The 97,910-nt window shown below is 44.4% G+C and carries 90 protein-coding genes and 17 tRNA genes (1 of these 107 only partly in view); 33 read left to right on the forward strand and 74 right to left on the reverse strand.

Translation table 11 applies throughout. The annotated features are described in order from the left end of the window. Together lgt and hprK are read right to left on the reverse strand one after the other, a co-directional pair. Window positions 1-491 carry the 5' portion of a prolipoprotein diacylglyceryl transferase gene (gene lgt / locus AC3AQ9_RS16540; RefSeq protein ID WP_488308591.1) on the reverse strand. The gene continues 322 nt to the left of window position 1, outside the view, so only the first 491 of its 813 coding nucleotides appear in the window; its start codon is at window positions 489-491; its stop codon lies off the left edge, out of view. A gap of 21 nt (window positions 492-512) precedes the next feature. Then, window positions 513-1,439: an HPr(Ser) kinase/phosphatase gene (gene hprK, locus AC3AQ9_RS16545; protein ID WP_488308592.1), complete on the reverse strand. Its 927-nt coding sequence runs from the start codon at window positions 1,437-1,439 to the stop codon at window positions 513-515. Between the two features lie 169 nt (window positions 1,440-1,608). On the opposite strand from hprK, the gene AC3AQ9_RS16550 reads away from it, so the two are divergent. The 3 genes from AC3AQ9_RS16550 (at window position 1,609) to AC3AQ9_RS16560 (ending at window position 4,899) form a co-directional block, all read left to right on the forward strand. Beyond that, on the forward strand, window positions 1,609-2,148 hold the full coding sequence (locus AC3AQ9_RS16550) for an N-acetylmuramoyl-L-alanine amidase (RefSeq protein ID WP_488308593.1): 540 nt from the start codon (window positions 1,609-1,611) through the stop codon (window positions 2,146-2,148). Between the two features lie 344 nt (window positions 2,149-2,492). After that, a complete protein-coding gene (locus AC3AQ9_RS16555; protein WP_488308594.1) occupies window positions 2,493-4,445 on the forward strand; it encodes a GTP-binding protein in 1,953 nt (650 codons plus the stop codon). Between the two features lie 25 nt (window positions 4,446-4,470). Then, complete coding sequence (locus AC3AQ9_RS16560) at window positions 4,471-4,899, forward strand: DUF1801 domain-containing protein (RefSeq protein WP_488308595.1); 429 nt, start codon at window positions 4,471-4,473, stop codon at window positions 4,897-4,899. Between the two features lie 39 nt (window positions 4,900-4,938). Here AC3AQ9_RS16560 and AC3AQ9_RS16565 read toward each other — a convergent pair whose 3' ends face one another. The 5 genes from AC3AQ9_RS16565 to AC3AQ9_RS16585 form a co-directional block, all read right to left on the reverse strand. Continuing rightward, window positions 4,939-6,180 (reverse strand): M20/M25/M40 family metallo-hydrolase, encoded by a 1,242-nt coding sequence (locus AC3AQ9_RS16565; protein WP_488308596.1) that lies wholly within the window; start codon window positions 6,178-6,180, stop codon window positions 4,939-4,941. A 136-nt stretch (window positions 6,181-6,316) separates the two neighbouring features. Further along, complete coding sequence (locus AC3AQ9_RS16570; protein ID WP_488308597.1) at window positions 6,317-7,492, reverse strand: DUF4097 family beta strand repeat-containing protein; 1,176 nt, start codon at window positions 7,490-7,492, stop codon at window positions 6,317-6,319. 101 nt (window positions 7,493-7,593) lie between these two features. Then, window positions 7,594-10,476 (reverse strand): excinuclease ABC subunit UvrA, encoded by a 2,883-nt coding sequence (gene uvrA, locus AC3AQ9_RS16575; protein WP_488308598.1) that lies wholly within the window; start codon window positions 10,474-10,476, stop codon window positions 7,594-7,596. Between the two features lie 6 nt (window positions 10,477-10,482). Beyond that, window positions 10,483-12,465 carry an excinuclease ABC subunit UvrB gene (uvrB, locus tag AC3AQ9_RS16580; protein WP_488308599.1) on the reverse strand — a complete coding sequence of 661 codons (1,983 nt, stop codon included), beginning with the start codon at window positions 12,463-12,465 and terminating at the stop codon, window positions 10,483-10,485. A 141-nt stretch (window positions 12,466-12,606) separates the two neighbouring features. Further along, on the reverse strand, window positions 12,607-12,846 hold the full coding sequence (locus AC3AQ9_RS16585; protein WP_488308600.1) for an IDEAL domain-containing protein: 240 nt from the start codon (window positions 12,844-12,846) through the stop codon (window positions 12,607-12,609). A 175-nt stretch (window positions 12,847-13,021) separates the two neighbouring features. Here AC3AQ9_RS16585 and AC3AQ9_RS16590 point away from each other — a divergent pair, with 175 nt between their 5' ends. Beyond that, window positions 13,022-13,576 (forward strand): competence protein ComK, encoded by a 555-nt coding sequence (locus AC3AQ9_RS16590; protein ID WP_488308601.1) that lies wholly within the window; start codon window positions 13,022-13,024, stop codon window positions 13,574-13,576. Between the two features lie 125 nt (window positions 13,577-13,701). On the opposite strand, the gene AC3AQ9_RS16595 is transcribed toward AC3AQ9_RS16590, so the two are convergent. Both AC3AQ9_RS16595 and AC3AQ9_RS16600 read right to left on the reverse strand, forming a co-directional pair. Beyond that, window positions 13,702-14,067 (reverse strand): YhjD family protein, encoded by a 366-nt coding sequence (locus AC3AQ9_RS16595; RefSeq protein ID WP_488308602.1) that lies wholly within the window; start codon window positions 14,065-14,067, stop codon window positions 13,702-13,704. Window positions 14,068-14,201: 134 nt separating this feature from the next. After that, window positions 14,202-15,818 (reverse strand): ABC1 kinase family protein, encoded by a 1,617-nt coding sequence (locus AC3AQ9_RS16600; RefSeq protein WP_488308603.1) that lies wholly within the window; start codon window positions 15,816-15,818, stop codon window positions 14,202-14,204. A 102-nt stretch (window positions 15,819-15,920) separates the two neighbouring features. Here AC3AQ9_RS16600 and AC3AQ9_RS16605 point away from each other — a divergent pair, with 102 nt between their 5' ends. The 3 genes from AC3AQ9_RS16605 (at window position 15,921) to AC3AQ9_RS16615 (ending at window position 17,978) form a co-directional block, all read left to right on the forward strand. Beyond that, window positions 15,921-16,697: an enoyl-CoA hydratase-related protein gene (locus tag AC3AQ9_RS16605; RefSeq protein ID WP_488308604.1), complete on the forward strand. Its 777-nt coding sequence runs from the start codon at window positions 15,921-15,923 to the stop codon at window positions 16,695-16,697. Window positions 16,698-17,094: 397 nt separating this feature from the next. After that, window positions 17,095-17,457, forward strand: a complete 363-nt coding sequence (locus tag AC3AQ9_RS16610; RefSeq protein ID WP_488308605.1) for a DUF5658 family protein — start codon at window positions 17,095-17,097, stop codon at window positions 17,455-17,457. A 374-nt stretch (window positions 17,458-17,831) separates the two neighbouring features. Continuing rightward, complete coding sequence (locus AC3AQ9_RS16615) at window positions 17,832-17,978, forward strand: hypothetical protein (protein ID WP_488308606.1); 147 nt, start codon at window positions 17,832-17,834, stop codon at window positions 17,976-17,978. Between the two features lie 78 nt (window positions 17,979-18,056). On the opposite strand, the gene AC3AQ9_RS16620 is transcribed toward AC3AQ9_RS16615, so the two are convergent. The 7 genes from AC3AQ9_RS16620 to lplA form a co-directional block, all read right to left on the reverse strand. Further along, entirely contained in the window at window positions 18,057-20,033 is a 1,977-nt protein-coding gene (locus tag AC3AQ9_RS16620; protein ID WP_488308607.1) for a S9 family peptidase, read from the reverse strand. 123 nt (window positions 20,034-20,156) lie between these two features. Then, window positions 20,157-21,710: a fatty acid--CoA ligase family protein gene (locus AC3AQ9_RS16625; RefSeq protein ID WP_488308608.1), complete on the reverse strand. Its 1,554-nt coding sequence runs from the start codon at window positions 21,708-21,710 to the stop codon at window positions 20,157-20,159. Between the two features lie 163 nt (window positions 21,711-21,873). Then, entirely contained in the window at window positions 21,874-23,811 is a 1,938-nt protein-coding gene (locus tag AC3AQ9_RS16630; RefSeq protein WP_488308609.1) for an FtsX-like permease family protein, read from the reverse strand. Beyond that, the gene (locus AC3AQ9_RS16635; RefSeq protein WP_488308610.1) at window positions 23,783-24,556 is read right to left on the reverse strand and encodes an ABC transporter ATP-binding protein; all 774 of its coding nucleotides are present in this window, start codon (window positions 24,554-24,556) and stop codon (window positions 23,783-23,785) included. The genes AC3AQ9_RS16630 and AC3AQ9_RS16635 overlap by 29 nt, the downstream gene beginning before the upstream one ends. Beyond that, window positions 24,459-25,562 (reverse strand): sensor histidine kinase, encoded by a 1,104-nt coding sequence (locus tag AC3AQ9_RS16640; protein WP_488308611.1) that lies wholly within the window; start codon window positions 25,560-25,562, stop codon window positions 24,459-24,461. The genes AC3AQ9_RS16635 and AC3AQ9_RS16640 overlap by 98 nt, the downstream gene beginning before the upstream one ends. Further along, window positions 25,562-26,266 (reverse strand): response regulator, encoded by a 705-nt coding sequence (locus AC3AQ9_RS16645; protein ID WP_488308612.1) that lies wholly within the window; start codon window positions 26,264-26,266, stop codon window positions 25,562-25,564. The genes AC3AQ9_RS16640 and AC3AQ9_RS16645 overlap by 1 nt, the downstream gene beginning before the upstream one ends. 73 nt (window positions 26,267-26,339) lie before the next feature. Beyond that, complete coding sequence (gene lplA, locus AC3AQ9_RS16650) at window positions 26,340-27,332, reverse strand: lipoate--protein ligase (protein WP_488308613.1); 993 nt, start codon at window positions 27,330-27,332, stop codon at window positions 26,340-26,342. Between the two features lie 141 nt (window positions 27,333-27,473). On the opposite strand from lplA, the gene yhfH reads away from it, so the two are divergent. Next, entirely contained in the window at window positions 27,474-27,599 is a 126-nt protein-coding gene (gene yhfH, locus AC3AQ9_RS16655; RefSeq protein ID WP_300992006.1) for a protein YhfH, read from the forward strand. An 874-nt stretch (window positions 27,600-28,473) separates the two neighbouring features. Here yhfH and AC3AQ9_RS16660 read toward each other — a convergent pair. Genes AC3AQ9_RS16660 through hemE form a run of 4 tightly spaced genes read right to left on the reverse strand, consistent with a single transcriptional unit; the run spans window position 28,474 to window position 32,417 of the window. Further along, window positions 28,474-28,944, reverse strand: a complete 471-nt coding sequence (locus tag AC3AQ9_RS16660; RefSeq protein WP_488308614.1) for a FixH family protein — start codon at window positions 28,942-28,944, stop codon at window positions 28,474-28,476. A 14-nt stretch (window positions 28,945-28,958) separates the two neighbouring features. After that, window positions 28,959-30,377, reverse strand: a complete 1,419-nt coding sequence (hemY, locus tag AC3AQ9_RS16665) for a protoporphyrinogen oxidase (RefSeq protein WP_488308615.1) — start codon at window positions 30,375-30,377, stop codon at window positions 28,959-28,961. A 28-nt stretch (window positions 30,378-30,405) separates the two neighbouring features. Continuing rightward, window positions 30,406-31,326 carry a ferrochelatase gene (gene hemH, locus AC3AQ9_RS16670; protein WP_488308681.1) on the reverse strand — a complete coding sequence of 307 codons (921 nt, stop codon included), beginning with the start codon at window positions 31,324-31,326 and terminating at the stop codon, window positions 30,406-30,408. 44 nt (window positions 31,327-31,370) lie between these two features. Then, window positions 31,371-32,417, reverse strand: a complete 1,047-nt coding sequence (hemE, locus tag AC3AQ9_RS16675; protein ID WP_488308616.1) for a uroporphyrinogen decarboxylase — start codon at window positions 32,415-32,417, stop codon at window positions 31,371-31,373. Window positions 32,418-32,621: 204 nt separating this feature from the next. Here hemE and AC3AQ9_RS16680 point away from each other — a divergent pair, with 204 nt between their 5' ends. The 3 genes from AC3AQ9_RS16680 (at window position 32,622) to AC3AQ9_RS16690 (ending at window position 35,422) form a co-directional block, all read left to right on the forward strand. Beyond that, complete coding sequence (locus tag AC3AQ9_RS16680) at window positions 32,622-33,131, forward strand: antibiotic biosynthesis monooxygenase family protein (protein ID WP_488308617.1); 510 nt, start codon at window positions 32,622-32,624, stop codon at window positions 33,129-33,131. 57 nt (window positions 33,132-33,188) lie between these two features. After that, window positions 33,189-34,181, forward strand: coding sequence for a sodium:calcium antiporter (locus AC3AQ9_RS16685; protein WP_488308618.1), 993 nt, complete (start codon window positions 33,189-33,191; stop codon window positions 34,179-34,181). A gap of 74 nt (window positions 34,182-34,255) precedes the next feature. Beyond that, window positions 34,256-35,422 carry an amidohydrolase gene (locus AC3AQ9_RS16690; RefSeq protein WP_488308619.1) on the forward strand — a complete coding sequence of 389 codons (1,167 nt, stop codon included), beginning with the start codon at window positions 34,256-34,258 and terminating at the stop codon, window positions 35,420-35,422. A 37-nt stretch (window positions 35,423-35,459) separates the two neighbouring features. Here AC3AQ9_RS16690 and AC3AQ9_RS16695 read toward each other — a convergent pair whose 3' ends face one another. Both AC3AQ9_RS16695 and AC3AQ9_RS16700 read right to left on the reverse strand, forming a co-directional pair. Further along, window positions 35,460-36,659 (reverse strand): ABC transporter permease, encoded by a 1,200-nt coding sequence (locus AC3AQ9_RS16695; protein WP_488308620.1) that lies wholly within the window; start codon window positions 36,657-36,659, stop codon window positions 35,460-35,462. Continuing rightward, window positions 36,643-37,392 (reverse strand): ABC transporter ATP-binding protein, encoded by a 750-nt coding sequence (locus AC3AQ9_RS16700; RefSeq protein ID WP_488308621.1) that lies wholly within the window; start codon window positions 37,390-37,392, stop codon window positions 36,643-36,645. The genes AC3AQ9_RS16695 and AC3AQ9_RS16700 overlap by 17 nt, the downstream gene beginning before the upstream one ends. Window positions 37,393-37,497: 105 nt before the next feature. On the opposite strand from AC3AQ9_RS16700, the gene AC3AQ9_RS16705 reads away from it, so the two are divergent. The 7 genes from AC3AQ9_RS16705 (at window position 37,498) to AC3AQ9_RS16735 (ending at window position 41,795) form a co-directional block, all read left to right on the forward strand. Beyond that, a complete protein-coding gene (locus tag AC3AQ9_RS16705; protein WP_488308622.1) occupies window positions 37,498-37,929 on the forward strand; it encodes an HIT family protein in 432 nt (143 codons plus the stop codon). A gap of 106 nt (window positions 37,930-38,035) precedes the next feature. Next, a complete protein-coding gene (locus tag AC3AQ9_RS16710) occupies window positions 38,036-38,566 on the forward strand; it encodes a tryptophan transporter (protein WP_488308623.1) in 531 nt (176 codons plus the stop codon). 126 nt (window positions 38,567-38,692) lie between these two features. Continuing rightward, window positions 38,693-39,091, forward strand: a complete 399-nt coding sequence (locus tag AC3AQ9_RS16715; RefSeq protein WP_488308624.1) for a YtxH domain-containing protein — start codon at window positions 38,693-38,695, stop codon at window positions 39,089-39,091. A 191-nt stretch (window positions 39,092-39,282) separates the two neighbouring features. Then, window positions 39,283-39,840 (forward strand): HTH-type transcriptional regulator Hpr, encoded by a 558-nt coding sequence (locus AC3AQ9_RS16720; RefSeq protein WP_488308625.1) that lies wholly within the window; start codon window positions 39,283-39,285, stop codon window positions 39,838-39,840. A gap of 108 nt (window positions 39,841-39,948) precedes the next feature. Continuing rightward, a complete protein-coding gene (locus AC3AQ9_RS16725) occupies window positions 39,949-40,494 on the forward strand; it encodes a DUF3267 domain-containing protein (RefSeq protein WP_488308626.1) in 546 nt (181 codons plus the stop codon). A 60-nt stretch (window positions 40,495-40,554) separates the two neighbouring features. After that, entirely contained in the window at window positions 40,555-40,740 is a 186-nt protein-coding gene (locus AC3AQ9_RS16730; protein ID WP_006828367.1) for a hypothetical protein, read from the forward strand. Window positions 40,741-40,907: 167 nt separating this feature from the next. Then, complete coding sequence (locus AC3AQ9_RS16735) at window positions 40,908-41,795, forward strand: peptidylprolyl isomerase (protein WP_488308627.1); 888 nt, start codon at window positions 40,908-40,910, stop codon at window positions 41,793-41,795. Window positions 41,796-42,174: 379 nt separating this feature from the next. On the opposite strand, the gene yhaM is transcribed toward AC3AQ9_RS16735, so the two are convergent. The 5 genes from yhaM to AC3AQ9_RS16760 form a co-directional block, all read right to left on the reverse strand. Next, window positions 42,175-43,116: a 3'-5' exoribonuclease YhaM gene (yhaM, locus tag AC3AQ9_RS16740; protein WP_488308628.1), complete on the reverse strand. Its 942-nt coding sequence runs from the start codon at window positions 43,114-43,116 to the stop codon at window positions 42,175-42,177. Further along, entirely contained in the window at window positions 43,113-45,950 is a 2,838-nt protein-coding gene (locus AC3AQ9_RS16745) for an ATP-binding protein (protein WP_488308629.1), read from the reverse strand. The genes yhaM and AC3AQ9_RS16745 overlap by 4 nt, the downstream gene beginning before the upstream one ends. Window positions 45,951-45,954: 4 nt before the next feature. After that, complete coding sequence (locus AC3AQ9_RS16750) at window positions 45,955-47,172, reverse strand: metallophosphoesterase family protein (RefSeq protein WP_488308630.1); 1,218 nt, start codon at window positions 47,170-47,172, stop codon at window positions 45,955-45,957. A gap of 102 nt (window positions 47,173-47,274) precedes the next feature. Next, window positions 47,275-48,525: an ABC transporter permease gene (locus AC3AQ9_RS16755; protein ID WP_488308631.1), complete on the reverse strand. Its 1,251-nt coding sequence runs from the start codon at window positions 48,523-48,525 to the stop codon at window positions 47,275-47,277. Continuing rightward, complete coding sequence (locus AC3AQ9_RS16760; protein ID WP_488308632.1) at window positions 48,518-49,417, reverse strand: ABC transporter ATP-binding protein; 900 nt, start codon at window positions 49,415-49,417, stop codon at window positions 48,518-48,520. Before AC3AQ9_RS16760 ends, AC3AQ9_RS16755 begins: the two co-directional genes overlap by 8 nt. A gap of 124 nt (window positions 49,418-49,541) precedes the next feature. Between AC3AQ9_RS16760 and AC3AQ9_RS16765 the strand changes: the two genes are divergently transcribed. Continuing rightward, on the forward strand, window positions 49,542-49,727 hold the full coding sequence (locus tag AC3AQ9_RS16765; protein WP_488308633.1) for a YhzD family protein: 186 nt from the start codon (window positions 49,542-49,544) through the stop codon (window positions 49,725-49,727). 503 nt (window positions 49,728-50,230) lie between these two features. On the opposite strand, the gene AC3AQ9_RS16770 is transcribed toward AC3AQ9_RS16765, so the two are convergent. The 3 genes from AC3AQ9_RS16770 to AC3AQ9_RS16780 form a co-directional block, all read right to left on the reverse strand. Then, on the reverse strand, window positions 50,231-51,010 hold the full coding sequence (locus AC3AQ9_RS16770; RefSeq protein ID WP_488308634.1) for an enoyl-CoA hydratase: 780 nt from the start codon (window positions 51,008-51,010) through the stop codon (window positions 50,231-50,233). 86 nt (window positions 51,011-51,096) lie between these two features. Beyond that, a complete protein-coding gene (locus tag AC3AQ9_RS16775) occupies window positions 51,097-51,444 on the reverse strand; it encodes a YlbF family regulator (RefSeq protein ID WP_488308635.1) in 348 nt (115 codons plus the stop codon). Between the two features lie 12 nt (window positions 51,445-51,456). Further along, window positions 51,457-52,605 (reverse strand): DUF445 domain-containing protein, encoded by a 1,149-nt coding sequence (locus tag AC3AQ9_RS16780; RefSeq protein ID WP_488308636.1) that lies wholly within the window; start codon window positions 52,603-52,605, stop codon window positions 51,457-51,459. 81 nt (window positions 52,606-52,686) lie between these two features. Between AC3AQ9_RS16780 and AC3AQ9_RS16785 the strand changes: the two genes are divergently transcribed. Continuing rightward, window positions 52,687-52,890 carry a YheE family protein gene (locus tag AC3AQ9_RS16785; protein ID WP_488308637.1) on the forward strand — a complete coding sequence of 68 codons (204 nt, stop codon included), beginning with the start codon at window positions 52,687-52,689 and terminating at the stop codon, window positions 52,888-52,890. A gap of 258 nt (window positions 52,891-53,148) precedes the next feature. On the opposite strand, the gene AC3AQ9_RS16790 is transcribed toward AC3AQ9_RS16785, so the two are convergent. Next, window positions 53,149-54,903 (reverse strand): ABC transporter ATP-binding protein, encoded by a 1,755-nt coding sequence (locus tag AC3AQ9_RS16790; protein ID WP_488308638.1) that lies wholly within the window; start codon window positions 54,901-54,903, stop codon window positions 53,149-53,151. Between the two features lie 2 nt (window positions 54,904-54,905). Further along, the gene (locus AC3AQ9_RS16795) at window positions 54,906-56,642 is read right to left on the reverse strand and encodes an ABC transporter ATP-binding protein (RefSeq protein WP_488308639.1); all 1,737 of its coding nucleotides are present in this window, start codon (window positions 56,640-56,642) and stop codon (window positions 54,906-54,908) included. A 573-nt stretch (window positions 56,643-57,215) separates the two neighbouring features. On the opposite strand from AC3AQ9_RS16795, the gene AC3AQ9_RS16800 reads away from it, so the two are divergent. Together AC3AQ9_RS16800 and AC3AQ9_RS16805 are read left to right on the forward strand one after the other, a co-directional pair. Continuing rightward, entirely contained in the window at window positions 57,216-57,734 is a 519-nt protein-coding gene (locus tag AC3AQ9_RS16800; protein ID WP_488308640.1) for a universal stress protein, read from the forward strand. Between the two features lie 176 nt (window positions 57,735-57,910). Continuing rightward, entirely contained in the window at window positions 57,911-58,348 is a 438-nt protein-coding gene (locus tag AC3AQ9_RS16805; protein WP_488308641.1) for a low molecular weight phosphatase family protein, read from the forward strand. Window positions 58,349-58,381: 33 nt separating this feature from the next. On the opposite strand, the gene AC3AQ9_RS16810 is transcribed toward AC3AQ9_RS16805, so the two are convergent. The 3 genes from AC3AQ9_RS16810 to chrA are packed head-to-tail and all read right to left on the reverse strand — an operon-like array spanning window position 58,382 to window position 61,444. Further along, complete coding sequence (locus AC3AQ9_RS16810; protein ID WP_488308642.1) at window positions 58,382-59,005, reverse strand: cyclase family protein; 624 nt, start codon at window positions 59,003-59,005, stop codon at window positions 58,382-58,384. After that, on the reverse strand, window positions 59,006-60,259 hold the full coding sequence (gene kynU, locus AC3AQ9_RS16815) for a kynureninase (protein WP_488308643.1): 1,254 nt from the start codon (window positions 60,257-60,259) through the stop codon (window positions 59,006-59,008). A 15-nt stretch (window positions 60,260-60,274) separates the two neighbouring features. After that, window positions 60,275-61,444 (reverse strand): chromate efflux transporter, encoded by a 1,170-nt coding sequence (gene chrA, locus AC3AQ9_RS16820; protein ID WP_488308644.1) that lies wholly within the window; start codon window positions 61,442-61,444, stop codon window positions 60,275-60,277. A gap of 418 nt (window positions 61,445-61,862) precedes the next feature. Here chrA and AC3AQ9_RS16825 point away from each other — a divergent pair, with 418 nt between their 5' ends. Together AC3AQ9_RS16825 and AC3AQ9_RS16830 are read left to right on the forward strand one after the other, a co-directional pair. Next, on the forward strand, window positions 61,863-62,750 hold the full coding sequence (locus AC3AQ9_RS16825) for a cation diffusion facilitator family transporter (protein ID WP_488308645.1): 888 nt from the start codon (window positions 61,863-61,865) through the stop codon (window positions 62,748-62,750). Between the two features lie 13 nt (window positions 62,751-62,763). Next, a complete protein-coding gene (locus AC3AQ9_RS16830) occupies window positions 62,764-63,330 on the forward strand; it encodes a hypothetical protein (RefSeq protein WP_488308646.1) in 567 nt (188 codons plus the stop codon). A 40-nt stretch (window positions 63,331-63,370) separates the two neighbouring features. Here the strand turns inward: AC3AQ9_RS16830 and AC3AQ9_RS16835 are convergent, their stop codons facing one another. From AC3AQ9_RS16835 to AC3AQ9_RS16860, 6 genes are all read right to left on the reverse strand, one after another. After that, entirely contained in the window at window positions 63,371-63,775 is a 405-nt protein-coding gene (locus AC3AQ9_RS16835) for a YndM family protein (protein WP_488308647.1), read from the reverse strand. Between the two features lie 105 nt (window positions 63,776-63,880). After that, window positions 63,881-65,176 carry a DUF2254 domain-containing protein gene (locus AC3AQ9_RS16840; protein ID WP_488308648.1) on the reverse strand — a complete coding sequence of 432 codons (1,296 nt, stop codon included), beginning with the start codon at window positions 65,174-65,176 and terminating at the stop codon, window positions 63,881-63,883. 98 nt (window positions 65,177-65,274) lie between these two features. Beyond that, entirely contained in the window at window positions 65,275-66,471 is a 1,197-nt protein-coding gene (locus AC3AQ9_RS16845) for a cytochrome P450 family protein (protein ID WP_488308649.1), read from the reverse strand. A 114-nt stretch (window positions 66,472-66,585) separates the two neighbouring features. Further along, complete coding sequence (locus tag AC3AQ9_RS16850) at window positions 66,586-67,581, reverse strand: phosphotriesterase family protein (protein ID WP_488308650.1); 996 nt, start codon at window positions 67,579-67,581, stop codon at window positions 66,586-66,588. A gap of 73 nt (window positions 67,582-67,654) precedes the next feature. Beyond that, a complete protein-coding gene (locus AC3AQ9_RS16855; RefSeq protein ID WP_488308651.1) occupies window positions 67,655-68,905 on the reverse strand; it encodes an acyl-CoA dehydrogenase in 1,251 nt (416 codons plus the stop codon). Window positions 68,906-69,075: 170 nt separating this feature from the next. Then, a complete protein-coding gene (locus tag AC3AQ9_RS16860) occupies window positions 69,076-69,291 on the reverse strand; it encodes a hypothetical protein (protein WP_488308652.1) in 216 nt (71 codons plus the stop codon). Window positions 69,292-69,633: 342 nt separating this feature from the next. On the opposite strand from AC3AQ9_RS16860, the gene rsgA reads away from it, so the two are divergent. Beyond that, window positions 69,634-70,689 (forward strand): ribosome small subunit-dependent GTPase A, encoded by a 1,056-nt coding sequence (rsgA, locus tag AC3AQ9_RS16865; RefSeq protein ID WP_488308653.1) that lies wholly within the window; start codon window positions 69,634-69,636, stop codon window positions 70,687-70,689. 100 nt (window positions 70,690-70,789) lie between these two features. On the opposite strand, the gene AC3AQ9_RS16870 is transcribed toward rsgA, so the two are convergent. The 4 genes from AC3AQ9_RS16870 to AC3AQ9_RS16885 all read right to left on the reverse strand — a co-directional run bounded on the left by AC3AQ9_RS16870 (window position 70,790) and on the right by AC3AQ9_RS16885 (window position 76,021). After that, window positions 70,790-71,425, reverse strand: coding sequence for a response regulator (locus AC3AQ9_RS16870; protein ID WP_488308654.1), 636 nt, complete (start codon window positions 71,423-71,425; stop codon window positions 70,790-70,792). A gap of 19 nt (window positions 71,426-71,444) precedes the next feature. Next, entirely contained in the window at window positions 71,445-72,560 is a 1,116-nt protein-coding gene (locus AC3AQ9_RS16875; RefSeq protein ID WP_488308655.1) for a GAF domain-containing sensor histidine kinase, read from the reverse strand. Between the two features lie 138 nt (window positions 72,561-72,698). After that, a complete protein-coding gene (locus AC3AQ9_RS16880; RefSeq protein ID WP_488308656.1) occupies window positions 72,699-74,399 on the reverse strand; it encodes a phospho-sugar mutase in 1,701 nt (566 codons plus the stop codon). A gap of 77 nt (window positions 74,400-74,476) precedes the next feature. Then, window positions 74,477-76,021: a GNAT family N-acetyltransferase gene (locus AC3AQ9_RS16885; RefSeq protein ID WP_488308657.1), complete on the reverse strand. Its 1,545-nt coding sequence runs from the start codon at window positions 76,019-76,021 to the stop codon at window positions 74,477-74,479. 131 nt (window positions 76,022-76,152) lie between these two features. On the opposite strand from AC3AQ9_RS16885, the gene AC3AQ9_RS16890 reads away from it, so the two are divergent. Genes AC3AQ9_RS16890 through AC3AQ9_RS16900 form a run of 3 tightly spaced genes read left to right on the forward strand, consistent with a single transcriptional unit; the run spans window position 76,153 to window position 77,952 of the window. After that, window positions 76,153-76,578, forward strand: a complete 426-nt coding sequence (locus AC3AQ9_RS16890) for a disulfide oxidoreductase (RefSeq protein WP_488308658.1) — start codon at window positions 76,153-76,155, stop codon at window positions 76,576-76,578. A gap of 2 nt (window positions 76,579-76,580) precedes the next feature. Continuing rightward, a complete protein-coding gene (locus AC3AQ9_RS16895; protein ID WP_488308659.1) occupies window positions 76,581-77,051 on the forward strand; it encodes a thioredoxin family protein in 471 nt (156 codons plus the stop codon). Window positions 77,052-77,106: 55 nt separating this feature from the next. Beyond that, a complete protein-coding gene (locus AC3AQ9_RS16900; RefSeq protein WP_488308660.1) occupies window positions 77,107-77,952 on the forward strand; it encodes an RluA family pseudouridine synthase in 846 nt (281 codons plus the stop codon). Window positions 77,953-77,997: 45 nt separating this feature from the next. On the opposite strand, the gene AC3AQ9_RS16905 is transcribed toward AC3AQ9_RS16900, so the two are convergent. Together AC3AQ9_RS16905 and AC3AQ9_RS16910 are read right to left on the reverse strand one after the other, a co-directional pair. Continuing rightward, the gene (locus AC3AQ9_RS16905) at window positions 77,998-78,498 is read right to left on the reverse strand and encodes a DinB family protein (RefSeq protein ID WP_488308661.1); all 501 of its coding nucleotides are present in this window, start codon (window positions 78,496-78,498) and stop codon (window positions 77,998-78,000) included. A 118-nt stretch (window positions 78,499-78,616) separates the two neighbouring features. Beyond that, window positions 78,617-79,447 carry an aldo/keto reductase gene (locus AC3AQ9_RS16910; protein ID WP_488308682.1) on the reverse strand — a complete coding sequence of 277 codons (831 nt, stop codon included), beginning with the start codon at window positions 79,445-79,447 and terminating at the stop codon, window positions 78,617-78,619. A 153-nt stretch (window positions 79,448-79,600) separates the two neighbouring features. On the opposite strand from AC3AQ9_RS16910, the gene AC3AQ9_RS16915 reads away from it, so the two are divergent. Then, complete coding sequence (locus AC3AQ9_RS16915; protein WP_488308662.1) at window positions 79,601-80,902, forward strand: NCS2 family permease; 1,302 nt, start codon at window positions 79,601-79,603, stop codon at window positions 80,900-80,902. A gap of 36 nt (window positions 80,903-80,938) precedes the next feature. Here AC3AQ9_RS16915 and AC3AQ9_RS16920 read toward each other — a convergent pair whose 3' ends face one another. From AC3AQ9_RS16920 to queG, 3 genes are all read right to left on the reverse strand, one after another. Then, window positions 80,939-81,241: a hypothetical protein gene (locus AC3AQ9_RS16920; RefSeq protein ID WP_488308683.1), complete on the reverse strand. Its 303-nt coding sequence runs from the start codon at window positions 81,239-81,241 to the stop codon at window positions 80,939-80,941. A 354-nt stretch (window positions 81,242-81,595) separates the two neighbouring features. Beyond that, window positions 81,596-82,069, reverse strand: coding sequence for a tRNA (uridine(34)/cytosine(34)/5-carboxymethylaminomethyluridine(34)-2'-O)-methyltransferase TrmL (gene trmL, locus AC3AQ9_RS16925; RefSeq protein WP_488308663.1), 474 nt, complete (start codon window positions 82,067-82,069; stop codon window positions 81,596-81,598). A 9-nt stretch (window positions 82,070-82,078) separates the two neighbouring features. Further along, the gene (queG, locus tag AC3AQ9_RS16930) at window positions 82,079-83,224 is read right to left on the reverse strand and encodes a tRNA epoxyqueuosine(34) reductase QueG (protein WP_488308664.1); all 1,146 of its coding nucleotides are present in this window, start codon (window positions 83,222-83,224) and stop codon (window positions 82,079-82,081) included. Between the two features lie 67 nt (window positions 83,225-83,291). Here queG and AC3AQ9_RS16935 point away from each other — a divergent pair, with 67 nt between their 5' ends. Both AC3AQ9_RS16935 and AC3AQ9_RS16940 read left to right on the forward strand, forming a co-directional pair. Continuing rightward, window positions 83,292-83,954, forward strand: coding sequence for a B3/B4 domain-containing protein (locus AC3AQ9_RS16935; RefSeq protein WP_488308665.1), 663 nt, complete (start codon window positions 83,292-83,294; stop codon window positions 83,952-83,954). 78 nt (window positions 83,955-84,032) lie between these two features. Beyond that, on the forward strand, window positions 84,033-85,076 hold the full coding sequence (locus tag AC3AQ9_RS16940) for a C45 family autoproteolytic acyltransferase/hydrolase (RefSeq protein WP_488308666.1): 1,044 nt from the start codon (window positions 84,033-84,035) through the stop codon (window positions 85,074-85,076). Window positions 85,077-85,109: 33 nt separating this feature from the next. Here the strand turns inward: AC3AQ9_RS16940 and AC3AQ9_RS16945 are convergent, their stop codons facing one another. Then, entirely contained in the window at window positions 85,110-86,168 is a 1,059-nt protein-coding gene (locus AC3AQ9_RS16945; RefSeq protein ID WP_488308667.1) for a C45 family autoproteolytic acyltransferase/hydrolase, read from the reverse strand. Window positions 86,169-86,275: 107 nt separating this feature from the next. Between AC3AQ9_RS16945 and AC3AQ9_RS16950 the strand changes: the two genes are divergently transcribed. After that, window positions 86,276-87,235, forward strand: coding sequence for an AAA family ATPase (locus tag AC3AQ9_RS16950; RefSeq protein WP_488308668.1), 960 nt, complete (start codon window positions 86,276-86,278; stop codon window positions 87,233-87,235). 98 nt (window positions 87,236-87,333) lie between these two features. Here AC3AQ9_RS16950 and solA read toward each other — a convergent pair whose 3' ends face one another. The 3 genes from solA to AC3AQ9_RS16965 all read right to left on the reverse strand — a co-directional run bounded on the left by solA (window position 87,334) and on the right by AC3AQ9_RS16965 (window position 91,690). Then, on the reverse strand, window positions 87,334-88,485 hold the full coding sequence (gene solA / locus AC3AQ9_RS16955) for an N-methyl-L-tryptophan oxidase (protein WP_488308669.1): 1,152 nt from the start codon (window positions 88,483-88,485) through the stop codon (window positions 87,334-87,336). 86 nt (window positions 88,486-88,571) lie between these two features. Next, complete coding sequence (locus tag AC3AQ9_RS16960; RefSeq protein ID WP_488308670.1) at window positions 88,572-88,952, reverse strand: VOC family protein; 381 nt, start codon at window positions 88,950-88,952, stop codon at window positions 88,572-88,574. Between the two features lie 74 nt (window positions 88,953-89,026). Then, window positions 89,027-91,690, reverse strand: coding sequence for a cation-transporting P-type ATPase (locus AC3AQ9_RS16965; protein WP_488308671.1), 2,664 nt, complete (start codon window positions 91,688-91,690; stop codon window positions 89,027-89,029). Between the two features lie 463 nt (window positions 91,691-92,153). Between AC3AQ9_RS16965 and AC3AQ9_RS16970 the strand changes: the two genes are divergently transcribed. Further along, entirely contained in the window at window positions 92,154-92,687 is a 534-nt protein-coding gene (locus AC3AQ9_RS16970; protein ID WP_488308672.1) for a hypothetical protein, read from the forward strand. A gap of 278 nt (window positions 92,688-92,965) precedes the next feature. On the opposite strand, the gene AC3AQ9_RS16975 is transcribed toward AC3AQ9_RS16970, so the two are convergent. The 20 genes from AC3AQ9_RS16975 to AC3AQ9_RS17070 form a co-directional block, all read right to left on the reverse strand. Then, a tRNA-Leu gene (locus tag AC3AQ9_RS16975) sits at window positions 92,966-93,049 on the reverse strand. Window positions 93,050-93,159: 110 nt separating this feature from the next. Further along, window positions 93,160-94,158 carry an inorganic phosphate transporter gene (locus AC3AQ9_RS16980; RefSeq protein ID WP_488308673.1) on the reverse strand — a complete coding sequence of 333 codons (999 nt, stop codon included), beginning with the start codon at window positions 94,156-94,158 and terminating at the stop codon, window positions 93,160-93,162. 15 nt (window positions 94,159-94,173) lie between these two features. Continuing rightward, complete coding sequence (locus AC3AQ9_RS16985) at window positions 94,174-94,791, reverse strand: DUF47 domain-containing protein (protein ID WP_488308674.1); 618 nt, start codon at window positions 94,789-94,791, stop codon at window positions 94,174-94,176. 172 nt (window positions 94,792-94,963) lie between these two features. Then, on the reverse strand, window positions 94,964-96,208 hold the full coding sequence (locus tag AC3AQ9_RS16990; protein ID WP_488308675.1) for a metal-dependent hydrolase family protein: 1,245 nt from the start codon (window positions 96,206-96,208) through the stop codon (window positions 94,964-94,966). A 177-nt stretch (window positions 96,209-96,385) separates the two neighbouring features. After that, a tRNA-Leu gene (locus tag AC3AQ9_RS16995) sits at window positions 96,386-96,469 on the reverse strand. 9 nt (window positions 96,470-96,478) lie between these two features. Further along, window positions 96,479-96,552 (reverse strand) — tRNA-Cys (locus tag AC3AQ9_RS17000). Window positions 96,553-96,561: 9 nt separating this feature from the next. Beyond that, window positions 96,562-96,636, reverse strand: a tRNA-Gly gene (locus AC3AQ9_RS17005). A gap of 5 nt (window positions 96,637-96,641) precedes the next feature. Then, window positions 96,642-96,713: transfer RNA gene (locus AC3AQ9_RS17010), tRNA-Gln, on the reverse strand. 9 nt (window positions 96,714-96,722) lie between these two features. After that, window positions 96,723-96,798: transfer RNA gene (locus tag AC3AQ9_RS17015), tRNA-His, on the reverse strand. A 43-nt stretch (window positions 96,799-96,841) separates the two neighbouring features. Continuing rightward, window positions 96,842-96,917: transfer RNA gene (locus AC3AQ9_RS17020), tRNA-His, on the reverse strand. Window positions 96,918-96,938: 21 nt separating this feature from the next. Then, a tRNA-Trp gene (locus AC3AQ9_RS17025) sits at window positions 96,939-97,012 on the reverse strand. Between the two features lie 7 nt (window positions 97,013-97,019). Next, window positions 97,020-97,103, reverse strand: a tRNA-Tyr gene (locus AC3AQ9_RS17030). Window position 97,104: 1 nt separating this feature from the next. After that, window positions 97,105-97,180, reverse strand: a tRNA-Thr gene (locus AC3AQ9_RS17035). A 20-nt stretch (window positions 97,181-97,200) separates the two neighbouring features. Further along, a tRNA-Phe gene (locus AC3AQ9_RS17040) sits at window positions 97,201-97,276 on the reverse strand. A 17-nt stretch (window positions 97,277-97,293) separates the two neighbouring features. Then, window positions 97,294-97,369, reverse strand: a tRNA-Asp gene (locus tag AC3AQ9_RS17045). Window positions 97,370-97,373: 4 nt separating this feature from the next. After that, window positions 97,374-97,450: transfer RNA gene (locus AC3AQ9_RS17050), tRNA-Met, on the reverse strand. A 102-nt stretch (window positions 97,451-97,552) separates the two neighbouring features. Then, window positions 97,553-97,628, reverse strand: a tRNA-Val gene (locus AC3AQ9_RS17055). Window positions 97,629-97,645: 17 nt separating this feature from the next. After that, window positions 97,646-97,720: transfer RNA gene (locus AC3AQ9_RS17060), tRNA-Glu, on the reverse strand. A gap of 18 nt (window positions 97,721-97,738) precedes the next feature. Beyond that, a tRNA-Ser gene (locus AC3AQ9_RS17065) sits at window positions 97,739-97,828 on the reverse strand. Between the two features lie 7 nt (window positions 97,829-97,835). Next, window positions 97,836-97,910 (reverse strand) — tRNA-Asn (locus AC3AQ9_RS17070).

The following is a 97,910-nucleotide window of genomic DNA, read 5'->3' on the forward strand; positions in this document are numbered from 1 at the left end:
CAATCCGGAATGAATAGATTTTCCAGAAATGCACGGCTCACTTCCCCGCCATGTGCTTCCTGGTTGATAAAATTTCCCCATCGGCCAATGGCCTGGCCGATTAAAATGCTGGGGGCAAGAATATCTGCCACTTTCAGGAATGGCGTATTGCGGCGCTTTGTAAAAATATACGCCACGATCACTGAAGCGATAAGCGCTCCGTGAATTGCAATTCCGCCATTCCATATGGCAATGATTTCCCCGGGATTGTCTTTATAATGATCCCATTGGAAAATCACATAATAAATGCGGGCCCCGACAATAGCCAGCGGCACCGCCCAAATCAGCAGATCCGTCAGAAAATCGGGATGAAGCCCCCGTTTAACCATTTCACGCTGGCCAACCAAAAATGCGATGATGATGCCGACAGCAATAATGACACCATACCAGCGGACATCGATTGGCCCGAGCGAGAAAGCGATCGGATCAATTGCAGCTAAAATCGAATACATGCCATGCACCTTCCCATTCCCTTAATTTGTATCTTGAGCAATAACTTCATCCAGCCGTTTTGAAAATTCTTCTGCTGCGTTGACGCCCATACGCTTCAAGCGATAATTCATGGCAGCAACTTCAATAATAACGGCTAAGTTTCGCCCAGGGCGAACAGGAATCGTCAGCTTCGTTAAATCCGTATCAATGATCCGCATCTTCTCTTCTTCCAACCCGAGGCGGTCATATGTTTTATCCTGATCCCATAATTCCAGGTCAATGACCAAAGAAATGCGTTTGAAAGTCCGGACAGCACTTGCACCGAACAGCGTCATGATATCGATGATGCCAACCCCTCTGATTTCAAGCAAATGCTCTATCAGTTTCGGAGGATGGCCGACCAATGTATTTTCGCCTTCCTGATGGATTTCCACGCAGTCATCCGCAACGAGGCGATGCCCTTTTTTCACAAGTTCCAATGCAGTTTCACTTTTACCCACACCGCTTTTCCCTGTAATCAAAACACCGACTCCATATATATCCACCAATACGCCATGTACTGCAGTTGTAGGAGCTAGCTGGCTTTCCAAATAGTTTGTCAGCAAACTGGAGAAGCGGGTCGTCGGCATTTTAGTGCAGAATACCGGCACATGCCTTTGATTTGAAGCATCCACCAGCTCCGGTGGCACTTCCATATCATGAGCTACAATAATAGCCGGTGTATCATCGGTACAGAGCTTCAGCATCCGCTCCGTCCGTTCTCTTGCTTCCAATAACGCAAAAAATGACAACTCCGTCTTACCAAGCATTTGCACCCGATTCGCTGGGTAATGCGTAAAATATCCTGCCATTTCAAGCCCAGGCCGTGAAATATCACTGATAGGAATATGCCGGCCAAGACCATCTTCGCCACTGACCAATTTCAAATCAAAAGTATCCATTACTTGCCTTACTGTTACCTGTCCCATTTTTCCCCTCATTCCTTTTACAATCAAAATGCAAAGAGCTTTTTACGAAGTTCTTCCATCATTCTGACGGTTTGCTCCTATTTTAACACGGAAAGCTTTAATTTGAAGATTTTCCTGTCTCCTTTCTGCCAGCTTCCATCTATATGGACAGTAAAGGAGGAATTTGACAATGAAAATAATGATTGATGCAGGACATGGACCCCATACTCCCGGCAAGCGCTCTCCCGATGGACGCATCCGGGAATTCCATTTTAATGCGGCAGTGGCAGATGAAGTCAAGAAGCGTTTGATACTGGATGGCCATAGCGTTTTTTTCAGCCATCATCCGGATCAGGACGTGCCTCTCCATGAACGGACGGCGCTGGCCAACCGGTTAAAAGCAGAGTTATTCGTCTCCATCCATGCCAACGCTTTTGGCTCGGTCTTTAATGACACCCAAGGAATTGAAACGTTTACCTACACCAAATCAAGCCCGGACAGCATAAAATTCGCGGGTTCAATCCAGCAGGCCTTAATCTTGTCGACGCACCGGAAAAATCGGGGTGTTAAAAAAGCTGATTTTGCTGTACTCCGTGATACTAAAATGCCAGCTGTTTTGATTGAATGCGGCTTTATGACAAACCGCGAAGAAGCCGAATTATTAAAATTGGATGCCTACCGGAAACGCTGTGCCAGCGCTATCGCATTCGGCATCGGTTGCGCCTTTTAACATTCATTAGCCCCTTGAAAGCTGAATCTGCTTTCAAGGATTTTTTATTTTGTCCCGCTTTAACGGACAGCGGAGGAAAGAATCCACTGATTGAGTTTCTCTTTATCCCGCTTTAACGTCCACTAAGGCCTCGCTTTTCAAGCGGAACCTACTGGCCGTAAAAGCCCGATTGAGGCCGACAGGATGTCGGTCACATAGGCGTTGCCGCAGGACGCGGCGTTCTTAGCCTATGTTCCGCTTTTAATCAGCGGAGGAAAGAACCCCACTGATTGAGTTTCTCTTTATCCCATTGCCTCTAGTTCTGCTACACTTATTCCATAGCAAACATAATGAAGAGGTGGATTATGAACAAAACAATCGGCATTCTTGCACATGTTGATGCAGGAAAAACGACGTTTTCCGAGCAATTGCTGTTTCACACAAAAAGCATCCGGCAGCGTGGCCGTGTCGATCATCAAGATGCTTTTCTCGACAGCCATGAAATTGAAAAAAATAGAGGCATCACCATTTTCGCGGACCAAGCGATGTTCTCCTACAACGACTCTACTTATTTCTTAATTGATACACCGGGGCATGTTGATTTTTCGGCAGAAATGGAGCGTGCCGTTCAGGTTATGGATTTTGCTATCCTGATCGTCAGCGGTGTTGATGGTGTCGAAGGCCATACGGAAACGGTTTGGCAACTTTTGAAAAAACACCAGGTGCCAACTTTCTTCTTCATCAATAAAATCGACCGAGAAGGCGCCGATGCGCATCGGGTTTTAGCGGAGATCCGCAGCAGCCTTACACCGGATGTCTTTGATGTCACCACTTCTTTTCAGAATAGCGAGATGAACGATGAGCTGATCGAGTTTCTGGCTGAACGCAATGAAACGTTATTGGAATACTATTTGGATTCCGGGTACGTTCCCGAACTTTGGCTGCAAACCTTGAAAACAATGATTCAAAATCAGCAGTTGTTCGTTGCTGCTTGCGGTTCTGCTTTGAAAGACGCCGGGGTTATAGAGTTCTTCGATCAAATTGATCAACTGACGGACACTGCATATGCAGATGAAGGAGAATTTGCGGCTCAAGTGTATAAAATCCGTCATGAAGCGAACGGCAACCGCCTTACTTTTATGAAAGTGCTGAGCGGCTGTTTGCGCGTCCGGGACGAAATAGCATATGGAGATTCGGAAAATCGTCTTCAGGAAAAAGCGACTCAGCTTCGTGCCTACAACGGCCATAAATTTCTGTCGGTAGAGCAAGCGAGAGCCGGCGAACTGATTGCTGTAGCAGGGCTTTCAGAAACACGCATCGGAGACGGTTTGGGGAGATTGACCACACGGACATCTTTTGGCATGGTGCCGGCATTAAAATCAAAAGTATCAATAGATCCTGCCGCCAATATCAAGGAAGTCCTGAAAGCCTTTATGCTGCTTGATGCTGAAGATCCTTCGCTGCATGTGGTATGGGATGAGCATTTCCAGGAAATCCAGATCCATGTGATGGGCGTAATTCAACTCGAAATTCTTGAACAAATTGTCAAAGAGCGGTTCGGTTTTCAAGTTTCATTCGGAGACCCCGAAATTCTTTATAAGGAAACAATAGAACATACCGTTACAGGATACGGCCATTTCGAACCGCTGCGCCATTATGCAGAAGTCCATCTCCAAATCGAACCGGCACCTCGAGGCAGCGGCGTTACGTTGGCAAACACATGCCATGCCGATGCTTTATCTGTCGGCAACCAGAACTTGGTGCTGCACCATTTAAAAGAGCGTGATCACCACGGCCTGCTCACCGGTTCGGCATTGACCGATGTGAAAATCACCTTATTGACAGGCCGTGGCCATAACCAGCATACTTCCGGCGGTGATTTTCGCGAAGCCGCTTACCGGGCACTTCGCCAAGGGCTTGAAAAAGCCCGAAACCGCTTGCTGGAACCCGTCTACCATTTCAAAATCAAAGTGGAAATAGACCATATGGGAAAAGTGCTATCCGATGTCCAGCAAGCCCACGGAAGCTTTCATGCACCTGAAATGTCAGATGGCAGAGCGATTATCGAAGGAACAGTACCGGTTGCCACTTTTATGAAATACAGTACCGAATTCGCTTCCTTTACCCATGGAAAAGGGTCGCTCACGCTATTGCCCGGTGGTTATGATTTTTGCCATAATGAAGAAGAAATCATCGAAAAACGGGGCTACAATAAAGATGCAGACCCGGAATACACATCAACATCCATCTTTTGCGCCAAAGGGCAAGGCTATAAAGTACCTTGGGAGGAAGCAGAAGCCGCTATGCATTGCCTTTAAAATCCATTGGAAATGAGGAATCCGCATGTATGAGCCAAAGACGAAAGAAACAGATTCAGATGTTATCCAATTTATCGAAGAGACGGTGGAAAATCCAAAGAAAAAACAAGATGCGTACCGGTTGCTTGAGATTTTTGAAGAAACCAGCGGATACCCGCCGAAAATGTGGGGGCCGAGCATCATTGGATTTGGTTCCTATCATTATGTATACGCCTCCGGCCATTCAGGCGATGCTCCGCTTGCCGGCTTTTCTCCCCGAAAAGCAAAAATCAGTTTGTATGTTGCAACCGGTGATCCGGATTGTGACCAGCTGCTTGCTAAGTTGGGCAAGCATACAAGTGGAAAATCTTGCGTTTACATCAACAAACTTGAAGATATTGATACCGAAGTATTGAAAGAATTAATTACCCATTCCATTGTTTTTACTCAAAAACTATATGCAGAATACAATTAAAAAAGCCAGAAAAGCGGTTAGCTGCTTTTCTGGCTTTTGCTATTCTTGCAATAAAGATTTGCAAACACCCTTTACCCCTACCATTCCTAAAATCGTCAAGAAACTTTTTTGGATGCCCAAATGGCCATTTTGAGGATTGTGCCATTCTTCCAATGTATGAGCTCCGCCAAAGTCGCCCCCGAGCCCAATTGTTATCGAAGGAATACCGAGGCTCATTGGATAATTTGAATCCGTACTGCTCGGCTCTCCAAGCCTTGGCTGGCCACCGATCGATTTAACTGCGGCACAGGCAATTTGGACAATTGGTGCTTCTGGCGATTGGCTGGCCGGTGCCCGGTTGCCGAAACGGACAACTTCCACTTTTAAGCGGTCATCGCCCCAGCGGCGGTTTTCGTCTTCAGCCGCTTTTTGGACAATTTCCAAAAAGCGCTCATCCAATTTTCTGAGCTCTTCTTCATCATTGGAGCGCAAATCGACAGCCATGCTCGCTTCTTGGGCAATGGCGTTAACCGAAGTGCCGCCTGATACCTCTCCAACTGAAAACGTTGTTTTCGGCTGGGAAGGTGTTTTCAGCTCCGCAATTGCCGCAATTGCTCGGCCAAGGGCATGCGTCGCACTCGGAGTCCCGAAAGCACCAAAGCTATGGCCGCCCGGCCCTTTATATGTAATGGCATAGCGAAAACTGCCAGTCGCAAGATAAGTGATGTGGTTATAGCCTTCCCCATCCATTGATACGAATGCATCAATGTCTGAACGCGCATCAAAAAACGCTTTGACTCCGCGCAAATCTCCGGCTCCTTCTTCGCCGACAGTTCCACCGAATATGATGTCTCCGCTGGTTTTTACTTTCGCTTCGTTAATCGCCCGCACGACTGCGAGCAATTCTGCCAGCCCCCGTGTATCGTCTCCAATACCCGGCGCGTATAATATGCCGTCTTTCTGATACACTGTTGTATCTGTGCCTTCTGGAAATACGGTATCCAAATGGGCTGAAACAAAGATTCTCGGTCCACCGCCAGTTCCTCTGCGTATGCCGAAAACATTGCCTTCTGCATCCATTTGGACTTCTTCAAGCCCAAGCTCCTGCAACCGGCGCTTAAAGTCTTCAGCCCGCTGCTGTTCTTTAAACGGCGGTGCGGGAATTTCCGTTAAAGCAATCTGATCTGCAATGGTCTGGACATGGTCATTTTCAATAAACAATAGGCCCTTTTTTACTGCTTCATATTCTTTCAATTGATTAAATGCTTCTGCCATCCGAGCTGGAATTGCCGCGTCTGCCACCTGTCATCCCCCTTGTCCTTTTCAGCCTTCGTCTGTTGTTGCTCTCGCTGTTCTGCTTAAACAGTACCGCATATTCCATCAGAGCTCAAGAAATGAAAAGAAGCCGGCATAGAACATGCCGGCTTCTTGCTATAAGTTATTCAACTGTCAAGTAACGCACCAGTACGGAACCGGTTTTGGTTTCGCCATATACCAAAAGCGGCGCTGCAACAGCTTCTCCGCTTTCTTTTGAAAAACGGATGGACTTTTGCATAAATTGCCCTTGTTCATGGGTATGTTCAACATCTGAAAGCAATACATCCATCTTGCCAAGGTTGGAAGATACTTCCCCTCTCAATGGCAAGTGGGATGGGATATAAATCTCTACGTTTCCTGCTAGTGTTTTCGCTTCCACTTTGCGGGCTTCTTTGCATCTTGACGTCACTACGACATTGCCGTTCAACGATTTCGCTTCTGTAGTCTGGATGTCACCGTCAATATAAATACGGCCGTTCAAAGTTTCAGTTTCCATCACTTTTCCTTGTACATCCTGTACTTGGATTGGGCCATTTGCTGTTTCTAATTCAGCATCATCAAATTCGACGTTTTTCAATTCGATTTTGCCGTTTGCGGTTTTTACTTTGATTAACGCTGAATCGATACGCTTCATTGAGAAGCCCCCATTAAATAAACGGGCAGCAATATGGGTATACTTTTTGGCTGGTACATACAGCACCACATTTACTTGCGTGGTTTTCATATCACTGATGATGCGGAGTTTCTGATCATCGGCAATAAAAACAAATTTATCAAGAAAATCTTCTTTTGCCTGCTCTTCTGATTCAGACCGGTACGCTTTCACGCTGCACTCGGCACGGATGGTTTCATCTTGTGACGGGAAAATCTCCAGCTGCCCATTGGCGATATCTGTAATGATGTTGCTGATGTCCATATTTTCCTGTCTAAAGGTATGGCTGAACTGTACCGCTTCCCCGAATGGAGAATCGAATTCCATCGTCTTCAATTTTCCAACCGAGCTTTGCATAAATTGCATCATGCGGTCGCTCAACTGATTAAAGTCCTTGGAAAGGTTTTTTGAGAAGTCCTTCGAAAAATCACGCGAAAAATCTTTTGAGAACTTTTTCACCATGTCTTCCGGACGGAACAATCCCCGTCTGCCGCGCTTTTCCCGATAATCATTGCGGCCGTAATCACGCGATGACTGTTCCCGCTCTCCGCCGCCGTCTATTGCTCTCAATAGCTCCACTGCTTCTCTTGCCGTAATGGTGCCATTTTCCACCATGTCCAATATGCGTTCTTTTTCACTTTGCATGTATTGCGGCCTCCTCTTCGTCGGTTTAATGAAAAGCGGAAGCTAGACAAAAACCGAACTTGATAGTCTATTAATTGATACGTTTTGAATCAAAAAAAGTTTCACTTCGCTACTTTTTTCTTGCGTGTAGCTTTTTTGACCATGGTTTCCATACGGGCACGATCACGTTCTAAAATCGGTCCCAGGTATTTTCCGGTATAAGACTCCTCGACGGCTGCTATGTCTTCCGGTGTTCCAGTTGCAATAATTGTGCCGCCTTTGTCTCCGCCTTCCGGTCCAAGATCGATGATGTAATCCGCGGTTTTTATGACATCGAGATTATGCTCGATTGTCAAAACCGTATCGCCATTATCAACCAAGCGCTGCAGCACAAGAAGCAAGCGTGAAATGTCATCCGCATGGAGCCCTGTCGTCGGCTCATCCAATATATAGAAAGATTTGCCATTGGAACGTTTATGAAGTTCCGAAGCAAGTTTAACCCGTTGCGCTTCCCCACCCGATAAAGTGGTTGCCGGCTGTCCTAACGTCACATAGCCTAAACCGACATCGACAATCGTCTTTAATTTACGGTGGATTTTCGGATGATTCTCAAAGAATTGCGAAGCTGCTTCCACCGTCATTTCCAATACATCTGCTATGCTCTTGTTTTTGTACTTCACTTCCAGCGTTTCCCGGTTGTACCGTTTGCCGTGGCAGACTTCGCATGGAACGTAAACATCCGGCAGGAAGTGCATTTCTATTTTTATAATACCATCTCCACGGCATGCTTCACAGCGTCCGCCCTTGACGTTGAAACTGAAACGCCCTTTTTTATAGCCCCGCACTTTCGCTTCATTCGTTGAAGCGTAGACATCGCGGATATCATCGAATACCCCGGTATAAGTGGCAGGATTGGACCGTGGCGTACGGCCAATCGGCGATTGGTCAATATCAATCACTTTTTCCAGTTCGTCGATGCCCTCTAAAGACTCATGCTTGCCCGGTTTTGTTCGAGCCCGGTTCAATCTGCTCGCCAGTGATTTGTACAAGATTTCGTTGACCAATGTACTTTTTCCGGATCCCGATACACCCGTGACGGCAACAAACATGCCAAGCGGAATATCGACATCCACTTTTTTCAGATTGTTTTCATTTGCTCCGCGGATAGAAATTGCGCGGCCATCAGACTCTCGGCGCTCTAAAGGCAATGGAATAAATTTCGATCCATTCAAATATTGGCCGGTCAATGATTTCTTATTCTTCATCACTTTTTCAGGTGTGCCTGCGGCGATGATTTCGCCTCCATGTACACCTGCCCCTGGTCCGATATCAATCAAATAATCAGCCGCGAGCATGGTATCTTCATCGTGTTCTACAACGATTAATGTATTGCCGAGATCCCGCATTTCTTTTAAAGCGCCGATCAAGCGGTCGTTGTCTCTTTGGTGCAGTCCGATTGACGGCTCGTCCAGGATATACAGCACGCCTGTCAGCCGGGAACCAATTTGCGTTGCAAGCCGGATGCGCTGTGCTTCTCCGCCAGATAAAGTGCCCGATGCCCGGTTTAAAGTCAAATAATCGAGGCCGACATTAATCAGGAAGCTGACCCGTTCACGGATTTCACGGACAATCGCACTGGCAATCTGTGCGTCTTTTTCCGATAAAACAAGGTTCGCAAAAAATTCATCCGCTTCCACAATTGAAAACTCGGAAACCGCCCCAATATGCAGATCGTTCACTTTTACTGCGAGCGTTTCCGGTTTTAAACGAAACCCTTGGCAGGCTGGGCAAGGCTGCTCACCCATGTATTTTTCCATTTGCTCCCGGGTCCAATCTGAAGAAGTTTCCCGGAAGCGGCGATCTACATTGGTTACGACGCCTTCGAAATGAATATGGTTATCCCGGATTTGTCCGTAGTCATTTTCATAACGGAAACGGATTTTGTCATTGCCGGAACCGTAAAGTAAAATCTGGACATGCTCTTCGGGCAGCTCACTGACCGGAGCCGTCATATCAATTTTATAATGTTTGCAGACAGCCTTGAGCATTTGAGGGTAATATTGCGAGCTTGTCGGCTTCCATGGAGCTATTGCATCATTTTCCAGCGATAGACTCCAATCGGGGATGACCAATTCCGGATCCACTTCCAGTTTATGGCCAATTCCATCGCATTCCGCACAAGCGCCGAACGGTGAGTTGAATGAAAACATGCGCGGTTCCAGTTCGCCGATGGAAAAGCCGCAAATCGGACAAGCATGGTGTTCACTGAACAGCAATTCTTCCTGTTCCATGACATCCACCAGAACCCGGCCATCCGCAATTCTCAACGCTGATTCCAAGGAATCGCTGAGCCGCGGGGCAATGCCTTCTTTCATGATGATCCGGTCGATGACCACTTCAATGGAATGTTTCTTGTTTTTATCCAGGTCGATATTATCATCAAGATCAATCAAATCGCCATTGACACGAACACGGACATAGCCTTGTTTTTTGATGTCCTCCAACAATTTCGCATGCGTTCCTTTTCTGCCCGCTACCACCGGGGCTAAAATCTGCATTTTTGTCCGTTCAGGATACTCCAGCAAACGGTCCACCATTTGCTCAATCGTCTGAGAGGAAATTTCAATGCCGTGATTCGGACAGACTGGTTTGCCGATCCGGGCATACATGAGCCTCATGTAATCATAGATTTCCGTGACCGTTGCTACAGTGGAACGCGGGTTTTTGCTTGTCGTCTTTTGGTCGATTGATATCGCCGGCGACAACCCTTCAATCAAGTCGACATCCGGTTTATCCATTTGCCCGAGAAATTGGCGGGCATAAGAAGACAGCGATTCGACGTACCTGCGCTGGCCTTCTGCATAAATCGTATCAAATGCCAAAGAAGACTTGCCCGAACCGGAAAGGCCTGTCATGACCACCAGCTGATCCCGTGGTATAACGACGTCTATATTTTTTAAATTATGCGCACGCGCACCTTGTATACGTATTTCCTGATTTTTCAAGTTTTATCACCCTTCCGCTTTCAATTCGAGCACAGTGTCCCGAAGTTCGGCTGCCCGTTCGAAATCGAGCGCTTTTGCCGCTTCTTTCATTTCTTTCTCCAGCAGTGTAATCAGTTTCATGCGGTCTTCTTTTTTGAGTTTCTTCCCTGCTGCCGCTTTTGAAACATATTCTTCCGTCTCTTCCGCTGCTGTAGTAGCCCGGATGACGTCCCGGATTTTCTTTTGTATGGTAATCGGTGTAATGCCGTGTTTTTCATTGTAAGCAGCCTGTATGGTGCGCCGGCGAGTCGTTTCATCGATGGCTTTTCGCATTGAATCGGTCATTTTATCGGCGTACATAATTACATGGCCATTGGCATTCCGCGCTGCGCGCCCCATTGTCTGAATAAGCGAACGCTCTGAGCGCAGGAAGCCTTCTTTGTCTGCATCAAGAATGGTCACCAAGGAGACTTCCGGAATATCGAGCCCTTCCCGGAGCAGGTTAATGCCGACCAGGACGTCATACACACCCATCCGCAATTCCCGGATGATCTCAATCCGCTCTAATGTCTTAATCTCTGAATGCAGGTAATTGACTTTTATGCCTGCTTCTTTTAAATATGCGGTCAAATCTTCGGACATTTTTTTCGTCAATGTCGTTACAAGCACCCGTTCATTGCGCTCGGTGCGCTGACGGATCTCATCCATCAAGTCATCAATCTGCCCTTCTATCGGGCGAACTTCAATTGTCGGGTCCAACAGTCCGGTTGGCCGGATAATTTGTTCCACCATTTCCGGTGTATGTTCAAGCTCATATGGCCCTGGCGTCGCTGACACAAAAACGGCCTGGTGGATATGCTTCTCGAATTCATCAAATGTCAGCGGCCGGTTGTCCATAGCAGAAGGCAAACGGAATCCGTGATCCACCAACACTTTTTTGCGTGCCTGGTCACCATTGAACATACCACGGACCTGTGGCAGGGTTACATGGCTTTCATCCACTACCAGAAGGAAATCATCCGGGAAATAATCAATGAGCGTATAAGGCTGGGCACCTGGCGGCCGCAGCGTCAAATGGCGGGAGTAGTTCTCGATGCCCGAACAAAAGCCCATTTCACGCATCATTTCCAAATCATAACGCGTGCGCTGTTCGAGGCGCTGAGCTTCTAACAGTTTATCTTCTGCCCGCATTTCCTTTAATCGCTCTTCAAGTTCCGCTTCAATGTTTTCAATGGCTTTGACCATTTTTTCTTCCCGCGTAACAAAGTGAGATGCAGGGAAAATGGCAACATGTTCCCGTTCGCCGATAATTTCGCCCGTTAAAGCATCCACTTCACGGATCCGGTCAATCTCATCTCCGAAAAATTCAACGCGCAAGCAGCGTTCATCGCGGGATGCCGGAAAGATTTCCACTACATCTCCCCGCACCCGGAAAGTTCCGCGGATAAAATTGATATCGTTCCGCTCATATTGGACATCGACCAATTTTCGCAAAAGCTGGTTGCGCTCGATTTCCATCCCTTTTCTAAGAGATACCACAAGCTCCCGGTATTCCTTCGGTGAACCAAGTCCGTAAATGCACGATACGGAAGCAATGACAATGACATCATCCCGTTCAAACAGCGAACTTGTCGCTGAGTGCCGCAATTTGTCGATTTCATCGTTGATGCTGGCATCTTTTTCTATATAAGTATCTGATTGCGGCACATAAGCTTCCGGCTGATAATAATCATAATAGCTGACGAAGTATTCAACCGCATTATCCGGAAAGAATTCCTTGAATTCGCTGTAAAGTTGTCCAGCTAAAGTTTTGTTATGGGCCATGACCAATGTGGGTTTTTTTACTTGCTGAATCACATTTGACATGGTGTACGTTTTCCCCGTACCTGTTGCTCCAAGTAAGGTTTGGCAACGCTTGCCGTTTATGATTCCCTGAGTCAGCTCAGCAATCGCTTGAGGCTGATCGCCTGCAGGTTCATAAGGCGCCTGGAGTTTGAATTCCTGTTTCATAATCGATGTCCTCCTGTTTGTTTCACTCTCTCTATTTTATCATATGCCCTAAAAATCCCCTAACAAAAAGCGAACGTATGTTTTTTAGCTTGTCTATTTTGAGGCAAAATAAAAAAACCGCTCATTGAGAGCGGTTTTTCGTTATTCTTCATCGCATTTTAAAGCCTGCAATTGGGCTGAATATTTGGCAAATGATTCACGGTCGTTAGTGTCCAGGGCTTGGTCGATAAGCGTCATTAGCTGCTCTTCTTGCTGCGAGCGGTGAACATGCTTTAAAAATAAATCCAAATAGATATCATTAAGCAGTTTTTCCGCTTCTGTAATTTTCTTTGTTTGAGCCATCGCTTTCATGAAGTCAGCATAAGAATAATAGTTTTCCATTCTTCATCACCCCGAATGCTTTTCATTAGTATACATTAAAAGCATATCAATAATCAATCGTTTTTTGAAAATTCCAATGAAATAGAAAATATTTTATTTTTAGATTAAAGCCATTGCTAATCTTCCATTTATTGTTACAATATTGAGGTATAGTAAATTTAGGGTGTATAAGTAAATGGGCAAAATGAATCATCACTCTTCCTCATATACGGTATGCAGCAACACCTATGCACTTTTGCCGTATGTAGAGGGACATCGGACGTGGACGCGTGTAATTGAAGATCGAAGTGAATTCATTGTGGAAGAATCGGTTTATAAAATCGTGAGCTCTTCTTGTACTTTTTACAGAGGATCAATAGAAAGCGCTACCCTTTATTCTCAAAAAGCAGTTCGCGTCAAACATAAACCGCCCATCATCATTGGTGAGTATTATGGCAATCCACTCCTATTCTTCCCTACGCATTCTCCGAAAAACAAAGAATCGGTTTGGTTTAATTTTGATGCTGTGGAGTTGGTGGAAAGCGATGACACTGGAAAAGGCAGCATTGTTTATTTAAGCAATGGCGTGACGGTCCCGCTTGATGTGTCCCCTGTGGCTCTAAGAAACCAGCATTCTTTTGCCGGTTCTTTGCGCAGGTTTTTTAAAAATGCTCAGCAAGTCCATCAGCATCAAATGGTATATTTGACTAAACGCAGATATCCCCCTAGAAGACAACATCCTCTTGATTGAGTTTTCCAATTGAAATGGCAAAGAGGCAGGCAGAAACTGCTGCTTTTAAGGTATCAAGCTCATATATGTATAGCTCTGCCTCTTTGCACTTTCCCCCTGCATCCGGACCTCAATTAAAAAGCGAGTTAAATTTCCTGATAAGACATCGCCAAATAAACGCGCAGCAATTCTTCCACCCGGTTGCGCAGGCGCACATTCAAATAGCGCCGGTGGTCCTCATAGCCTCCATGATAAAATACATATTCGGTAAAAGTATCGTCTCCAGTGCCTTTAATCATTTTCATATGGTGCTTGCGCATATGAATCTTCGTTTCTTGCAGCTCTTTATGAACCTGCTTGATGGCACCATCCACTAATTCAATATACGGCCTCTTCAGTTTAAAAGCCCCTTTTTCGAATAAAGCGCGGTCACGTTCCAAAATGATCAATACCATCGGCAAATAGATAGCTTTTTCAAAATGGACAATTTCCTCTTGTGAGATTAACGGCATTTTTACACCTCCTCAAAAAGGGAACGTTTGTTCTCTTTTCAATTTTACTCTGAATTGATTAAATTGCAAGACGTGAACGAAAAAAAATCTGTGCCATTGCTGGCACAGATTTTTTATATTCCGATGTGGCAAAACTATTTAATGGAACGGTAAACCCATAGCGAACCGACAAAGAAAATTGATGACACCCACATAAAGGCTTCATGAGAAAACCAGACAGCTGTCGATATGCCCATAAACGATAGAATCGTGAAAATTCCTGCGAACATCCGGCTTTGCAGATCCCGCTGATGTTCCCGTTGCCGCCCATCCCGGTTTTCCAAGTAATGGCGCATCCGTTCCGGCTCTTCGAGATAATTGATGATTTTTTGCGGCAAAACACGGAGTGGCCCTGTGGCATTGATTGCCCAGCGCAGCACGTCTTCTTTGCCGATAATTCTTTTGCCTTCTTTTTGAGATGCCGCCCATTCCAATATGCGCGGCCGGGCGAGCGCCAATAAATCAATAGCGGGGTCCAGCACATGGAGGACGCCTACAAAGATTGATGTAGCCCGGCCGAAAAATGCAAATTCGGCAGGCAGCTGTACAGGCTGCGTCCGGACAATGTCTTGTATATCGCGGAGCAATCGCTCTACCACAAAACTGTCCATCTGCATCAATTCATTAGACTGATACGCCGCAACCAGCCGCGCAATGGTGTCCGCTAAAAGATCCCGATCCGCATGCGGCAGGAGGAAACGCAATTCTTCGAGTGCATCCAGCACTTGGTCGTAATTTTGGAAAACGATGCCTTCAGCTATCCGCAACACTGCTTGTGCATCTGATTTGGAAATAGTTCCTGTCATACCGAAATCAATCAGCACAATGGTACCGTCCGGTTTTAACAAAATATTGCCGCCATGCGGATCGGCATGGAATTGGCCGCCATTAAGGACCTGTTCCAAAAACAAAATGAATAACCGTTCTGCGATGGCATGGCGGTCAAGATGATGTTTCTCAATAAAAGCGAGGTCGGTGATGCGCGCGCCTTCAATCCACTCCATTACCAGTACGCGGCGCGTTGAAAGATCGTCAAAATAAACCGGAAAACGAATGCCTTCCATCTCTTTAAAACGGTCGGCAAACGAACGGCCGCTTTGAAGTTCCTGCAAAAAGTTCAGCTCTGCTCCGATTGTTTCGGTCATTTCCCGGTACAATTGCCGGAAGTCGATTTGTTTGGACAGCGGCGTGAACGTTTTCATCATCCAGACAACAATTCGCATCGCTTGAAAATCTGCACGCAGAATACGGTCTGTACCCGGCCGTTGGACTTTTACAGCCACTTCCGTTCCGTCTTTTAGCACGCCTTTGTAAACTTCCCCGATGGAGGCTGATGCCACGGCAGTATCCGATAAATCGGTTAAAAAACTGGAGTATGGGGAGTTCCAGTCTTTTTCAAGAACCGAAACGATTTTTTTGCGCTCTACCGAAGGTACCCGGTCTGTCAAACCTTCAAGTTCCTGAAGAAAGGTAGGGGGCATAATATCCGCCCGTGTCGATAAAAACTGCCCCAGTTTAATCATAAGCCCGCCAAGCTTCAAGGCAAGAATCTTATAGTTTTTCGCTTGCTTCGTAACAAGCTTTTCCCACTTCTCCTCAACAAGCGGATTCCAATTCCCGCGGTGACGGCGCTGGAAAAGCATCGCTTGCGTGTAAAATTTAATGGCCATATAAACAATCCGATAAATGCGGATTAAAGCGATACGGTTCATAAAAAAAGACCCCTCTCTGCGCTTAATTATAGAGTCTGATGGCGGAATAGTCCAAAAAGTGGTATGTTTTTAACGGATGGAACGATTAAAAGGGGGATGGAAATGGACACAATTCATTATGAACAGCATGGAAATTTGGCCTTTATCACATTGAACCGGCCGGATTCCATGAATGCCTTCAACTACGATATGCTGGCTGAACTGGGCCAAGTGGTCGAAGCGATCCGGATTAACCCGGATATCCGGGTAGTCATCTTTACAGGCGCTGGAGAAAAGGCATTTAGTGTCGGAGCGGACTTGAAAGAGCGCAAGACATTGACTGAACAGCATGTGAAACGCAATATCTTTAAAATCGGGGAAGTTTTTACTACAATTGAAAACTTGCCGCAGCCGACCATCGCCATGATTAATGGTTTTGCCTTCGGCGGTGGAATGGAGTTGGCACTTGCTTGTGATTTCCGTATCATCGCGGACGATACACTGCTCGGTTTGACTGAAACCAGCCTTGCTATTATTCCAGGAGCCGGAGGCACACAACGGCTGCCGCGTTTGATCGGCGAGTCAAAAGCGATGGAACTGATTTTGACGGCACGCCGATTAAAACCGGCTGAAGCGCTGGACTACGGCCTCGTCACCAAAGTAGCGCCGCGCAACGAGCTGGTCGACGTCACCGCCCAGTTTGCTGATATGATGCTGGCTAACGGCCCAATTGCCTTGCAGCAAGCGAAATTTGCCATTAAAAATGGCATGAACGCCGATTTACAGACCGGCCTGAACATCGAACGAAAAGCTTACGAGCTGACCATTCCGACAGAGGACCGGGTTGAGGCATTGATGGCATTCAGCGAAAAACGAAAACCCATGTTTAAAGGAAAATAATCTCGGATTAAAAAAGCCGTGCAGCTGCACGGCTTTTTTTGATTGGCTTTGTTTCCCACCAAGAGATCATTTCGATTTTTTCAAACCACTCCAAGAAAGAAGCAGCAATTCTTTACAGCGCTCTTTCTTTTTCTATCCACCAGAAATTTTCTGATCATTGAAGCTCTTATGCAAAAAAACTTTTTACGAATTAAAAGGCTTTAATTATGTTTATAATACCTTTACGGAATAGCAGGATATATTGACTAAGCAAAAAACATTTTCGCATCCGAAAAAAAATTAATAGTTCGTTTGTATGTATAAATGGTAAAGCAAATGGGTATTTCTATATTAATCATCGCTAAAAGACAAAAAAGAATTAAGGCTATGCTGGTTTCAAAATCGCAGGAGGTGAAAGATGGCAATGGCAAAGTCAGACACTCCTTTAAAAACCCCTATTTGGACCTTGGGCATTTTGAATATTCTTGATGGAATCCTTACTTTTTTCGGCATCAAGTTTGGTTATATAACAGAAGGCAACCCTTTATTAAGCTCTTTTTCTCCTTTCTTCATTTTAACAATCAAGATTCTATTATCCCTTTGCCTTTTCAGTTTGCTTTTTACGCCATTCGTCTCAAATCGCTCCCGCCACTGGCTCTACCTGCTAATTTCCGCTAATGTTTTATACTCCCTGGTTTTATTTCTTCATGCAGGCTGGGTTGCCTTTGTTGTCGTAGCCTATAACTTCATGTTTATCGTTCAGATGAATAGCGTCCTATAAAAGCAGAACGCCCAACAGAAGTTGGGCGTTAGCTTGTAGAAAAAAGAATATACGTTCAATCAAGTGAATAACGATCAAAAACAAGGTTCCTCCCTCGGTTCCTGCGCTTCAACCGGACGCTTTCCGCGGGCTCGCGCCGAACTAACTCGGGACTCTCGCCCGAGTGGATTTCGGCACTTCGTCGCTACGCTGCCCCGCAGGAAGCGAATGGTGCAAAAGTAATTTTGCACGATTCGTTTGCGACGAAGCTAGCGCAGCGATGCAGGAGCACATCTTTGCCTTTCGCCGGTTTCCGCTGCGGAACTTGGCGTGAAGTGAACAGCGGATGCCGCTTTTCCTCACTAATCGGAAAAGCGGCATTCTGAAGGTATTCCTTGAAGCGACGCGACACCCCCAACCGGTCTGGCCACGAGACTCCTGTGGGACCAGCTCGAGCTGAAGACCCTGGAGCGAACGCAGGGAGTGAAGCGGCTGAGGCCGTATCCACGGAAAGCGAAGTGGCCGGACCGGTTGGGGTTTAGACCTTCTTATTCATTTTAAGTACACTTTGTCTACAGTCTACGCCCAACAAAAGTTGGGCGTTCTTGAGATTTTAATTCTTATAAGTACTTCTCCATCCAACCGGTAATCTGTTCGAGGCGCGCAAAGCGCAGATTCGGTTTTCCCGTACGCGACAAGTTGTGGTCGGCTTCTGGGAAACGCACGAACTCGGTTTCTTTGCCCATGCTCTTCAATGTCACGTAAAGCTGTTCGGATTGCTCGATCGGGCAACGGTAATCGTTTTCCGAATGTAAAATCAGTAAAGGCGTTTTCACATTTCCCGCGTATTTCAACGGCGAATGCTGCCAAAGCTTATTGACATCGGTCATATCAGCGCCCAGTTGCCAGTCGCTAAAATAATAGCCGATGTCTGATACTCCGAAAAACGACACCCAGTTGGAAATTGAACGCTGTGTGGCAGCCGCTTTGAAACGATCCGTATGCCCGACAATCCAATTCGTCATAAAGCCGCCATAACTGCCGCCCGTAACGCCAAGTCGCTCTGCATCAATCCAGCTATGCTCTTCAATCATACCTTCAAGCGACTTGATGATGTCCTGGTAATCGGATCCGCCGTAGTCCCCGCGCACCGCATCGACAAATTCCTGGCTATAGCCATGGCTGCCGCGAGGGTTGACGTACAACACACCGAAACCGCGTGCAGCAAGCAATTGCATCTCATGGAAAAACGTATTGGCATACATGGCATGCGGCCCTCCATGGATATTGACCACAAGCGGGTATTTCTCCCCTTCTTCAAAGCCGCGCGGTTTCATGAGCCAGCCATGTACATCCCAGCCCTTATCTCCTTTTGCAATGATTGAAGCAGGCTCGATCAATTCAGTTTCTTCTATATAACCCTTATTGAACTCCGTCAATGCTTGGCGTTCACCTGTGGCAATGGTCAATTTATACAACTCTCCCGGACTCACCGGAGTGCTGATTGCCGCTATAGCGAATACACCGTCTTTTGAAATGTCGTAGCCATAAACATGCTCCATCTCCGGAGATGCAGGGTAAACGGCGCCGTCAAGCGACGCAAAGTATAGACGCACATCTCCCATGGCGGAAACTTGAAAATACAAATGATCATCTTTTGTCCACACCACTGCCGGAGCATTTGCCCCTTGCTGGAAATCTGCCACGACGTAATCACCTACAGGAGCATCCAGGCCTTCTGTCAAGCAGGAAAGAGATTCTTGTGCGACATCGTAGATATAAATGTTCGAATGTGTCGCATTTTCAAATTGGCGCGTGCTTCCCATAAAAGCAATTTTCGAATCATCATGGGAAAAAGCAGCACCACCAAAATAGCCTTCTTCTTCCACTATAGGAGTTTCGTTTTTTGTTTCAATTTCGTACAGATAAAGCGGCTGGCGAAAAATGAAATCCAGATTTTCTTCACGCGTTACACCGTAAACCAGTTTATCCCCGTAGTGTGAAATTGCTTCCAGTCCATAATGATAACTGCCTTCTGTAATTTGTTCGACCTCGTTCGAATCAATATCAATTACACCGATATGGCGATGAAAGTCCATCGGCAATAATCCTGTGCCATCCATTTTATACTTCAGCTTCGTTACAAAGACCGGTTCCGGCTTTTTCTTTTCATCTTTCTCTTCTTTGTCTGCAAAAGTCTTCCCTTCTTTAACAAGCGCATTAAACCAGATTTTTTTGCCGCATGGTGCCCACAGGAAAGCATCGACTCCCTTTTCAAAATCGGTCATTGCCCGCGCTTCCCCGCCCGTTGACGGCATTACGTACAGTTGATTTTTGTCGTCGCGTGTAGATAAAAATGCTACATAATTGCCATCGGCTGACCACGCTGGAGCAGAAACCCGCTCTTTGCCATATGTCCATTGCGTCACCGTCCCACTTTCCAAATGAAGATGATATAGATGGGCAATGTATGTATTTTCTTCTTCATCCATATGAGTCCGGATAAATAATGCTCTCGTGCCATCCGGTGAGATATGAGGATCGGTCACCGATACTAATTTTGTTAAGTCTTTTATTTCTACTGCTTTTTTGCCCAATGAAAGTCCTCCTAGTGAAATTTATTTCGAAACTCGCAATACTTGTTTCTTTAGTATAAGGATAAATATCAGTTTTTTCAATCAAATAAAAAAGCTTCAGCATTTGTCGCTGAAGCCATTCTATCATTTATTTAACGCCTGTTCTTTCAAAGAGCGGCGAAGAATTTTGCCGGTTGTGTTTTTCGGCAAATCTTCCAAAATTTCAAAATGCCTTGGCACTTTGTATTTGGCCAAATGTTTCAGGCAATACGCTTTCAGATCTTCGATCGTCACTGAAGCATCTTTTAACACCACATAAGCATGCACTGCTTCCCCAAAGTTCGGGTCAGGCAAACCAACGACGGCAGCTTCCAGGACTCCTGGATGTGCAAACAGCACTTCCTCGACTTCACGCGGGTACACATTATAGCCGCCAACAATAATCATGTCTTTCTTGCGGTCTACGATATAGAAATATCCTTCTTCATCAATTCGGGCCAAGTCTCCTGTGTAGAGCCAGCCATCACGAAGAGCAGCATTGGTTTCTTCCGGCATTTTGTAATAGCCTTTCATCACGTTCGGACCGCGGACAATCAATTCACCGACTTCGCCAACAGCTACTTCTTCCCCGAGTTCATTGACGACTTTATTCTCAACATTGAGAATGGACGTCCCGATCGAGCCTGCTTTGCGCTCACGGTCAATTGGATTAAAGCAAGTGACCGGTGAAGCTTCGGATAAACCATACCCTTCTGAAACACGGACTGCAAACTTTTCTTCAAAACTGTGAAGCAGAGCAACCGGCATTGCAGAGCCTCCTGAAATGGCTAAGCGCACCGATTCAAAATCAGCTGTTTGAGCTTCCGGGAACTGATGCATGAAATTGAACATCGTCGGCACACCTGCAAAAATCGTTGCCTTTTGTGATTTAATTGCCTCAAAAACTTCCTTCGGATTGAAGCGCGGCACCAAAATAATGGCAGCACCTTGCAAGAGAGGAGCGTTTACTACGACTGTTAAAGCAAAAACATGGAACACCGGCAATGTGGCAACCACTCGGTCATCAGGCGTCATACCCAGATAGGCACCTACGTCACGAGCATTTGAATAAAGATTTTCATGTGTCAGCATGGCACCTTTCGGTTTTCCAGTCGTGCCGGATGTATATAATATGACTGCATTGTCATCCGCCTGCACATCGGCAGGTTGATTAAACGAACCCGGTTGGCGGATAAGTTCTGAAAATGCATGTACTTTGGCTTTTACATCTGCCGGCAATTCAGCTAATTTGGCTGCTGTTTCCGGAACAGTCTCACAGATGACAAAAGAAGAAACCGCCGGCAATGCCAGATGAGCTTTCTCTATGAGCGGCAAGAGCGCATCAAGTGCAATGACCGCTTTTGCATCACTGTCTTTCAATATGTAAGCGATTTCATCAGGTGCATAAATTGGGTTAATCGGAACAGCTGTTGCTCCTAACCGCATCGTGGCATACAACGAAATCAGGAAATGTGGTGTATTGCCTAATAGAAATGCGACATGGTCCCCTTTTTCGATGCCCAGTGATTTCATTGCTTCTGCAAATTTAGCAACTGATTGATCAAACTCCTCATACGATGTATCTTTCCCCATAAAATGATAAGCGGTTTTGCTTGGATGATGCTGTGAAATTTCATGAACACGTTTCCCCAAATTCATTTTCCATCCCTCTTTCGTGTTGAATGAATACTCATTCATAATTTACTTTGTATTCATTATAAAATAAATGTTCAGACAATACAACAACGTTCATGATATTACACCGTTTGTGAGAAGAAGGCCGGATACCGACTTTCCCAACAACATAAAAAGCATCGTAAAATTACGATGCTTGCAGATGGGCGATGTAACGCCAGCGTATTAAAAAGAAATACAAGATTTGGGCCACTGTAAAACCACTCAAGACGAGCACCATTTCGCCCAAAATCGATAGTTCGGCAAACTCATCCCACACCACTTGAAGCGAGATGAAAGCGAATGTGCTATGGAGCAGCGCTACTGCCCAAGGCAGAAAGAATTGAGGGATCAGTTGCCGGTTGACAATTTTCCCAAGTTCCTTTTCTGTCATGCCAAGACGGACCAGCAGCAAGTATTGTTTCCGGTCACGTTCAAGCCCTGTATAGAGCTTGAAGTAAATAAAACTGCCCGCTGCCAGCAAAAATACTGCCGCGACCATCACGCCGATAAACAACAGAATCGCAAACGATGATTTGAACCATCGATAATCTTCTCCAGGGTTTTCAAAGAAAAAATTCACATTGCTGAAATCCGCAGTCGCTATTGCTTGCTGCATCAACGCAGTCAACTCTTGACCGACCGTTACTGTTTCTTCCCATTCGGGAACAGCGAAAGCATAATAGGTAAAAGTCGATTCCCCCGGCGCATAGCCGGCCAACGGTTCATCTATCGCATCATAGTCCTGATCATTAACGACAATGCTATTTACATTCATCGTATGGTTCGGAAACATAATTCGCTGGTAAACTTCATCGATTGAAAGCGAGATGCCACTTTCCACCAAAGTAGTCTGGGAAGTGAGGTTCTCCAGCTCTTTTAATGATTCTCTGGAGTATGGGATAAACAGCCCTTTTCCTCTTTCCGGGTAAACCGGCTCAAAATCGAGCGCAAAAGCCAAGCGGTTAAATTGTGAGGCTGGTACAATGTCCACGTCATTCCCGGTCAGTGCTGAAGTTTGCCGTTTTATAGGGATGGGCACTAAATCATATGCCAATTGCTTTTCTTCTAATTGTGAAGTCAATCCTGCTATATGCTCCTGCTCTGCTTCATTACCCTGGAATGATATGTAAACCAGCCCTAATGGATTGGATTCACGAAAATCTCCTGTATAAGACATAAATGAAGCCAATGTCCCCACCGTCAAGAAAGCGACTGTTGAAACAATCGTCACAATAAAAAACATTTGGGCACTATCTTTTAATTTCACCGAAGCTTCAGCAAGAGAAACCAGGCGAGTCTTATGCCAGTAAACCCCTTTTTTCCGCTTGTATATATTCAGCATCGAATGAATGGAATGGGTAAAAAACAAGTAAGTTCCAAGTGTAGCAAGCGGCGGTATGATCACCGCTAGTTGATAAACCGTTTTATCAGTAACTATGGAAGCTAAAAAATACGTACAGATAAGAAGGACGATCCCAAGTACCGACAATGCTTTTGACACAGTTGTTACTTCTTCCGTTTTCCAATAACCCTGCAGCAAATCCAAGATTCCTTTGGTCCGGATAAACGCCACACTGATAAAAGAAATGATGATGAACAAACTGGCAAAAGCTCCAATAGTCAAAGCAAAAGGCTTCCATGACAGATAAAGCGGCAATGACTCCAGCTCCATGATTTCACGGCCAATCATAAAGAAGAACTTGGAAAAGGCAAAACCAAGAGCAATTCCTGCTATGGTCGAGACAGCGCCGAGAATGATCGTCTCAAAGAAAATCAATTTGTTCAATTGTTTTTTGGTCATCCCCAAATGCATTAGAATGCCAAATTCCTTAGAACGTGCCTGTAAAAAGGCGCTCATGGAATACAGCAAGAAAAACAGCGTAAATACGTATAACACAATTTCCGCGATGAACATGCCGCGAACGGCTAATTCCTGTAGTCCGTCTTCTTTAAAAAGCGGATGAAAAATAAACATAGAATAAACAAAAAACACCATAACGGAAAAAACACTGGCCAGAAAAAAAGCGGCATAGCTCCGCCGGTTTCGAAGGACGTTATGGTAAGCGAGTTGCCGAAAGGTCATTCACATTTCCTCCAAGCAAGGATAGAACATTCAAGATTCTTTGATAGAACGTCTGGCGGCGCTCATCACCGTATATTTCATTGAAAAATTCGCCATCTTTAATGAACAATACCCGATCACAATAACTGGCAGCGATAGGGTCGTGTGTAACCATAACGATGGTCGCCCCTTCGTTGGCACTGACTTTTGATAACAAGTCCAGCACGTCACGGGAAGCTTTCGAATCCAGGTTGCCGGTTGGTTCATCTGCCAAAATAATAGCAGGTTTGTGGATCAGGGCGCGTCCGATTGCCGTGCGCTGTGCTTCTCCACCTGAAATTTCGTTGGGGCGTTTATGCAGAATTGAAGTCAAATCGAGCCGTTTGGCAAGCTCCAGCACCCGCAACGCCATCTCATTGGTTGGCACATAATCGAGTGTCAGCGGTAGAACAAGATTTTCTTCAACTGTCAGCATTTGCAGCAAATTGAAATCCTGGAAAACAAAACCGAGTTTGCGCCTTCTGAATAACGCCAAGTCATTCTTATCCAGACGATGCGGATTAACTCCGTCAATCAGAATTTCTCCTGCAGTCAGCGAATCGATGGTTGAAATCAAATTCAGCAAGGTCGTTTTTCCACTTCCGGAAGGTCCCATAACAGCGAGAAACTCACCTTTTTCCACTTCGAAGCTCAACTGATTCAGCGCCCGGTGCGTGACTTTCCCCTCGTACACTTTCGTCACTTCGTCGATTTTCAATAACGACATCGTCTTTTCCTCCTGTTGGTATGTCTTGGTTGTAGAACGACACCGATACCGTCGTGCCCTGTCCATGGACTGAGGAAATGGTCAATTTATGCCCAAGCTTTTCACACACTTCTTTTGCCAAATATAAGCCCATACCGGTGGATTCCCCTGTCTTGCGCCCATTCTCTCCGGTAAAAAAAGCTTTTGTGATACGGGGCAAATCGGATGATGGAATGCCGATGCCTTCATCTCGAATAGTTAAAACAGCATGGCCATCCGTACATTCTGTATGGATATAAACTTTTTTATTCGGTTCAAATGTGTATTTTAAAGCATTTGTCAGAAGCTGGCCGAAAATAAACTTCATCCACTTTTGATCAGTGGCCACTGTACAGTCCTCAGCCATATCGGTTTCAGGATAAACACGCTTTGATATGAACAAGCGCTTATTCTCAGTTATGATTTCTGACACCATATTGCGCAAGGAAATCTGTTCAATCTGCATATCTTCTTCAAATGTATCAAGACGTGCATTCATCAATACGGTATCAAGCCCCGACTTCAACCGGTCGACTTCTTCCCGGACGCTGTTTTTATCGAGTTCCCCTTCTTCCTGCAGCAATAATTGCATCACGGATAAAGGTGTTTTCATCTGGTGCACCCATTGATTCATAAATTGCAAATGGCGTTTTTGAGTAGCGTAAAGCGCCTGCGCTTCATTTTGGTAAAGGCGGTACAGCTCCTGTAAGTATTTCTCACTTTGAAGCTGTTCAGGAGATCTTCCTTCCCGCTGTATCGCATGTTCCATATTTTCCGGGATGGCCAGAATTTTCCGGTAGAAATGATACCTCTTAACAAAACGGGCAGCCAAAAAAGTGCTGACCAATAGCGTACTAATTACAAAAGAATAGATGGCTGTATCCAGATTCCGAAAGCCATCCAGCCAGTATAGCGCCATGATAAAAGCTACTAAGACGACTTGAAAGACAATAAACGCTGCATGCTCTTTAAAGAATAACCGGAACATTACAGTTCCTCCTCATGGATCAGCAAACGATATCCGGATCCGCGCACTGTTTCAATTGACGACAGTACTTCATAATCAGCCAATTTTTTTCGAACGCGTGTCATATTTACATTCAATGTATTTTCGTCAACAAAAGCCTGATCATCCCATAATTCTTCGAGCAACTGCTCTCGTGTCACCACTTTCGGAAATTGGGACAACAACAATTCCATGATGGTGCATTCTTTTTTTTGCAATGGAATAATAATGGATTTGACGTGAAGCTCCATTCGCTCAAGAAATAAAGAGATGCGCCCCGCTTTTACAGAACGTTCTTCTTGTTTTGGTGCATATTCCCCGTAGGCCCTGCGCAGATGGCTTCTTATTTTTGCAAGGACGATTTCATAATGGAAAGGTTTCGTGATGAAATCATCTCCGCCATTTTCCAAAGCAAATACCTGATCCATTTCACCAGATCTGGCTGATATGAATAATATAGGGCAAGTGGATATCTGGCGCAGCTGGCGGCACCAATAATACCCATCATAAGAAGGCAAGTTTATATCGAGCAGAACCATATGGGGATCAAATACTTCAAACTCATCGAGGATGCGGTCAAAATCTTTCGCAGTTTCCACTTCGTAATGGTATTTGCGCAAAGTTTCAGCCAGCAATGCCGCAATTTTCAAATCATCTTCCACTATGAAAATCCGTTGAGCTGCCACATCGATTCCCCCTTTCCTGTTTCTTTCCATTTTAACAAAAGAGCCTGCTCAATAGCAGGCTCTTCATGAATTCTTAATAAATTAATTTTAAAAACTCTTCTTTTGTAATGCCGCCCAGATATTTTGGAATGTCGAAATTGCTGATGGCTTCGTCCAGCGACGCCCGTTCGTATTTCACGCCTGTAATGGCTTGTTCAATTTCAGATACATCGCCGACGCCGAAAAAGTCGCCGTAGATATTGGCATCCTGCACGACCCCGTTTTCAACTTGAAGGCGAACATCTATGCCGCCAACCGGGAAACGATGAGAATGCTTCACATTGAATTTAGGCGATTTGCCGTAGTTCCAATCCCAGTTGCCATAACGCTCTTTCGAAAGCTGGCGGATATTTTCCCAATCCTGGTCTGTAAGCTCCCAGTACTTGATGTTATCTTCGCCTTCAAACAATGATGCCAGAATGGCAGAACGGAATTCCGTAACAGTCATCGGCTCTTTCAAAAACTCTGAAATGTTGGCCACACGGCTGCGGATAGACTTGATGCCTTTTGATTCGATTTTTTCTTTGCTGACTTTTAATGCCGATACCACTGCATCAATTTCTGTATCAAACATTAGCGTTCCATGGCTAAACATTCGGCCCCGGGTTGAGAACTGGGCATTTCCTGAAATCTTGCGTCCTTCCACGATTAAATCGTTGCGCCCTGAAAGTTCTGCGTTAACGCCCAAACTATGCAAAGCATTTACTACCGGTTCCGTGAATTTCCGGAAATTCCGGAAGCTGTTGCCGTCGTCGACCGTGATAAAGCTGTAATTCAAATTGCCAAGGTCGTGGTAAACCGCACCGCCGCCTGACAAGCGCCGAACTACATGAATACCGTTTGAATCAACATAATCGGTATTGATTTCTTCAGCGGTGTTCTGGTTTTTTCCAATGATGATGGAAGGTTCATTTATGTAAAACAGTAAAAACGGATCTTTTTCAACATCCATCGTTTTCAATAAGTACTCTTCTATTGCCAAGTTGATGCGCGGATCAGTAATGCCCTTATTATCTACAAAATACATAGTTTCTCTCCTTTGAAATATATACTCTCTATAGTTTAACGGATTATTTAAAAAAATTCACGATTTAGGGTTGACGAATCTGAACTGTTATAATACAATTCAATAAACCATCACAGTACTATAACAAAGGAGCTGGAGAGAATGATTGAAAACGTAGTAGAATTTTTCAAGAATCTGCCCCCGAAACAATGCTCGAATTGTGGAGAAAAAGTCGAAGAACAGCATGAATGTTATGGTAGCCAATGTGAATCGTGCAATAATCTATAAGAATCCATAAAGAAGCGGACGCTGACTGACAGCGTCCGCTTCTTTTATTTTTGTTTGGAGACGGTCTTTGCTGTATTAATTTCTGTACTATTTTAAATGCATCAAAGAATGATTCATTACCACACTGCTTCCCCCGTTTTGGATGTGGCAAAGGCTTGGATTTCTGCATTGCACCTGTCTACTGCATCGCTTCGCAAATAAGATACCCAAACTGTAGAGCACCTTATGCCCCCCGAAATGTGCCGAGAAAACCATATTAATTCATAGTTCATCTAAAATAACAAAAGCTGGTTGCATTATGCAGCCGATTTTCCAGGCTTTCGAGAAACTCGTATGTTCTTCTGTCATTTCGCTCCAGGGCGGACGCTTTTCGCGGGGTGCGGCCCTAAGCCTCCTCAGTCGCTATGCTCCCTGCGGGGTCTCAGGACTCGCACTGTTCCCGCAGAAGTCGCCGCCTTCCGCTGCATTCAGCATTCTTTTGTCACCTTTAGAGACTCTCTAAAAGTGTGACTGTTTTGGAAAGCTTTCGAATGTTTGTACTTGCTCTCCAGATATGGAGCCAACCAGCGGAGAAAATCGTACTGCTCCTGCAGTGCTGCGCACTTCGTCGCAAAGGCTTGCCCTCGCAGGCGTCGGCCAATGTCTTGCCTGCGGGATAGCGAGACAGCCGAGACCCTGCAACGCTTTTTCATGTCTCGAAGCTAGCGCAGCGATGCAGAGACAGGAGCGCAGCGACGAAGCGGCTTGGCGCTCGCCCGCGGCAAGCGCAGCTGGTTGGCGGAATATCGGTTAAGGGATGATCACCAATAGAATTTTTATCTTTCTCAAGAAGCTGAAAAGCCGGCTGCATAATGCAGCCGGCTCTCTATTTACTTCAATGTCCAGAATGGTCTTCCATTTTGTCCATGCCTTCTGAATCTTCGCTGTCATCAGGCACAATGGAAGCCGGATCTGGATCACCTACTGTGATTTCCTGCTTCGGCATCACATGCAAGCGGCGTGCGCTGGTATGGGCCTGCATGAAATACAAGCCTTCTTCTTCAAAAACCGTCTCGGCTTCATATACGCCATTTCCTGTATGTTCAGCTTCAATCATTTCTCCGCTGTCACGGTGACCGGATTGCCATACTTCATAAACGACTTCATCAGCATCTTCTACCGTTTCATCGCCTTGTGTCACTGAAGCAGACAACACCACTTCCTCTGCCACTTCCGCAGTTTCAGACGTATTGATTTCTACTACAATTTCTTCAAGCGAATTGCCTGCGCCTGCAGAATCGGCTTTATCACTGCCACATGCTGCGAGCAGCAAGATAGGCAATGCTAGCCAAATTAATTTCTTCATATCGTACCTCCACTTTATTGTTCCAAATGGCATCGTTCAATAACTTTGTGCGCCGCGGCTAGGCCTTGATCTACACATCCCGGGAGTCCATAACCTTCAAATGAACTTCCGATCATTTGAATCATGGGAAAAGTTGTTTCCAATTCTTTTCTCATTTTTTCAATACGTTCATGATGCCCTACCAAGTACTGCGGCATGGCTTCATTCCATCGGGAAACGATTGTGAATTCGGGATCCGTTTCAATGGCCATTGATTTTCTCAAATCCGCCATAACTGTTTTTTCAATTTCCTTGTCTGATAATTCCACAACAGCTTCATCGCCGACCCGGCCGATAAACGCCTTAAACAGCATTTTGCCGTCCGGAGTTTGCGACGGCCATTTGCAATGAGAGGCAATACACGCCGTAATTGCAAAATCGCTGTTCCGCGCGACCACAAAACCGATGGCGTTATCTGTATACTGTTTGACCGCTTCAGCTGGAAAAGCCATAGATACAGTGGCAACCGATGTCGCCGGCATTTCCTTCAACTCTTTCAATAAGCCATGCGGTTCAAATAATGATTGAACTTTTGCATGAGGAAGTGCAAAAATTACGTCATCTGCAATTAAGTTTGAATCATTATTTAATGTCAGCACGGCTTTATTGTTATCATTTTTAATGCTTTCCACTTTCACGCCTTTTAACACAGTGCTATTGGAAAGTTCTTTTTCCAGTGCTGCTACTAGTGTTTCCAAACCATTCTTAAACGTTTGAAAAACACCATGTTTATCTGTCGTAAATTTTTCCGGCAGAATATCCCCGTTTTTTTTCATTCCAAAGATCAAGCTGCGGTGCTGCTGTTCAATTTCATAGAATGCCGGAAATGTGGCATTTATGCTCAATCGATCAATATCTCCTGAAAAAAATCCTGAAAACAGCGGTTCGATCAGGTTTTCAACAACTTCTGTACCAAAACGGCGCCGGACGAATGGCCCAACCGGCTGATCCGCTGCGGCAGGAGATTTAGGCAATACCAAATCACCCACTGCACGGAGTTTGCCGCTCCAGGAATATAAACTGGAAGTTAGGAACGGGCCAAGTTCAGTCGGCACTCCCATAATGGACCCTTCCGGTACGGGATGCAGTTTATCTTCAACCATGACATAGGTTTTCCCTGCTACGCTTTCGATCAATTGGTCTTCAATCCCCAATTCCTCAGCTAACAGATTGATGCTATTTGTCCGGGAGAGAAACGAATCTGGTCCACGCTCTATCACAAAGCCGTCTTTTCGAAGCGTCTGAATTTTACCGCCTAAACGATGTGTTGCTTCAATCAACGTAATTTCCAGCGAAATATTTTGTTCTTTCGCTTGTTTTTGTAAATAGTAAGCAGCAGACAGACCAGTGATTCCTCCGCCCACGACTGCTACTTTTCGCGTTCGTTCCGTCACGTTTCGCCTCTCTTTCGCTAATTAAGTTCTAGTTTTTTTCAGCTAGTTTCTTTAATACTACATCCGCCAAACCATCGATAAATAAAGGTTGTACGTTTGGCATTTCCGGGCGTCTGTATGTCGCTCCGATTTCGTCGCATACCACTTTGCACTCATAGTCATTATCAAATAACACTTCCAAGTGGTCAGCCACGAAGCCGACTGGTGTGTAAACAAAAGAAGTATATCCTTTTTGAACGAATAATTCACGCGTCAAATCCTGGACATCCGGACCAATCCAAGGTTCTGGAGTTTGTCCGGCACTTTGCCAGCCGACTTCCACATTTGCAATACCTGCAGCTTCTGAGATCAATGCTGCTGTTTCTTTTAACTGCTCTGGATATGGATCGCCATTTGCAATAATTTTTTCAGGCAAAGAATGCGCAGAAACGATCAAGCATGCTTTTTCCCGCTCTTCTTCAGCCATTTCAGTGAAAGCCTCACTCACTTTCTCGCTCCAGTACTGGATGAACTTCGGCTCTTTGTACCAGCTTTCCACTGATGTTAATGAAATGCCCGCTTTTTCCGCTGCTTCTGCAGCCCGGCCATTATATGATTTCACAGAAAATGTAGAGAAATGAGGCGCCAATACAATGGAAACCGCTTCAGTAATGCCGTCACGCTGCATTGCTTCAACTCCGTCTTCTACAAACGGTTCAATGTGCTTCAAGCCAAGATAGACTTTAAATTCAATGTCATCCTGAACTTCATTTAAACGGCTGCAAAGTGCTTCCGCCTGATCTTGCGTAATTTTTGCAAGCGGCGAAAGGCCACCAATTGCTTTATAGCGGCTGCGCAAATCTTCCAGGCTTTCTTCGCTTGGTTTGCGGCCATGCCGGATGTGCGTGTAATAGCGTTCGATATCCGCTTCTTCATAAGGCGTACCATACGCCATTACCAATAATCCCATTGTCTTTTTCAATCTGATCACCTCAAAGGAAATTTGTCATTCAATTAGATGCGTGCTTTATGGGCAGCGCTGTATTCATGTACAAATGAAGTTAAACGCTTTAATGTATCAGGCTGTACTTCCGGGAATACCCCGTGTCCAAGATTAAAAATATAGCCATCTTGCTGCAGACCCATATCCAAAATCGCTTTTGCCCGTTTTTCGATGATTGGCCAATCCGCCAGCAAGTAAGAAGGATCAAAGTTCCCTTGCAGGGTTTTTGTCAATCCCATAGCACGTGCCTCAGAGATCGGCAGACGCCAATCCAAGCCCACTACATCCACTGGAAGGTCGTGCCACTCTTTTGCCAAATGGCTTGCGCCAACGCCGAAAATGATGAGCGGTACGCCTTCTGTGCGAAGTTCTGCGAAAATGCGTTCCATTACCGGCTTGATGAATATGCGATAATCTTCCACATTCAAAGCGCCTACCCATGAATCAAAAATCTGGATGATTTTCGCGCCCGCTTTGATTTGTGCTTTTACGTAAGGGATGATCGTATCAGCAAGCTTATCCATCAATAAAAACCACATTTCCGGCTGAGACACCATCATAGCTTTGGTTTTGTTATAGCTTTTCGATGGTCCTCCTTCGATCATATAGCTCGCAAGCGTAAACGGCGCTCCTGAAAAGCCGATAAGCGGAACATTCAATTGTTCCTTCGTCAAAATGCGGATTGTTTCAAGTACAAAATCCACATCTTTTTCAGGATTGATTTCACCCAACCGTTCAATGTCAGCCATTGTCCGGATTGGATTGTCGATAACTGGGCCAATACCCGATTTGATTTTCACATCTACGCCAATCGCCGGCAATGGAGTTACGATGTCTTTATACAGAACAGCGGCATCCACGTTGTATTGGTCGACAGGAAGCTTTGTCACATAAGCGCAAAGTTCCGGTTGATGTGTAATTTCTTCTAACGAGTATTTTTCTTTGATTTTTCGGTACTCCGGCTGAGAGCGGCCAGCTTGCCTCATAAACCATACAGGTGTGTGATCGGCTTTCTCTCCACGCGCCGCCTTCAAAAAAGTATCATTAAATGCTGTCATTTTAATATTCATCCCTTCAGATCGTTTCATCTTATGCTGTCTATATCCGTATATACTATAGACGCTACGCTTTCTATTGTATAGTTTCCTTAAACAAATGTCATAAATTAGACTCTTATGCCTTCACCGGTTCGCCATTTTGTGTTTCAGCTATTGTTTTGAGGGAATCGTATATAGTAAAGACTTGTTCAAGGAGGAATTTTGATGAATTTATATATGACAACTGGAACTTACGACTATATGAAGAAAATGCGTGAAAAACACCCAAATGAAACCATGGTTTTGATGCAGGGGGAAAACACCACTTTGCTGCTCCACGAAACAGAAGGCAAGACCATCTTCCAAACACCTCGCCGTTACGAAGTCGTAGATGGCACTGGAACTTTTAAAGAAAAAGGTTTTTTTGTCTTTAATAATATCCCGGTAACGGATGAAGGCCGTCCAATTTTCGAACACCGCTTTAAAAATCGGGCAGGAGCCATTGAGAATGAACCCGGCTATATCGCTTTTCGTGTCTTGCGTCCACGCGATTCGGATACGTATGTAGTATTAACGGAATGGGAATCACCGGCATTCTTTGAGAAATGGAAAGAATCACAAGCCTTTTCTAAAGCACATGCCAAACCGGCGGATAACGCTGGAGAAAAACGGCCGAATATATTCTCCGGCGCTTCTTACATCACTACCTACAAAGCAAAACCGGAAGACGAATGATTCATGCCAAGTCTCTTTTCAGGGGACTTGATACATATATTAACGGGAGGAAAAAATTTGGCTTTTGTTTATTTTTTCTTGGCTGCAATTGTTACAGTTTTGGCAGCCGTCAAACTATCGCAATATGCTGATGTCATAAGCGAAAAAACATCCATGGGAGGCATGATGGTCGGTACATTGCTGCTCGCTGGCGCCACTTCCCTACCAGAAATTTCAACCAGTTTCTCAGCAGCAGCCATAGGCAACGCAGATATCGCGGTCGGCAATATGATCGGCTCTAACCTGTTTAATCTATTTATCTTAGCCGCATTTGATTTTTTGCTGCGCCGGCGGCGGATATTGGAAAGAGCAGAAAGGGACCATATCTATACCGCGATGCTCGGTCTCCTGTTGACCGTTCTCGTCATTTTGGCACTTTGGCTGCGGCTTGATATTTCTTTTCTAGGAATTGGTTTGGACGCCTGGGTCATTGCAATCGCGTATATCTTGGGGATGTTGGCAATCAATAAATTGCCAAAACCTGAACCTGCCGACAAATCCGGTCTACCACAAACAGAACCTGCTAATCCGAGTGCTTCCCTTTCAGCCAATGCGGCAATTATCCGTTTTATCGTGTCGGCTGCTATTATCCTCGGCGCCGGTACTGCTTTATCCGTGACAGGCGATCAAATTGCGGTTATCACCGGAATCGGTTCTAGCTTTATTGGCAGTTTCCTGATTGCTGCGACCACCTCCCTTCCGGAAGCCATTTCTATATTTATTGCACTGCGCCTGGGCAATGTAAATATGGCAGTAGGTGCTGCATTAGGAAGCAATGTTTTTAATATGATCATCCTAGCGCTTTCAGATCCAGTCTATACAGACGGACCCATTATGTCTGCCGTTTCAAATTCACATTTGATCATTGCAGTTGGGGTATTCTTTATGACCTTGCTGGTGCTTTATTCACTAAGGCAGAAGAAAACACTTTCTAATTTTAAATATGGACTGCCGTCACTGTTAGTAATCCTCATCTATTTCATTGCTTCTTATCTGAATTTCACTTATTAAAAAAGGCTAAACGCCTTTTTTTTGTGCTATCATTTAAACAAAATAATTCTGATTATTGAAAGGGGTATTATGAAATGATAGAAAAAATTTATGAAGAACTGGATTCAAGCTATGAAGAAATGGTAGATATCCGAAGACATCTTCACATGCATCCGGAACCATCTTTCAAGGAAACAAAGACAGCTTATTATATCCGCCATTTTTATGAGCAGCTTGGCGTTGAAGTAAAACACGGTGTTGGTGGAAATGGAGTGGTCGCCACAATCCGGGGCAGCAAACCAGGAAAGACTGTCGCTTTGCGCGCCGACTTTGATGCCCTCTCTATACAAGACCAAAAAGATGTCCCTTACAAATCCACTGTGCCAGGCGTCATGCATGCCTGTGGACACGATGGCCACACTGCCACACTGCTTATACTTGGCAAAGTTCTGCATACTTTCCGTAAAGAACTTAGCGGCACTTATGTTCTGATTCATCAACATGCGGAGGAATTGGCTCCAGGCGGTGCTAAATCGATGATTGAAGCGGGTGCGCTTGACGGCGTAGACCTTATTTTTGGCACCCACCTCTGGTCGACCACCCCTTTTGGCAGAATCGATTGCCGCATCGGACCGATTATGGCTGCAGCGGATTCATTTGAAATAAAAATTCAAGGCCGCGGCGGACATGGCGCCAACCCGCATGAAACAAAAGATGCTGTCGTTATTGGTTCTCAGCTCGTCACTAACTTACAGCAATTGGTTTCCCGCCGTGTAGATCCATTGGAGTCAGCTGTTTTATCCGTCACTTCCTTTGCCGCCCAAAACCCTTACAATATTATTGCCGACAATGCCGTTCTTGGCGGCACTGTCCGTACTTTCACTGAACATAACCGGGTTTTAATGGAGAAGGAAATGCAACGGGTTATCGAAGGTACAAGCATTGCAACAGACAGCTTGTACGAATTTAACTTCATGCGCGGTTATCCGGCAGTCGTTAACCATGAAAAAGAAACGATGTATCTGAAAGAAGTGGCAGCAAACGTTCCAGGTGTAACGGAAGTTTTCAATTGTGCCCCAAGCATGGGTGGAGAAGATTTCGCTTATTATTTGCAACATGTACCAGGCACGTTCTTCTTCACAGGCGCTATGCTGGACGGCGATGTTTACCCTCACCACCATCCTAAATTCGATTTTAAAGAAGAGGCGATGCTTGTAGCCGCTAAAACCTTGGCAGCTGCTGCATTAAATGCCCATGAATAAGAAAAGCCCCCGCAATTCAATTTGCGGGGGCTTTTCATTATTTCTTATTCTTAGATAAAGTCAGCGTTACAGCTGAAACAAGCAATACTGCTGCTGATGCAGCGAGAGCCACTAGCGGAGCTCCAGCTGCCAAAAGCACTGCGGCTACTAAAACAGCCTGCAGCACTTGCATCACAATGACAAGTTTTCTGACTGCCCGTTCCCTGCTGAAGTTTTTAAGCGGGAACAAATTATCCATCCTGAAATGCTGGGTCTGGTTCAGCCCCTGCCAAATTTGGATGGCTGATGCGAAAGCGAGCGCAGCCGAAAAAATCACGACTGCGATTGGAAACGGAATGAGCCAAGACCCTGCCATTGCAATAACCGTCAGCCGCACCCATAAATAAAACAATTCGTCTGAGCGGATGAACGTCCGCCATATTAAATAATAATGCGCATTTTCCGGTCCTCTTTTGACAAACCGGTAAACCCAATTCAGCCAGTTTCGTTCTTTGATTTTCCCTTTAATATGCGGGACATCGGTAAAATAATTGGCGAACTGGTAAAAACGCAGCATGCGATTTTCTTCCAAAGCGATAAAATGCTCGTAAGCAAACGGCTTCCCTGCCGCTCGCTGCTGAATCCATCTGCCATAAATGATGATCGCAAACAGGACCAGTACGGCAAACAGCATCTGTCCGCTGACATAGAGATAAACAAAAATCAATACAAGCGCAAAACGGACGAGACGATCCGTCCAGGCTTTATGCCCTGCGTGCGCTTTTCGGAAAGCGAATTCCGTTTGAAGGTTCCACCATTTCAAAAGCAATATTAAAATCGGAAAACCGATGAGCAGCGACGAAGGCAAGCCGTACAAAGCATTTACCATAGGCAATGAAACGACAAAAGCAATTACCGGCAAGTATAGCTGGGAAAAGAACGACCACTTTAATGCCGGCTTTAAAAATTGGTCCAGTTTGCTTTCTAGCGGCAGAAAATAAACCATATCCGCTTCTTTCAATAATGTAGTCGGCGGGCTGTAAGCCAAAAGCAAGCCGAAAACAACCGCGAGCAGCCAAGCGCCTGGAAAATCAGGCGGCACATTCTGCACCCACTCACTATACGCATAGCCAGCTGCACCAATAGCAAAAAGCAAGACGACGGCGATATGTCCGGTGAATATATACTTTAAATAATTCTGGACTTCAATGGTATATTTTTGAAGCCGTATTGACCATACTTCATGCAAGTTCTTCATTGACAGCATCCTCAGTCATCGCAATATATAAATCATCCAATGAAGCATCCGGCATATTGAACGCCTTTCGCAAATCTTTCATTGTGCCCATCGCCCGGATGCGCCCATTATGCAGCAGGATGATGCGGTCGCAATAGCGTTCCGCTGTCGACAGGATATGAGTCGACATCAGGACCGATGCCCCTTTTTTCTTTTGCTGTTCCATTTGATCGAGCAGCGACTTGATCCCGAGCGGGTCCAGTCCGACAAACGGTTCGTCGATGATGTAAAGAGCCGGATTTACCAGAAACGCGCTCATGATCATCACTTTTTGCCGCATGCCTTTTGAAAAATGCGACGGGAACCATCTCAGCCGTTTTTCCATGCGGAATTCCTTGAGCAATTCTGCTGATCGCTTCTCAAAAGCAGCCGAATCGATATTGTACGCCATAGCGGTCAGTTCCAAATGTTCACGCAATGTCAATTCTTCATATAGGACTGGTGTTTCAGGGATGTATGTAAACAGCGACCGGTAAGCATCCATGTCTTCTTCGAACGTTTTGCCGTTTAAGCGGATTTCTCCGGACTGTGGCTGCATTAAACCAATGATATGCTTGATGGTCGTACTCTTCCCTGCCCCATTTAATCCGATCAATCCGACCAGTTCTCCTTTATTGATCGAAAACGTCACGTCTTGCAGTACAGGTTTTCTTGTATACCCGCCTGTCAATGACTGGACTTCTAATATAGCCAATCTCAACACCTCTTTCTTTCAAACTATTGTATCAAAACTGGCCGATGATTTCTTTTACCAACAAGAAAATATGATAAACTGGAAAAAATGGAAAGGATGATGACAATGACCGATTGTATTTTCTGCAAAATAATTGCCGGCGATATCCCGAGCGTGAAAGTCTATGAAGACGAGCATGTTTATGCTTTTATGGATATTATGCCGCTTTCTAAGGGACATACCCTGCTCATCCCAAAAAACCACCGGGCATATATTTATGATTTGGCTCCCGAAGAAGCCGCTAACCTGTTTTCCGTAGCTCCTAAAATAGCCAGTGCTTTAAAAGAAACATTCGGACTGGAAGGCATGAATCTTTTAAACAACAATGGCGCCAAGGCGGGACAAAGTGTGCATCATTTCCATCTGCATTTTATTCCCCGCTACGATGCCACCGACGGCTTTGGTGCGAAATGGATGACAAAAGAAAAAGAATATACCTCCGAACGCATCCAGGAATTAGCCGAGCAAGTAAAAGGCAAATTGGTTTCGAATACTTGATTTAATGTATCATACAGGATAAAATCAGAATAAGTTTTTTCGCCGACGGCCATGAGGGCACGTACGGGAAAAACAAAATAGCGTAGAGCTGAGGAGAGATGAGAAAATGAATACGAAGAATTTGGTTTTAATGGCGCTGCTGGTCAGTGTCGGGGCTGCACTTTATGTGGTGATTCCTGGTTTTAGCGGCGGGATGAAACCCGACTTTATGTTAACGATGATGTTTATTGGAATCCTGCTTTTCCCGAATGTAAAGTCCGTGTTCTTACTGGCTGTTACAACTGGAGTGCTATCTGGATTATTTTCAACTTTTCCAGGAGGTTTTTTACCGAACATCATTGATAAATTTATCACAGCATTCGTCTTTTTAGCTTTGGTCCTTATTTTGAAAAAGTTTGTTGCAAAACTTCCAGTTGCCGTCTTCTTATGCGGACTTGGAACAGTATTATCTGGCTCGATTTTCCTGTCAGCGGCGATTTTTGTCATCGGTGCAGAAATTCCTTTTGGTGCATTATTCGTCACCGTTGTATTGCCGGCAATTGTACTAAACGGCGTTGCCTTTGCGATCATTTATCCGATCGTCATCAAACTGGTAAAACGCTCAAAGTTTGAAACAGCAGCTACACAAGGAGTATAAAATAGAAGCTTTTCGGCAGTAATATCGCCGAAAAGCTTTTTTTCGTTGAATCATCGTTCATCTTTATGTTTTAATTAAGTGAAATAAAGGAAAAGAACGATATAGGACGAAAGGGGCGTTTGGCTAATGAAAGCATCGACATTTTTTATGGGACTTGCTACAGGGCTTGCAGCAGGAGCTGCAGCTACATTGTTTTCAACTCCTCAATCCGGGAAAGAGCTTAGAAGCTCAGTGAAAACCGCATCCACGGATTGGAAAGAGAAATTAACAGATGTAAAAGAAAAAGTGAATGGATTGAAAGAATCCGTAGCGAAATTATCAGATGAAGCTAAAACTACTATTCCTGAGGCAACAGATGGATTAAAAGCGTCCATGCAGGAATGGCAAGAAAGTACAGCTCCCGCAAAAGAGCATCTTCAACTTGAAATCTTAGCAATACAAAATGCAATTGAAGCCTTGCAAAACTCGATTAGCAAAGATAAAAACGATAAAAAAGATAGAAAAGATGACCGCGATAACGGATAAGCTGCCTTGTGCAGCTTTTTTGTTTTTCCATTATTACTACAATGTTTGGTTTTGATAGCAAAAAAAGTTGAATTGTGCCATCAATTGAATAGATATTTATATTTTTAAATTTTTTTATTATTCACACTTCAATAAGTTTTGCTTTATTGCTATAATAAAGAAAATCATTTTGGGGGAAAGTTGGTGCTTTAATGAATGAACGCAATTATACCTATAAAGAAGCCATGTTGTTTAGCCAGCGCATTGGCCAGTTGTCAAAAGCATTATGGAAAGCTGTCGAAAAAGATTGGCAGCTATGGATAAAACCTTATGATTTAAATATTAATGAACATCATATTTTATGGATTTCCTATCATTTAAAAGGTGCCTCCATTTCCGATGTAGCAAAATTCGGGGTTATGCATGTATCGACTGCGTTTAATTTTTCGAAAAAGCTAGAGGAACGTGAATTATTGGCCTTTTCGAAACGGGACACAGACAAACGCAATACATATGTAGAATTGACCCCACAAGGAGAAGCGCTGATGCAGGAAATGATTGAGAAGTATCACGATACGCCTCATGCTGTCATTGATGGCTCTATGCCTTTAAGAGATTTATACGGTAAATTCCCTGAATTTTTGGATGTCATGGCTGTCATCCGCAACATTTACGGCGATGATTTTATGGAGATTTTTGAAGCTTCATTTAAAAATATCGAATCCAAATTCAGCGAAGAAAACCACATCATTGAAGTGATCGATAAATGATGAAAACGTTGTCTAAAATTTAATGTTATTTTTATTGCATTTCCTGGCAATTCGTTGTATTGTATGTATCGAATCAAAAGAGAAATCCACTTTTAGGAGATGCAAAACATGCATTGCTGGAAAACCATTAATGTAAAAAAACAATACGGACTCGATCGTTTATATATGATGTCTGCGTTAATCGCATTGGGAGTTTTTATGAGCTTCTATATTGTGCTGAACATCCTTTATTCCGATCCTTTGTCCGACCAAAACTTCCTGTTATTCCTTGGTGCCATTCTTGCCATCTATCCATTGCATAAACTATGTCATTTCCTGCCGCTCATCGGCTGTCGGAAGTGCATAAAATTGATTGTAAAAAAACAGCTTAAAGTATTCCCGATGATCTCATTGCACATCAATGAGCCTGTACCAAAAATCCGATTTATCTTGACTCTTGCATCACCTTTCCTACTTATCAATACATCAATTATCATCATGAGCTTGCTCATGCCCGTTTACAGCCATTATTTTGCGATGTTGCTTGCTTACCACTGCGGCTTATGTTTGACAGATTTAGTTTATATGCGGAACTTGGCTCATTCTCCTAAAGACGCATTAATTGAAGAAACAGACACAGGTTTTGAAATTCTTGTACCTGAACCGGTAGCCTAATCCTGTTTTTTCTTCCCGTCTTTGTTATACTAGAACCTAAAGTCAGAGGGGAGGAAACTCATGATTATCGCATTTATAGTGATGTTCTCTGTATTTTACTTGTTCCAAATTAACCGAATGACATTGGCGCTTGTAACTTCACGGGAAATTCCTGAAGAAAACCACCAGAAAATTTTTCGTACAATCAATATATTGATCACAATTTTATTGGTATCATTGTACGTAGGCGTAGAATTTACTCCTTAAGTTCAATTGCCCCGGGCATTTGAACTTTTTTTATCCCGCTTAAACGGTCAGTAATGGGTGCCTACTTCTATAAGGTAAAGTTTCTCTTTTAAGGAAACTTTTTGATTTTTTAAACGTTTGTGTTATAGTAACAACTGCATTTAGATAGAAAGTTGGGAGCGAAAAAAATGAAAAAATCAATACTTACCCTGTCTTTGGCCGCGTCAGTTCTTGCATTGTCAGCATGCAGCGACAGTGGTTCAGGTGATGAAGTCATCGTAGAATCAAAAGTTGGGGATATTACACATCAAGACCTGTATGAAGAAATGAAAACTTCTGTCGGGGATCAAGCACTTCAAATCCTAATGATTGAAAAAGTACTTGCCGATAAATATGAAGTGACTGATGAAGAAATAGAGGCTGAATACAAAAGCAATGAAGAGCAAATGGGTGAGAGCTTCGAACAATTCCTAGCTCAAAATAACCAAACCGAAGAAAGTTATAAAAAAGTGATCCGATTGAATTTATTGCAAGAAAAAGCTTTGACGGATGGCGTTGAAGTAACGGATGAAGAAATCCAAGCGCAATATGACCGCCAAGGCACTGAATTGAATGCCCGCCACATCCTGGTGGCTGATGAAGAAACAGCGAACAAAGTGAAAGAAGAACTGGACGCTGGTGGAGATTTTGCAGCACTTGCTGAAGAATACTCAACAGATACCGGTTCAGCAGCAAACGGCGGCAGCCTTGACTGGTTCGGTACAGGAGCAATGGTACCTGAGTTTGAAGAAGCTGCATACGCTTTAGAAGTGGACGAAATCAGTGAACCGGTCCAATCACAGCACGGCTTCCACATTATCCAGGTAACGGATAAACGTGAAGTTAAAGATCAGCCGGCTTTGGAAGACCAGAAAGAACAAATTCGTTCGGACCTGGCTATGAAAAAAGCCGATCAAACCACTTTAGTTCCTAAAATCGCTGAAATGATGAAAGAAGCGGATATCGAAATCAAGGACGAAGATTTAAAAGGCGCCCTTGATGAAATTATCAACGCTGAAGCTGCACCAGCTGAATAAGCAATAGCCAGCCCCCCGTTCTTTGGAACGAGGGGTTTTTTAGATCTTTGAGAAAAGCCCCTTTTTATTCATTTCGTTTCAGAACGGGCGGTCCACGAGCTTTAGCGCAAATAAAATGTGCAAAATACTATTGCCTAATTCATTCCTTTCGGAGTCTCACCTGGACTCGTACTTGGCCTTAACGCTCGCTTTTTTAAAAAAGAGATAACGCAGGCGAAATCTGAAGGCAATTGGTCTTTCTGGCTTCAAGCGAGAGTCTTACCAAAAGCGGCCATAACGGTCTGCTTACTTCAAACAACATAAAAAAAGACCATAGACAGCCCGAATCTCTCGAGTTTGTCTACAGTCCGAAACTTCGTTCTTTGCAGCGGGAGTTTTTTTATTCAATAGTAGGTTTATAAAATGACCGGTTATCCAATGGGAATAAGCGCTCGGTGAATTCCCCCGGTTTGGCTTTGGCCAGTGCCCGGTCGAGCATCATCATTTTCGCATCGATATTGTCTATATAATGGAGTATTTCCGCTTCTTTGATCATCGGCTTTTTCGGACTTCCCCACTCTTCTTTTCCGTGGTGAGACAAAACCATATGCTGAAGCAAGAGTACTTCTTCTCCGTCTATTTCCAATTCCTCAGCTGTTTTAGAAATTTCCGTCACCATAATAGAGATGTGTCCAAGTAAATTCCCTTCAAGCGTGTAGGTCGTGGCAATCGGACCTGACAATTCAAATACTTTTCCAACATCATGAAGGATGATGCCTGCATACAGCAAATCTTTGTTCAAAGTCGGATAAATCTCGTATAGAGCTTTGCCGATTTTCAACATGGAAACCACGTGGTCTGCGAGGCCGGAGACATAATCATGGTGGTTTCTGGTTGCTGCCGGGAATGTTAAAAATTGCTGTTGGTATTTTTTCAGAATATGGCGTGTGATCCGTTGAATATGCGGATTTTCCATTTGGAATAAATATTGCATAATTTCTTCAAATAATTGGTCCGTTGTTTTATCTGAAGAAGGCAGCAAGTCGGCAATCGATTGGTTTTCTTCCGGTTTTGCCGGGCGGATGCTTTTGATGCGCAATTGATTCTTCCCGCGGTAGTTATGGATTTCTCCTCCTACCCGCACAATTGTTTCAGCAGCAAATAATTTTTCATGTTCGTCTTTGGTATCCCATAATTTTGCTTCAATATCCCCGCTCTTATCTTGAAGAACAAGCGACATAAACGGATTTCCGGTTGTTGTGACCCCTTTTACTGACTGCTTAATCAGCAAAAATTCATCAACCGTTTCTCCGACTGCGCGCTGGGTAATTCCTTTTGTCATATTTGAACACTCCTCTCGATAGTAGCCACGTCAATTATTGAAGCATTTGGCCAAGCTTCCGGCATCGCTTCATGACAAGTAAAATAGATGAATTGGTGATTCCCTTGCAGCTCTGTTATTAAGTTTATCATTTGCTGCAGCCGGCTGCGATCAAAATGAACAAAGGCGTCATCCATGACAAAAGGGAAAGGATGGCTCGACTGCATCGATACGGCCAATGACAGCCGGAGCGATATATAGGCCTGCTCTTTTGTCGCCTGGCTCAGTTCAGCAATATGAAAACGCATGCCATCATTTCGGACGGCTTCAAAAAATCCTTGCGGGTTCATTTCCAGTCCGCTATACGCATCTGAGGTTAGCTTCTTGAAATAGGATTGTGCTGATGCAATCACCGCCGGCAGTTTCTTTTCTTTCAGTTCTTCCATCGTTTGTTTAATTGCAGCGATAATTGCTTTATCTATTGACCAGCGTCTTGCAAGATCAGCCAGCTCTTCTTTTTTCTCTTCAAATTGCTGCAATTTATCTTCATACGTTTCATCTTCTAAAAGAGATTTTGTCGTTTGCCGTTTTTCCGCCTGTTCTGCCAAAAGAGTGTTGCGCTCATCTTTTAATTTCTGTAAAGCTGTTTCATACGCTGACAGATGGTTTTCTGCGTTTTCCTGGTTCAAATCATCCAGAACCTCAAAGTCACCAATAGCTTTTAGCTGGGACTCGATCGGCGCTAGCTCTTTTTCCAATTCTGCTTTTCTTCCCCATTCATCACATAAACGATAAAACTCTTCAACCGTTTGGGCATTGGCTTCTGTGAGCAAATGTTGCTGCTCTTTTTGAATTTGTTCTATCAATGCAAATGATTGCTCAAGTTCCGCTTGCAGGGCGTCACCTTTTTCCTGCTGTTTCAATTGTTCTTCCAGTTTTTGTTTGCGGAGGTTCAATTCTGACCGTAAGGCGGCGTATAGGTCATCCGCTGCCAGTGGCTTGCCATATACTTCTGAAGCTTGCTCTAGCCATGCGTGAACCTGTTGTGAAAGCACGGTAAGCTCTTCGTTTATCCGCTCTGCTCTTGAGTGGAGAGCATGGGTCTGGCGCAGATTTTCAAACAAAGTTAAAACTGTGCTTCGGCTGGTACTTGGATTGAGGCCGAGTTGCTGCAAAAAATTCCCGTACGCTTCTTTCGCGGGCTGAGTCGTTGCTTCCCCGGACAAATCGGCCACTCTCCTTTTAGCCGTATCCACGGTTTCGAGTAAATTGTCCAGGTTCCGGTCAAAACGATCCAATTTTTGCATCAACGCTTCCAGTTCGGCTTCTTTTCCTCCGTAGCGATCCAATAATTTCAAGTGTTCAACAGACAGGTTTTCAGGTTTGCTGTTCAGGAAACGGCCCCAGATCCCTCCTCCAGCCGCCAGCAAGCCAAGGCCTGCCATGAGAAAGTTCGTCTGTATTATACCTGCTGTTAACCCAAGGATTCCAAGTGCCATCAGCAAATAAAACAAGGCCGGTGAATGACGGGATTGCTGTAATTGCTGGGCCGCTTTAGCTTGTGCAAATTTTGGCTGTGCAGCCATCCATCCTTCTGCCAGTTCCCGCTCTTTTTCCGTGGGTTCTGCGCTCAGGAAATATTTTAGTTCTTTTTCCGCTTCTGCCAATTTGTTCTTTTCTTCCAGCAATTTTCTCTCACGATATCGCTTTTCTTCTTCTTCTAAGTCTGCTTTTTTAATATGTTCGAGAAGCAGTTCTTCCTGGCTTAATGAAACATTCGCCTGAAGAGCATCTTCCTCTCTCATTCCTATTAAAGCTAGAATTCTTTGCTTTTCGTCCAGCAATTTTATGGCCTCTTCTTTTTTCTGCCGCAATGCCGAGCATAGCTGAAGCCATTCTGATTCTATGGACAGCATTTGCTCGAGTGCTTCAATATCCATTGGGCCTTCAGCCTTGTACGTAATCGCTGCCTTTTCTTTTTCCGTATACTCCACTTTTGCTTTCACTTCAGACAGCCTATCTGCCAAACGATCCATCCGCCGTCTGCCGTCTGATGGAAAATCAGAAATATTAATTTCATTGATTGCGCTTTCTAAACGGTTTTTCTTATTCATTAACGGTGCCGCCTGCTGCCATTTTTCCATTGATTTCATTTGCTGGCTTAGCCGCTTTTCTTCATCGTTCATTTCTTGCAAGCGTTGTTCAATGGTTTGAATCCGGCTCAAATAAGGTCCGTAAAGTTCTGTGCGGGATCTGTGCTCTTTTAATTCACTTTCAATCTTCTTCAATTCTTCAATGATTTGATTGATTTCGGGATTGCGTCCAGACTTTTTAAAAACTGCTGCCATTTCTTTTTCTAAACGGCTTTCCAGTTTTGTAATAGCATCCACGCCCGTTGTTCCCGAAGCCAGCAAAGTCCGGCTCAGCTCATCTTCGGTCATGCGCTCAAGCCCCTGCAATTCATGGATGGAAAATGAAAAAATGGATTCAAATGAAGTTCTGTCATAATCACGCAGAATCATTTTTAATTCCGCGTCGGCTCCGCGGGTGCCATCTTCAAAGTAAACGGTCACGTCGCCGGCCGACTTGCCTTTGACCCGTTCTATAATGACCCGGCCGAAAACCTCATCACGGATATGTAGCTGTCCTCCATATTTGCCGCCGGATTTAGGCTCATAGCGCAGCATATTCTGATTGCGGGAAGGATAACCAAATAAGGTCTGGATGATAAACTGCTGGATTGTTGTTTTCCCCGCTTCGTTGGCACCATAGAAGATGGACATTTCGGGATCAAGAGCGATTGTCCGGTCCTGGTGTTTGCCAAATCCGTAGATAACTAATTTTTCGATTTTCATCGGCTCACTCCTCCATATGCATGCCGCGACGGATTTTTTGCGCTGCTGCTGCACGGATTTCTGCCGTTGCTGAAGAATTCAACGGCTCTAAAAACCGGCTGCCTTTAGGATGCCGGTATAAATCTTTCAGCACATCTTTCCAGTCATTGAGCTGCCAGCCTTCCATTGCATTCATGATTTCTTCGCCAAGCGGAGTCAATTCAGCATCAGCGGCCGTATCGTCAAAAGAAATGGCCTGCACCCACACGAACTCATCCAGCATTGCGAAAGATTCCCGGATCGTCTCCACCAGTTCTTCTACGGACGTTTCTTTTAACATTTCCGCTGCTTCCCGGTCCATATTGCTGAACTCCAACTCCACTATGCCTGGGCCATAACCTTCAGCAAAGCTTTGGGCCCCTGATATACAGGCATCAAGCAATTCGTTCATATGCATCAAGCCGCTGCAGTCGATACGGATGCTATCAAACTGAATAACAGAGGATGGAATGAAGGACAATTGCGAAGTGCCTTCTGAAATGCGCACATCGTAAAATCCTTTTTTTCCGTTTTCGTTTCGGTGTCTGCCTTGCAGATTTCCCGGGTAAACGATGGCGGGATCCGAATGCAATTTTTGCCGGACATGGATATGGCCAAGCGCCCAATAATCATAATTCTTGCTGAGCAATTGCTGTTTGGTAAACGGAGCATATACCGCATGCGAGGTCTCCCCTTCCATGCTGCCATGAAGCATCCCGATATACACTGCATCTTTTTCTTCAGCTGGAGGATAATAATGGATCACCGGTTCTTTTATATGGCGTTGTCCATAACTGAATCCGGTGATGACCACATCTCCATTCCGGGTAGCTAAGCGGAGCTGAGAAACGGTTTCGCCAAAGATATGCACATTTTCCGGCAGTTCAAAGCGCATCCATCTGCCGCTCAAGTGGTCGTGGTTGCCATGGCTTAGAACTACCGGGATATTGGCATCAAAAAGCCGCTGCATCCCTTGCTGAAAGCGGTGCTGGGCCCGGATGCTGCGGTCTTCCCCATCATAAATATCGCCGGCTATCAATAAGAAGTCCGGCTGCTCCTCTACCGCATAATCGATCAGCCGGTCAAATGCATCCAATGTACTGTCTTTCAATTTTTTCCACTGGTCTTTCTGCAAACCTCTCATGCCGGAAAATGGGCTGCCTAAATGCAAATCTGCTGTATGAAAAAAACGTATCTCCCGCATAATTTAACTCCTTCGGAAACCGAATATTTGTTCTTATTTTAACACGATAGTGAATGAAAAAAAACTGTTTGCAGGAAAACTTCCTGCAAACAGTAAAGATGGTTATTTATTTTCTCCTAAACGAATAGCTTTGCGGATATCTCTCAGAGATTGCGAAGAGCCATACATCAGCACGCCGCCACGGTATACCCGTGCTCCGAACCAGCCTAGAATAGCGATTGTCACCAGCATAATAGCTATTGACAAAAGCGGTTCCCATAGCGGAATATCCAGCATTCCGACGCGTAAAAACATTACGAGAGGTGCAAAAAAAGGAATATAGGAGGATATCGTGACAAACTTCGCTTCCGGAACTGAAATTCCTGAGAACGCAATAAATGAAGCGATAATGATTAAAAACATCATTGGCAGCATTAATTGTTGGACATCTTCAGTCCGGCTGACCAAAGAACCGAGCAATGCCGCAAGAACGGCGTATAAGAAATATCCCAGCAGGAAAAACAGGACCGCGAATAAGAACGTACTGATTTTCACATCCGAAAATCCAAAAACACTGAACGCGCCTTCCGAAAGATTGGTTCCCGCCGTTTTAATAGCGGTAAAGCCCGCCAGTCCAAATACCATCATCTGTAAGATTCCCAGTGTCCCGATGCCAGCAATCTTTGCAAACATATGCTTGACCGGTGAAACGCTTGAAATCAAGATTTCCATGACACGCGAAGATTTTTCGGTGGCGACTTCCATCGCAATCATATTTGGATAGTAAATGACAGCTACATAAATTAGCATGATCAAAATATATACCAGTCCTCTTGCCTGGCTCAATTCTTCTTGTGATTTTGATGTTTCAGAAATAGCTTCCCGTTCAAACGAAGCCGGCAGGAATAATTGACTGACTTCATTGTGATTAAGGCCCATGGTTTCAGCCGCCACAGCGGTTTGAAGCGACTGGACCGCTTGTTCAATATCAGCGCCGCTGCCCATTTCATTTGCAGATTCCGACACATAGCGTGCTGATAGCTGGCCATTATGTTCCAGTATCAAGTATGCCTCAATCGTACCTTCACTTATGCCTTCTTTCAATTGCTGTTCCGTCAAATCCGTCGGCATGGCCTGAGTATCACTATCGGCCATCTCGAGTTGCTGCTGCAAGGCCGGCACGAGTCCACCAGAATGATCAATCACATGAAGAACATTCGCCTCTTCATCATTGCCTTGAAAGACTTCAATAATATTTGATAAATTTGCCAGCAAAAAAAACGCCGCGCATACAACAACCGTTGTAATAATGAAGGATTTTGTTTTTGCCTTTGTCAAGAATGCCTGTTTAAAGATAATCCAAAAACTATGCATAAGCTTTACCCACCTTCGCGATAAATATTTCTTCTAAAGAAGGCTCTTCAATAGCGAAGTGGCGTAGTGCACCAAGCTTCATCGCTTCTTTTAGAAGCTGCTGGGCTGTGGCTTCATCCGTAATCTGGAATAAAGCACCGTCATGGGTTTTAGTGAAGTTTTCAACCCCTGCTATGCTGCTTAAGCCTGAAAGATCCTGATCCATTTTAATCCGGACATTCTGTTTTCCGAACGATCTCTTTACTTGACGAATAGAGCCGCCGACAACGATTTTCCCTCTGTCCAGAATGCTCATGTCATCACATAGCTCTTCGACATGGTCCATGCGATGACTTGAAAATACGATTGTCGCCCCTTGTTTTTGGAAATCCAAAATCGCACTTTTCAGCATTTCCACATTTACAGGGTCGAGTCCGGAAAAAGGTTCATCCAATATCAGCAAAGACGGTTTATGTAATAAAGAAGCGATCAACTGGATTTTCTGCTGATTTCCTTTTGATAGTTCCTCCACTTTTTTGGAAGCATAATGTGGAACTTCAAAACGCTCCAGCCATTTATGGGCTTCCTGTTTTGCTTCTGCACTTGGCATCTTGCGCAATTGAGCCAAATAAATCAATTGGTCTTCCACTTTCATTTTCGGATAAAGTCCCCGCTCTTCCGGCAAATAGCCAATTTCCGGGCTTTCAGCATATGTAATAGGTTTTCCATTCCATCGGATTGTTCCTGCTGTCGGATTTAGCAATCCAAGAATCATCCGAAAAGTAGTGGTTTTTCCGGCGCCATTTGCACCTAAGAACCCATGCATCTGCCCTTGCTCAATCGATAATGACAAATCATCGACAGCAGTAAATTCGCCGAATTTCTTCGTTGCATGTTCAACTATCAATGCCATTTCTATTCCTCCTTTTGATAGATATTATACGGGTCAACTGTCAAAATGTTTCAAAATCGGAGGACTTTTTAGAAGAAAACCGATATACTTAAACTGAATAAGCATTCAGAAGGAGTTGTTCCCCATGAGAACCTATAAACTGACCGCATACGAGCAGACTGGCAAGTTAATAATAGAAGAAACATTCACAGCTGAAAACGACGAACAGGCAAGAGACAAAGGGCGGGCCATCCTCGAAGAAAAGGATCTCGTCAACCAGACTCACCGCCTCGCTTCACCTGCAGGCAAACTGTTGTTGTTCCATTCATAAGAAAAAAGCATGGCAAAGCGCCATGCTTTTTCCAGGCTGTCGAGAAACTCCGGATAGCCTTTTCTCATTTCGCTCCAGGGCGGACGCTTTTCGCGGGGTGCGGCCTAAGCCTCCTCGCTCGCTGGCGCTCCCTGCGGGGTCTCAGGACTCGCCCTATTCCCGCAGAAGTCGCCGCCTTCCGCTGCATTCAGCTTTGTTTGGTCACCTTTTGTGATTCTCTAAAAGAATGACTTGTTTGAGCATATTCTCTTTTATTGCTTCCTGCTCTCCAGATATGGAGCCAACCAGCGGGAAAGCGAGACAGCCGAGACCCTGCAACGCTTTTTCATGTCTCGAAGCCAGCGAAGCGATGCAGAGACAGGAGCGCAGCGACGAAGCGGCTTGGCGCTCGCCCGCGGCAAGCGCAGCTGGTTGGCGGAATATCGGTTAAGGAAAGATCACTAATAGAAACTTTAACTTCCTCAACAAGCTGAAAAAAAGCATGGCAAAGCGCCATGCTTTTTTCATTTCCCTTGAAACTCGGGTTTGCGCTTCTCGACAAAAGCTTGTATGCCTTCCAGATGATCGGTGCTTTTGCGCATCTCGGATTGGGCAGCCGCTTCCATTTCCAGCACCAGCTCCAGTTCTTTAACTTTCAATTGATGCAGGATGTGCTTAGAAGCAAGCCGCGCTCTAACAGGAGACTGCAGCACTTGTTCCGCATAATTTTCAGCGTGCTCCAATGCCAAGCCTTCAGCCGTCACTTCATCAATCAATCCTTTTGCCAGTGAATCATGCGCTTTCAAGATCTGTCCAGACCAAATCAGCTGTTTCGCTTTGGGCACACCGATGCGCTCTTTCATAAAGAAATGGCCGCCTCCGTCTGGTACAAGCCCGATACCGATAAAGTTCATCGCCAATTTGCTGTTTTCCTCCGCAATGATGTAGTCGCAGGCAAGAGCCATGCTAAAACCAAGTCCTGCAGATGCACCATGAATCGCTGCCACAGTAATTTGCGGCAATGTATAAAGCGATTTAGCCAACCGTGTCACTTCTTTCATGACCACGTCAATATCCATTGGCTGTTCAGGATCCATCATTTCCTTGATGTCTCCCCCTGCTGAAAATGCTCTTCCTTCCCCGTGGATGATCAGCACTTGCAGCGTGCTGTCCTCGAGCAGCGATTCAAAGCATTCCGCCAGTTCCGCCATCATTTTCCCGTTCATTGCGTTCATCGATTGTGGCCGATTCAGCTTTAAATAACCAATGCGTCCTTGTTTCGTCAATTCAATCGTTTCAAACATACAAAAAGACACCCTTTCGCAAAATGAATTGTCATTCATCTTACGTATTCGGTGCCTTCTTGTTAAAATCCTTTATTTAGCTGAAATTACATTGATTCGTAAAGTGACTGTACCGGCTTGATCAAGACGCGGTTGACTTCATCGATAATTTGGCTTAAACCCATTTCGGCTTCAAGCATTGCCAGGATTTTCGGATCTCCTTGTGCTGCTTGTGCAGTTGCTTGAGCGTTTACCATTTCTTCTTCTGTGATTTCTTCGCCTTGGGCTTGTTTTTGCTGAAGCGTAATTTGAAGATCACGGAAGTTTTTGAACAACTGGCTTGATTCACTGTCAGCTGTTACAGCTTCCACGGCTTGCTTCAATTTGCTGAATTCCTCGGTGTTGCGGAACGTGTTTTCTAGTTTGTTGATATCATCGTAAATATTGACTGTCATCATCATTCTCCTCTACATTGTATTTAACGTTATGCTGATAATGCCTTGGAAAACTCCGATGAATCCTCCAAGAAGAAAGCCCAGTGCTGTAATCATCTTCAGCTCTCTTTGGGAAATCCCGAGAACCAGTTCTTCCAGGCGGCTTAATGGCAAAGAATCTACCTGCTCTTTTACCATGCTTTGGATATCAATCTTCTGCAAGGCATCTTCCAATTTCACTTCCCCTTGCTCGAAAACAAAGTCCGTCAGAAGCGGGATAAAGTTGGCACTTGTCCATTCTAACCCTGTCGGCCAAGTCTCTGCAAGTGTCCGGTCCATTCGCCCGTTCACATTGGCAATCTCGTGCACATATTGTTTAACGGCAATAAGCGCCGGATCGAAGTCAAATTCCTTTAATAATTCATCTGCTCTTCGATCCTGAAGCTTTTCCCATTCGCCGTAAGCCAAAGTGATCACTAATTCAAACGTTTTTGGCGAGTTAAGAAATTTAATGATTTCCGGCTGAATCCGGTCGACAATCGGCTTCGATTCTCCTAATAACGAATGCAGCATATGTCCGAAACGGCCGCGTGATTCCAAAAATTCATCAAAAAACGTTTTAACGGTTTGGCGCCCTTCAATGGAAGCGAAATAATCCGATCCTTGGTCGATGCCGTACTTCACTCCGTGAATCATTTTTTGCTCTGTTTCTTCCTTCCAGTTTTCCGGAAGCAATTCTCCAATTGTCTTGCCTTCAATATAATCACGTAATCCCATTGCCTGACGATCAACTAATTCGTCCAGTTTCAATCCAATCCGGTCACCAATGTTCTGTTGGCCAGCAATTGCTAACCAGTCATTTATTGTTCGTGGCGATTCGAAAACATGGGTTTTCAGTTGTTTATAAATCCATGTTTCCACTCTCTGTCGCATGTCCTCATTAAAAAAGCGCTTTTTAAAGGTTTCCGGCGTCAGCAAATGCTGAACAATGGTCCGGCCTAATTGTGTCGAAAGTTCATCACGCCGCTTTGGAATCAAGCCAGGTGTGAATGGCAGCCGCCAGCTGCCGATGTAGATGGCTTTATAAGGACGGAAAAGCATTTTGATGGCGATGAAATTTGTGACGCCCCCAATCAATGCGCCAATGACTGCCATTAAAACGATTGTCAGTATACTGTTCACTATCTTCACTCATTTCTTTTTCATCTTTGTCAATCACATAAAATCCGCTTATAATGAAGGTGAATGATAAGGAGGATTTGTATGCTGCAGCATTTTAAGTTTAAACCGATGTTTGAAAATTCCCAGCTGCCGGGCTGGAACATATCCTTTTTTTATAAAAATGAACGGATAACCGGGGAATACCATCCTGACGGCAGCATTGTCTGGCTGTCCAAACAACCAGAGGACGAAGAGACTGTAAAAAAAATGATACATGAGCTGATGCTCTTTCATGTATACGATTGAAGCGCTGGAAAGTTCCGGCGCTTTTTGTTTACCGCTTTATTATTATATGTAAGGTACAAAGATTTTAACAGTATTTGCATTTAGTTATGGAATGGGATCGTTCTTTTAAAACGTTTCCTGTTTCCTTTCTATTTGAAATGCAGCAGCCTTCCTCTAGTTTGGTGCAAATGCCCACTCTGAACCTAATTATTTCTCTTTCCTTCGAAAATCCGAGAGAAGAACTTTAGAACTCCAGCCTACAAAAAAGGGAATGCCCCTTTACCCAACGTGCTGGGTATGGGACATTCCGGATTGAATTTGATACATCTGATAATATTGGCCGCCAAGTTTCATCAACTCATCATGGGAGCCGGCTTCTGCAATTTCCCCGCGGTCGAGCACTAGAATACGGTCCGCGTTCTTGATGGTCGACAAACGATGGGCGATGATGAAAGTGGTACGTCCTTTTTTCAGCACTTCCATCGCATGCTGAATGATTTCTTCCGTTTCAGTATCGATATTCGAGGTCGCTTCATCCAAAATCAGGATGGCCGGATCAAATGCCAAAGCTCGGGCAAAAGAGACCAGTTGGCGCTGGCCTGAAGACAAGGTACTGCCTTTTTCCACTACAGGTTCATCAATGCCTTCGGGCAAATGCTTCAGCACACGATCACCGCCTACAGCAGCAAGCGCATCTTCCACCATTTTGCGGGTAATCCGCTGGTCGCCAAGCGAGATATTCGACTCGATAGTCCCGGTGAATAAATACGGATCTTGCAATACAATGCCCATATGTTCACGGACAGCTTGGCGTGACATGTCCGCAATGTCAATTCCATCAATGGTAATCCGGCCTTTTGTAGCATCATAAAAACGGAATAGCAAATTCATGATGGAACTTTTTCCGGAGCCTGTGTGGCCGACTAAGGCGACTGTTTCGCCTTGTTTTGCTTCAAAAGAAATATCCTTCAAGACATACTCTTCTTTTTCGTATGCAAACCAGACATTTTCAAAACGGACATTTCCTTGATAACGCGCAACTTTTTCGTCCTTCACCGGTTCGCCGCTTCGGTCAAGCAAGCGGAAAACCCGTTCCGCTGCAACGAGTGCCTGCTCCAGCTTTGCAAACTGATTAACAATTCCACTGATCGGATTGAATAAGCGGATAATGTAATCCACAAAGGCATAAAGCACACCCACTGTTACAGCTGAATCTGTCGAAATGGCATTTGTTCCGAAATACCAGATGAACACAACAAAGACCAATGAGCGGAGCACGCCAACCATATTATAAGAAGCCGTTGCTTCCAACAAGAGCAGCTTTTGCTGGAATTTGTAATGTTTATTATTCATTTCCTCAAATTCCGCTTCCATCTGCTTCTCCCGGCGGAAAGCTTGAATGATGGTCATCCCTTGTATCGATTCGTTGATCATGGCATTCATATCGCTCAGTTTTTCCCGGACAACGTGATTGTATCTGGCTGCAAACTTCCGGTATACAAGCATCCAGCCATATAATAGCGGAACCAGCACCAGCATCATTGCCGCCAGTTGCCAGTTCAGATAAAACATCGCTACATAAATGCCGGCCATATACATAAAGCTTGTAGCAAACTGCGACAATACCGTAACGAATAGTTCACGTATCGCTTCTGTATCATTGGTAATGCGGGAAACGACCTTTCCTGCAGGCAAACTATCAAAATAGCGGATCGGCAATGTTTGGACATGTTTATACACATCATTGCGCATTTTTTTAATAATGCTGTTTGCGCCCTTTTGCAAGTATAAATACTGCAAAAAGCGAAATACCGCTGCCAAAATACCCAGTCCCAGATAAATGGCCAATAAATAAGCGATCGGCTCAAAATTCAACGTGCCGCCTACTGGTGCGATATGGTTATCGATGATTTCTTTCGCAACGAGCGGTGCCGCTAAGTCAGCTGCTACCGTTACAGCCAATAGCACTAACCCCCATATTAATACCCCTTTAAAATGCATGGCATACTGGACTAATCGTTTTCCTGTCCCCATACTTACACCTCCTCAATCTGCTGGCGGAGGAATTGTTCATTGTACCAACCTTTTGTTTTCAGCAAATCTGCATGTGTTCCTTCTTCAATGACTTTGCCATCATCGAGTACCACAATCCAATCGGCATGCTGAACTGCTGACAGCCGATGTGTCGTGATGATGGTTGTTTTCCCGGAACGTTCCGCCTGTATATTTTCGATAATTTTCGCTTCTGTTTTCGCATCTACGGCAGATAAAGAATCATCGAGAATGAGGATTTCCGGATTTTTAATCAACGCTCGAGCGATTGAAATCCGTTGTTTTTGGCCACCGGATAAAGCGACTCCTTTTTCCCCTACCAATGTGTCTAACCCATTGGGCAGCATTTCTAAATCTTTTTCAAAATGCGATAGCCGAATCGCTTCTTGAATATTCTCTTCCGATGCATCCGATTTCCCAAACAGAATATTGGCTCGGATGGTACGGGAAAACAGTACATGGTCCTGTGGCACATAACCGATCCAGCTGCGCAGCTGATCTTTCGTCAAGTCGCTCAACTCAACGCCATTCAACATGATTGATCCTTCGCCCACTGGATATTCTCTCAATAATTGCTTGACGAAAGTCGTTTTTCCGCTGCCCGTCTTCCCGACAATACCAAGTGTCTGGCCGCTGTTCATCGATAAATTGATGCCTTGCAGATTGATTGAACTCGATTGCGGATAAGTAAAACTGAAATCATGGAATCCGATATGGCTCGGCTTTTCAATAAATTCAGGTTTCGCCGGATCTGTAATATCCTCTGCATAATCGAGTGTTTCGTTTACCCGGTCCACCGAAGCATTGCCTCGCTGCAGGATATTGATCATTTCACCAATTGCAAACATCGGCCAGACAATCATTCCGAGATAGACGTTAAAGGCTACCAGGTCACCGAGCGACATGGTGCCTTCCGCGACCAGGAATGCACCATACCCCAAACCAATCATGTAACTGACAGTAGTCAGGATTTTTGTGACCGGCATGAATAAGGCATCGATGCGTTCAACCGCCATGTTTTTCTCATATACGTCATTCGTCATATTTGCAAAATCTTTTTCAGACGCCCGCTCCTGTACGTAGGCCCGGATCACCCGGACACCGCCCACAGATTCCAATACGCTGTCGTTCATTTCCCCGAAAGCATCTTGGGCAGCTGTATAGCGTACATGAATTTTTTTCCCGAGTATTTGAACGATAATCGCAAGGATTGGCAGAGGGATAAGCGCAAAGAACGTCAATTCCCATGACACGAGAAAGCCCATTGCGACAATGATCGTTGCCATATACAAGGTGGAATCGACCATAGTCAGAATTCCAAATCCCGCTGTTTCCGAAATCGCCCGCAAATCATTTGTCGCCCGCGCCATTAGATCTCCGGTCCGATTTTTCTCGTAAAAAGTCGGCGTCATTCTTAAAAACTGGGCCATCAAACTCGAGCGGAGCTGGCGTTCGATCACGTATGCCCCTCCAAAAAGTTGATATTGCCATACGAAGTTTATAAGATAAGCCAATACCAGTGATGCCACTAGCACGAGAATATATTGCCATAGTAATTGGCTTGTCAGCTCTTGTTGAGCGATTGAATCGATTGCAACCCCAATAAGCCAAGGTGGAACAATCTCTATGACATTCGCTACCATCAATAAACTAACCGCAATGGTATAGCGAAGCCAATTTTCTATGAAAAACCATCTTAATTTCCATAACACACTAAACATCAGTTACTCCTTCTTTCTTCTCCGATTTCTGCTAATCGCCTTCCAGCGATTCCTTGATCATAATTTTCCGTTGCTGGGGTCTTTTCATTTTTATTCTCTCCTTTAATTTTTTTATATTTGAACAGCCTTCGGCTGGACAAAACGCTTTAATCGTTCGAACAACAAAAAACACGCACCTATTTTCTAGGCGCGTGCGCATGAAAAAAGGACTGGTTTCAGACCAGTCCCTTTTTATTTCCACTTCCGAAATAAATTCAAAGGCAAAAAAACGGATGGTCTGACAATAGTATAGAGTTAGGCAAAAATGCAATCATTGTTTTTTTCATTGTCAAAACCTCCTTTTCCTTTGATTTGGTAATTCAAGAGTACCACCCGCATTTTCTGATTGTCAAGATTTTTCGAAATAAATTGAAATTTACTGGCCATCTGATAGTTTTATCACTTTTCATCAGCTCTGCCCTTCCACTTCAAAAAAATTCAGAACAAACATTCCTATGGCAAAAGGCAAAATGTTTCATTTTCTAGGTCTAGGGTAATTTATTAATAAGAAATATTGAATCGGAGTTGAATAGTATGTACCGAAATATTGCTGTTGCCTATGACGGTTCGGATGGAAGCCGCTTAGCCTTTGATAAAGCGATTGAGTTTAAGAAATTGCTTCCTGATATCAAAATGACCATTATCTACGTCAATGAGCAATTTCATGAAAGCATGGGTTTGATGGAATCCGGCGGTGCTGCTCCTCGAGTAGTTTCAGCAAATGTCGACAGCACATACGCACAATTTATGCCACCCGATATGGAAAGCGGCAATACACGCCGAACAAATGACTACGTTGATACATCGATCGAGTTTTCTAAGCATATGCATAATTCCATTCATCAGCAGCTCGACTCAAAAGGTGTAGAAGCAGATGTATTGGCTTTAGAGGGAAGCGCCGGCAAAACAATTCCGGCTTTTATCGAAGAGCAAAATGTAGATTTATTGATTATTGGAAACAGCGGGAAATCTGGTCTGCAAAAATTTTTTGTGGGATCCGTCAGTCGTAAACTTATTAAAGAATCCCCTTGCTCTGTTTTAGTGGTAAAATAGCTTCAAGTCTACCCTATGAGTAGTAGGTCTTTAAATCTGCAGGGGTAGACTTCTTTTTATGATAATTTATTGATTTAATACTATAAAATGGCACGATTTTATTAGTTTAGAAGTGACGGTGGTGGGTATAGAATACTAAATAGAAAAGTTACTAAAGAGGAAGAAGGGAATCAGCCATGACAAAACATACCGTATATTTTCTTTCTCCTCACCAGCACCGCGGTCTCATGGCTGAAATTTGGGCAAACCGCCTGGAGCTTACCGATTGGGATATCAGGAGTGCAGCGTGGGGTGGCCAGCCTTCTTTTACTGATACTCCATTTGAGATTATGAAAGAAATCGTATTGGACTTGCCGGAAGTCCAACCGCGTATTTATAACCCGAAAGAAGTAAGTGAAGCGGATTTGATTATTGCCTTGCACGATGAGGAATTTGATATTGCTGACATTCCAGCAGATTTGCCAGTACAGAAACTAGTGCGATGGGATATCAGAAATCCCGAACTGCGGACATCTGACAAATCTGAGCAATGGGCACTTTATCAGGAAATCTGTGATGAAATTGCGGTGAACATTAAAAAGTTGGAACCCTATTTCCGTTCCGTATACATGTAAACCCCCTTCACTTTATAAAGTGAAGGGGGTTTTTTATGTGTAAAGGATGGCACGGACCGGACTTCCTTCGGCACCTTTTATTTTAAGCGGCAATGCCACAAGCTGATAAATGCCTTCTGGGACATTGCTTAATACAATTCCTTCAAGGATATATCGATCATTGCGGTTCATTGCCATATGCATCGGCAACTCTTTGCTTGTTTTGGCGTCTACTGAAGGCACATCAACACCGAGAAGCTTAACGCCGCCCTCCGCCATCCATTCTGCGATTGATGGATCAAATAGTGGCCAAGTTTCCGGAAAGTTTGTCCGGTCTTCCCAGGAATCCGTCTTCAGCAAGATTGCCGTTACTTCAGATTCCACATTCGGCAAATCTGTCCGGGTAATCCGGTTTATCCCTCTTACATCAATCACTTGTGCTGTCGTCAAATAATATTTGAGTGGCAATTCATCAATTTTTATGCCGCCTTCGTCATAATGGAATGGGGCGTCGACATGAGTCCCGATATGTGTACTGGTGACGACTTTACCAACATTGACCGAACCGCTTTGTTCAATCGTTGCCGCCAGCTCATATTGGAACGGGATGTCCCCTGGCCATTCCGGCGTCTGCCCGTTTAGTTCCATTGAAATGTCGTAAATTTTTTTATTCGCCATCTACGCCACCACATTTCGTTCATTGGTATAATTCTTGTACAATTCCTCGTCCACAATCGTTTTCAGACGGCTGACCATTTCTTCCACATCTTCAAAAGAAGTATATAAAGCTACTGGCGCAAGCCGAATGATATTCGGTGCCCGGAAATCAGGAACGACACCCGCTTCTTTTAAAGCTTTGCAGATCCGTGCAGCTTCTTTATGGGCCAGTGCGATATGCCCTCCCCGTTCTTCGTCTCTTTCAGGCGTCACATCTTCCAATTCCGGAATCTGTTTGGCTACCAATTCCCGCAATAACCGGGTTAATTGCAGTGACTTTTTACGGATATTCTCAATGCCTGCTTCTTCGAATATTTCAATGCTGCCAAGAAGTGGGGCCATACTGAAGATATTCGGGGTTCCTACTTGATAGGCCCCCGCCCCTTCAGCTTTCGCAAATGAATGATCCATATCAAATTGCCGGGTTTTATCGGAGCCAAACCATCCCGCCATTCCTGGCAGCAAATGGTGGTGGCGCTCATGGAGATACAAACCGCCTGTGCCGCCTGGACCAGAATTCATGTATTTATAATGGCACCAGACAGCAAAATCTACTCCATCATCATGTAGCTTGTGTGAAACCGCGCCGATAGAATGGGCCAAATCGAAACCGACAAGAATCCCTTTCTGATGTGCAGCTTCCGTGATCTCTCGAACCGGCAGCAGCTGTCCGCTTCGGTACAAAACGGAAGGCAGCAATAATACGGCCACCTCTTCCGTTAATTGTTTTATAATGTCATCCAAAGACAAGGTATAGCCATCCCGGCTCTCGATTTTTCCCATAGCCGTTTCAGGATTTAAGCCTCGCAGCCGCAGGTGGCTTTCCACCGCGTATATATCTGACGGGAAATTCAATTCGTCTACTACGATGACGGACCGGTTTTCCGAAGGCTGGAAAACTGTCGACAGCATTTGATGGATATTCGAAGTGATGGATCCGGTGACCATCACTTCATGCGGCAATGCTCCGACGAGTGGTGCAATTCGTGCGCTCAAATCTTCTGCAAGCGTAAACCATGGATGGCTGCCTTCTGTCCAGCCGTCTATGCCATGTTTTTTCCAGCTTTCCGCCAATTCCAACAGCTTGGTTTCCGCTCTTTTTGACATCAGCCCAAGTGAATTTCCATCCATGTAAATTTGCTTTTCCCTTTGATAAAACTCCTCTTTGAAACGGTTCAGCGGGTCAATCCGTTCTCCTTTGTCTACGTTTGCCACCATACATCCCCCTTATTATAGAAATGCGTATGCTCCTGCTCCGAGAATTGCCGTAATCAATACGACAATCCAAGGCGCCAGTTTAAAATAGACTAACATTGCGAAGGCAGTAATCGCAATTGCGAAGTCAACCGGTCCGCGGATTCCAGAAGTGAAAACCGGATCATATAGGGCTGCAAGCAAAATGCCGACAACTCCGGCATTCACCCCTTTTAAGGCAGCCTGCACACCTGATTTTGTACGGATGGTGCTCCAAAACGGCAATGTGCCGATGACCAATAAAAATGACGGCAAAAACATGGCAACTACAGCAAGTAACACCCCGAGGCCGCCGCCCATTAATTGTCCCAGATAACCGGATAACGTGAACAATGGACCGGGAACGGCTTGTGCAGCCCCATAACCGGAAATAAAGAGGTCAGCTGACATCCAATCCGGCACCACTTCCCGCTCAAGCATTGGCAGTACGACATGGCCGCCACCAAAAACAATCGATCCCACACGGTAGAAAATATCAAATATAGCATAATAACTCGATTCAATGACTGGGCGAAGCAAAGGCAGGCCTATCAGCAGACCCGCAAAAATCGCCCAGGCTGCCAGTCCGGTCTTTTTACCAAAAGTCAAAGCCAGCTTTACCGCTTCCGGCGCTTCAACACCTCTATAAAGAAAATAACCGATAATTCCAGTCAATACGATTACTCCGATCTGCGCCCAGGCAGTGGGCATCAGTAAAATCGCTACGGTAGACCCTACAGCGATAGCAATCCTCGGTTTATCAGGCGCGAGCGATTTGCCCATTCCCATTAATGCATGCGCCACCACTGCCACTGCCACTATTTTCAAGCCTTGAATCCAGCCGCTGTCGAAAGACCCGTTGGTTACGAGCATTGCAAACAACACCAGCAGGATTACCGACGGCATCGTAAAGCCGAACCATGACAAGAAACCACCAAATATTCCGCCTCTTAGCATGCCCACTGATATTCCTACCTGCGAGCTCGCAGGACCCGGAAGGAATTGGCACAATGCCACTAAATCGGCGTATGCCTTATCATCCAGCCACTTCCGTTTTACTACATACTCTTCCCGGAAATAACCCAGATGTGCAGTTGGGCCTCCAAAAGATGTCAGTCCTAATTTCGTAGATGCTTTTAAAATTTCCATGTAATTCTTTTGAGCCATAATTCTCTCCTTTAAAGTTTTATTTCTTTGGCCAAGCAGATTCCTCTTTTGCTGTTATACTTAACCTTCTCTTAAGCATAACTGAATGCTTATATGAATGACTATTACAACTTTGTAAATTTAATTTCAGCATAATTTCTTTTCACTATCCTTTTGTCATGATTATAATCAGTTAGTCCAGTAAACCAAGACTTTGAAAAGGAACGAGAAATATTGATACTTTCTAAGGATAGCTTATCCTAAATAGTTTTGTTATAATAAACAATGCAAAAAAACATAAGCAAAAGTGATTGAGTTTCTTCAATCCTTTTTTGATAGTAGAAAAGCGATAATCATAACAAATGATGAAATTACAAGAAACGGCTCTCATTCGAGGGTCGTTTCCCTTTGTTTAAGAGACTTGGAGGCGGGAAACATTATGGAGCTCTATACAAATTTGCGCAAAGGGGAAAAAGGGGCCTGGATAAGTATCGGGGCATATGTCTTTTTAAGCGCAATAAAGCTCTCATTCGGCTTTGCCGGATCTTCCGAAGCATTAAAAGCAGACGGTTTAAATAACTTGACCGACATTATTGCTTCAATAGCTGTTTTGGTCGGCTTACGGATTTCCCAGAAGCCGCCGGATGAAAATCATCATTATGGGCATTTGCGGGCAGAAACCATCGCTTCTTTGCTCGCTTCGTTTATTATGGCGGTCATTGGGCTGCAAGTGCTATTTGGCGCTATTCGCAACTTTTTTGATCCTGCGGAAGCGGCTCCATCGTTGTATACAGCAGGCATTGCCTTTTTCAGTGCCTTGGTCATGTACCTCGTGTACTGCTATAACTTGAATCTCAGCCGGCAAATCAAAAGTTCCGCTGTCAGAGCAGCGGCTTATGACAACCGCTCCGATGCTCTTGTCAGTATCGGTGCAGGTATTGGTATCATTGGTGCCGTTTTTGGCGCTCCGATCCTTGACGTCATTACGGCATTTATCGTTGGTTTGATCATCCTTAAAACAGCTTTGGATATTTTTAAAGAGTCGGTTTTAACCTTAACCGATGGATTCAACGAAGATGAAGTGGAAACAATGTCCGTGCTGGTCAGAAAAGTGCCGGGAGTCAGCATTTTGCGGGACTTCAAAGGCCGCAACCACGGCAACGTCATGTTTATCGATTTGACGATTGCTGTTAATCCTTCGTTGAATGTAATAGAAAGCCATTGGATAACGGAAGAAATTGAGCGAAAAATCCAGAAAGTGAAACCGAATTGCGTCATACTCGTACATATAGAACCGGACTATGAAAATCCAGAATGGTCCGATTAAGGAGATATGGCTTATGTATGACTTTGTCGATCAAAAAAGAATTGTCTACATTGCGTTCGCTATTATTTTATTGATTTCTTCAGTCGTGGCACCTATTGCTATTTTCTATCCGTTAAAAGTAATTCTTATCACTCCTGCAGCAACGGCGGTCGGAACTTCTTTTGTCTCGCTAATCACTGGAGGACTGGGCCTCGCATTGATTGCTGGCGGACTATTCGCACTGGCGCTGCTTGAAAACCGCATGAAGAAGTATTTAGCTGCAGGCCTTTTGTTTGCAGCCGGGGGAATCGGAGTTCTGCTGTCGCTAAATGATTATTATTATGTGACAGCGGATGGCTTCACTTATAACGGACCCTTCTCTATCTCTTCACAAAGTTATCACTGGGAAGATTTCGAGAAGATCGAAGAACGGATCGGAATTGAAAATAATACCCGCTCGGTGCAGTCCATCGCCATGTTTTTGAAAAATGGTGATGTGATTGAACTATCGTCGGGCAAGATTTTTGAAATGAGCGGCACCCTGATCGTCAATATCGAAGAAGCCGGCGGAAACTATGAGCGGGTTGATTTAGAACAATAAAGCCAAAAAAAGACTCCTTTTCAGGAGTCTTTTTTCTTATCTATCTTGCTGCGGTTCTCGTGTTGTCATGTTTTTCAGGGAATACGCTGCGGTCAAGATATTTGTGGAAGAACCATTCCCCGCCACCGATAACCAAGGCGGAAATGATCGCTGGTGTAATAATGTCTACATTATTGCCCACCAGTGCATCTCCCATTAGCCAGATAACCAAAAAGGCAACTACAATATCCGATACGGTAGCTATTGCATTTCGCTTATTTTGGTCTGAGCGTGCGCCAGCTCTCCGGAAAATCATTAAATCGCCCATCACGTAAGCGACTAATGTCAACACTAAGCTAATCCATAGTGTATCAGCGAAAGGCACATTAAACATCAAAGTAAGAATAATTAGTAAGACTGCTGCAATCATGACAAACTTCATAACTAAGGCTTTGACGTGATTCATTTTTCTTTCCTCCTTTACTTGTTGTTATTAATTTTTTACCCATTTACTAATTTTTTAATCATTTTTTAAAATTTTTCTTGACTTTTCTTTAATTTTATTTTCCGTTCATCTGTTAGCCTTTAAGGCAACGGAATGCTGACCGGTAATTTCGGCTAGTTCATCAACTTTCTTTTGAAGAAACTCACGGTCCAAGGTTTTCAATTCGCCATCATCGATGGCTTCCAGCAGATAAAGTTGGATTTTCCAGATGGTATCATACCTAAGTGCTGGAGCAAGGGCTGCTGTGACAATCAAAGCATCCGTCATGGAAGAATGCACAGAAACGTCTTTCTTGCTGTGATAAGCTATCTGGTAAAATGTTTTATAAAGAATATCGCTGTAGGATTCAAAGCGGTAAAGAAGCCGGTTATTGCCTGGTTCATCGGTCAAGACAAGGCCATCTGTCTTCAAATGGCTCATATCCCCCAGCAAATGTCCCAGGCGGATCAAGATGTCTTTGGCAGTATTTGGGTCTTGCCGGCCAGGAGAAGTCGCCCGTATCGCCACTTCAACAATTTTTTGGATTGCATAGCCAAGATCCTGGTCGGCTGTCCGCTCATCTCCGATTGTTATAAATTTGTTTAAAAAGAGCCCCTTTTTCCTTTCAGAATAAAGATAAAACAGTGGTTTTCCTTCATAAACATAATCCCCGATTTTAATGGCTACTTCAATTGCACAATCATTTTCTGTAGCCAACTCCACCAAATTTGACAGATTGATAAATTGAACATATCCAGCCCTTGCTGCAGTGATGGTTTCCTTTGGTTTTTGAGGTCTCCAGTTCTCCAGTGATACGTATTTCTTTTCGTAAAGCCCCAAATACTGAGCAATGACTTGTTCCGCATCAGCCGTCAATTTGTTGGTCAAGGTACTGACCTGAACATTTGAAGCCACAAAATGGATATAATAAGCAAATGTAGCAATACAGAAAAAGACGATCAGAATGCCGGCAGTAGTTGACAGAACTTCGTGGTCAAATACATCTTCCTGCATATAAAGGAGCGACAGCATATTGAAGATAAAACCCCCGACAAAAATGCCGAGGACATGCCGGGTCGTCGCACTCCGTATGAAATTTTCCGGTGCGCGGGGAGAGAATTGGGATGTATACATCGTTAGAACGACGAGCACTGTCGAAAACGTGAATGTCGTCATCGTCAGCATTGCAGCTGTCAAAATTCCGAGTATCGTTTGCCCTTCAGCAACTTTAGTCAAAAAGATAGAAGGGATATGGTCGATGAACCGTTCAACAATATACAAATCCGCATAAAAAGTTACCAAAGACAATAGGATGGCAACTACACTGTAAACTGCCGGTATAATCCAGATCTTTTCTTTCAAGATATATGAAATGGGCTTCAAATTAATCCCCTGCTTTCTTTTTGATCAGCGTCTGTTCCCTCTTTTTTCTTTTCAACAGAAGAGGCTAAAAAAGCCGGCTTAGCCAGCCGGCTTTTTGTCTACTCAGTCGATAACGGTATCTCTTTGACGCCGCGGACAATCATTCCTGGCCGCCATACCAGTTCGCTTTCATCGATTGCCAGTTTCAATTTTGGAAAACGCTTAAGTAAACTGGAAATGGCAATCTCTCCTTCCAGCCTTGCAAGAGGTGCCCCAAGACAAAAATGGATGCCCATGCCAAAAGCAAGATGCGGGCTTTTTTCCCGATCAATATCATAAAGCTGAGGGTCCTTGAACTTTTCGGGGGCATGATTAGCGGCATTCAACGACACAACCACCAAATCCCCTCTTTGAATCCGTTTACCTCTAAACTCCATATCTTCGCTTGCCCAACGGGAAGTACTAAACTCAACCGGTCCATTAAAGCGAAGCGATTCTTCGATTGCTTGGGAAACCAATTCCGGTTGTTCTCTCAATTTCTGCTGCTGCTCTGGAAATGCTAACAATGCCAGCACCGTATTGCCGATCAAATTCACTGTTGTCTCATGCCCTGCAATGATGAGGAGGGTAACAACGCCGTACAATTCCTTTTCTGTCAGCCGGTCTCCTGCTTCTTCAGCAATAATCAACTGGCTGATCAAGTCATTCCCCGGGTGTTCATGCACTTTTGCAAACCATTGACCCAAATATTGAATAAACTGATTCATATGTTCATATACAGTGACGCCAATTTCTCCGCTCGTCCCTTCGATCAATGAATTAGACCAAAGCCGGAATTTATCCTGATCTTCTACCGGTACTCCTAATATTTCACAAATGACACTGATAGGCAGCGGAAAAGCAAAATCGTCGATTAAGTTGATCTGCTGCTTCTTCTCCATTTCATCCAGTAAGCCATCAGTGATTTCCTGGATACGGTCCCGCATCCCCGAAATCATTTTTGGAGTAAACGCTTGTTGGGCAAGGCCACGCAACCGTTTATGGTCTGGCGGATCGGAAAACAGCATGTTCTGGGTAAAAACTGACAATTGATCCATAGAGCCACCAAATAATTTCGACATATCTTTTATGAATCGCTGATCCTTCAATACGGCAACTGCATCTTCGTAATCGGTCACTAGCCAGCCCAACTGGCCATCCGGAAAGCGCACCCGGTGGATTGGATCTTCTTTGCGAAGCTTTTCATATGTCGGATATGGGTTTTGGATAAAACCTTCTGTGAATAACCCTGCTTCACCTGAATTGTGCATATTCATCGTTTCCCCTCCTTTTTCATACATATACCCGCACTTCCAAATTTCCGTCTCGTTCTATATGCTTAAATTTCCATTTTTAGAAACAAAAAAGGCTGGAAATCCAGCCTTTTTCGATTAGCCGACAACCGATTCTGCGGCAAACAGTTTTCTTGAATTTTCCGTAAACATTTTGTTTACCTGCTCTTCTGACACTCCGGCTTTTTTAAGTTCCGGAATCACGTTTTCAAACAAATGTGTCGGATGCCAATTGGCAACTGCCGCTTGTACAGGCTCTGGAATCACAGGTGGACGGCCTAGCCATTCGCTGATTGAGTCATGCGAAAGCATGATGCGGTCTTCAAATCCTGCGTCCAGAAGCTCCAGCAAAGTGGCAATCCGCTGCTGATCAAACGGTGTTCCTGCAATTCCCTGTAAGCCAAACCGGTCAAATGAAATATACACACCTGTTTCAAGCGTTCTCTTATGGTAAGCAGCATCTGTATTGCCGCACATATGTCCAATGACGATCCCAGCCGGGTCTGCACCAAGTTCCAGCAGAAACTGCGCTTGTTCCGGCCCCATCGTTCCTTCTTGTGTATGGGTCAATAACGTGATCCCCGTCTCTCGTTGTGCTTTTGCAGCAGCTCTGAAAAACATTTTTTCATAATCTGTGATGACATTTTTACTGGAAGCCAGTTTAATAATTCCAGGCTTGATACTTGTCCCACCGATGCCGTCTTTTATTTCCGCCAAAAACATTTCATGGATTTCCTGTTCGGCATTGCCCAGAGATGCACGGAATTTAAAATACGGAGTTGCCCCTTCTCCTTCGTAGTAATAGCCTGTGGCGCAAATGATTTGCAGCCCGCTTTGCCGGGATATTTCTTCCAGGATTTCAGGGTCGCGGCCACACTCATTCGGAGTCGGATCTACGACAGTCTGCACACCATGGGCCATCATTTTTCTTGCAGCTTCCACGCCAGCTGCTATCGCCCTTTCCCTGTTGAAGGGTCCAAGCGTAATGTCCCCTTGAAACCCTGGATAACCGAAAATGAAATGTTCATGAATCAATGTTTTCCCCATTGCATCTGGAACGATCGGCCCTGTTACCGTTTCCACTTTTTTGGCCATCTACAAAACCTCCTCGAAATTTTTCTGTTCTTCCTGAGTTTGAGCAATTACATGATCGGCAACGGTTCTGAAACTAGATTTTAGCGGCTGTTATGCTGTCTAGCGCTTTATCAGGCTGGCTGTATTTTTTTAATTCCAGACTGGCAATTTGATTGCGGTGAACTTCGTCCGGCCCATCCGCCAGCCGTAGTGTCCGTGCGTTCGCCCATTGCGCAGCTAGCGTAAAGTCTTCACTTACTCCTGCTGCCCCGAATGCCTGAATGGCCCGGTCAATTACACGCAATGCCATATTCGGAGCTGTTACTTTAATCATGGCTATTTCCGCTTTCGCTTCTTTATTGCCAACTGTATCCATCATATAAGCGGCTTTCAATGTCAGCAAGCGGGCTTGTTCAATTTCAATTCTTGAATCAGCAATCCATTCGCGCACTACACCTTGGCTGGCGAGCGGCTTGCCAAAAGGCTGACGGTTTTGCACGCGTCTGCACATTTCCTCAAGCGCGCGTTCTGCCGCACCGATCAGGCGCATGCAATGGTGGATGCGCCCCGGTCCCAAACGTCCCTGCGCGATGGCGAACCCTTTTCCTTCCGCCCAAATCATATTGGCTGCCGGTACTCGTACATTGTCAAACGTGATTTCCGCATGGCCATGCGGAGCATGATCATAGCCGAAAACTGACAACAGCCGTTCAATTTTCACGCCCGGTGTATCGAGCGGCACCAAAATCATGGATTGCTGTTCATATTTTGGCCCACCGGGATTGGTTTTCCCCATCACGATGGAAATTTTGCAGCGCGGGTCTCCTGCTCCTGATGACCACCATTTCCGCCCATTAATGACATACTCGTCGCCTTCCCGGACTATCGAAGCTTCGATATTCGTCGCATCGCTTGATGCTACGTCGGGTTCAGTCATGGAAAAACACGACCGGATTTCTCCGGCAAGAAGCGGTTTCAGCCATTTTTCTTTTTGTTCGTCTGTGCCGTAGCGGACTAGTACTTCCATATTGCCGGTATCCGGAGCATTGCAGTTAAAGACTTCCGGACCAATCAAAGACCTTCCCATTATTTCGCATAACGGCGCGTATTCTTGATTGGACAGTCCTGCCCCATACTCGCTTTCCGGCAGGAACAAATTCCACAAGCCTGCTTCTTTTGCTTTGCGTTTTAGTTCTTCCATGACTGGAGGAATTTGGCTCCAGCGGTTTTGCTGCACCTTCAATTGCTCTTCAAAAATCTTTTCATTAGGATAGACATGTTCTTCCATGAAAAAAGTCATTCGTTCCTGAAGCTTAGCTGTTTTATCTGAATACGAAAAATCCATTTAATCCTCCACCCTTCTACAACTAACCAGTTGGTATGTTCAGAATATTAACTTTATGTTAGCGCTTCCATTTTATAAAAGCAATAGAGTTTCAAAAGGTGTCCGTTATTTCCATCTCTTTCTTGATCAACAAATAAAAAGGCCACATAGCTGTGGCCTTCGTTCAGAAATCACGGAGCATCCCCGTCTTTTTTCTCTTCATTTCTATTATCTTCTAATTCTTCATCTGTATCTTTGCCGCTATCGTCGTCTTGATCGTTTTCATCACGTGCCGGATCTTCTACTTCAATATTATCGTCGTCTCCGTCTCCATCGCCGCAAGCACTGAGCATGCTAATCGAAAGAGCGGCAGCGGCGCCTAATTTAAGCCATTTAGCTTCAATCATGCAATCTCCTCCTTTCACAGGTTATCAATTTCTCTTTTATGTCCTTTTTCTTTTATTCCCGTTTGAGTAAAGAAAATAACAAAAATCCTGAATGATTGGATAAATTTATATTTTCAATCAAAAAAGCCTTGACCCTCGTATCGGCTTGCAGTATCTTTAAGGTAACTTGAAGAAAGAGGTGAGGCATTATGGCTATTTTATTTTTGAATACGCAAATCCAATCCATAATGTCCCGCTCTGTGTATCGCTGACGATACGCTTCTTCCATTATGCCCGGGAACCATGGATTGCGATTTGCGCGCATCCATGGTTTTTTATTATGCATAATAGGAGGAAACAACATTGAATTTAATTGAGCAATTTGGCTGGAACAATTCATGGCAAGAAAAAATCGGTGCTGCTGGTATACCAGGGCGCGTTACATTAGAACATAAAAATATTTATCGGGTAGTTACGAATAACGGAGAATGGCTCAGCACCCTTTCTGGAAAATACCGTCATGAGCATTTGCACAGCGAATTTCCTGCGGTCGGCGATTGGGTCATGGTTGAACAGATGCCTGGTGAAGAAAAAGGGATCATCCATCAAGTCCTTCCCCGCTCTTCTCAGTTTTCACGAAAAGCTGCAGGCGATACATCGACTATCCAATTGATTGCAGTAAACGTGGACTATGTCTTTTTGGTGATGTCTTTGAACCATGACTTCAATGTCCGCCGCTTGGAGCGATATTTACTGGCAGCATGGGATTCAGGGGCAAACCCTATCGTCGTCCTGACTAAAAAAGATCAATGTGCCGACTTAGAGCCTTATTTGCACGAAGTGGAATCGGTGGCTTTCGGTGTTCCGGTTCATGCGGTGTCCAGCGTAACCGGCGAAGGAATTGAAAATCTCCAAAATCTCCTTGCTCCAAATAAAACCGGTGCATTGCTCGGTTCATCCGGAGTCGGAAAATCCTCGTTGATCAATGCCTTGTCCGGCACTGAGTTGATGGCTGTCCAAGACATCCGTGAAGACGACAGCAAAGGCCGGCACACCACGACACACCGTGAATTGGTCCGTCTGCCTGGCGGAGGGTTATTGATCGATACACCGGGAATGCGTGAATTCCAGCTCGGTGATTACGAGGAAGGCATTGAAAGCGGCTTTTCTGATGTCGAACAATTGGCAGATGAGTGCAGATTCCGTGATTGCCAGCATGGCAACGAGCCAGGATGCCGCGTGCAGGAAGCCTTGTTAACTGGAGAATTGCAGCATGACCGTTTTAGAAGCTATGTCAAGCTGAAGCGGGAACTGGCGCATATGGAACGAAAAAGCGATGCAGCCGCCCAGAAAGCGGAACGCAATAAATGGAAACAAATTACGAAAGACAACAGAAAACGTCCTGTCCAAAAACGATAAGGCAAAACTTAGTTGGTGACAGGGGCTTACCCGAATCACGTTGCAGCAAAACAAAAAAAGAAGCAGACACCATACAGTTTTCCGTATGGATCTGCTTCTTTTATTTTGGCGCTTCTGTCAACCCGTGCTTGACCGCATAAAGGGCCGCCTGCGTCCGGTCCTGGACTTCCAGTTTGGTAAAGATATTGGATATATGGGTTTTAACAGTCTTTTCTGTTACATATAAAGCCGATGCAATTTCCCGGTTGCTTTTGCCTTTTGTCAATTCCGCCAACACGTCTTTTTCCCGTGGCGTCAATAAATTGACGGTATGCGGCGCAGCTTCGGCTGGCTCTTTCATCAACTCTGAAGTTGCTTTCGGGTGCAGAATATTTTCACCTTGCATCAAACTGCGAAGCGATGCCACCAGTTCATCCGGTTCAATATCTTTAAGCTGATAGCCCGCAGCTCCTGCTTCAATGGCCGGCACCACATGATCACGGTCGGAAAAACTTGTCAGCATCAATACAATGATATGGGGATGATGTTCCTTGATTTCCCGGGTCGCTTCAATGCCGTCCATTTCCGGCATAACCAAATCCATCAGCACAATATCCGGCTGCAATTGCCCTGCCATTGCCACCGCTTCTTTCCCATTTACCGCTTCACCGACGACTTCGATGTCTTTCTGCGTCTTTAAAAAAAATAACAATCCGCGTCTAACTACGTGATGATCATCAGCAATCAGTACTCTCACCTTGCCACTCACCCCTTATTTAATACGGAATCCGAACAAGAATTTCTGTTCCTTTTCCCATCTCACTCGACCAGTCAACTGTTCCGCCTTCAGCTCTTGCACGGTCACGCATGCTTTGAATGCCAATTGACGGAATGTACAGCCGCTCGTCTATCAGAAATCCACGGCCTTCATCTTTAATGACCAGCAAAACGTCTGAAGAAGTGACGGACATGTACAGTTGAACATCGTTGACTCCTGCGTGTTTCCGGATATTATTCAATGCTTCCTGCGAAATCCGGAAAAGCGTCTCTTCTGTACGAGAAGGCAGCTGGATGACTCCCGTTACTTTCAGCTCTATGGACAGCCCGAGCATTTCAGCATACCCTTTAATCGCTTCAAGCAACCCGCTTTCTAAGCCTTTTGGCCGCAATTGCCAAATCAGGGCCCGCATTTCATTCAATGCTTCCTGCGTCAAATGCTGAATGTCTCTGAACGTCCCTTGAACTTCCTGGTCTTCAGACATTTCAATGCCGCCTCTGGCTGTTAATGTGACAGAAAACAACAGCTGGTTTACCGAATCATGCAAATCCCGTGCCAGCCTGTTGCGTTCTTTTACAAGAGCCAGCTCTTGCTCTTGTTTAGTTAAGCCGATGCGCTTGATTGCCGAACCGATTTGAAAAGCCACCGATTCCAGAAGTGCCAATTCATCTTTTGAAAAACCGGCCCTTTCGGAGGCAGCGATATTGAGAAGGCCAAACTTTTCAGAACCCGACTGCAGCGGCACTGTAGCATGATGTGTGATGCCTCCGGAATCTCCAGAATTCGACACAATGGAATTTTCAATGCGTTGGCAAGCAATGATATTGGATGCTTTTTCAAGTTCTCCATCGCGGAATCGCTTGACGCACCAGCAGCCGCCTTTTTGCAGATGGCGGCAGCCATTGTTTTTTAAAGCCGGAGGCAAGTTTGCCTCTGCCACTAATCGATGCTTGCCTTGTCCATCGATGAAAAAAATCCACGCCGTTTCAAAATTGGAACCGTTCAACAATTTCCAAACCGCCCCTTTAAGCATGCGGTCCATGTCGGTCTCCTCATTCAATAGCTCTGCAATTTCCTTTAATAATGTCACGTTGGAATGCTCATCCAATACCATTTTTCCCACCTCATCCCCATTAGTTCTACCATACACGTTTTCCAAAGGTCATTGCCTCGTACTTTTGAATGAAAAAGCTCCCTTCAAGAGGGAGCTTTCCAGTTATCCTGCTTACTCCTTATTGAGTAAAGCATCTCTTTACCTGCTATTCACTTCATCAAGAAACGATTCTTTAAGAAGTTCCAGTTTCTGGTCACTTTCCTGTTCCGTATCGGCAAAAACACCAAAATAATATTTCACTTTCGGTTCGGTGCCGCTCGGCCGCAGGCAAACCCAGGAACCGTCTTTCAAGAAATACTTGATGACGTTCGCTTGCGGCAACTCGATTTTTTCATCCGTGTTCAAGTCCACAAAAATGCGGTTTTGGGTTTCGTAATCTTCTATAGAAACTACCGGAATTCCAGCAATGGCCTGAAGCGGTTTTTCACGCATGCCCGCCAGCAAGTTCTGAATTTCACGCGCGCCTTCAACGCCTTTTTTCGTTACTGAAACAAGTGCTTCGCGGTACCAGCCAAAACGGCCGTATAACTCGATTAGCACATCATGCAGGCTTTGGCCTTGCGTTTTGTAATAAGCGGCCGCTTCTACGAGCAATAAAACGGCTTGGATGGCATCTTTGTCACGCGCAAAATCGCGGATCAGATAACCATAACTTTCTTCATAGCCGAATAAAAATTCAAATTCTTTCTTAGTGTCATTTTCTTTCAGCTTTTCTCCGATAAACTTAAAGCCTGTCAAAACATCCACACAATCAACACCATAAGAATCGGCAATGACGCGGCCGAATTCAGAAGTGACAATGGTTTTAAAGATGCGGCCGTTTTCTGGCAATGTAGCTTTTTTCTGTTTTTGCCGCAATACGTATTCAATCAAAATGGCACCTGTTTGATTGCCTGACAGCAATTCGTAATGACTGCCGCTCCAAACTGCGATTCCTACACGGTCACCGTCCGGATCTACTGCAATCAATAAATCCGCTCCATTTTCTTTGCCGTAAACTTGCGCCATCTCAAAAGCCGACGCTTCCTCCGGGTTTGGTGATTTCACAGTCGGAAATTCCCCGTCCGGTTCCATCTGTTCTTTCACATAGGTGATGCCATTGTACCCCGCGGCTTCAAGCACCCGTTTGACAGTTGCACCCGATGCTCCGTGAAGCGGAGTGAAAACCGCAGAAATCGGCGAAGCAGAATGCTCCTGAACCGTTAAAACATTTGCGACGTAAGCTTGGTCAAGTTTCTCATCAATTGTCACAAGAAGATCTTGTCCATATGTTTCATTGACGATGTTCAGCTCATCTTCCACTTTGCTGACGTATTCAATGACCCGGTCCGCATCTTCCAAATTGAGTTGTGCACCGTCTTCACCATAGACTTTATAGCCATTGTATTCCGGCGGATTGTGGCTCGCTGTAATGACAATTCCCATAAAGGCATTCAAATACCGGACACTGAATGAAAGCTGAGGCGTTGTCCGCGGTCCGCTGTATAAATAAGTATGAATACCATTTGCCGCAAACGTGCGGGCCGCTTCCTGCGCAAACTCCGGCGACATCCGCCGGCTGTCATAGGCAATGACCATCCCGCGCGCCATGGCTTGTTCTCCGTTTTCTTTAATGTAATTCGCTATGCCTTGAGATGCTTTCCGAACTGTATAGACATTCATTCGATTCGTACCCGGACCAATTTCGCCTCGCATACCACCTGTACCAAACACCAAATCCTGATAAAACGCGTCTTCTGCCAATTTCTCATCATCTTTCAGCAGCGTCAGACTCTCTCTAGTCTGTTCATCGAGCTTGTCATGTGCCAGCCATCGTTTGATACGTTCTTGCCATGTCATATGCATCCCTCCATACTATATAGTTTACCAAAATATCCAAAGAAAAACCGCTCCCTTTTTTGGAAGCGGCTTGGCAATCAATCTTTTTTGTAATTAATGCTGTAAACGTCATGGCGACGGTCTTTCAGCTGCTTAACGGTACCGTTTTGGCGCTGGCGGCGAAGGATTTCAAGATCGACATCCCCGATCAGCACCATTTCCAGGTTCGCATTGGTTTCTCCAACAATGCCGTCACGGGCAAATTCAAAATCAGATGGTGCAAAGATTCCGGACTGGGCGTATTGGATATCCATATTTTCCGTTTGCGGCAAGTTGCCGACTGTTCCGGAAATGACTGTATAAATCTGATTTTCCACGGCACGGGCTTGTGCACAATAACGAACACGCAAATAGCCTTGGCGGTCTTCTGTACAGAAAGGCGAGAAGATGATATTCGCACCCATGTCTGTCGCAATACGTGCAAGTTCAGGGAATTCGATATCATAGCAAATCTGGATAGCGATTTTTCCGCAGTCCGTATCAAAAACACGCACCGAGTCTCCTGCAGAAATTCCCCACCATTTCCGTTCATTTGGCGTGATGTGGATTTTGTATTGTTTGTCGATAGAACCGTCTCGGCGGAACAAGTAAGCGATATTGTAAATTTCATCGTCTTCTTCTTTCACGAAATGCGATCCACCGATGATGTTGATATTGTAGCGTACAGCAAGATCCGTAAACAGTTCAATATACTGAGGAGTATACTCTGTCAATTTGCGAACGGCTTGGCTTGGTGACGGTTCATTCAGGAATGACATCAATTGCGTTGTGAAAATTTCCGGGAATACCACGAAATCAGAATGGGCGTCTGACGCTACATCGACGAAATATTCCACCTGGTTGGCAAGATCGTCAAATGATTCAATAGCACGCATCAAGTATTGGACCACACAAATCCGTACCGGCAAGCTTGTTTTAAAATGGCGCTTGGAAATCGGTTTGTAGTCGACATTGTTCCATTCCATTAATGTCGCATACTTCCCGGATGCCAAATCATCCTGTAAATAGTTCGGATTGATGCGCATCAATTGGAAACCGTTCATCAATTGGAAAGTTAAAACCGGATCATAAATCTTATGGCGCGATACCGCATCCACATATTCCCGCGGTGACATTTCATGTGCATGTTTATGGTAATTCGGAATGCGCCCGCCCAGAATGATCGATTTTAAATTCAATTCACGTGCCAGTTCTTTTCTTGCTTCATAGAGCCGCTGCCCTACTTGCATCCGGCGAAAATCGGGATGCACCATTACTTCAATTCCATACATATTGTAACCGTCCGGGTTATGGTTCGTAATATAACCGCCGTCTGTCACATCGTCCCATGTATGGCGATCGTCGTACTCATCAAAGTTGATCAATAAGCTTGAACAGGAACCAATGACTTTGCCATCCAATTCTGCAACAAGCTGCCCTTGAGGAAACACGCCTAAATGGCTTCGTAATTGTTCTTCTTTCCATGGGTCCATTCCAGGAAAACACAAACGCTGCATTTCCAGGATGGCATTGATATCAGAATAAGTCATCTCCCGGATGACCATGCTTTTTTCGAAATCGGATAAATCGAATTGTTCTGGCACTGCAGACACTCCTTCACAAAAGTTTCAAACTTTATTATATAGGATACTAGCGCAAGATAATATTAATTTACTTGCCTCACTTAAAGATTTATACTTTTAAGGAAGTAAAATTTGAAAAGAGGTACCTACCGATGTCGAAGCGCCAAGAGAATATTTTGCTTTCCATGTGGGGTGTGGCTCTCGTCGCCACAATGGGTTCATTGTACTTTTCCGAAATTCGGGGTTATGAACCATGCGAGCTGTGCTGGATCCAGCGGATTTTTATGTACCCGCTCGTAATTATCATCGGAATCGCCTATATTCAAAAAAATACTAGAATCGCACTTACCACCCTTGTCTTTTCAGTGATTGGCGGATGCATCTCGCTTTATCATTATGGAATTCAAAAACTGGACTTTTTATCCGAGACCGCTCCGGCATGTGGACGTGTGCCTTGCACTGGCCAGTACATCAATTATTTCGGATTCATCACCATTCCATTTTTAGCGCTGATCGCCTTTATTTTGATTGCCGGGATGAGCTTTTATTTATGGAAGTCTTTGAAGGAGGAAAAATAATAATGAAAAAAATGTTAATCATCGGTGCGGCTGTTGTCGTGATTTTCGGGTTAATCATCTTTTTGACGAACCAATCGAACAATCAAAAATTGGCCAACAATCCATATGATACAGAAGATTTAAATCAAGCGACAATCGACCAGCTGGATGATGAGAATTACCAGAACATCATTTTGCCGGATGCATTAGAGGAGCAGATTGCCAGCGGCGAACCGACTACGGTTTATTTCTTCAGCCCGACTTGCCCGCATTGCCAGGCTACTACACCGGTGTTAATGCCAGTCGCTGAAGATATGGGTGTAGACGTCAAGCAGTATAATCTGTTAGAGTATGATCAAGGATGGCAGCAATATTTCATCGAAGCAACGCCAACACTCGTTCATTATGAAGATGGCAAGGAAGTCGCTCGCTGGGTTGGAGCCCAACCAAAAGAAAACATTGAAGAATTCTTTAATCAAGTGGTCTTAAAATAATAGACATAAGGGTCATGTGCTGTGGCGCATGGCTCTTTTATATGGAGGAATAAAGATGACATGGAGTTATGAAGTGCAAGACGACGGCATGACCGTTGAAGAGTTGTTGAGAAAAGAATGGGGCCTCGGCAAGAAAGTGGTCCACGAAATGCGGATGGCGAAAAGCGTGAAAAACGATAAATTCCAGGAAGTCATTTGGAAAGAACCGTTGCCAAAAGGGACTGTGCTGCATTTTGACTTGCCGCCTGCGGATTCTCCTTATGAACCGAATCACGATGTGGAACTTCCGATTTTATTTGAAGATGACCATTTTATCATTGCCAGAAAACCGAAAGGCATGGCGACGCATCCGAACGAAATAGGCCAGACTGATACATTCATCAATGCCATTCTCGGCCACATCATTCGAAGCGGAGGAACATATGGTGAGCATGTACACCGCCTTGACCAAGGAACATCGGGTCTTCTGATGGTAGCGAAACATCCGGTCGCCAAAAACGTACTCGATCGCATGCTGGAACAAAAACAGCTGGTCCGGGACTACGAGGCAGTGGTAAAAGGCAAAGTCCATAATAAATCGGGCACTATCGACTTTCCACTTGGCCGTGACCGCCATCATCCGACGCGCCGCCGGGTTTCCCCTACCGGACAAAGTGCGGTGACGCATTACAAGCTTTTGAAGCAGATGGAAGGCAAATCGTTGCTTCATCTGACTTTGGAAACCGGGCGCACACACCAGATCCGGGCCCACTTGTCCCATATAGGACATCCAATCATTGGAGATGAATTGTACGAAGGACCTTCGACACAGGATGGTTCCTATCACCTTCATGCATTCCGCATGTCTTTCATCCATCCGTTCACCAATGAAAAAATCGTTGTTGAAGATACAGCACGCTGATAAGATAAAATGCACCGGGAATTTTCCCGGTGCATTTTTATTTCTTTAATACCAGTCTTCTTCAATTGTCCAAGTGCCTTGTATTTTGCGGATATAAATAATTTGTCCAATATGATAGGCGTTGTGGGTACATAGATTGGATAGCGCTTCCCACCAGGCAGCTTCTTCAGGAAAACCCGGGATGCTGCTATGGAGCTTTTCCTCACTTGTCTGCATGATTGCTTGCTGCCACTTTTCCAAGCTTTGATCAAGGCTCGCTGTCAGTTCTCTCCAGCTTTGTTCTGTGGGGTTGATCAATTCTTTAAAGGTAGAAGCATTGGTTTCTGGATATTCGTCAATGATTCCGCCTTCGAAGCGCTGAAACCACCGCTCGTTATAAAAAAGCAAATGGCTCGCAATTTGAATGACTGAATGTGAGTTTCCATTTGGTCTCCAGCTAGCCTGCTCCGCGGTCAGCCCTTCTATTGCTTTGCTTAATGGTTTAAACCAACTGTCCGTATTGCGGCATACCGCAAGCTGATCCAAGATAAATTCTTTTTTGCTCATATAAGCCCCCTTATGAGAATAGATTACTAAATATTCAGACTTATAATAACATAGTTTCGCCTTTTTTTATCTTTCAATATAAAAAAGCCGCCAAAAATGCTGGCGGCTTTAAACTATTTTAGACACTGATTTGATCGGGATGCGTACCGCTACGCCAGTCCTGGTTCAAACCATCAATCATTTTCATCTCTTCCTCGGACAACATAAAGTCATAAACATCCGCATTTTCCAGGATGCGTGACGGAGTTACAGATTTCGGAATGACAATCAAATCACTTTGCAGATGCCAGCGGATTACGACTTGAGCAATCGTCTTGCCATGTGCTTCGCCTATTTTTGCAAGTGCCGGCTCGCCCAATAAGCGGCCTCGGGCAAGCGGTGACCAAGAAGTCACCGCGATGTCATTGTCTGCACAGAATTGGCGCAGTGGTTCCTGTGTCAGCTGCGGATGCAATTCAATTTGGTTGACCATCGGTTTCGTATTTGCTTTGGCCAATATCTTTTCCAAGTGATGCTGCTGGTGATTGGATACCCCAATTGACCGCACCAGCTTTTCATCATACAAACGCTGGATAGCACGGTAAGTCTCTTCATATGTCTCTGGAATTGCCCAATGGGTCAAATACAAATCGAGATAATCAAAACCAAGCCGCTTAAGCGATGCTTCAAAAGCACGCAGCGTATTGTCATAACCTTGATCGGTGTTCCAGACTTTAGAAGTGATGAACAAGTCTTCACGTTTAACGCGGGATGCACGGACAGCCTCCCCAACTTCTTCTTCGTTTTGATAAATCGCTGCAGTATCAATTGCTGGATAACCAGCTTCTATTGCCGCCAGCATGGCTTCCACTGCCGCTTCTTTGTCGGTCATCTTGTAAACGCCAAGGCCAAAGCGCGGCATTTCCACACCATTATGTAATGTTTTTGTTGATTTGATCGTTAAGTCCATCTTCATCATCCTTTCTTTTCCTATTGTACAAATATCCTCAACATATTTCGACTTTCGGGATTATTTTGATTAAAACCCTTGCTTTCTCACCCAAAAGCGAATATTATATTAAATGTTGTTTAAAACGTTCGTGTTTTGAAAGGAGTTTGTCACATGTTTCATTTAAAAGAAAATGGCACTACTGTTAAAACTGAAGTTCTTGCCGGCATGACGACTTTTTTGACGATGGCCTATATTGTAATTGTCAATCCAGTTATTTTAAGTTCTGCAGGCGTTCCTTTTGATCAGGTTTTTATGGCGACCATTATTGCTGCCGCAATCGGCACATTATGGATGGCATTATTCGCTAATTACCCAATTGCTATCGCTCCAGGAATGGGCTTGAATGCATATTTCACTTCATTGGTGCTTGCCTCTGATGGGGCAATTGATTACGTCACTGCTTTCTCAGCTGTGTTCGTTGCCGGTCTTATATTTGTTGTATTATCAATGACTCGTTTGCGAAAAATATTGATTCAGGCAATTCCTGAAAATTTGAAGCATGCCATCACCGCTGGCATCGGGCTGTTCATCGCTTTTATCGGCATGCGGCTCAGTGGCTTCATTGTAGCCAATGAAGCAAACTTGGTAGGTTTGGGGGATTTGACCTCGCCTCCGGTTGCGCTGACTTTGATCGGATTGCTGATCACATTAATTTTTATGTCACTGAACATCCATGGTGGAATTTTCTTCGGTATGATTGTAACGGGAATCATTGCTTTCTTTACGGGGCAATTGAAATTCGAAGGTGCACTGGTTCAGCTTCCTTCACTTCCGGAAGGCATTATCGTCTGGAATCCGGTTGAAGCATTCCAGATGGTCATTGAATTCGGTTTATACGGAGTCGTCTTCTCATTCTTATTGGTTACTCTTTTTGACACGACGGGTACGATGATTGGCGTTGCTAAACAAGCAGGGTTGATGAAAAACAATGATATGCCACGCATGCGCCAAGCTTTACTGGCCGATTCTGTCGCAGCGACAGCCGGTGCGATGGTCGGAACCAGTCCGACAACCGCTTATGTGGAATCCTCTGCAGGTGTCGCCGCTGGCGGCCGGACAGGTTTGACTTCTTTAACTGTCGCTGTATTGTTTATCCTGGCTGCCTTTTTCGGGCCGCTCGTCTCCGCATTGTCAGGTGTTGCAGCGATTACCGCTCCTGCTTTAATCATCGTCGGAAGTTTGATGATCGGTGCAGTAAAACATATTGAATGGGATGAATTCGACGAAGCTTTCCCGGCGTTTCTGATTGTCCTGGCAATGCCGCTTACTTCAAGTATCGCTACGGGAATCGCCCTTGGTTTCATCTCATATCCGCTGATGAAAATCTTTAAAGGAAAAGGAAAAACCGTTCATCCGATTTTATACGTATTTGCTGTATTATTCGCTATCCAAATTCTTATTGCACCTCATTAAACAAAAAAAACCGCCATCAAGGCGGTTTTTTATTTATTAGATTCTAGCTCTGGGTCTGGAAACAGCAGCTGAAATGATTAACACAAGTGCGGTAAGCAAGTGCATTGCCCAGCCAATCAGCGGAATCCATGCAAGTAAGCTGGTAATAATTCCGAGAATCGAACCGCTTTTCGGTGAGTATTCACGGAAACAGAAGAACAAGGTGATTGCGTGTAGAACGAACATCACACCAAGCGCTGTATACCCTGTCGAAATGACAAAACTTCCGCCTATAAACGGAATAGCTAGTGCCGCTTCCGCTAAACCGGTAATCCATAACAAAGCGATTGAAATTTTCATTTTCATCCTTTTCACCTCTTTTAAAAACTTATTTATCTTATATACGGCTAAAATCCGCTTTGGTTTCATTTTTTTAATAAAAACCCCGGATAGTTACGGGCCATTGGACAGAAATTCTCCACATTTCAATTAGCAGTTATATTTCATTTTTCCCGCCATTACGTTATACTAAACACAGATGCAAATTTCAAGGAGGTCGTTACAAATGAACTTAATCCTTATTCTAGGTGTTTGTGTAGCGTTCTTGTCAGCTACCCTTACTGCTGGCTACGATGACAAACCAGGTACTTTCGAAAAGAAATAATGCAAAAGCAAAAGGACAGCCCAACGGCTGTCCTTTTTTCATGCGTTCCTTTAAGTTAATGCCGGAAAATCTTGTTGGCGCAATGCCTCGTACATCAGGATCGCAGCCGTATTGGATAAATTCAGTGAACGGATATGCTCGTTCATTGGAATGCGAAGGCAATGGTCCAGGTTTTGTTCGATCAATTCTTTTGGCAATCCTTTTGTTTCCTGTCCAAATACAAAGAAATGATCCTTTTCGCGATCCGAGAAATCAAATGTCGAATACGTTTTCTTTCCAAACTTCGTTATATAATAGAATTCCCCTTCAGGATAGCGATCGAATAGTTCTTGCAGGGAGTCATGATACATTAAATCAACATGTTCCCAGTAATCCAGTCCTGCCCGTTTCAACATTTTGTCATCGGTTGAAAATCCAAGCGGACGGACCAAATGAAGCTTTACCCCTGTCCCTGCACATGAACGCGCAATATTACCTGTATTTGCTGGAATCAGCGGTTGATACAAAACAATGTGTATAGCCAAATCTTTCACTTATCCTTTCATCTCTTCGGCGAAAAAAGCCAACCCTTTTTGAATTTCTGCTAGTGCTTCTTCATCTTTTTCTATGTGCTGCGCTTGCTTCAGCGCCTCCAGCCCTTCCACGGTACCAATCTTGCCAAGCGCCCAAGCCGCTGTTCCGCGAATTACCGGCCGGTCGTCTCCCTCGAGAAGTTCAATCAACGCCGGTACTGCACTTTCTTCTTTAAAATGGGCAAGCGCTAAAATGGCATTTCGCTGAATCGGCTTTTTGCCTCTCCACGAACCGGAAACATAACCGAACTTCGCTTTGAATTCCCGGTTTGAAATGGCCAGCAACGGTTCCAATAGAGGTTTCGCAATTTCAGGATCCGGTTCGAACTCGGGATGAATTTGATTGGCTTTGCGTTTGTTTTTCGGACAAACCGTCTGGCATGTATCACAGCCATATAACCGGTTGCCAATAATGCTGCGGAACTCATCCGGCAAAAAGCCTTTGGTCTGCGTTAAAAAAGAAACGCAGCGCTGGGCATTCAGCTGGCCGCCTTCAACAATTGCCCCTGTCGGACAAGCATCGATGCACAAGCGGCAGTCGCCGCATTGGTCTTCCATCGGCGCATCAAAACGGAACGGGATATTGGTGATCATTTCTCCTAAATAAACATAGGAGCCGAACTCCGGTGTAATTATAGAAGTGTTTTTGGCACTCCAGCCGATTCCTGCGCGCTCCGCTACCGCTCGGTCTGACAGCTCACCGGTGTCCACCATCGAGCGCATACGGGCGTCCGGGTAATGGGCGGCAATAAAAGCCTCAAGCAGCATTAGACGCTCACGCAATGCAGCATGGTAGTCTTTTCCCCATGACGACCGGGAAAAAATTCCACGCCGCGCTCCCTTTACGCCTTTTGGCGCATCATTCATCTTGGACGGATACGCAATGGCAATGGCAATGATGCTGACCGCTTCATCCAATAAGAGAGCTGGCTTCGTCCGCTTATCAATATCCGGTTCTTCAAAGCCCGACTGGTAGTTCAGTTGCTGCTGGCGAATCAGCCGGTGCCTTAAATTATAAAAAGGTTCCGCCGAAGCAAAACCGATTTTATCAATTCCGATTTCCGAGGCATACGCAACAAGCTCTTTTTGAAATTGATCAAGATTCATGTTGTAACCTCTCATTCTTAATATATGATACGATATCCCTAAACCATCATCTGAAAGGAAGATTGCAATGGAACTGACAATCAATCCTAATATTATTGAAATCCTTCCTGACTTTAAAATAGGAACTATTCATTATAACAATATCACCGTTTCCGATTCACCTCAAATGTTAAAAGGCCGGCTTCAGCTTTTCCAGGAACAATTGTTTTTCGATTTGGATGACAAAGAACTGACCGATTTTCCCGGCCTCTTGGAATGGCAGCTGATCTGGAAAGCTTTTGGCGCTGATCCAAGCCGCTACCGCCCTTCAGCAGAAGCTCTATACCGCCGTATCAAAAAACAAAACTACTTAAAACCGATTCATTCTGCCGTTGATATGAACAGTTTTCTGTCACTGCAATATGAAATTCCGCTCGGCTTATATGATGCCGACAAAATTGAAGGCAATGTTGAAATCGCACTCGGCACTTCTCACGATCAATTTGAAGGATTGAATAACCGAATCAATACCTTAACGAATATTCTCGTTTCGAAAGATTCACAAGGCCCTTTTGGCAGCCCCTATGTCGATTCTAAGCGGACGGCTGTGACGGAAGCCACTCGAAACGCATTACATATCTTTTACTTGCGGCCATCGATGGATAAAGATGTGGCACTGCAGCTGTTGACCGCTGCTTCTAATATGTTTACAGGAATCAATGGAGGAGAAGCGGAAATTCAAGTGGTCTGACTTCCTAGGCATATTCTTTTCTATTTTACGCAGGATGCAGTAAACTCTTGTTAATCTGAGAGAAAAGAAGGTCTTCAAGTGAAACGAGTGCATAGTGATATTATTCAATTCCGGGGAAGCCATTATGATTTTGGTTATATGCAAGGGCAACGGCTGAAAGATTCGATTCTTTTGCCGAACCGCCGCAAACAAAGGAATTCAACTAGCAAAAGCTTACTGATAAACGAACAGCAAGCCATAGAGATGCTATTGGATTATGCTCCAAGAATTTGGGAAGAAATTAACGGCTTGGCCGACAGCCTCGAATGGGATATGCATGATGCCATCCGGGAATTCGGCGGCTATTATTTGGAATACGTGCGCAGCGGCTGTTCCATTTTCACCGGCTCCGATTTTATGGTCCGCAATTACGACAGCGCACCGCAAGGCTATGAAGGCCGTTTTGCCTTATATCAGCCAACAGACGGCGGCTACGCGACAATCGGCCCAACGATGCAAATCACCGGCCGGACCGATGGGTTGAATGAAAAAGGCTTGGCGATGGGATATAACTTCATCAACCGCAGAAACTCTGAAGACGGCTTTATCTGCAATATGATTGGCCGGCTGATTTTGGAGAATTGTGCTTCAATTGAGGAAGCCATCGATTTGCTGAAAGAAATTCCCCACCGACGCTCATTCAGCTACGTTCTTCTTGACCGCAGCGGAAAATCGGTTGTTGTGGAAGCTTCACCACGATCAGTGCTTATCCGTGAATCTGCGGTTTCCACCAATCATTTTGAATTGCTGACGGAAGAAAACCGCTATCAGACAGATGATTCCCGCCGACGGGAACAAACCATGCTCGCTTACCAGAATCTGGCGGATGCCTATAGTGCTTTCCGCTTGCTCAATGATTCCGATAAAGGTGTCTTTTCCAAAAAGTACACCACCGCTTCCGGCACCTTGCATACGGCTTCTTATTTTCCGCATAGCCTCGAAGTCGGATTCGCGATTGGCCCCGATCGCCTCCCACTGATGTTCGATTTTGAACGCTGGCTTCAGGGTGAGCGTCTATATGCTAAAAAAGTCAATGGAAAAATAGATACTCACTTGCCATTTGTCCATATGGCTGAAATGTAACACAGCACCCACTGTTAAAGTAGGTGCTGTTTTTCATTTGTATACGTAGTTTTTGTCCATATGGGCAAAGCCAATGTCGGTATCGATCTCCCCGTATATTTTTTCCATTGTGAGCTTCGTTCCTTGCAGCCAATCGCCAAAATCAAAAACAACCGGCTCCTGATTGCCTCCGATTGAAAACCACATCTGCTTATTCTTAGGCAAATAAACCGATGTATGGATTGTGCCAGCCCAGCTCTTATAATCCAATGAAAACACACCTTTACCCGGATCAGTAAAGAGCTTATATGCTTTATAAGCGTCTGTTGTCTGATCAGGCTGTGTCTCGATTGCACTCAACCGCTGATAGGAATCTTTTAAGTAATTGCGGTTTTCAACAGTCTGGATTTCGAAATGGTTGGTGCAAACATTCGTTTGCCGTACGTCAACCGCTCTTGGACTTGCTTCAATGACAAAGGTCCCGCCGCTAGTATCCGTGACTACATAACTAAAAGAGCCCCGGTGCGGAATTTCTTTCACTAACTCCACTGCTTCCTGTATCGTCGCACATGTCTCCAGTATGATGCGGCCAATCATATAACAAACAAAACCGTCGCCAGGCTTTTTGCGGTGGGTGAAGTTATAGCCCATTGCCAGACCTTTTTCGTTCATGCCGTCCATACGCCCGATAATCCGTGATGTCGGCCCAATGACCGCATATCCGCCATCTGTTGGCTGGAACAGACTGAAACGCCCTTCGTAGGTTTGCGGATGAAAATCATAATTCCGTACCATGAAACCATCTCCGGTAACAATGGAGCAGCCTGAAGGCATGGCATCGATCCGATAGCCTCCAAAATCACGCAGGATCTCTTCCAGCGGCAATTCCAGGCTGTCACGCAAACCATTCAATTCTTGCCATATACCTGGTGCAAAACGTTTAAAAGCATCATGGGTTTCCTCCACATCGATTTTAAATCTCGGGCGTTTCACTTTCCACTGTTTTCTTCGGTTTTCAAGCGTAATCGAATCTTTCAAAAGCTGCCCTTGCATCCAGCCAAAATCATAATGCGTCCCTCTAAATTGCAGGATGTCGCTATGTATTTGTTTCATATGTGCCCTCCTCAGTCCATTTCACTGTAATCACTTTATGATATTCAGTTATTATAACAAGTAAGGAGAGTGTTCTAACAGAAATACGGTTTGAGAGGAGTGAGAACATGCCCCACTTTAAAATGCTGATTGGCCTTCCAGGCAGCGGGAAATCAACTTATGCAAGAAGAATGGTAGAAATCGAATCAGGCTGGGTCCATCTGTCGTCAGATCGCATCGCCCAAAGCAAATTTGAAATCGGGCAACCCGTCAATCATCGCGAAGTGTTTGAAGAAATGTACCAACAGACCGTTTCTTCTCTTGGGGCCGGCCACCACGTCATTTACGATGCCACCAACTTGGCTTCTTCAAAAAGGAAAAGCTTCCTGAATCGGATCCAAAAATTTGAAGCCGAAACAGAGGCAGTTGTATTCTTTACTCCTTATGAAATGCTGAAACAACGAAATCGGAAGAGAAATGAACGAGAACATGTGCCGGAAGCAATTCTCGAACGCTATATCCGGTCTTTCCATTTCCCAAGAAAAGATGAGAAGTTTAATAAAGTCAGCATCATATCCGATTTCCAGCCTTCTTTGGCGCCCATCGATATCCAAACAATCCGGCAGCTTATCCAAAAAGAAACCGTGTCTTTTCAAGAAATTTTGACATTATATGCATCATTTGAAGAAACCAAAGCGCTCATCAACCAGGAAGAAATGAACGAAATCGTTGATCGCATGTATAAATTGTTCAAACAAGTCCAGCTCGAAATCCAAGACCCCCAAGAACGGGAAATTTTGTCTTGGGTTGCACTGCTTCATGATATCGGTAAGCCTTATGTCCGAAAACGATTGCCAATTGAAAAGGATAATTTTTACGGCCACGGCCATGTCTCGATGTACCTGTCCTATCCCATTCTTTCTTCCCTCCAATACGCAGAACCGTTCATTTTTGATGTACTTCTGCTAATTGATGAACATAGAGAAGCATCAGCGATGAAGCGCGGGAAAATAAAGCGCAGAATCGGGAAAGAAAATTTCGGACGGCTCCAGTTTCTACTGGAAAAGATGAAAGATCCAGTAGAATAAAACCGCAATACAGGATAATAGTATACATTCTATTGGCTTAACTTCTTTGCTTGCAGGTGTATTGAATGCATTTCTAAAATACGGCTGATGAAAAAGGATCAATTCCTGGGTGGTTTATTAATTGAAAATCTTTTAATAGCGAAAGGGCTAATATCGAGTGTAGATTGACGTTTTTCTGTTGCCAACTCACTTAGAATTTCCCCAACGGCACTGCTGAATTTAAATCCATGGCCCGAAAATCCACAGGCAAGAACGATATGTTCATAATCAGGATGTTGATCAATAATGAAATCCTGATCTGGAGTGTTTGTATAAGTACACGGCTTACCGGAATGATGTTGGCCAACCTTAGGCATATACCGCTTTGCAAAACGGCTGACATCCTCTTTGTCTTGTTTATAAGTTCCAAATGCTTCCGGAGGTTTGCGCATATCTCGTGGACGTCCACCATCATGCCTGCCGATTTTAACACCTGTTCTGTTAATGCTTGGAAAACCGTAATACATCTCTGAAGGCAGTTCAACAGTAAAAGCAGGAAAACGATTGGCAGGATAAATGTTTTCATCTGTTTCAAACCAGGAAAAAGTAGTTCTTAGCTCTTGCAAAGGCAATTCTAAACCAATCAATGAAAGCAGCTTTCTGGCTGCAGCACCTGGTGTGACAATTAGTGAATCTGCTGTAAAACTTTCATCTGCTGCTGCCACCTGGACATGGTCATCAAAAATGGAAATGGAAGTGACAGGGGTATTAACTTTTAGGACAGCACCGTGTTTTAATGCCCCTGTTTTAAATGCTCTAATGCAGTTTTCACTCATCAATACACCTGAATCCAATTCATGGCAGCCTATATAGCCTTCAGGTATTTGGAAGCCTTCCCACTTTTGGTTGATTTCCTCTGCTGTTAATTGCTCAACATTCAATGAATATCTTTCTGCACTCTTGAGAACGTTTTGAATAAAAATGGAATTTGGTTGTGCAATATTAATGACTCCCGTTTTTATAAATAGTTCTTCATCTGACAGTTCTTGAAGCTCATTCCACAAGGTCTGTGCCCGCAGAGCCATCTCCACATAGCTTTCTCCTTCCCCATAAGCATGTCGAATGATACGAGTGCTTCCATGATGAGAGCCTTCTGTATGTGGCGGATCATACGAATCGAGCAATAATACCCACTTTCCCTTTTTTGCTAAATAATAGCCCGCTGCCATGCCCATTGAGCCAGCGCCTACAATAATTACGTCATAATTCATACAATGACCTCCTGCAATTAATTTCTTCTATAATATAAGACATACGAATAAAGAGATATCCTTTCAAAATGAATCCCAGTGAATACTTAATTATAATTAGAAATTTCGATAAGATTTCCGTCAGGATCTCTAAGGTAGACGGATGAAATCGAAGCCGTTGCTCCCGTCCTTTTAACTGGGCCTTCTTCGATTTTGACGTGGCAATCTTTTAAATGCTGAATAACTTTGGGGAGAGGAATATCCGTTATAAAACAAAGATCGGCACTTCCAGGCAAAGGAGTCTTAGCTTTCGGCTCAAATTCATTTCCAGCTTCATGCAAATTGATTTTCTGATTTCCAAACTTCAATGCCTTTCTATTATCCCCGAATGCATTGATTTCCATTCCCAAAACCCGATGGTAAAACTTACATGTATCTTCAATGCTCGTTACAGTTAAGACCAAATGATCGAGCCGGTTGATTTTCATGTCCCGTATCCCCTTTCGCTTGTTCTTCACCAGTTATTATTACTTTAATTTACGTCGTTCAGATACTTCAGTTCTTATGATGATGCCGTAAAAAATTTGCGGACTACCCATTTTTCCAGTTCTACAATAACAAACACACTACTACCAATAATCAGAGGCCATGTCCAATGTTCTACTGTAAGTGTTGCGGTTCCCAATAAAACATTCATAAAAGGAACGTAAGTGACTGCTAACTGCACAGCGATTAAAATGCCGGATACCAAAAAAGCGGCTTTATTCGAAAAGAAATCCCGGTTTAATGCAAACCCTTTTTCGTTTCTACAATTAAATAAATACAGCAACTGAGAAATCACCAATGCTTGCAGCGCCATTGTATGCAGGATGGCTGTATCATAGTTCTCATCCCTTACTTCCGCCAGCATAAATAATATCCCTCCGCAGATCACGACAGAAACAAAGGCGATACGAAAAAGGTAATAACGGCTCAATAGCTTCGTGTCCGGCTTTCGGGGCGGCCTTTTCATAGCACCGGGCTCCAGTTTTTCAAAAGCGAGCGCCATGGAAATCGTGACAGCTGAAATCATATTGACCCATAAGATCTGCACGGGAGTCAATGGCATCACTGTTCCGAACAAGATACTGACAAAAATTAAAAAGCCTTCCGCCATATTGGTCGGCAAGATAAACAAAATCGTCTTTTTCAAGTTATCGTAAACACGCCTGCCTTCTTTGACCGCTTTGACAATCGTATTAAAATTATCATCCACCAGAACCATCTCTGCTGCCTCTTTTGATACTTCCGTCCCTTTGATGCCCATCGCCACACCAATATCGGCCCTTTTTAAAGCCGGTGCATCGTTTACTCCATCTCCAGTCATCGCACAAATACGCCCAGCAGCTTGAAGGGCTCGAACCAATTGAAATTTGTTGTCCGGGCTGGTCCGAGCAAAAATATCGTATTTCAATGCAGCCTCAGCCAATTCCTCTTCCCCCATCCGGTCCAAGTCTTTGCCTTCTAATGCAAGGCCATTTCCGCCGATGCCCATTTTAGCGCCTATTGCCATTGCTGTATCTTTATGGTCGCCCGTAATCATTTTGACCCGGATCCCCGCTTTTTTACATTGCTGGATAGAGTCGATGACTTCTTCGCGCGGCGGATCAATAATTCCTGCCAGGCCGATTATTTCAAATCCGGTATCCATGTCGGCGTGGCTAATGCTCTTGACAGAAAAATCAACCGGTTTTACAGCAGCTGCTATTAACCGTTCTCCTTTTTTCGCATGTTCCTGTATTTTCTTTTGCCAGCTCATCCATCGTTCAGTTCCTGCTTCTAATTCTGCCATGTTAAAGATTTGTTCAGGAGCTCCTTTCGCAAAAATGATTTTCCCCCCATTCACCTCTACGAGTGAAGCCATGTACTTATACGACGAATCAAATGGAACTTTAGATAAACTTTTCAGTTTATCGACCCTTTCATCCGCTTTTTCTGCCAAAGTGATGAGACAACCTTCCGTAGCATCCCCACTGATAACCCAGTGGCCTTGCTCATTGCATGTTAAATCTGCTTCATTGACTGTTTTAACGCAAGCTAAGAACTGCTTTAATGCTGGAAACTCTGCAAGACGAGCTTCTTGATGATTCATTAAAATGGTGCCTTCCGGAGAATAACCTGTGCCCGTCACTACAAATTCTTCGTCCTCCAGTAAAATCGATGTGACGGTCATTTCATTTTTAGTCAGCGTGCCGGTTTTATCAGAACAAATAACCGAGACGGCACCTAAGGTTTCGACGGAAGGCAAACTGCGGACTATCGCATTCTCTCCCGCCATCCTTTGTACACCAATTGCCAGTATGATCGACAGGACTGCTGGCAGCCCTTCGGGAATCGCTGCCACTGTTAAACCGATAATTGACAGCAGCAATTCTGCTGTTCCATAATTATGAAAAATATAACCGATAAAGAACATCACAACTGCACTTATCAAGATAATAGCGGAAATAACTTTACCAAATTCAGAAATCTGTCTAAGTAATGGTGTTTGCAACTGATCCACATCGGAAATAGAGGCATTGATTTTCCCCAATTCCGTGTTATTGCCAATTTCAACTACCATTCCAAGACCTGAACCTGAAGAAATGGAAGTGCCAGCATATATCATGTTTCGCCGGTCAGCCAGAACTGTCTCTTTTGGCAAAGCTTTGCTAATTTTTTCTATCGATTCTGATTCTCCTGTTAAAGACGATTCTTCTACATTCAAGTTGACTGCTTCGAAAATACGAATATCTGCAGGGATTTTATCTCCTGCACTTAAAACAACGATATCCCCTGATACAAGATCAGCAGAACGAATGACCACTCTTGTACCGTTCCGCACCACTGTTGCTTTTAAGGACAGCATTTCCCGTATGCCTTCCAATGCCTTTTCCGCTTTTCTTTCTTGGATAAACCCGATGGTTGCATTGATTACAATGACCAGCAAAATGACTAATGTATCAAGATAATGCCCCAGTAGAATGGTGATAATCGCCGCGCCCATTAAAACGTAAATCAATACATCTTTAAAATGTTTGATAAAGCGCAAAATAGCTGGTTCTTTTTTCGGTTCCGGAAGCACATTCAATCCTGATTCCCTGCTCCTCATTGCAGCTTCTTCTTCTGTCAAACCTTTGTTTTCATCTGTCTGCAACGTTTCGATAACTTCATTCAACGTAAGTTGATGCCAGTTTATTGTTGGCATGGAACCGCCCCTTTCAGCCTTTCCATTTTCTCTAAATGAATTAATTTCCAATCTCTCAAAATTCATCCTGGAACTTATTAAGGTATTCAATACTTTTTACCGCTAACACCTCAGTGATCCAATCAATTAATCTTCATTTTTCATCTCCCTACTGCCTTTTTTTCATCTCTTGATTATTACTTCAACTTCTGCTCATTGCATTCCTTTCAATCCTGTAGATATAACAAGACAATATTCTGTAATTCCTGTTTGCCTTCTTCGTCTTTTTCTTTTATCAGTTCCTTATTTTCGTTTTGACGAAAATAGCAGATCAATAAAAAACATTGCAAAAAGAATAGTCTAAAATATTCTGATTATTCGCAAAATTATATTGCATTTTTAGTTATCAGGTATATAATGAAGGTGAAAAAATAACATTAATTTATTGATACATATATCAAATATTTATCAAGGAGGAAGTACAATGAAAAGGCTTCTTGTCGCCCTCATGGTCGCTTTTCTCAGCCTGTCTGCCATGTCAACGGTCAGTGCACATCCACACCACCACGATGACGATGACGGCGATTACAAGTACAGCGTTCGGAAGGAGTTAGCCATCAGCAAGAGAGCACTTAAGAAGTATCGGGACATTGAAGTCGCACTCGATGAAGGTTTCACTGGATTAAAACCTGGGCACTGTGTACCTAATATGGGCATTCACTTGATGAAACCGAGCCGAGCAGATGATGCAAAACTTCATATCAGAAAACCTGAAATCTTGGTGTATGAACCATTGAAAGACGGAAGCTATAAGCTAGTCGCCGCTGAATGGTATGTACCGGCAGAAGAAACTGATGAAACACCAGTATTATTCAACCAGAAATTCCAAGGGCCAATGGATAACCATGATGGCTCTAAAGGCCAGCACTACGACTTACACGCATGGCTCTTCAAAGAGAATCCAGACGGAATGTTTAAACCGGAGAACAAACGCGTAAGCTGTAAATATGCTAAATAACAGGGTAAGATCCATCACGAAAAAAGCCAGTGCAGAAGTGTAATTTTTCTGCACCGGCTTTTCTGAATGAAGAACTAAAAAATAGTAAATACAGTTTCCATATATCGTCCTTCAGCTATACTTATTCCTATACCCAAAACCATTAAAAGAAGCTTCATTTAGAAACAACACAGGCATAAACAGCTAACTTCTTTTATAAACACAAAAAAGCCCCTGTTCTGAGTATTTCAGAACAGGGGCTTTCTAAAGTCCATCACTTGGCAATGCGATGGAATAGATACCGGCGGTCGGGGTCGAACCGACACTCCCGTGAAGGAACGGGATTTTGAGTCCCGCGCGTCTGCCAATTCCGCCACGCCGGCATGTCAAAAAGGACATTAATAAATATAACATACATGAGTTAAAACGCCAATAGTTTTTCACGATAATATTAATAAAAAGAACTTTGAAATTCAAAGTTCTTTTTATTGTCTTATAGGAAAGGATTAAGAAGGAAGTAAAAAGCAGCAGCCAACAATGCAGAAATCGGCATTGTGATAACCCATGTGATCAGCATCGTTTGTGCCGTTCCCCATTTAACACCTTTAAGCCGGTGGGCAGCTCCTACACCCATAATAGATGAAGAAATGACATGTGTAGTACTGACTGGCAAATGGATGAACGTCGCACCGAAGATAACCGCAGCACCGGTAATATCCGCTGCTACGCCATTAACCGGACGTATTTTCATAATCTTGCCGCCAACTGTTTTAATGATTCTCCAGCCGCCTACTGATGTCCCTAGAGCCATCGCAAGCGCACACACGAACTGTACCCAGAATTGAATGTCATCAGAAGACTGATAACCATTTACAATCAAAGCCATTGTTATGATCCCCATTGCTTTTTGGGCATCATTTGTACCGTGTGAAAAAGATTGCAAAGCCGCAGTCGCGATTTGGACAAAGCGGAAATTCCGATTAGTTCTGGTGAGATTGTGGTTTCTAAACACCACTTTAAAAATGCTGTAGACGATATAACCGGCAACAAACGCTAAAATTGGTGAAAAAATCAATGCTTGAAGAATTTTTAAGAACCCTGCATAATTCAGTGCTGTAAAGCCAGCTGCTGCAATGGCTGCTCCCGCAATAGAGCCAATTAATGCATGGGAAGAACTACTTGGTATGCCATAATACCAAGTAATCAGGTTCCAGACAATTGCAGCCAGCAAGGCTGCAAGAATAATGACTGTCCCGTTATTCAAAGTGAACGGATCCACAATGTCTTTCGTGATTGTTTTAGCAACGCCAGTAAATGCCATAGCTCCTACGAAGTTCATGATAGCAGCCAGTAAAATGGCATGGCGCGGTTTCAGTGCTTTTGTTGAAACCGAAGTAGCGATTGAATTGGCTGTATCATGAAATCCGTTAATGAAGTCAAAGACTACAGCAAAAACGACAATTAATACCGTTAAAAGCAGAACCATATCCATGAGTCATCTTGCTCCTTAAGCGTTTTTCATTATTATTGATTCGAATGTATTAGCTACCTTTTGGCAATGGTCTGCAATTTCTTCTAATTCTTCATATATTTCTTTGTATTGCATGATGCGAATCGGATCTTTTTCCGTTTGGAATAAATGCTTGATGGCGTGGCGTCTAGTGACATCACATTTCGATTCGTAGTCTTTAATTTTTATTGCATGCTCTCTCATTGCAGGCAATTTTTTAGAAGACATCAAATCTACTGCAGTTTCGATTTCGATTGTGCTTAAACGAATCGCTTCAACAAATTCCAGCATAAATTCATCGGCATTAACAATGGAATACATTTCAAACATGGAAGCTGTGTGATCCAAGCCGTCCAAAACATCATCCATATTCATTGCAAGCGACAAGATATCCTCCCGCTCAATCGGTGTAATGAAAGCTTGGTTCAAATCCTGGATAACTGTATGAACGTAATTGTCACCTTTGGTTTCATAATCCTTCATCGTGTTAGAGAAAATTTTCAAGTCGCTGATTTCTCTTAGCTTATAATCTGCAAAATAAGCAGCACTTTCTTTTAAATTCAATGCGATTTCACTTAACAAAACTGCAAACTTATCTTTCTTTTTGAAAGCCATCTTCTTACCTCCGCTATATTCATAAATTAAATTCTGAGCTTTTTTATAATATACTATTTTACATTAATTTCATACTATATTAATATAAATTTACATTGCTGTAACAATACGAAATTATTCGACAACTGAAAAGCTGCTCTGCGATTCCTTAAAAATTTGGCGAGTGAAATTTTTATGGATTTATGTCCTTTTCAATTACTCCATCTTTAATCACGACCACAATATTTTCTGTATTTTCGAGAGATCGAATATCCTCAAGGGGATTGGCTTTTGTAATGATTAAATCCGCTAACTTTCCTGCTTCGACTGTTCCAATTTGATCGTCCCATCCCAGGCATTCCGCTGCCACTTTAGTACTTGCAACAATGGCCTCTATCGGAGACATTCCAATATCACACATTAGGCCAAGCTCTCGCAAATTGGTTCCATGAGCCATTACCCCTGCATCAGTCCCCATTGCAATTTTCACTCCTGCTTTATAGGCTTTTGCTATACTTTCTTTATGGACCTCCACAATATCACGGGCTTTCTCCACCGCGTATTCCGGCATACTTTCATTTAATTTGCTAGCTTCGACAACTGATACTGGAGCCAGTAAAGTCGGCACTAAATATGTTCCTTTATCAAGCATTAGCTGTATTGCTTCATCGTCTAAAAAAATGCCATGTTCAATAGAATGGATGCCTGCACGTACAGCATTCTTTATGCCTTCAGCTCCTTGAGCATGTGCCATCACTTTTATGCCTCGCCGGAATGTCGCTTCTTCTACAATGACTGACAACTCTTCTTGGGAATACTGCGTGTATTCAGGATGATCTGTCGGACTCATCACTCCTCCTGTCGCATGGACTTTAATCACTTCAGCGCCAGCACGGAGCATTTCTCTGACTCTTTGTCTAACTTGTTCAGGACCATCGCAAATTCCATCTGGCATTCCTGGATAGCTTTTAGGGGTAATGTTCAACCCAGACCTCATCCATGAGTCTCCATGTCCTCCAGTAATCGTTAAAGGATTAATGCTTAGCTGCATCCGGGGACCGGCGACCAAACCTTTTTCTACTGCTTGCTTAATCCCGAAATCCGCAAACCCTGCATCACGCACTGTGGTCACACCGGCATTAAGAGTATTTTTCATATAGCCAATTGCCTCATAAAACTTTAAGGCAAACGGGGTATTTAACGTCTCACGTATATCTTTTATCTGCATGGCGATATGCACATGTGTATCAATTATTCCTGGAAGAATAAAACCGCCCCGGGCATCAATTTCCTCTACTGCCGCTTCAGGTACTTCCATTTCTGAAAGTTTCCCTACCGCTTCTATACGGTTGCCTTTTAATAATACTGCTGCTTCAGCAAGCACTGCACTTCCTGTGCCATCTATTAAATACCCGTTTTTAATCAACTTATAAGCCATGATATTCCCTCCACTCAATAAAATTATCTGAATATTAATAACAATAGCATTAATATTAGAAGATTCAAAGTTCTGAGCGGCTTCATTTTTTATTAAAAGAAGGAACAAAAAAACCACCAATTTTGAAATTAATCAAAATTGGTGGTTCATAAAGGACAGGCAGGTCCTTTTAATAGATACCGGCGGTCGGGGTCGAACCGACACTCCCGTGAAGGAACGGGATTTTGAGTCCCGCGCGTCTGCCAATTCCGCCACGCCGGCAAATCATTATGGAGGCGGCAACCGGACTCGAACCGGTGATAAGGGTGTTGCAGACCCATGCCTTACCACTTGGCTATGCCGCCAAACATACTTGGAGCGGAAGACGGGGGTCGAACCCGCGACCTCCACCTTGGCAAGGTGGCGTTCTACCACTGAACTACTTCCGCAAAAGCTGGGGTACCTGGATTCGAACCAGGGCATGACGGGATCAAAACCCGTTGCCTTACCGCTTGGCTATACCCCAATAACATGATGGGGCGGACGAGGGGAATTGAACCCCCGAATGCCGGAATCACAATCCGGTGCGTTAACCACTTCGCCACGACCGCCACATTATTATAAATATATATGTTATTGATGAAAATGAAAACATGGGGCGGACGAGGGGAATTGAACCCCCGAGTGCCGGAATCACAATCCGGTGCGTTAACCACTTCGCCACGACCGCCATAATATAAATTTAAAAAATTGGCAGGGGCAGTAGGAATCGAACCCACATCGGAGGTTTTGGAGACCTCTGTTCTACCGTTAAACTATGCCCCTATAAAACTGGTGGTGGGGGGCAGATTCGAACTGCCGAACCCGAAGGAGCGGATTTACAGTCCGCCGCGTTTAGCCACTTCGCTACCCCACCATGGTGCCGGAGAAAGGACTTGAACCCTCAACCTACTGATTACAAGTCAGTTGCTCTACCAGTTGAGCTACTCCGGCATGGAGTTTTATTAAAAAAATGGTGGGTCAGGACGGAATCGAACCGCCGACACTTAGAGCTTCAATCTAATGCTCTACCAACTGAGCTACTGACCCACTTTGTTATGTAAAAATGGCGGTCCCGACCGGGATCGAACCGGCGATCTCCTGCGTGACAGGCAGGCATGTTAACCGCTACACCACGGGACCATTTTGGTTGCGGGGGCAGGATTTGAACCTGCGACCTCCGGGTTATGAGCCCGACGAGCTACCGAACTGCTCTACCCCGCGACAATACTAACTATAATTTTTCCTTAACGCTTTCTTCAATAGTCATTATATTATATAGTAGAAACTTTTTAAATGCCTTATTGAAATTATGTATTTAGGAAATGGTGGAGGATGACGGGATCGAACCGCCGACCCTCTGCTTGTAAGGCAGATGCTCTCCCAGCTGAGCTAATCCTCCACATGAAATTTAAAGAATGGTGACCCCTACGGGATTCGAACCCGTGTTACCGCCGTGAAAGGGCGGTGTCTTAACCGCTTGACCAAGGGGCCATAATTGAAGATATCTACTGGCGGAGAGCAAGGGATTCGAACCCTTGAGACGGTTGCCCGCCTACATGATTTCCAATCATGCTCCTTCGGCCACTCGGACAGCTCTCCAAAAGAATGGCTCCGAAGGTAGGATTCGAACCTACGACCATCGCATTAACAGTGCGGTGCTCTACCACTGAGCTACTTCGGA

The sequence above is a fragment of the Planococcus sp. VCh962 genome (genome assembly GCF_057748275.1).

Coding starts and splice junctions, on each gene's coding strand:
- hprK (WP_488308592.1), bottom strand. CDS start 1,439: ATGGGACAGGTAACAGTAAGGCAAGTAATGGATACTTTTGATTTGAAA.
- AC3AQ9_RS16550 (WP_488308593.1), top strand. CDS start 1,609: ATGAAAATAATGATTGATGCAGGACATGGACCCCATACTCCCGGCAAG.
- AC3AQ9_RS16555 (WP_488308594.1), top strand. CDS start 2,493: ATGAACAAAACAATCGGCATTCTTGCACATGTTGATGCAGGAAAAACG.
- AC3AQ9_RS16560 (WP_488308595.1), top strand. CDS start 4,471: ATGTATGAGCCAAAGACGAAAGAAACAGATTCAGATGTTATCCAATTT.
- AC3AQ9_RS16570 (WP_488308597.1), bottom strand. CDS start 7,492: ATGCAAAGTGAAAAAGAACGCATATTGGACATGGTGGAAAATGGCACC.
- uvrB (WP_488308599.1), bottom strand. CDS start 12,465: ATGAAACAGGAATTCAAACTCCAGGCGCCTTATGAACCTGCAGGCGAT.
- AC3AQ9_RS16585 (WP_488308600.1), bottom strand. CDS start 12,846: ATGGAAAACTATTATTCTTATGCTGACTTCATGAAAGCGATGGCTCAA.
- AC3AQ9_RS16590 (WP_488308601.1), top strand. CDS start 13,022: ATGGGCAAAATGAATCATCACTCTTCCTCATATACGGTATGCAGCAAC.
- AC3AQ9_RS16595 (WP_488308602.1), bottom strand. CDS start 14,067: ATGCCGTTAATCTCACAAGAGGAAATTGTCCATTTTGAAAAAGCTATC.
- AC3AQ9_RS16600 (WP_488308603.1), bottom strand. CDS start 15,818: ATGAACCGTATCGCTTTAATCCGCATTTATCGGATTGTTTATATGGCC.
- AC3AQ9_RS16605 (WP_488308604.1), top strand. CDS start 15,921: ATGGACACAATTCATTATGAACAGCATGGAAATTTGGCCTTTATCACA.
- AC3AQ9_RS16610 (WP_488308605.1), top strand. CDS start 17,095: ATGGCAATGGCAAAGTCAGACACTCCTTTAAAAACCCCTATTTGGACC.
- AC3AQ9_RS16625 (WP_488308608.1), bottom strand. CDS start 21,710: ATGAATTTGGGGAAACGTGTTCATGAAATTTCACAGCATCATCCAAGC.
- AC3AQ9_RS16630 (WP_488308609.1), bottom strand. CDS start 23,811: ATGACCTTTCGGCAACTCGCTTACCATAACGTCCTTCGAAACCGGCGG.
- AC3AQ9_RS16635 (WP_488308610.1), bottom strand. CDS start 24,556: ATGTCGTTATTGAAAATCGACGAAGTGACGAAAGTGTACGAGGGGAAA.
- AC3AQ9_RS16640 (WP_488308611.1), bottom strand. CDS start 25,562: ATGTTCCGGTTATTCTTTAAAGAGCATGCAGCGTTTATTGTCTTTCAA.
- lplA (WP_488308613.1), bottom strand. CDS start 27,332: ATGTATTTTGTAGATAATAAGGGCATTACTGATCCGCGCATCAACTTG.
- yhfH (WP_300992006.1), top strand. CDS start 27,474: ATGATTGAAAACGTAGTAGAATTTTTCAAGAATCTGCCCCCGAAACAA.
- AC3AQ9_RS16660 (WP_488308614.1), bottom strand. CDS start 28,944: ATGAAGAAATTAATTTGGCTAGCATTGCCTATCTTGCTGCTCGCAGCA.
- hemH (WP_488308681.1), bottom strand. CDS start 31,326: ATGGGATTATTGGTAATGGCGTATGGTACGCCTTATGAAGAAGCGGAT.
- hemE (WP_488308616.1), bottom strand. CDS start 32,417: ATGACAGCATTTAATGATACTTTTTTGAAGGCGGCGCGTGGAGAGAAA.
- AC3AQ9_RS16680 (WP_488308617.1), top strand. CDS start 32,622: ATGAATTTATATATGACAACTGGAACTTACGACTATATGAAGAAAATG.
- AC3AQ9_RS16690 (WP_488308619.1), top strand. CDS start 34,256: ATGATAGAAAAAATTTATGAAGAACTGGATTCAAGCTATGAAGAAATG.
- AC3AQ9_RS16695 (WP_488308620.1), bottom strand. CDS start 36,659: ATGAAGAACTTGCATGAAGTATGGTCAATACGGCTTCAAAAATATACC.
- AC3AQ9_RS16705 (WP_488308622.1), top strand. CDS start 37,498: ATGACCGATTGTATTTTCTGCAAAATAATTGCCGGCGATATCCCGAGC.
- AC3AQ9_RS16710 (WP_488308623.1), top strand. CDS start 38,036: ATGAATACGAAGAATTTGGTTTTAATGGCGCTGCTGGTCAGTGTCGGG.
- AC3AQ9_RS16715 (WP_488308624.1), top strand. CDS start 38,693: ATGAAAGCATCGACATTTTTTATGGGACTTGCTACAGGGCTTGCAGCA.
- AC3AQ9_RS16720 (WP_488308625.1), top strand. CDS start 39,283: ATGAATGAACGCAATTATACCTATAAAGAAGCCATGTTGTTTAGCCAG.
- AC3AQ9_RS16725 (WP_488308626.1), top strand. CDS start 39,949: ATGCATTGCTGGAAAACCATTAATGTAAAAAAACAATACGGACTCGAT.
- AC3AQ9_RS16730 (WP_006828367.1), top strand. CDS start 40,555: ATGATTATCGCATTTATAGTGATGTTCTCTGTATTTTACTTGTTCCAA.
- AC3AQ9_RS16735 (WP_488308627.1), top strand. CDS start 40,908: ATGAAAAAATCAATACTTACCCTGTCTTTGGCCGCGTCAGTTCTTGCA.
- yhaM (WP_488308628.1), bottom strand. CDS start 43,116: ATGACAAAAGGAATTACCCAGCGCGCAGTCGGAGAAACGGTTGATGAA.
- AC3AQ9_RS16745 (WP_488308629.1), bottom strand. CDS start 45,950: ATGAAAATCGAAAAATTAGTTATCTACGGATTTGGCAAACACCAGGAC.
- AC3AQ9_RS16750 (WP_488308630.1), bottom strand. CDS start 47,172: ATGCGGGAGATACGTTTTTTTCATACAGCAGATTTGCATTTAGGCAGC.
- AC3AQ9_RS16755 (WP_488308631.1), bottom strand. CDS start 48,525: ATGCATAGTTTTTGGATTATCTTTAAACAGGCATTCTTGACAAAGGCA.
- AC3AQ9_RS16760 (WP_488308632.1), bottom strand. CDS start 49,417: ATGGCATTGATAGTTGAACATGCAACGAAGAAATTCGGCGAATTTACT.
- AC3AQ9_RS16765 (WP_488308633.1), top strand. CDS start 49,542: ATGAGAACCTATAAACTGACCGCATACGAGCAGACTGGCAAGTTAATA.
- AC3AQ9_RS16770 (WP_488308634.1), bottom strand. CDS start 51,010: ATGTTTGAAACGATTGAATTGACGAAACAAGGACGCATTGGTTATTTA.
- AC3AQ9_RS16775 (WP_488308635.1), bottom strand. CDS start 51,444: ATGACAGTCAATATTTACGATGATATCAACAAACTAGAAAACACGTTC.
- AC3AQ9_RS16785 (WP_488308637.1), top strand. CDS start 52,687: ATGCTGCAGCATTTTAAGTTTAAACCGATGTTTGAAAATTCCCAGCTG.
- AC3AQ9_RS16790 (WP_488308638.1), bottom strand. CDS start 54,903: ATGGGGACAGGAAAACGATTAGTCCAGTATGCCATGCATTTTAAAGGG.
- AC3AQ9_RS16795 (WP_488308639.1), bottom strand. CDS start 56,642: ATGTTTAGTGTGTTATGGAAATTAAGATGGTTTTTCATAGAAAATTGG.
- AC3AQ9_RS16800 (WP_488308640.1), top strand. CDS start 57,216: ATGTACCGAAATATTGCTGTTGCCTATGACGGTTCGGATGGAAGCCGC.
- AC3AQ9_RS16805 (WP_488308641.1), top strand. CDS start 57,911: ATGACAAAACATACCGTATATTTTCTTTCTCCTCACCAGCACCGCGGT.
- AC3AQ9_RS16810 (WP_488308642.1), bottom strand. CDS start 59,005: ATGGCGAATAAAAAAATTTACGACATTTCAATGGAACTAAACGGGCAG.
- chrA (WP_488308644.1), bottom strand. CDS start 61,444: ATGGCTCAAAAGAATTACATGGAAATTTTAAAAGCATCTACGAAATTA.
- AC3AQ9_RS16825 (WP_488308645.1), top strand. CDS start 61,863: ATGGAGCTCTATACAAATTTGCGCAAAGGGGAAAAAGGGGCCTGGATA.
- AC3AQ9_RS16830 (WP_488308646.1), top strand. CDS start 62,764: ATGTATGACTTTGTCGATCAAAAAAGAATTGTCTACATTGCGTTCGCT.
- AC3AQ9_RS16835 (WP_488308647.1), bottom strand. CDS start 63,775: ATGAATCACGTCAAAGCCTTAGTTATGAAGTTTGTCATGATTGCAGCA.
- AC3AQ9_RS16845 (WP_488308649.1), bottom strand. CDS start 66,471: ATGAATATGCACAATTCAGGTGAAGCAGGGTTATTCACAGAAGGTTTT.
- AC3AQ9_RS16850 (WP_488308650.1), bottom strand. CDS start 67,581: ATGGCCAAAAAAGTGGAAACGGTAACAGGGCCGATCGTTCCAGATGCA.
- AC3AQ9_RS16855 (WP_488308651.1), bottom strand. CDS start 68,905: ATGGATTTTTCGTATTCAGATAAAACAGCTAAGCTTCAGGAACGAATG.
- AC3AQ9_RS16860 (WP_488308652.1), bottom strand. CDS start 69,291: ATGATTGAAGCTAAATGGCTTAAATTAGGCGCCGCTGCCGCTCTTTCG.
- AC3AQ9_RS16875 (WP_488308655.1), bottom strand. CDS start 72,560: ATGGTATTGGATGAGCATTCCAACGTGACATTATTAAAGGAAATTGCA.
- AC3AQ9_RS16880 (WP_488308656.1), bottom strand. CDS start 74,399: ATGACATGGCAAGAACGTATCAAACGATGGCTGGCACATGACAAGCTC.
- AC3AQ9_RS16890 (WP_488308658.1), top strand. CDS start 76,153: ATGTCGAAGCGCCAAGAGAATATTTTGCTTTCCATGTGGGGTGTGGCT.
- AC3AQ9_RS16895 (WP_488308659.1), top strand. CDS start 76,581: ATGAAAAAAATGTTAATCATCGGTGCGGCTGTTGTCGTGATTTTCGGG.
- AC3AQ9_RS16900 (WP_488308660.1), top strand. CDS start 77,107: ATGACATGGAGTTATGAAGTGCAAGACGACGGCATGACCGTTGAAGAG.
- AC3AQ9_RS16905 (WP_488308661.1), bottom strand. CDS start 78,498: ATGAGCAAAAAAGAATTTATCTTGGATCAGCTTGCGGTATGCCGCAAT.
- AC3AQ9_RS16910 (WP_488308682.1), bottom strand. CDS start 79,447: ATGGACTTAACGATCAAATCAACAAAAACATTACATAATGGTGTGGAA.
- AC3AQ9_RS16915 (WP_488308662.1), top strand. CDS start 79,601: ATGTTTCATTTAAAAGAAAATGGCACTACTGTTAAAACTGAAGTTCTT.
- AC3AQ9_RS16920 (WP_488308683.1), bottom strand. CDS start 81,241: ATGAAAATTTCAATCGCTTTGTTATGGATTACCGGTTTAGCGGAAGCG.
- queG (WP_488308664.1), bottom strand. CDS start 83,224: ATGAATCTTGATCAATTTCAAAAAGAGCTTGTTGCGTATGCCTCGGAA.
- AC3AQ9_RS16935 (WP_488308665.1), top strand. CDS start 83,292: ATGGAACTGACAATCAATCCTAATATTATTGAAATCCTTCCTGACTTT.
- AC3AQ9_RS16945 (WP_488308667.1), bottom strand. CDS start 86,168: ATGAAACAAATACATAGCGACATCCTGCAATTTAGAGGGACGCATTAT.
- AC3AQ9_RS16950 (WP_488308668.1), top strand. CDS start 86,276: ATGCCCCACTTTAAAATGCTGATTGGCCTTCCAGGCAGCGGGAAATCA.
- solA (WP_488308669.1), bottom strand. CDS start 88,485: ATGAATTATGACGTAATTATTGTAGGCGCTGGCTCAATGGGCATGGCA.
- AC3AQ9_RS16960 (WP_488308670.1), bottom strand. CDS start 88,952: ATGAAAATCAACCGGCTCGATCATTTGGTCTTAACTGTAACGAGCATT.
- AC3AQ9_RS16965 (WP_488308671.1), bottom strand. CDS start 91,690: ATGCCAACAATAAACTGGCATCAACTTACGTTGAATGAAGTTATCGAA.
- AC3AQ9_RS16970 (WP_488308672.1), top strand. CDS start 92,154: ATGAAAAGGCTTCTTGTCGCCCTCATGGTCGCTTTTCTCAGCCTGTCT.
- AC3AQ9_RS16980 (WP_488308673.1), bottom strand. CDS start 94,158: ATGGATATGGTTCTGCTTTTAACGGTATTAATTGTCGTTTTTGCTGTA.
- AC3AQ9_RS16985 (WP_488308674.1), bottom strand. CDS start 94,791: ATGGCTTTCAAAAAGAAAGATAAGTTTGCAGTTTTGTTAAGTGAAATC.
- AC3AQ9_RS16990 (WP_488308675.1), bottom strand. CDS start 96,208: ATGGCTTATAAGTTGATTAAAAACGGGTATTTAATAGATGGCACAGGA.